Raw genomic sequence first — 114,447 nt, forward strand, 5'->3', positions numbered from 1 at the left:
CCCGTTCCCGGATGTCTTCCGAATAGGGTCGCGTCATCCATGCCGGCCTCCGCCCTCCAGCATGGATGTTGAATCAGAAATCGCTCCCGGTGGGAATCCCGATTCCAGCCAAAAACAACATGCTCTAGGCGCCTTACTCTTTCGGGAAAAACTGGTAGTGAAGTCCGATGAACACCTATCGGGTTTTTATCCCCACATTCGAGGGGCAGGTAATTCAAGCAATCGATTTGGTCTGTGCAACGGGGCAGAACGCCCGAATACTTGCTGAGCGGCTGGTCGAGGCTAGCCCCGTGGAGCTTTGGGACGGGCCTCGCCGGATCGCTCGCTTCGAGCCCAAGAAGTCCGACTAAGGCGGCCTCAATTCAGTTTGCGGCGTAGCCGCTTGATGATCTCCCGGAGGTCAGCGACGTATTCCTCGATCATGCGCCGCGCCTCATCCAAGCGCGACGGCTTGGCCTCCTTACCATCGGTCTGTTTGTTGGGGTCGGCCATGGCTCGATGGAAGGCCGTAGATCGGCGTAGCTTGAGCTAAATCAAAGGAGGGGGGCACTGAGGCGGCCTTACTTCCTGTTGAGCAGATCGGCCAAGTCCAGCTCGAATATCTGCTGGGTCCGCTCGAACAGCTTCAAAAGGTCGATCGAAGCTGACATTCCGTGCCGGGCAACAATCACTCGCTGGCGCTCAATGATGAGCCGGCCACTATCAACGTGGCGCTGCGCTTGAGCGATCTGTTCATCCAGGGTCACTGCCGGTTTCCAATTTGGAACCAGAGTGCGCCCTAAAATCAAAACTGGCCAGTTAAAAATCAAACTAGCGACTGAGGTCGGAAACAGGCCAGCGCCCGACCGACAGTTCCGCGCGGCGTGCAGGGCGGGTCTCGAAGGCATCGTCTCGAAGCACCGCGAGCGGTTGTATCGGCCGCGAACCTGCGATTGGCGCAAGGTCAAGAACCGCGCGCACCCTGCTTTCTCGCGGGAGTTCGAGGGCGTGCACTTCATGCGTTCAGTTTGAACGGTCCCAGATGCCCGCTCATCATTCAACAGCGCTACAACAGCAGACATCGTGGAAGGTCGCCGAAGGGCCAGAAGCAAATATTAGTTGTCAGCGGGATTGTCTCGGAATGCGTCTTCCTCACGGGGCGCGCAATGCATTTTGAACGATAGAAATAACGGTGCCGCCCGACATTCGGCCGGTGGTTGGCAATCGTTCGGCTAAAGTTATCACCGCCCGCCACACGTCGGTCTTATGGGACGACCACCGAAGATCGAGCGCAGCAAGAACGCAAAGCAGGAGCCGGACGCACCGACGCCTGCGCAGAACGCGCTCGCCTCGCTCCTAGCGAACGGCACCGAGCTGGTTACGCGCGAGGAGAGTGGCGGCCCCATGCCTCGCGCTACCCTCACTGCGGAGGGCCTGCGAGCGGTTGCTGCGATGGCAGCGGAGGGCCAAGACCAATACAGCATCGCCGCCGCCCTGGGCATGAACCGCTCCACTCTCCAGGCCCTCATCAAGCGCGACGAGCGGGCCGAGGAGGCCATGAACCTCGGCAAGGCGCTTCTGGCCGACGAGCTATCGCACCTACTCCTACGAGCCGCGCGGCGGGGCAACATCGTGGCCGCGATCTACCTAACCAAGGCTCGCCTTGGCTGGGTGGAAGGCGTCGCTCCGGAGACGCGGCCGAACATCGTCATCAACCTGCCCGACGCAGCGACGCCCGAGGCCTACCTGAAGGCCATCAAGGTCATCGAGCCTTTGGAGGGGCAGCCGTGAGCACTGAGCAGCCCGAGCCGGAGATCGACCTGGGCGAGTTCGACACCGTGCAGGTCACGGTCGACGCCGACGGCAAGCCCGTTCTCGCCCGCCGCATCAAGCGCCACCCCACCCACACAGGCGGCCTCAACGTCGACGGCACTCCGACGCGCGCGAGGCGCTACCCGTGATCAGCCCCACACCATATCAAGCGACCGTCCTGTCGGTGCCCGAGAACTGGAACCTGCTGATGGCAGGCGGCCGAGGCGGCGGTAAGTCCACCGGTGCGCTGCTTCTTGTCCTTCGCCATGTCGAGAAGTACGGCGAGAAGGCTCGCCCGCTCATCGTCCGCGAGACACACAAAGCGATCACCGAACTGGAAGAGCAGCTCGATAGCCTCCTCTCCGTCGCTTACGGTAAGGGCGTCCGACACAATCGAGCAGAGCATACCTTCCGCCTTCCAAACGGCGCCATCATCGAGTGCGGCCAGCTCGACGGTCCCAACGCATATAAGAAGTATCAAGGCCGGTCGTTCACGCTGCTGATCGTCGACGAGTTCGGTCTGTTGGCCGACCGCCGCTGGGTAGACCTGCTGAAGTCCAACCTGCGCGGCGCCGAGGGCATACCGCTACGTGAGGTCCGCACCGCGAACCCCGGTGGGCCTCTCCATGCGCTCATCCACCAGAACTTTATCGCTCGGCAGCTTGCGTGGCACCCTTACGAGCTGGACGGTGAGACCTGGGTCAATTGCCCGTCGACATTGATCGACAATCCGCACCTCGACCACGAAGACTACAAACGCCGCCTGCGCGCGGCCTGCGGCAATGACGAGGAGCTGTTTCGGGCGTGGATCAACGGCGACTGGAACATCGCTCGGGGCGCTTTCTTCGGCGGCACGTTGGACGAGAAGGTCCACATGTTGCCGGTGGCTTGGCCGTACCCGATCACCAAGGAGTGGCTCGCAATGGGCGCACCATTCTTGCCGAGCATGAACTCGCGAGTTGCCGCGGTTGCTCGTTCGATTTGCCGTAGAGCGTACCGCTCGGGGTTCGATTGCTCCAAAACGCTTTCGGCGATGCCAAATTCCTTGTCGGTGATGATACCGAGAATGACGGTATCGGGAACTTTACAGCGCTTCAGATTGCATACCACGTAGAACAAGCATTCCGAGCGGCTTTGAAAACGGTCTTTGTTCTCCGGGTCTTCGCCATGCACGATCGCCACGATGACGTCGTCCCTAACGCCAAAGTCACGCCTTAGCTGGGACGGATCTTCAGTGCGCTTGATTTCGGCTGGAGCAGCCGCCTTGGGCTTCTCGCCACCGAGCAACGGCATCTTCGCAAACTGCTCGATCGGATACGACACGTCGCTCCAGGCGACGAGTTCGGCGCGGGTTGGCTGGCGTCCATTGCTGGCCTTCCAATTGATCGTCCCCGGCAGCCGCATGACACGGTCCACATTGTGGCAATCGTCTGCGCCAAACAGATATTCAAGTTGTTGGTTGTAACGCTTCGCCTCTTCGTAGGCCCCGGCATCGCCGTTGATCGGAATAGGCACCTGTAGACGCCAGAAGGCCTGATAGCCTCCGCCCGAGAAGACTAAAGCCGTTGGTACAGGCAAGTTTTGCGGCAGTGTAGCGAACAGCGCTTTGATGCGCTGGCGCTCCTCGTCGAGGTGTTCGCCGGCACGCGGGTCCACATCCACGTGGAGGAAGGCCATCTCGTGAATATCAGCGCGGCTCGCCTTCACGTTCTTGCCGTTGAGTTCGCGCGTCGTCGGGTTCACGGTCCAGTAGAGATTGCGTTTGCGGTTGTGATGATCGCGCAGCCAATCCATGCACGTGCTCCACTGCTCCGGGCGGAACGTCCGTGTCTCGATGTACTTGGTCTTCCTTCCGTCCTTCTCGATGGTCGTTAAAACCCAAGGACCGTTGGGGCGTACCTTGCGGAGAAAATCGATCCCTTGGTCAAAGTCTGGTGACGCATGCGTCGTCGGCGCCTGTTCGACGCTCTCAAGTGCAGTCATGTGGAAGCCTTCAAGCTGGGAGCAGCTCTGGCCGAGGTGCTCTCTTCTCTAGGGATGCCCGATCTCGTCGCAGCCTCAAATCAGTTTCGAGAACATGGTTGATGCAGATGATGCTGCGGGGGGCCTCATCTGGAGGTCAGCGCGCAATTCCTCTGTGACCACAACTGGATGCGCGAAACGCGAAAGCAGAAATAACTAGGAGCTATGTAACGCGCGCATACACTTCGCGAAGGAAACAGCTGTGTTAGGGATCATATCGTCCTTTAACCATTTACAACGGCCTTCACGCTTGAAACCTGGCCAATGGTCGGCGCTAGAGGCTTGGCAGCAATTGCGGCTAGCGACTATACTGGAAGCCATGTCTGAGAATCGAGATTACGACATCGCGCTCTCGTTTGCCGGCGAAGACCGTGACTACGTTGATAGAGTTGCGAATCTTTTGAAAGATCGCGGCGTGAAGGTATTCTACGATCTCTTCGAAGAGGCTGACCTCTGGGGCAAAGACCTCTACGTGCACCTCTCGGAGGTCTATCACAAGCGAGCTCGGTTCACTGTAATGTTCATTTCCGAAGCCTACGCAAAAAAGCTTTGGACCAATCACGAGCGCAAATCAGCCCAGGCCCGTGCCTTCCAGGATGCGCAGGAATACGTTCTGCCTGCGCGGTTCGACAGCACCGAGATACCGGGCGTCTTGTCCACGGTTGGCTACATCTCACTGAAAGAGCGCTCTCCCGAAGACTTTGTGTCCCTCGTTACGAAAAAGCTCGTCAGTTCGGGCGGGTCGGTGCCAACTGAACTGGTCCGCCGCGACTTCAGTATGCTGGCGCGGGCCGAGCCGCTGCCTGGCAGCAAATTCGCAGTCATCGTCAGAGACGATGAGGGTATGCCGATCGAAGGTTGCACTGTTTTCGTGCAAGCCGAGAACGGAACCTTCTACGGCAGTACCACTGGTGACGATGGTGTGGCGGTGTTCGAACAGATAGTGCGCAGGTCAAGCACACTGCTCGCCGCTCACCCGAGCTTTCCGGCGGCCATCTATGAGCGGGTGGACCCGGAGGGTGCGATGCAGATCAATCTTCCCCGCACTGATAACATTGGATCAGTCATTATCAACGACACCGGGCGCATCCCTGGCCTAATCGGATCCGTGAATCCCAAGTTGGATAGTTCGGAAAGGACCTATCTCTATGCCCACAACATCGCCATCGATGGGGGTAAGCGGCAGCCGGTTGCATTCAACATTAATGTCCCGTTCGAACTTGAAGATGCTTATGGAGCCATCGTGTATGCAACGATCAAGCACATCGCCGGCGCTATTACCTTGATACAGTACACCCGGAAGCCTCGAGCGTAGATGGTGCTGGTCTGATGGCCGCATGTGGCCCCTAAGCCGAGATTGCCAGCGTGAGCCTGGATATCAGCTTCGACAAGTGATTCAGACATTTCCGATTTCACGACAGACGGAATCTCAGGCGATGATTGCCGCGAGGTGCTGGGCGTAAGCGTCCAGCGCCTCGCGCTTTTCGTCGCCGTAGGCATGCTTGTTGTACCGGCGCTGCAGCCCTTGGGCCATATGCCCAAGGACGGCGTCGCGTACCTCTTGCGCAAAGCCCAGCGAGGCGAGGCGCGTCTCGCATGTCACCCGGAAATCATGTATGCGGTACGGCGCCTTCACGCCGGACGCCTCGTCCAGCTGTGTCTTGGCCTTGCTGAAGCCGGACACCGGTGTTGTGCCGTTCGTCGTGAACAGGTAGCCGTCGCGCTGGGGCAGAGCCTCGACGATGGCCTTGGTGGCGTCGGAGATTGGCACGAGGTGGTCCCGCTTGGATTTATACCGGCCGGAGGGGACCTCTAGCAGGCGCTTGCCCAGGTCCAGCTCCGATCGCTGAGCTGCAGCCCAATCGCCACGCCGTTGGCCGGTGAGGAGGAGCAGCTGGTAGATCGGGCCGAACGGGTAGCCCATCTCGCCCGAGCCGCGCCAAATCTGCCGGATTTCGTCGTCGGTAAGCGCCCTACCCGCCTCGTAATTGGCGCTTAGGTCGCGCCGCCGGAGGCCGTCTAAAGGGTTCGCGTGCACCAGCTCGCGGTCGATACACCAGTTGAAGAAGCGGGACAGGTTCTTTCGCACCTCTCGGGCCATGCCGTGCCTTCCCTCCTCCACCATGGTGTCGAGCAGGGCATGGATGTCGGTGCGGCGGATGCTCTGGAGGGGGCGATTGCCCAGCAACGGGCGGCAATGCAGGCGAAGAGTGCTCTCGACGGCCTGCCAGTTCTTGATGTTGGGCTTGAGTTCCGCCTCCACGAAGCGGTCGCTCGCCCAGGCGAAGGTCGTCAGGTTGTTCTCCCGCTGGGCTTGACGCGGGTCGCGGCCTTCGCTGGCGGCCTGCAAAGCTTGCCGAGCTTTGTCCCGGGCCTCCCGCAACGCAATATGCGGCCACGTGCCCAGGGTGATCCGGTGCGCCTTGCCGGTTAGCAGCCGCCCGCTGGGCGAGACGCCGCCCTCGCCCGGAACCTTGTAGATCACACTGAACGACTTCAGGCCGCTCGGCCTGACCCGGAGGAATAGCCCAGGACAGAGTTCGTCCTCGAAGGCGATGTCACCGCTGGGCGCCGCCTCTCGGCGGTCGTATCGCAGCTGTTCGAGGAAGAGGTCGTTAAAACGCTGGCGGGGCACTGGGCTTACTCCGGGGAAACGAGGGGAAACGAACCCTCTCCCGGATAGCCCAAAACCAGCAACATTCCGTCTCGTTTACTTTGGGTAGAGCCTTCCGAAACTCTTCACACGGGAGAGGTCCAAGGTTCGATCCCTTGTGCGCCCACCATCCGTCCTCCTGAACCATCCAGTTTCGGGCAATCCGGACAGCTGGCGTCGCCGTCAGGGCTTGCCGAGAGCGTTCCATCAAAAAATCGAAAAACAACCCCATGCACAGTAGCCGACGTCAGTCGGATCAATGGGTTACGCCTTTTCCGAAATCGGATTTGACTTGTCGGGCAAAACAGGGGCAGGATGGCACGATCAGGTAGGGCTCACCGGGCGACCCGGTCGGTCGTACCTGAACGGGTCACTCGCCATGGCAGACCTTGGCGGTTGGTTGCATCGGCCTGCATTCAACGCTCGCGGAACGCCCGGGCAACCTGGTCCAGGAGTGGCTTGGTGAAATACGACAAGACGCTGCGGTCGTAGGTCTTGGCAAAGACTTCCGCCGGCATGCCGGGCACAAGCTTGACAGTGCCGAGCCGTGCCAGCTCCTCGGGCATTATCGAGACACGTACCGTGTAATAATTCTGACCCGTACGTTGATCCGACGTCACGTCGGCGGAGATACGGCTGACCTTGCCCTCGATCTCCGGCGTCGTCCGCTGGTTGAATGCAGAGAATCGCAGGCTTGCCGATTGGCCGACATACAGCTGGTCGATGTCGGCCGGAGAAACCTTGGCTTCCACCATCAACAGGTCGGCTTCCGGCACGATCAGCATGACGGGATCGGCCGGGCTGACCACGCCGCCGACCGTATGGACATTGAGTTGATGAACCACGCCATCTTGCGGAGCGCGTATGTCAACCCGTCTCAGCTGATCTTCGGCCGTCACCTTGCGCTCGATGAATTCGCCAATCTTGCCGTCAATCTCGCGCAACTCCTTCGCAACCTCGCTGCTGAGGTCTTGGTCGATCTGCAGGATCTGCAGCTCGATTTCGGTGACCTTGCCCTGAACCTGGGCCGTGGAGGCGATCGACTGCGCCAGTTCGCCCTTGAGACGCGCGGCTTCGCGTTCCAAGAGGGTAAGACGGTTTATCTGGACCAGATTCTTCTCCCAGAGGCCGCGCACTCCGATCAGCTCGCGCTGGATCAATTCGATCTCCTCCGCCTTGGCTTGCTGCAAAGCCGCATAGCCGCGGATTTCATCCTCGAGCTGCGCGATCCGCTGGCGAAGCTGGGCTTTCTGGCCGCGACGCGCGGTGGCGCGCAACTCGAACAGCTTGCGTTCGCTGCCGATCGCCGCAACGAATTCCGCAGAAGCGTTGTCGAGCAGTTCCTGCGGGATGACCAGATTGTCGGCGCCGTCTCGCTCGCTGGCAAGACGAGCCTTGCGGGCGCGCATCTCATCCAATCCCTTGGTGTAGATGGCGAGGCCGGCACGCAGGGCGGTTTCGTCGAGCCGCACCAATGTCTCACCGGCACGAACATGGTCGCCTTCGCGAACCATCAGCTCTCCGACGATACCGCCGGTGAGATGCTGGACTTTCTTGACATTGGAATCGACGACCACCGATCCAGCAGCGGTGACCGCTCCCGACAGCTCGGTCGTGGCGGCCCAGCCGCCGATCCCGCCGGTCAGACCCGCCGCCAGAACGACGCCGGCGAGCAGATGATGGCGCATGCTGCGATCTTCGCCATATGTCGCGGTGGTCATGTGGATGCGGCCGGTTGAGGAACGACAACCTTGAACGGAGCGCCAGGCGGCCCGGCTTCCCGCCTTGCCACCAGCGACTGCACTTCCTCCTTGGACCCGAACGCCTGCTGCCTGCCATGGGTCATCGTCATCACGAAGTCCACGGCAACCAGCGCGCTGGAGCGATGCGCGACGATGACGACAACGCCGCCTCGAGCCCGAACGGCGAGAATTGCGCGAGTCAGCGCCTCCTCGCCCTCGATGTCCAGATTGGAATTGGGCTCGTCGAGCACGACCAGGAAAGGATTTCCATACAGCGCGCGCGCGAGCGCCACGCGCTGTCTTTGCCCCGCCGACAATAGCGAGCCCTGCTCGCCAATCTGGGTGTTGTACCCATCGGGCAGGCTGACGACGAGCTGGTGGACGCCGGCGGCTTCGGCAGCGGCAAGGATCTGCTCCATCGAAGCATCAGGTGCAAACCGTGCAATGTTCTCGGCGATGGTCCCCTCGAACAATTCGACGTCCTGAGGCAGGTATCCGATGTGATTTCCAAGTGCGTCAGGCGACCATTGCTCGAGCGATGCACCGTCGAGCCGGATAACACCGCGTGATGGCCGCCATGCGCCGACAAGGGCGCGCACCAGCGAGGATTTTCCCGAGCCACTGGCGCCGACAATGCCAAGCCCGCTGCCTGCCTTCAGGTGAAAGCTGATATCAGCAACCAGGATCTTTTCCGATCCAGGGGCGGCGACGGACAACTTGTCCACGACGAGGAATCGCGTTGGAGGCCGCAGAGGCAGTTTATCGGCGGACACCGGCAACGCCGACATGAGCCCGGTGAGGCGCTGCCAGCTTTGGGCCGCGGCGATGAAATTCTTCCAGTTGCCGATCGTGACATCCACGGGAGCAAGTGCGCGACCCGTCAGGATGGAACTGGCAATGATGATCCCCCCGGATGCCTCCTGTCGAATGACGAGGTAGGCCCCAACCCCCAGCACGGCCGATTGCAGCATCATGCGCAGCATCCGTCCCGTCACCCCGAAGCCTCCCGAGATGTCGTTGGCGATCCTTTGCTGCCTGCGATGAGCATCGCCCAGCTTGCGCCATCGCTCCAGAAACCTGGAGGACATCGACATGGCAATCAGGACTTCCGCATTGCGACGACTGGCTTCCGCAAGGCGGTTGCGTGCAGCGGCATAGCTCGACGCCTTCCGGACGGATTGCCGCGACAGCCGATCGGTGACCAGCGTCAACATCACCAGCATGAGCGCGCCGCCGAGGGCTGTCGCGCCAATCAGCGGATGGAAAGCAAAGCAGATGGCGAGGTAGAATGGCAACCAGGGCAGATCGAACAGGGCAGGAAGACCAGAGCCCGACATCACCGATCGCACCGTGTCGACGTCGCGGACCGGCTGCAGTCCGTCTCCGCCACCGCGTGTGCGAAGCGGAAGGCGAACCACCAGATCGTAGATGCGGTCACTGATCCGCCAGTCGATCTGGTTCCCGATGCGAACCAGCATTCGACCGCGAACCACTTCCAATGTGCCCTGAAAGAAGAACAGCAAGGCCGCGATGATCGTCAGGCCGGCCAGCGTAGATACGCTGCGGCCAGGCAGCACGCGATCATAGACCTCAAGCATGTAGAGGGAGCCGGTCAGGCTGAGGATATTGATCAACCCGCTGAAGGCTGCGATGCCCACCAGGGCCGTGCGGCACGATCGAAGTGCGGCGCGCAGCTCCGATCCTGCATCCGTGGAAACGCCTGCTTGCGTAGCCAACATCACACGCAATGACTCCGCAGCTTACGATGTGGTGATTGTCTCGAACTGATCGCCCCTTCACCGCAGAAAGCGATGAAACGGCTTCTAACTGTCGATGACTCATGACAGACGTTTGACAGCGACAGAGGTGCCGGACTTGGAGTCCGGCACCTCCACAGAGCAATAGCCTCGTCGGGCAACTTGGCGTCAGACGAGATATTGGTGGATCAGTTGCAGCTGGCCGCCTTCGACGAGCTCCCCTCCCACATTGAGGTGAGACTGGGTGTCGATCAGGTAGACGTTTTCCCCGGCATTGCCGAGGATATGCGTGACGTCGATGACGCCTGATGCCTCTTCGTCCTGGGTCAGGAAGTTTGCACCTCCCGTAACGAAGCGGCTTGCGTCGTGCTGGGCAAGCTGTGTGAGCGCGTCGGTCGCAGGATCGTATTGCCACACCTTGCCGAGATGGGCGTTGTTGCCGACGTCCTCGCAAAGAATGACTTTGCCGGGAGAATCGACGGCGACGTTGTCAAGCATCTTCTGGCCTTCGCTGCCGTTGAGCAGCAGCTTGATGGTGCCGCCGAGCTCGGGGTGCGACGCGTCGGTAAAGTCCAGCGCCCACAGCTGGCTTGGCGCGTTGAACGCATTCGTCGTCACGAAGTAGAAGCGGTTGGGATTGAGGGTGTCCCATGCGCCGTCCTCCGGCCGCAGGAAGCTCGTCACACCCGCAGTTTCGCTGTCCGCGTCGATTTGCGCGCCGGTTTTGCCGCTGACGTCGCCGAGGTCAATCATGGTGAAGGCGGACTTCTCGTCGGCACCCAGCGGGCTGGTGCTGCTCGGCGCATTGTTCGCGTAACCCTCGAAGTCGGTCACGTGAACCCCGAGCAGATGGCCGCCAGTCAGCCCGGCCTTCTCGATGGCATTTCCGGTCGACTGTTTGGTGCCGGAATAGAAGTAGACTTGGCCGTTCTGGCCGTCATCCATCATGCCGACGACGGTCTTGTCTCCCGTGTGCGCATTGGCGACCACGTTCTCGTAGGCCATGTTGCCGAGCCAGGCCAGCTCGTAGCTGTTCCCGTCCTGAGGGCCGCCGACAATATGCGCAAAGGCTCGCCCCTCGACGCCACCCTCTTCACCATTGAGATACAGCCTGCCGTCGAAGCCGAGCCCCGTCTGCGCGTTGTAGAACGCGCCCGAATCGGCAAGATCCGCGGAACAGAACCGGTTGAACGATACGGGGCTGTTGCCGGTGCTGTGGTCGACATAGTTACCGCCCTCGTACATCCAGACGTCATGGATGAGGTCCTTGCCCGACAGGACCTGCAGCGTCGTCTTGTCAATGACCCACTCCGACACGAACGCGCCGGTGCCGCCATGAGCGCGGGCAATGCCCGCCGCCGAGGGAAGTTCATGGTTCATCAGCACGGTGAAGGTGCCATCGCCATTGTCGAACGCGCCGAGGCCGTCCGGAATGCCGGCCATCTTGTAGCCGTTCACGCTGTCGCCGGTCGTCAGCAACGACTCGGTATAAACGTGGGAATCGCTGCTGAGCAGGTAGGGTGTCTGTGAGCTCGACGCGCCCTTCACCTCATCGGAAACAATGAACTGCTCGGCGTGAAGATCAGAAATGCGGGCATGCTCGATGATGAGCGCGTCGCCATTGCCGAGATCGATCTGAACTTTGTGGCCGATCTGGCGCGCGGAATTGATCAGCGCCTGAAAGGACGGAATGTTGAAGTCGCGGACGTCGATGCGATCGCCGGAATCGAGATGCTGGATCGTGTCCACACCCATGCCCTTCCGAAGCAGGAACTTGTCGTTGCCCTGATCTCCGTCCAGTTGGTCTCGGCCTGCGCCGCCAAGGAGCAGATCCCGGCCGCGGCCGCCATGCAGGTCGTCATTGCCGTCGCCGCCGATCAGGACGTCATTGCCGCTTTCGCCGAACAGCGCATCGTTTCCCTTACCGCCGTCGATCCAATCATCGCCGCGACCGCCGAAGACGGTGTCATTGCCGAGGCCGGCATCGATGGTATCATTGCCACGGAAGCCAAGAATGATGTCGCCAAGGTCCGACCCCGCAATGATGTCGTCTCCGTTGGTTCCGAACTTGATTTTCTTGAACGGACCGATGTGGCGATCGCCGTGGTGATGGTGTGACATGCTTTGCTTCCTGGCTTTTGGCTTGGTACTGGCACGAACGCTCCGTTAACCAACGGCTGTGACGTTGACGCGACATCGAGATGACGAGGACGATGCCCGCGTTCGATTCGAATTGTGCCATTCCGCTCTAATGAGCCATCAGGACAGGCAGATCCGCATGCTCCATGATATAGCTGGTCGCCCCGCCGAAGATCATTTGCCGCAGCCGGGTGCGGGTGAAGGCTCCCTTGATCAAGAGATCGCAGCCTTCAGCTCTCGCGGCATCGAGGACCGCCTCTCCGGTCTCGCGGTTCTCCAGTTCAACCCTTCTCACCTGGGCTGCAATGTCATTGTACCGCAGTTGCTGAACGATCTGATCGGCAGACGGTCCTGCTACCCCCTGGCCGCCAATGACGGTTAGCACCGATACCCTTTCGGCCGCACGAAGCAGCGGCATGGCAAATGCGTTTGCCCGAGCCTGCTCGGTACTACCATTCCAGTGGATCATGATGTTCGTCGCGATGCTTCTTGGTGCATTGGATGGCGTCAGGAGCACGGGCCTGCCGCTCTCAAACAGCGCGGATTCAATCGCGCGACGGTGAGGGCCCGCAGCATCGACGTCGGACCGTGCCATCACGATCAGATCGAAAGCGCGCCCATAAGTTCCGACAAAGTCTTCGCCCTCAGGCGCGGTCTCCAGCCAGCCGAAGCATGGTCCACGCGATCCCGCAATGGCTCGAGGAATATCGTGCTTCAACATGAATGCTTCGAAAAAGTTGCGCATGTCGTTCAATTCGGCTTCGGTCTTGACTTGATACGAATCCAAAAGGATGCCGGTGGCCAATTCCGCGGCTACATATTGAGGGATGCCGAACCGGAGCGGAAAGCCCTCGATATAGGCGCCGGAACGTTGTGCGAGACCTACGACGACATCGAGCGTGGATGTCATCATCGGAATGTTTCGAAGCGGGACCAAGAGCGTCTTCATTTTGAACCCCCGGTGTTTGCGGTGAACATTGACGCAAGATGCCTAGTTTCGCTTGGGACGGCGTGCCACGCGTGCCGACGATACAAACTCCGCGAGAAAACGACCGGCGCGCAGATCACGTCGGAACTGCCGGCGGAATGGTGCCTCGACATCGGGTTCATCGTCGACGACATTATTTGACCGCTCAACTGCTGCCTCCGGTCTGCAATGGTGCCGCCAGCGTACGTGGCAGCGTAATGATGAATTCCGTATGATCGCCAGGCTCTGTATCGACCTCGATGCTGCCGCCATGTTGCTTCACAATGACGTCGTGGCAGATTGAAAGGCCAAGCCCGGTACCTTCACCTGCGGGCTTGGTGGTGAAGAATGGATTGAATATTTTCTCCCTCACGTCGGCCGGGATGCCCGTGCCATTATCGCGAATGCGGATTTCGACGGCGCCGCCGAGGTTTGTGGTCGTCGCGCGCAGCCTTGGCTCGAAGCCGTCGCCGGCGGCGTCCTTCTGCTTGCTAGCCGCGTAGAAGCCATTTGAAATGAGGTTGAGGAACACCCGTGTGATTTCCTGCGGATACAGCTCGATCGCCCCCGCACTGGGATCGAGATTCCTTTCGAGCTCGATGTTGAAACCCGCCTTTTCAGCGCGCGCTCCGTGATAGGCAAGGTTGAGACTTTCCTCAACGATGGCGTTGATGTCGGTCGAGCGGCGCTCGCCAGAACCCTCGCGCGAGTGCAGAAGCATATTCTTGACGATGGAATCGGCGCGCTTTCCGTGCTGCACGATTCTCTCCAGATTGCCTTGTAGCATGCGTATCAGCGCGTCGATGTCCTGCCTTGCTGCCTCGCCGAGAGCGGCCGAGCGCAGCCCGTCGCCGAGTTCGTCAATCAGCTCGGAGGAAAGCGCAGCGAAATTGTTGACGAAATTGAGCGGGTTCTTGATCTCATGTGCAATGCCGGCGGTGAGTTGCCCGAGCGAGGCAAGCTTCTCGGTCTGGATCAACCGATCCTGCGCGTTTCGCAATTCCTCGAGCGATCGCGACAACTCCATAGTGCGCTCGCGCAGTTCATTCAGCAGGCGTGCATTCTCGATCGCGATCACACCCTGGTGCGCGAAATTGGACACGAGCTCGATCTGCTTGTCCGTGAAGGGCTTAACTTCCTGGCGGAAGATCGCGATGGTGCCGATCAGTTCGTCTTCCTTGAGCATGGGCACGATGACGAGGGTCCTTGCGCCAGCAAGGTCGGCAAGCGCGCGAACGTCGGGGTTGCCTTCGATATAGGGCGGCTGCGTCCTGATATCGTCGATATGAACCGTCTGGTGAGTCTTCTCGACGGTGCAGAGCCCGCTCGCGGGATGCGGGCGAATGCTCTGGTGCAGCCGGGTCCCGATATAAGCTGGCGGCGCGTTGTGCAATGCGACCGTACGAAAGCCGCCTTCCTCGTAGAGATTCATGGTGCCGAAGCCGGCGCCGCAGATCCGTGTCGCATTCTCCAGCATCTTGTGGAAGACCGGAGTCAATGAGCCTGATGAAGCGCTTATGATTTCCAGCACCTCCGAGGTTGCGGTCTGCCGCTCCAGCGATTCGTTCAACTGCTCGAACAGGCGCGCATTGCCGATGGCGATAACAGCCTGATCTGCAAAAGTCTGGAGCAGGTTGATCTGCTTCTCGCCGAATGGACGAACCTCCGTGCGACGTAGCACGATCGCTCCCATGGCCTCGCCTTCGCGCAACAGCGGCACACTCAAAACGGTCCGAACGTTGGAGCGAAGCGCATATTCGCGTCCTGTCGGGAATTCCTCCCCTTCGGGCCCAAGCAGATCATGCACGTGAACGGTGCGGCGGTCGATAATGGCCCGGCCGCTGGGCGATTGCGCACTGATCGATCGTCGGCTCCACACGACGGGAACTCGACCATGGTGCGCCTGGACGAGGATATCGTCGCCGTCCCTCAGAACGACGAGCGCATCGTATGCCTCGCAAAGCCCGCATGCGCTTTCCACGATCGCTTTGAGCGCCGGACCGACTTCAGTCGGCGAGGAAGCGATAACCCTCAGGATATTGGCGCTGCCGGTCTGGTACGTCAGCGCCTCGGATAGATCCCGCGTCCTGCTTTGCAATTGTTCGAAGAGCCGTACATTCTCGATGGCGATCACGGCCTGGTCGGCAAACGTGGCGACCAACTCGATCTGCTTTTCCGTGAAGGGCTGCACGCGCTTGCGGGCGATCACGATCGCGCCGATCGGCTCATTCTCGCGCAGGAGGGGAACGCCGAGTGCCGTGCGCTGGCCAGCCATGGTGATGGACTCGTGCAGGCGGTATTCGGGATCTGCAGCGACGTCGAGGATTTGCACGGGACGACGCTCGAGAACGGTCCGACCTGTGACCGTGCTCCTGCCGGGGGCAACCGGGTGAGCCTGCAGAAACGCGATGTATTCCTCGGAAAACCCTACCGCTGCTCCGGCCTGATATTCATCGCCTTCGCGGCGCATGATGAATGCCATCTCCGCTTCGCACAGCCTTGCCGCCGAATCGACCAGCGTGTTGAGTACGGCTTGCAGATCGAAGGTCGAGCGGCTGATCACCTTCAGCACATCGGCAGTCGCGGTTTGCTGCTGGAGCGATTCGGCGAGATCGCGCGTCTTCGCTTGGACCTCATCGAACAGCCGGACGTTCTCTATGGCGATGACGGCCTGGTCGGCGAAGGTCTGCAGAAGTTGCACATGATGCGGAGCGAAGGTACCCGGCTCGGCTCGCGTTACGCTGATCATGCCGATCACCTCGCCGCCGGTCGCGAGCGGAACGAACAACATGCTGCGAAAGCCGCGGGCGCGGGCGATGAACTTGATGTCGTTTGTCAGCGCTTCGGTATCGGGGGTCGGCACCACCTTACCGGTCTGCGTCCTTGCAAAACTCTCGAAATCGGCAATCGGCCGCGGAAACATCTTCTTCAATGCTTCATCGGCGGCGGAATTCGTCGGCGTGAACGCCGCCAAGTGGGCGGAGCCGTCGATGAAGCGGAATACGGTCGTCGAAAAGCCGCCGAGCAAGGCATTGGCGCGCCTCGCGATTGCATCGAATACCGGTTTCACCTCGGATGGCGAGCCGGCAATGATCTTGAGAATGTCCGCGGTGGCGGCCTCGCGATCTTGTGCGGCGCGCAATTCGGCGAGGAGCCGCGCGTTCTCCTGCTGCAAATCCGCCACAACGTCCTGAGGAAGCGCGGCCATGGTGAAAATCCACGTCGCCAGCCGGTTCGCAGCCGACGTCAAAATCCAATCAAGAAAGCATCCGGAATTATTCCACCATCAGGTGCTTCCGACCAGACCTATCGTGAGTTGATTTTCACTCGATTACGCGTCAGTTCGCCTCCGCAATGTGGCGAAGCGGCGAGTTCCGCAAATTGCCGCTGCGGGCCGACTTGTTTTGTGCCGGAGCGGAGCGCGGCGTGATCGTCGGCCTGCTCGCTGCCGCGGTGGCCGTGAACGACGAGCAGTATCGGAAATGACGCGCGGGCGCGATACACTGCGCATAAGAGGTCAGGAGGAGCAGCGCATGGCGACCATATTCATCACGGGCAGCACCGACGGCCTCGGCCGGGCGGCGGCGCAATCACTCCTCGATCAAGGTCACCGCGTGGTGCTGCACGCGCGTTCGGCGGATCGTGCCGTAGCGCTTGGCCAACTCACGTCGCGTGCCGCGGGGGTGGCGGTCGGCGATCTCAGAAGTGCGGCAGAGACGAGGAGCATCGCGGATCAGGTCAACGCGATCGGGCGCATGGATGCGGTCATCCACAATGCCGGCGTCTACACGCGGCCGAGCCGTGGCGCGACGCCGGAAGGCCATGCCGAGACCTTCGCCATCAACACGCTTGCGCCGTACATGCTGACGGCCTTGATCGAGCGGCCGGGCCGATTGGTCTATCTCAGCAGCGGACTGCACCGGGACGGAGAGGGTTCGCTCGGCGATCTCGACTGGAGGAAGCGGACTTGGGATGCGGCCAAGGCCTACGCCGAGAGCAAGCTGCACGTCGTCGCTCTGGCCTTCGCGCTGGCACGACGCTGGCCCGAGGTCCTGAGCAACGCCGTCGATCCCGGATGGGTCCGCACGAAGATGGGCGGCGCGGGCGCTCCGGTCGATATCGACACCGGACAACGAACCCAGACCTGGCTCGCGGTGAGCGAGGATTCCGCTGCCTTGGTCAGCGGACGCTACTGGCATCATCTCGCGCAGCAGCAGCCGGCCAGCGAGGCGGCCGATCGGAAATTTCAGGACCAGCTCATCGGTCAATTGAGCGAGCTGACGGGCGTCGAGCTGCCGGAGGTGTAACGCAGGATGTGATGAACACGAAACGCTGCAATGACGGAGGTGCGCTCCCTCTTCCGCAGGACTATCGCAAATGAGAGCTTTTCCGTGCGGCCATCCTTCGAGACGCCCGCTTGAGGCGGACTCCAATGAGATTGCTCCCGTCGATAGCGCCTTTTGCCGCGCGATCGTCGCCTGGCCCCGCGTCCCTACCCGATCGACAGGATCTCGATCTCCTGCGCGCCTGAGCCCACGACGTCTCCGACCGCCTTTGACATCAGCGACCTCGCAACCGGCGAGACGAACGAGATCGAGCCGGCCTTGGGATCAGCCTCGTCCTCACCGACGATACGGTAGGTCTGCACGCGGCCATCGGGGCGGCTGAAGGTCACGGTGCTGCCGAAGGCGACGATTTCGGTCGAGGTCGGATCGGGCATGACCTGAGCGGTGCGTAAGCGTTCGGTGAGATAGCGGACGTCGCGCAGCGGCACCGCCGACTGCCGGCGCTTCTCGTTGACGTCCTCGATGGCTTGCGCGGCTTCATAGGCCTGGCGCGCTTCGGCAAGCTGCGTCTGCAACGCCTTGAAGCCTGCCTCCGTGACGAGGTTCGGATGCGGTGAGATCGGGCGATCCGGCAACAGCGTCTCGGACGCGGTTTCGGCGCTTTCTTCCTTGGTGAAGGCGACGCTCAATTGAATATCCTGTCGAGCTGGTTGGATGGCGACGCCGTGTGCCGCCGCTGCCCGAGACTATATCTCAAGTTCGACGAAACGGCGGAGCTTGAAGACGAGGTCCGGAATCGCCTGGCGGAACCGGGTTGCGTTCTGGAAACTGGTCGAGAACGGCGCGAAGGTGAGCATGGCGTTCCAATTTCGATAGCCGTAGACCGTGACCGAGACGCCAGAGCTCGGGAAATCTTCCAGCTTGCGCAGCTCGCCGAGCACGAGATCGGCGATCGCCTCCGCCGGCAGCAGGCGCTTGCCGTCCCGCGTGGTCGCGATCTGCACAGGCGGCTCGACCGGTTTCGTGGCAGCCGGCGCGGCATCGGGCGCGTTCTCGGCTTTGGCCGCTGCCGGATCGGAGCTGGATGTCGGCCCCACTGCATCCGCCGGCACGATCGGCGGAACCTCGGCGGGCGGAGGCGGTGCAACACTGTCCGCGCGCTTGTTGCCTCCCAGGATGCTGCTGATCATGGCCACAAGGCCAGCATCCTTCACCTCGTCACTCATCATTCCCCCCGGCTTCGCCCTACTTTAGCACTGCTCTCGCAGACCGCCACCGCGGATGTGGGGCCGGAAGCCGCCCGGCCAAGACCGTCGTCGCACCACCGTCGATCCCGCTACTGCTTATCGAACGGAATGTATCGCTGATACTGCTTGGGCACTGAACTGCGGTAGCGCGCAGGCACGGTGCCGGTGTCGATCGAATGATCGATCTCCTGCTGCCGGGTCATCCTCTTCTTCGCCCGCTTCTTCGACGCGCTCTTCTTGGCGTCGGTCGGCTGGCTGGTATCGGTGGTCGCGCCCGGCGTGGTCGACGCGGCTGGCGCAGGGCTTGTCGCCGCAGGCGCGGTGGTCCCGCCGGCGGACGGAGTGGTCTGCGCCAGCACGAGCGACGATTGTGCAAGAAGCGCCAGCGCTGCGGTCGCACCGAGCAAATATGACCTTTGCATCAGAACCTCCAAATGACCTGACCCGAATGAGCAAAAGCGTAGGCCTCCGGGCATGGCGCGTGCAAGTCCGCAGACGGCAAATCCGTTCACGACAAGTCTGCACGATAGGCCGACAACCCGGTGGCGAACTGTGGCCGAGATCACATTGCTCGCCGCGGTTCGCATCATCATGCATGCGTGTTGAACGCGGCGGCCGCTGCGGACACCAAGACGAGCACGACGAAGTGTCGGACAAGTCCCGGAACACGTAGAATGAGCTGGTGTTCCTCATCCCCCGTTCTCGAAGGAGTCTGAAATGCGTCGCACCATCCTCACCCTGGCATCGCTCGCAGCGCTGATCGCCGTCGCATTGCCGGCGGCCCAGGCGCATCCTGCAAACGATCGATATTGCCTGCAGGGCCGCATGTGGGGCTATCCCGGCAACTGCCAGTTCGCGACCTATCAGCAGTGCCAGGCCTCCGCCTCCGGCACGTCGGCCTATTGCGGCATCAATCCGCGCTACGCGTTCGCGCCGCAGCGCTATTACTGACGTGACTGCGGCGTGCGCGCTGTCGCGCGCGCCGCCACAATCTTCCGGTGAAGACGATCGACCGAAAGCCCGGCGAGTCGTCACCGCATGAAGCTGCTTGCGCGCGGCGATGACGAGAATGTTATCCGTCATCGGTCCGGGAAGATTTTGCAAAGCGCCGCCGCAGCTTGCTCGCACCCCTCCGCTTCGGACAGCATCGACATCGCGCACAGTGTGAAGCGACGGCTTGTCGCACGCCGCAATCCCTGATCTAGCTTCGCCTGTATATTCTATTGCGAACAACTTTAGCTTTATTCGTGCCGTCGTGACTTTTCAGAGGAGGTGTTTTCAATGAGCAGCCGCCACGCAATTGTTCCGCGCGGATTGAACGCAACCCGTTCGCCGCTTTCGCAAGGCCGCTTCGGCCGCATGTTCCGCAAGCTCACCCCGGCAACGTTCGGCGTGAACGACGCCGACAATGTCGCGAACCTTTCGGCGCTCGCCGACAAGATGGTCGGCAAGTTCGACGCGCCCAAGGATGGACCGGACGCGGAGGAGAGCGGCATCCCCGCGCTCTACACCTATTTCGGCCAGTTCGTCGATCACGACATCACCTTCGATCCGGTCAGCTCGCTGACGAGGCAGCAGGATCCCGACGGGCTCGTCGACTTCCGCACGCCGTCCTTCGATCTGGACAACGTCTACGGCCGCGGGCCGAACGACCAGCCCTACATGTATGACGGCAACAAGTTCCGCGTCGGCGAGACGCTGAGCGGCGCGGGCGTGCCTGATGCCAACGACCTGCCGCGCTTCAAGGGCCGCGCGCTGATCGGCGATCCCCGCAACGACGAGAACAGCATCGTCTCGCAGTTCCAGGCCCTGATGCTGCGCTTCCACAACCGCATGGTCGACGACAATGACAGCCTGTCGTTCGAGGACGTGCAGCAGCGCGTCCGCTTCCATTATCAATACGTCGTGCTGAACGACTTCCTGCCGCGCATCGTTCACGCCAGCGTGCTGGACGAATTGAAGACCGCGGGCCGCTACGACCGCAGCAAGCTCGCCCACTACCACTGGAAGACCTATCCGTTCATGCCAGTCGAGTTCTCGGTCGCGGCCTACAGGCTCGGGCACTCCATGATCCGACCCGGCTACCGGCTGAACGATGCGGACAACATGCTGCTGCAAATCTTCCCCGATCCGAACAACCCCGACCAAAACGCGCTGACGGGGTTCCGCGCCATGGGCCCGGGGCGCGCCATCGACTGGGGCCGCTTCATCGATCTCGACACGCGCGCTTACGGCGTCGATGACGACGACACCAATCCCGAGAACAAGCGGCGGCTGCAGTTCGCCTATCGCATCGACGCATCGCTGGTGGACCCGCTGCGCAAGCTGCCGCCGGAGGTCGCATCCAATCCGGCGGCGCTGGCGCTGCGCAATCTCGAGCGCGGCTGGCGGCTCGGCCTGCCCTCGGGGCAAGCCGTCGCCAGGGCGATGAACGTGACGCCGCTGGCCGACGACCAGATCGTCATCGGCAAGGCCGTCGACGAGCCCGGCCCCGACGATCCGCAAACCAAGATCGCAAGCATTGCGAACGGCGTGTTTGCCGGCAATTGCCCGCTCTGGACCTACATCCTGGCCGAGGCGCGGCAGTTCCAAACCGCCGTGGCCATTCCCGCCACCGGCGCGCCGGCGGCCGGAATCAACACACCGCAGCTCGGCCCCGTCGGCGGTCGCATCGTGGCCGAGGTCTTCCTCGGCATGCTGTTCGGCGACAACTCCTCCGTGCTGTCACTTGACCCGCAATGGACGCCGGTGACGGGCCCCGGCTTCGCGTTGAAGGACCTCGTCGCCTACGCGCTCGGCCAGGGCGATCCGTTGCACTGAGCGCGCGTGCACAATGAAAGGCCGCTCGCATCGCGCGGGCGTCCTTTCGGCTGAAACTCATTGAAATGAGATTCGGCGAGCCGTCCCTGGTTCACCTCTCCCCGACGGGGAGAGGTGAAACCGTGCCCCGAGCGCGTATCGATTCAACCAAAACTCAGCGTCTAAAGCGCGATGAGATTTGGATGAATCGTCATCGCGCTTTAGCTTGTTGTTTACGCATGATCTTTCCGGAAAACCGCTTCGCACTTTTCCGGATCATGCTTCAATGCGCAGCCCCAAGACCACTCTCCGCAACCCGCGCTGCGAACCAGAGTGACAGCGGCTGATCGACAATGCCACTCACATAGACCTCCGACATGGTCACATGGTGCCTGTCCAGCACCAGGAGAACACCCATCCAGTAGGGAAACCAGACATGCACATCGGTCAGCGCCCGCAGCTTGTGCTGATCGTGATCGAGCGGCGTGTGATTGCTCGCCTTGCGGATCTCAAGCGCGAGCAGGTTGTTCGGGATCTCGCGCTGATGCACGACGACATCGGGATAGATCGACTTGCCGAGATGATCGTCGGTCGAGATGATGGTGCCGTGCGGCAGGTGCAGCGTGCGCTCGCCGAGCCGGTCGTAGTTGCAGTCGACTGACCAGCCCGGAAACTGCTTTTCCAGATGCACGGCGAAGCGGTGCGTCACTGCACGCTCGCCGGCGTCCTTCTCGAACAGGAAACCCTCGTAGGCGTAGACGTCCCTGAGCGCCGCGATCACCTTGTTCAGCTCGGTCTGCATCGTGCCTCCGGGCTCACGGCGCTCTGTCTGTTGGCGCCCTACATCTGGACTTCGATCAGCCGCGGGCCGGGCTCGGCGACGGCCTCAGCCAACGCCTTGTTGAACTCGTCGGCATTGGTGACGGCTCGGCCGGGCACGCCCATACCTTTGGCCAGCGCCACGAAATCCAGCGTCGGACGATCCAGGCGCAGCATGTCGTTGGCGCGCTGGCCGGGCTCGCCGGCGCCGACATTGTCGAACTCGCCGCGGAGGATCTGGTAGATGCGGTTGGCGAAGACGATGGTGACGATGTCGAGGTTCTCGCGCGCCTGCGTCCACAGCGACTGGATCGTGTACATCGCGCTGCCGTCGCCGACCATCGTGATCACCTTGCGGTCCGGGCAGGCGATCGCCGCGCCGATCGACAGCGGCGTCGAGAAGCCGATCGACCCGCCCATGTTCTGGAGCCAGTCGTGCGGGGCGGCCGCCGCCGTCGGCGGGAAGAAGCCGCGGCCGGTGGTCAGGGATTCGTCGACCATGATCGCATTCTCGGGGATCGCACAGGCAATGGCCTGCGCGATCGAGGCGAAGGTGAGCGCGCCGGTCGGCTTGACCAGCTCCTGCAAAGCCTGCGGCTTGACGTCCTTGGCGCTGGCCTTGACAGCGCCGGCAAGCGCTTCCAGCGCCGCGACCGAATTCTCGCCCCAGGAGGTCATGTGGTGCACTTCGCAGCCCTGGGGCTTGAGCATGCTCGGCTTGTTCGGATAGGCGAAGAACGCCACGGGATCATCGGACTCGACCAGCACGATGTGACGGAACCTGGCCAGCATGGGCAGCGCCTGGTCGATGACATAATGGATCCGGTCGATCGAGAAACGGCCGCGGCCGCGCGCCATCTTCGGACGGAAGGTCGGGCCCATCACGGTGCAACCGGTCTTGCCGGCGATGCGCTCGGCCAGCGCCAGACCCTGCTCGCTCAAGGCGCTGCCGGTCATCAGGAGCAGTGTGCCTTCGCCGTCGCCATGCAGGATTCTTGCGGCTAGGTCGACCGCCTGCGGCGAGTAGCTCGCGCGCTGCCGCTCGGCCGGAACCTCGGCGATGCCGTCGGCCTCGTTCCAGGCAGTGTCCGCGGGCAGGATCAGGGTCGCGATCTGCGGCGGCGCGCTTTTGGCGGCGGCAATGGCCGCGGCGCCGTCGGCGGCGACCGATTTGGCATCCGGCGAGGTGCGGACCCAGGATGACATCGGCCGGGCCAGGCCCTCGATGTCCGAGGTCAGCGGCGCGTTGTAGCCGATGTGGTAGACGGCGTGCTGGCCGACGATATTGACGATGCCGGAATTCGCCTTCTTGGCATTGTGCAGATTGGCAAGGCCGTTGGCGAGGCCGGGGCCGAGATGCAACAGGGTCGAGGCCGGCGCGCCCTTCATGCGGAAATAGCCGTCGGCGGCACCGGTCACCACGCCTTCGAACAGGCCGAGCACGCAGCGCATGCCGGGCACGCGGTCGAGCGCCGCGACAAAATGCATCTCGGAGGTGCCGGGGTTGGTGAAGCAGACGTCGACCCCACCCTTGACCATCGTCCGCACCAGGCTTTCCGCACCGTTCATTCTTTCTGCTCCCGTAACCGGCGATTTCGAGTGATCCATCCGACCAATCATTGTTCGCAGGCCCCGTCAAAGCAATAGCGGCCATCGCGGCCCTGCCCCGCGCGTGGATGAGCTGGTTTGGCTAACGCTTTCCGGCAAATTGGCGCGGTTGCCGATTTGGTAACGCCATTCGTTAAGCATGGCGCCCCTCACGGGGCCGTGGCTTGCGAAACCCTCGCGAATATGGCCTCTGGCCTTTGTTGAAGAGATTTTTTTCGGGGGAAACATGATCCGGTTTTTTGCCGCGCCGATCGCCGCTATCGTACTCTTGACCGCCGCGACCGGCGGCGTGCTCGCCGAGGAGTTCGACTCCCGGGACATCATGGGCGGCGGCCCGAACTTCTTCCGCGGCGGCGCGAGCCCGATCCCCCGTTCCACCGTCATCTATAACGGCAACTATGCGCCCGGCACGATCGTGGTGAACACCGCCGAACGCCGGCTGTATCTGGTGCTCCAGAACGGCCAGGCGCTGCGCTACGGCATCGGCGTCGGCCGCGATGGCTTCCGCTGGGGCGGGGTACACAAGATCACCGCCAAGAAGGAATGGCCGGACTGGACGCCGCCGTCGCAAATGCTGGCCCGCCGGCCCGACTTGCCGCGCCACATGAAGGGGGGCATCGAGAATCCGCTCGGCGCCCGCGCCATGTATCTCGGCTCGACGCTCTATCGCATCCACGGCTCCAACGAGCCGGAGACGATCGGCCAGGCCGTGTCCTCGGGCTGCTTCCGCATGACCAATGACGACGTCACCGACCTCTATAGCCGCGTCTCGGTCGGCACCACCGTGGTGGTGCTGAATAACTAACCGGCAGCCAGTCCGCAGGGTGGGCAAAGCCGGCGGATCGCGCGAACGCGGATCCGCCGTGTGCCCACCACTCTGGCGGCCGCGATTGCGGGCGCGTGTATTTGCGGTCTTGTGTGCGCGTCGCGAATACGGCAGCGTTGCACAACGATGAGCGCATTGGACCCGCCCTCGCCCGGCCTTCGCGTCGCCCTGCTGGCGCTCGCAACGTTCACCTGCGTGCCTGACACCGCTACCATGGCCGCGGGCGAACTGCCCGCGATCGCTTCACGCCAGCGCGCCGAGAAGAAGAGCTTCACCGACAACGAGATCGTCGAGGGTTTTTTCAAGACCGCGTTCGGCGCCGAATACCACCTGGCCGGCCGCGTCGACCGCATCCGCAAGTTCGACGGTCCGGTGCGCGTCTACGCCGAGAGCGACCGCGCCGACCGCAAGGCACAGCTCGCAAAAGTCGTGGCCGATATCGGCAAGCGCGTGCAGCATCTCGACATCGCGATGATCGACACCAATGAAGCGGCGAATGTACGGGTGAAGCTGGTGCGCGACCGTGATCTGTTCCGCACCATCTCGAGCTTCTACGGCGTGGAGAAGGCGCGCGAGATCCGCTCCTCGCTCGATCCGCAATGCCTGTCCGGATTCCGCAAGAACGACAATTTCGAGATCGAGCATTCCGACGTCATCCTCACCGTCGACAACGGCGATTTCGTCTTCCTCGACTGCGCCTATGAGGAGCTCCTGCAATCGCTCGGGCCCATCAACGACACCGCGAGCGTGCCCTGGACCATGTTCAACGACAACGTCTCGATGGGCTATTTCGACGTCTACGACCAGTACCTCCTCAACCTGCTGTACGATCCCCGCATCAAGGCCGGCATGACCGTGGCAGAGGTCAAGGCCGTGCTGCCCGCCGTGCTCACCGACGTGCGCGCGTGGGTGAGGCAGGTGAATGATCTGAAGGAGTGAGGCGCTCTTCCCTCTCCCCTTCTTGTGCCTTCTTGTGGGAGAGGGTGGCTCGCCGCGTAGCGGCGAGGCGGCTGAGGGGTTGTCTCCGCAGACTCACTCTCAACTGAATTCGCGGATGGAACCCCTCATCCGGCGCTTCGCGCCACCTTCTCCCAGAAGGGGAGAAGGAAAAGCAGCACCTCTCCGCCCTATTGCACGAGATCCGCGACGGTGGTCGCGGCCTTCAGCCCGGTGCCGGTGAGGACTGCCACTGTGGTCTCGTTCGCCTTGATCAATCCGGCCGCGGACAGCTTTTCCAGCGCCGCGGCCGCGCTCGCGCTGGTCGGCTCGGCGAACAACCCCTGCCGCGCAAGACGGCGCAGGGCGGCGACGATCTCATCCTCGGCGAGCGCGACCGTGCCGCCGCCGCTTTCGCGCAAAGCGGCGATGATCTCGCGCAGGCGCAGGGGGTTCTTGATCGCGGTGCCTTCGGCGATGGTTTTACTGACCTCGCGCGCGACAGGCGTGTCGACGCCGGCCTGAAAACTCGCATCGATCGGCGAGCAGTTGAGCGGCTGCGCCGCGAACAGGCGCGGCAGCTTCGATATCTGCCCGGCTTTCAGGAGCTCGCGGAAGCCGAAGGCGCAGCCGAGCAGGCTGCTGCCGGCGCCGACGGGGACGATGATGTTGTCGGGGGCGCGGAAGCCGAGATCTTCCCAGATCTCGTAGGCGAGCGACTTGGTGCCTTCGAGGAAGAACGGCTGCCAGTTGTGGCTGGCATAAAACGTCTGACTCGACTGGCGGATGGCCTCGGCTTCCGACTCCTCGCGCGGCCCTTCGACGAGTTGCACCGTCGCGCCGTAAGCGCGGACCTGCGCGATCTTGGCCGGCGACGTCGAGGCCGGCGCCAGGATCTTCACGCGCATGCCGCCGGCGGCGCCCAACCCCGCCATCGACGAGCCGCCATTGCCGGATGAATCTTCCAGAATGGCTGAGATGCCGATCTGGCGCAGGAAGGACAGCATCACGGCAGAGCCGCGGTCCTTGAAGCTGCCGGTCGGGTTGAACCATTCGAGCTTGAAGAACGGGCGCAGCTCGCCCCAGCCCTGCTGGACCAGCGGCGTGCAGCCTTCGCCGAGCGTGATCGGCTGCTTGATCGCAACCGGCAGCGCCGCCCGGTAGCGCCAGAGCGAGCGCGTGCGACCTTCGATCTCCTCGCGCGAGATGCCGGTCCCCGGCGTCACCAGCAGTGGCGTGCGCTCGTCCGAGCACCAGCGCGGCTGGTCGAGCGGATAGAGCTGTCCGTTGCGGGGGTCGATATAGCTGGCGGTGGGCATTGGGGTCTCCAGGACAAGGACGAATGCGATTGGGCCAATGAGACCTTTAGTCCGGGATTCGACGCTGGCCGAGCGAAACGATGCATAGCCCCCTTGAAAAGATGAAATATAGAAATATTTCAATTGCTTAAGGCGATCGCGCCGGCAGATCGGCGAGCCCGGCCAGCGCGAGCGCCTGGCGCTGAAGGCGGACTCTGCAGGCCCATTGCTGTCGGGAATTTGGTGGCAAGCGGCCCTGCCCGCCCGGCACGATTAACTTGTCTGTCGTCGCTGGCCGCTACAATATATTGGATTGAGCTTGCGTCGCCGCCATGCTGCGCAAGCGAGCCAGGCCCGTCCGAGCGGCGGGCCGTTGGCTTTTTGGGAGCCTGGACATGAGCCGTGCAAACCGTACCGACCACATCCGCCTGACCTCCCATCCGGAGCCCGGCAGGAAGGCCGCCTTTCCGATCCATTGGGGTGCTGCGGACGCGCGCGCCCGTGGGCCAATCATAGGCACAGTGTCGCGCGCCGGGGATCGCAACGTGATCGGCAGCCATGGCGGGTCCTACGCGATGTACCGCGCGCTCGCCGTCTCCGCCGGCGCGCTCGATCCCATCAGGCGCCCTGACCTGACCAACACTTTTCCGGCCGCAATCATCGGGCCGTTCGAGCAATGGCGCGATCCCACCAAGATCGTTGCGCTCGATCCCTGGGGGCATCTCGTCGCCGAAAACTTCCGCCAGGAGATCGCCGAAGGCGTCGACATTCGCCCCAACATCGCGGTGACGCGGGCGCGGCTGGACCTGCCGGAGATCCGCGAGGCGCTGACCGCAAAACGGCTGCGCGCCGACGGCGAGGTGGTGCATGCCAATGGCAGCGTGTCGGTGGTGAAGATCGCGATCGATCCGGTCTGGTATCTGCCCGGCCTTGCGGCCCGCTTCGGCACCGGCGAGACCGAGTTGCGCCGCACGCTGTTCGAGCAGACTGCCGGCATGTTCCCCGAGCTCGTGACGCGTCCGGACTTGAAAGTGTTTTTGCCGCCGATCGGCGGCACCACCGTCTACCTGTTCGGCGATGTGACAAAATTGCCGGACCATCGCACCAAGATCACCTGCCGCGTGCATGACGAGTGCAACGGCTCCGACGTGTTCGGCTCCGACATCTGCACCTGCCGTCCCTACCTCATCCACGGCATCGAGGAATCCGCGCGCGGCGCGCAGGAGGGCGGGCTCGGGCTCGTCGTCTACAACCGCAAAGAGGGCCGCGCGCTCGGCGAGGTCACCAAATTCCTGGTCTACAACGCGCGCAAGCGCCAGGAGGACGGTGATGCCGCCGCGGCCTATTTTGAACGCACCGAATGCGTCGCCGGCGTGCAGGATGCGCGCTTCCAGCAATTGATGCCCGACACCATCCACTGGCTGGGCCTGAAGCGCATCGACCGCTTCCTGTCGATGAGCGACATGAAATACGACGCGCTGACCTCGCAAGGTATCGACATCGTCGAGCGCGTGCCGATCCCGCCGGAGCTGATTCCGGCCGACGCCTATGTCGAGATCGCCGCGAAGAAGGCCGCTGGCTACTACTCGACCGACATCGCGCCGGAGAAGGACATCGATGGCGTGGTCGGCCGTTCGCTGGAAAAATACTGATCGCGTGATGGCGGACGCTTTGGAATTGCAGGCACGCTCGCTACTCTCCGCAAACGCGGTGCGCGCGCGGGCGGGGCAGATGCTCGAGCTTGGCCTCGCCGGCGGACTCCAGCATTTCACGATCGACCTCGACCGCATGGATGGCGTCGCGGACGCCGTGCTCGCGGTGACGCGAACAGCCTATCCGACGCTGGACATTCCGTTCCATGCGCGCTGGCGCCACTTTGTGCTCGGCGGCGTCGATCGCTGGGCGCAGCTTGCCGGGGCAGCATCATGGCCCGATCGCGCCGCGCGGGCGCGCTCCGAATTCGATCTTGCGATCGTCAGCGTGCTGCTCGATGCCGGCGCGGGTGCGGCGTGGCGCTATCGCGACGCGCTGACCGGCAAAAGCATCGGCCGCTCCGAGGGGCTCGCCATCGCAAGCCTCGACATGTTTGCAGACGGGCTCTTTTCGCGCGATGCGCGGACGCCGTTCAGGGTCGACGCGGAGGTGCTCGCGAAACTGCCCCTCACCTCACTCACATCCGCTTTCCAAGTGACGGACGCCAATCCATTGCTCGGCCTGGAGGGGCGCACCGATCTGCTGCGTCATCTGGGCAAGCTGGTAGCAGAGCGCGCGGACGTGTTCGGCCTGCACGACACGCCGCGGCCGGGCGGCCTGTTCGATCACATCGCGGCGCAAGCCGTCGGCGGTGCCGTCGCTGCGCCCGCCATTCTGTCGGCGGTGCTGAACCAGCTCGGTCTGATCTGGCCGTCACGGCTCGAGGTCGCGGGCGTCCCGCTCGGCGATTGCTGGCGCCATCCGGCGATCAAGGCGGACGACGAAACGGCCGGGCTCGTGCCGCTGCACAAGCTGTCGCAATGGCTGAGCTATTCGCTGATCGAGCCGCTGCAGCGCGCCGGATTTGCCGTCACCGACATCGACGGGCTGACCGGCCTTGCCGAATACCGCAATGGCGGCCTGTTCGTCGATCACGAGGTGCTACGCCTGCGCGATGCCGCGGATGCCGAGCGTGCGCATACGGTGGATTCATTGCTCGTCGTGGAATGGCGCGCGCTGACGGTTGCGCTGCTGGATCGTCTTGCCGAACTGGTGCGCGCCAAGCTCGGTCGCACCCCTGAAACCTTGCCACTCGCCAGTATTTTGGAAGGCGGCAGCTGGGCCGCGGGGCGCGCCATCGCATTTGCGCGCCGCCCCGATGGTTCGCCGCCGCTCAAGGTGATCAGCGACGGGACTGTGTTTTAAACCTTCTCCCCCTGTGGGAGAGGGTGGCTTCGCGAAAGCGAAGCCGGATGAGGGGTATGTCTCCGGGGGCACATCTCTCATTTGGAGTTCGCGGAAAGATACCCCTCATCCGGCGCTTGCGCGCCGCCTCATCCCACAAGGGGAGAAGGAAGAAAGGCATCTCGATCATGGAAGGCGTCACGATCGTCGATCATCCGCTGGTGCAGCACAAGCTGACGCTGGTGCGCGACAAGTCCATCTCGACCAAGTCGTTTCGAGAGCTGATCAAGGAGATCGGCATGCTCTTGTGCTACGAAGTGACGCGCGACCTGCCGCTCGCCGACACCGTCATCGAGACGCCGCTGTCGACGATGCACTCGGCCAAGATCGCCGGCAAGAAGCTGGTGTTCGTGCCGATGCTGCGCGCCGGCACCACCTTCGTCGACGGCATGATGGACCTAGTGCCGACCGCGCGCGTCGCTCATATCGGACTCTATCGCGAGCCGCACAGCTTTGCCGCGGTGGAGTATTTCTTCAAATCGCCGTCGGATCTCGGCGAGCGTCTCGCCATCGTGGTGACGCCTGTCGTCGCCACGGCCAACACGGCTGTCGCCGCCATCGACCGGCTGAAGGAGCGCGGCGCCAGGGACATTCGCCTGGCCTGCCTGATCGCAGCGCCGGAAGGGCTGGAACGGCTGCGTGGATTGCATCCCGATGTGCCGATCTGGACAGCCGCGGTGGACGAAGGTCTCGACGAGAACGGCTTCATCCTTCCGGGCCTCGGCGACGCCGGCGACCGCGCCTACGGGACGCGATAGCTAAACTTTCCCGCTGCCGCAAATGCCCTTCAGCGCCCGCCACTCCTTGTCAGTCAGCAGCGGCGGGCCGCTGGCGGGCCGATCCTCTCTGCTCATGCGCTTGAGGCGGTCCTCGGTCAGCGGGTGGCTGGCGAGGATCGTCGTGAGCGTGGAGCCGCCTTCCTTACCGGTGATGCGGAACATCAATTCGGCCGCGGGCTTCGGCGAGCGGCCGAGCGCATGCATGATCTCGATCGCAAACGTATCCGCGGCAGCCTCGGCCTCGCGCGAATAGGAGGCCTCGACCAGGCTGCGCGACGCGAAGATCACGGCCGACGAGCCGGTGACGTCGCCGAACAAGAGTCCGATCAGGAACGAGGTGCCGCCGTTGTAGAGCAGGCCGCGCATGTTGTCGTGATGCTTGAGATGTCCGAGCTCGTGGGCGAGGATGCCGGCGAGCTCGTCAGGGCTCTCGGCCTTGTCGAGCAGGCCCTTCAGCACGAACACCTTGCCGCCCGGCAGCGCGAACGCGTTCGGCACCGCGGTCGGCAGCACGCCGGCCGTCATGGAATCGTCGTCGAGGCCGGCCGCATCGCGCAGGCGGTTGACGAGCCTGGTGAAGGCCGCCTTGCCCGCGGGATCTTCGCACACACCGCGGCCGAAGATGGCCTTCATCTGCACTTCGGCGGCGTCGCCGATGCGCCGTTCGACGGGTTTCGGCACCAGCGGAGCGAGACGGTCGGCGGCGAGCGGCACGCCGAACAGCACGACGCAGACGATGGAGACGGCGGCGGCGACCGACCAGCCGACGATCTTTGCAATGCCGCGGCGCGACGTCTGATGTTCGTCGAGACGCATGCAGCGGGCGGTCACGTCGGCGGCGAGGGCGGCGTCGCGGATCTCGAGCCGCGCCAGCGGCGGTGCCGACGTCGAGGCCAGCCGCAAAACGCCAGCCGGGCTATCGGCGCGGCGAATGTTGGCGTAGGCCCAGCGCACGTGCGCTCCGTCCTCCTCGACGATTTCGAGCCCATCAGCCAGGGTCAGCATCACCTGCCGTTTGCGGCTCGACACGCCGTCGAAGAAGATGGTCGGCTTCCTAGATTGTGCCGGCGCCTCGGCAAACACATCCGTCACAGCTCAGAATCCCGCAACATCAAGCCCGTCGGCAAAACCTTCGCCGAGCGCGCTTGCAAGCTGACCGCTGCCGCGCACATCCGCCGCAGCCCCGATATTGTGCACCTCGACGGTTTCCAGAACCTTGGCCCAGAGATCGCGCTGGAGATAGACGCGCATGACGATGTTGGCGCCGAGCGCAAGGGCGAAATAGCCGATAACCGTCACCACCAGCATCGGGATGTTCACCCCAGGCGCGGCGCCCTGCGCCGACGGCGCGAGGTCAAGCTTGACGGTGATCGCGATGGCAGCACCGAGATAGGCGCCGTATATGATCGTCAGCAACAACCACCAGCCGATCACTTTCCAGTACAGGCCGTAGAATGCGTGGTGCGGCAAATCCGAGGACAGGCCGACGTCGCCGATGCGGATGCCGTTGAGCCACCAGCGCCACTCGCGCGCCTTGAACTCGGCATAGAGGAACGGCGCAGCCGGGAAGAAGAGCAGCGCGAGCGGCGTGAGAAGCCACAGCCACCAGCCGCGCTTGAAGAACTCCCAGCCATCGCCGTCGAAATCGCCCTGCAGATCGCCGAAATGCGTGTGCTGCATCTTGTAGCGCTCCAGCGACGCCTCCCGCCAAGGCAGCGCCAGACCGAGCGTGAGGAACATCAGCAGGCCCCAGGCCATCGCGCGGGACGAATAGGCCCAGCCGGAGCCGTCCATCCAGAAACGCACGCCGCGCCAGACCGTGCGCGTCAGCCGATAGCGCCGCGCGCGATAGATCGCGAACTGGCCGAACGCGTAAAACGAGACGAACAGCGGCGTCGAGGCAAAACCCTTCCAGCGCTCGAACTCGATGCCGACGAGGAAATAGACGACGTAGATCGGCACCAGAATCGCGAGCGCGACAAGGAAGCCGAACAGAAGTTCCCTGGCCCGCCCGGTGTATTCGGCGGCGTCGCCGTCGATCGCAGTGTTCGACCACAGGTGACGGCGGATGTCGGTGACCAGCCAAAACCGGTAGAAGCCGAAGGTAATGAGCTCCAGCATGGCACCCTTCGTTACCAATTTGCGGAACTCAGAGCGATTGCCGGTGAAATCGACTCGCGTTGGCGGCAGAGGCGGCGGCAACGGTTCGGAGCCGATGGGCACCCATTGCATGTCGTTCACGGCGGCAAGCTCGGGATGCGGGCCTGATCCGATCAAACTATAGATCAAAGGTTAGTCGATCCCCAAGATCGTCGGGTTCGATTTGCCTCGATTCCAGTCGATTTCTTGCAGGATTCCTCGGCCAAGGGCGTGCGGGAGATCACGCTGGCGAATCCCCCTGCGGTCCAGGTCGCCTCTCGCAAGGGTTGGGTGTGGCAAAACTCTCCCTTGCTCCGACGCAGGCGACCGGCTGTAATTGCAAATCAAATACCGCAGCGCAGAATTCAAAAATGACGTGCGGAGAACCCAGGGAGAACGGTCATGCATGGGACCATCGAGAGCGCGTCCAAGCTCGACGCACTTCGCGAGCGCGCGTCGACATTGCCGCTGGAGCAATTCGATCCGGGTGACCCCGAATTGTTCAGGACGGATACGTTCTGGCCGTATTTCGATCGCCTGCGCCGCGAAGATCCCGTGCATTACTGCAAGGACTCGATGTTCGGCCCGTACTGGTCGGTGACGCGCTACAACGACATCATGGAGATCGAGACCAACCATGCGGTGTTCTCCTCGGCCTCCGCGCTCGGCGGCATCACCATCCGCGACATCGATCCGGATCTGCGCCGCGAGAGCTTCATCTCGATGGACCCGCCGCGCCATGCGGCGCAGCGCAAGACCGTGGCGCCGATGTTCACGCCGACGCATCTGGACAACCTCGCCATCAACATCCGCAAGCGCTCGGCCGAGTGCCTGGACAACCTGCCCCGCGGCGAGGTGTTCGACTGGGTCGACCGCGTCTCGATCGAGCTCACCACGCAGATGCTCGCGGTGCTGTTCGACTTCCCCTGGGAGGACCGCCGCAAGCTGACGCGCTGGTCGGACATCGCCACCACCATTCCCGGGCCCGAGGGTCTCGTCGCGACCGAGGACGAGCGGCAGGCCGAGCTGACCGAGTGCGCGCAGTATTTCTCGCGTTTGTGGAAGGAGCGCATCGCGCAGCCGCCGAAGAGCGATCTGCTCTCGATGATGGCGCATGGCGCCGCCACGCGTGACATGGACGCGAAGAACTTCCTCGGCAATCTCATCCTCTTGATCGTCGGCGGCAATGACACCACCCGCAACACCATGTCGGGTTCGATTCTCGCGCTGAGCCAGCATCCGGAGCAATACCGCAAGCTGTGCGACAATCCTGATCTGCTCGACAGCTTCGTGCCCGAGGTGATCCGCTGGCAGACGCCGCTGGCGCATATGCGGCGCACGGCGCTCTCCGACTTCGAGTTCCGCGGCAAGCAGATCAAGAAAGGTGACAAGGTCGTGATGTGGTACGTCTCGGGCAACCGCGACGAAGAGGCGATCGAAAAGCCTTACGATTTCATCATCGACCGTGCCCGCCCGCGCACGCATCTCTCCTTCGGCTTCGGCATCCACCGCTGCGTGGGCCTCAGGCTTGCTGAACTCCAGCTCAAGATTGTTTGGGAGGAGATCCTCAAGCGTTTCGACCATATTGATGTGGTCGGCGAGCCCAGGCGGGTCTATTCGAGCTTCGTGAAGGGGCTGGAGGCGTTGCCGGTGAAGATTGCGGCGTGAGAGAACTGAAAACTCCCTCTCCCCGTTCTTACGGGGGAAGGGTCGGGATGAGGGGCTCTTCTCCGCGAATACGCTGAGAGGCGGACTCGCAGAGAGTCCCCCTCACCCGGAGTGCATCTTCGATGGAGCCACGACCATGAACATCCAAGCGCCGGTTAAAGTGGACAAAGCCGAACGCCTGCGCAGGGCGCGCGAAGAGGCCTATGCGACGCCATTGTCGCAATTCCACCCCGGTGCGCCCAGGCTGTTCCAGGACGACACGCTGTGGCCCTGGTTCGAGCGGCTGCGCAAGGAAGAGCCGGTGCATTACTGCACCAACGCGCCGATCGAGCCGTACTGGTCGGTGGTCAAATACAACGACATCATGCATGTCGACACCAATCACGGCATCTTCTCCTCGGACTCGACGCTCGGCGGCATCTCGATCCGCGACGTGCCGGAAGGCTACGACTGGCCGAGCTTCATCGCGATGGACCAGCCCCGGCATTCGGCGCAGCGCAGGACGGTGTCGCCGATGTTCACCCCTCAGCATCTGGACGAGCTGGCAAAACTGATCCGCCAGCGCTCGCAGACCGTGCTGGACAATCTGCCGCGCAACGAGACCTTCAATTTCGTCGAGCGCGTCTCGATCGAGCTGACGACGCAGATGCTGGCCACCCTGTTCGACTTCCCCTGGGAGGAGCGGCGCAAGCTGACGCGCTGGTCCGACGTCTCCACTGCGCTGCCCAAGAGCGGCATCGTCGCCTCGGCCGAGGAACGCCGCCGCGAGATGGACGAGTGCTACGCCTACATGTCGAAGCTGTGGAACGAGCGCGTCAACTCCGAGCCGCGCAACGATCTACTGTCGCTGATGGCGCACAACCCGGCGACGCGCTACATGGATCCCGACAATCTCATGGGCAACATCATCCTGCTCATCGTCGGCGGCAATGACACTACGCGCAACACCATGACCGGCTCGGTGCTGGCGCTGAACGAGAACCCAGAGCAGTATGACAAGCTGCGGGCCAACCCGGCGCTGATCGATTCCATGGTGCCGGAGGTGATCCGCTGGCAGACGCCGCTGGCTCATATGCGGCGCACGGCGTTGCAGGATACCGAGATCGGCGGCAAGCAGATCAAGAAGGGCGACCGCGTCGTGATGTGGTACGTCTCCGGCAACCGCGATGACGAGATGTTCGAGAAGCCGAACGAGTTCATCATCGACCGCCCGCGCCCGCGCACCCACCTCTCCTTCGGCTTCGGCATCCACCGCTGCGTCGGCATGCGGCTCGCCGAACTGCAGCTCCGCATCGTCTGGGAGGAGATGCTGAAGCGGTTCGACCGCATCGAGGTGGTCGGCGAGCCCAAGCGAATCTATTCCAGCTTCATCAAGGGATATGAGGCGCTGCCGGTGAGGATTCCGGGGTAGGCTCCTCATCGGACTGCCTTGGGGCAAACCAGCCTCCTCAACCTCCGCTGTCATGCCCCGCGACGGCGGGGCATCCAGTACGCCGCGGCTTCTCGATTCTGGCCGCGCGGCCTCTGGAATACAGGATTGCCCGCCTTCGCGGGCAATGACGCCGAGGGTGAGATGGCGAGCGCGCTCCGAATGCTCCAGGAACTGGCGTCCCAGCTATAAAATTCCGGCATGTCAGCTCGCGCCAGATGCGAAGGCAAGGCGACGCCCAACTGTTCTACGACACGGCATCTAACTCAACTTGATGTCCCACACGCCGTCCTTGCGGCAGGCGGCGACCTCCTCGCGCAGGAGCGCGGTGATGGCGAGGGACGCCGTCGAGGCCGGGCGGTCGATTGGAGATGCGAAAATGAGCTCGCGCGTCATCGGCTTGGAGACGGGCGCGGTTTCCAGCCGCCCCTCCGCGACCTCGCCGTGGACGGAGGAGGGCGGCAGCAGCGCAAAGCCGAGCCCCTCTTCGACGAGGCTCGTCAGTACGCGGAAGGAGTCCGCCTCGAGCTGGACGTTGAGCTTGATCTTGCGCTGGGCGGCGGCGTGCTCGATCAGGGCGCGGAGGCCGTGGGAATGACTGGGCAACACCAGCCGCTGCCGCAAAAGCCAGCCGATGTCGACGCTCTTCTTGCGCGCAAGGCCGCAGCCGCGCGGGCCGACGGCGACGATGTTGTCGCGGCCCAAGCTCTGCACGGTGAGATGCAGATCAGCCGAGCGGCCGTAGAGGATGGCGAGATCCATTTCGCCGCGATGCAGCCATTCGACGAGATGGCCGCTGTAGCTCTCGACGATGCGCAGCGAGATGCCGGGAAACTTTTCGACGCAGCGCCGCGCAAAGCGCGCCGACAGCACGCAGCTCACGGTTGGAACGAGTCCGAGCACGACTTGCCCGGACGGCGGCCCTTTGGACGACTGGATGTCGTCGCGGATCTGGTCGATCTGCCGCACGATGCCGGAGGTGCGTGCCAGCAGCAGCCGCCCGGCCTCGGTCAGCACCATGCCGCGGCCGTTGCGGGTGAACAATTCGGTGCGCAGCTCGTGTTCCAGCAGCTTGATCTGCCGGCTGAGTGCCGGCTGCGCCACGCGCAGCGTGTCGGAGGCCTTGGACAGGCTGCCGAGCTCCGCCACGCAACTGAAGGTCCTGAGCTGCCGGAAATCCATGCTTGCCAATCCTGGAAGGCTACTCCATACGCTATAACAAATGAGCATAGGGGGCGGGCGTTGTTTTCACAACGCCAGGGGATTGGCCGGCGTTATCTTAACTGCCGCTAAGAATTGGAAACGCCATGAGTCAAGAACACCACACCGAAGATTACGCCGATATTCGCGAGGCCGTCGCAAAGCTCTGCGCGCAGTTTCCCGGCGAATATTGGCGCAAGCTCGATCGCGAGATGGCCTATCCCAAGGCGTTCGTGGATGCGCTGACCGAGGCCGGCTATCTCTCGGTGCTGATTCCGGAAGAGTATGGCGGCGCGGGGCTGAAGCTTTCGGCTGCGGCCGCGATCCTGGAAGAGATCCAGCGCGCCGGCTGCAATGGCGGCGGCTGTCATGCCCAGATGTACACGATGGGCACCGTGCTGCGGCACGGCAGTGCCGAGCAGAAGGCAAAGTACCTGCCGAAGGTCGCAAGCGGCGAATTGCGGCTGCAAGCCTTCGGCGTCACCGAGCCGACCAGCGGCACCGACACCTCCTCGCTCAAGACCTTCGCGCGCAAGGACGGCAACGACAGCTACATCGTCAACGGCCAGAAGATCTGGACCAGCCGCGCCGAGCATTCCGATCTGATGATCCTGCTGGCGCGCACCACGCCGAAGGAACAGGTCAAGAAGCGCACGGACGGCCTATCCGTGTTCATCGTCGACATGCGCGAGGCGAAGAACAATGGCCTCGAGATCCGCCCGATCCGCACCATGATGAACCACGCCACCACGGAGGTGTTCTTCACCGACATGAAGGTGCCGGCGGAGAATTTGATCGGCGAGGAAGGCAAGGGCTTTCGCTACATCCTCTCCGGCATGAATGCCGAGCGCATCCTGATCGCCGCCGAATGCGTCGGCGACGCCAAATGGTTCATCGCCAAGGCGACGAACTACGCCAAGGAGCGCAGCGTTTTCGGCCGGCCGATCGGGCAAAATCAGGGCATCCAGTTCCCGATCGCCAAGGCCTACGCCTCGATGCGCGCGGCCGAGCTGATGGTGAAGGAAGCCACGCGCAAATACGAGGCCGGGCTCGACTGCGGCGCGGAGGCCAACATGGCCAAAATGCTGGCGGCGGACGCGTCCTGGGAGGCGGCGAATGCCTGCATCCAGACCCATGGCGGCTTCGGCTTTGCCGAGGAATACGACGTCGAGCGCAAATTCCGCGAGACGCGGCTCTACCAGGTGGCGCCGATCTCGACCAATCTCGTGCTGTCCTACGTCGCCGAGCATGTGCTCGGCATGCCCCGCTCGTACTGAGGCAACATCATGGGAGCACTTGACGGGATCAGGGTGATTGCGGTCGAGCAGGCCGTGGCGGCACCGTTCTGCTCCTCGCGCCTGGCCGATGCCGGGGCGGAGGTGATCAAGATCGAGCGGCCCGAAGGCGATTTCGCCCGCGGCTATGATGCGGCGGCCAGGGGGCAGAGCAGCTATTTCGTCTGGCTCAACCGGGGCAAGCAGTCGGTCGTGGTCGACCTCACCACGAAGGAAGGCCGCGCCGAGCTGGAGACGCTGATCGCGAGCGCCGACGTGCTGATCCAGAACCTCAAGCCCGGCTCGATGGACAAGCTCGGCTTCTCGCGCGAGCGGCTGCTGAAGGATTATCCCAAGCTGATCTCGTGCACCATCACCGGCTATGGCGACGAGGGCCCCTACGCGCACCGCAAGGCCTATGATCTGTTGATCCAGGCCGAGAGCGGCCTTGCCTCGATTACCGGCAATCCCGACGGAGCCTCGCGCGTCGGCATGTCGATCGTCGACGTCGCAACCGGCGCGACGGCCCATGCGGCGATCCTGGAAGCGCTGATCGCGCGCGGCCGCACCGGCAAGGGCTGCGACATCCGCATCTCCATGTTCGACGTGATGGCGGATTGGTGCACCGTGCCGCTGCTCAATGCGGAGGCCGGCAATCCGCCCAAGCGCATGGGGCTGCGCCATCCCTCGATCGCTCCCTACGGCGTGTTCACCTCGAAGGACGGCAAGGACATTCTGATCTCGATCCAGAGCGAGCGCGAGTGGAAGACGCTATGCACAAAGGTGCTGGATCAGCCCGATTTGCCCGCCGATCCCCGCGTCGCCAACATGGTCGAGCGCGTGCGCAACCGCGACTTCACCGACAAGACCGTCGCCGACATCTTCGGCAGGATGACGCGCGACGAGCTCTTGAAGCGGCTGTCGGACGCCGACATTGCCTTCGCCGAGGTCAACACCATGGCCGACCTCACCAACCATCCGCATCTGCGCCGCATCGAGATCGATACGCCGAACGGCCGTGTCAGCTATCCTGCGCCGGCGCCGATCATCGTCGGCGAGACACGCAGCTATGGCGCCGTGCCCGCGATCGGCGAGAAACCAGCCAAGAAGTAACAGAGCGAGGCGTCATGACCGAAAAGCTCGACATCGATCATTTGCGGCAGTGGATCGGGCGCAGCACCGAGGCCACCGACATCGTCACCGCGCAGCTCGTCAAGGGCCTGCGCGCGACGCTGTTCCAGGACGTCGGCGAGCCCAAGACGGGCGATGCCGCACCCTTCACGGTGCACTGGTGCATGGCGCAGCCGGTGTTTCCGATGTCGATGCTCGGTCCCGACGGCCACCCGACCCGCGGCGGCTTCCTGCCGCCGGTGCCGCTGCCGCGCCGGATGTGGGCCGGCGGCGAGATCGAGTTCTTGCAGCCGCTGCGGGTCGGCGATGAATCGACGCGGACCTCGCGCATCGCCGACGTGCAGGTGAAGACGGGCTCGACCGGCACGCTTTGCTTCGTCTCGGTCGAGCACAGCATCTCCAGCCCACGCGGCATCGCCATCCGCGAGCGGCAGGACATCGTTTATCGCGAGATGACGAGCAGCGCGCCCGCGACGGCCAAGGCGCCGCCTCCGCCGCCCAGGGCACAGCATCGCGAGACCCACGTCTCCGATCCCGTGCTGCTGTTTCGTTATTCCGCGCTGACCTTCAACGGCCACCGCATCCATTACGACCGCGATTACGTCACCAGGGTCGAGGGCTATCCGGGCCTGATCTTCCACGGCCCGCTGCAGGCGGCACTGATCATCGAGATGGCCGCCAAGCTGCGCAGCGGCAGGGCGCCGAAGAAGTTCACCTATCGCGGGCTCCAGCCGCTGTTCGAGGGCACCGAGTTCTCCGTCAACGCCAACGAGACCGCTGATGGCATGGAACTGTGGACCGCGAACGCGGAAGGACAGCCGACGATGAAGGGCACGGCGGTGTGGTGATACGCTGCTGCCTCCTCCTCTATTGCGAGCGCAGCGAAGCAATCCAGAATCTTTCCGCGGTGACAGTCTGGATTGCTTCGTCGCATCAGCGCAAAATTGCAACGCAATCTTGTCGCGAGCTCCTCGCAATGACGGGTGAGGCTGCTACCTTCCATAAACAATAGGGACGGAAACCATGGCCAAGAACGGCAAGACCGGCAGCAAGTCCGTCACCGTGAAGCAGGCGACGCTCGACCTGTTGCGCTCGTTCGGCATCGACAGGGTGTTCGGCAACCCCGGTTCAACCGAGCTGCCGTTCCTCAGCGACTGGCCCGATGACATCGACTACGTGCTGGCGCTTCAGGAAGCCTCCGCGGTCGGCATGGCCGATGGCTACGCGCAGGCGACGCGCAATGCCGGATTCGTCAACCTGCATTCGGCGGCAGGCGTCGGCAACGCGCTCGGCAACATCTACACCGCGCACCGCAACCAGACGCCGCTCGTCATAACCGCAGGCCAGCAGGCTCGCTCGATCCTGCCGCTGCAGGCGTTCCTCTATGCCGAGCGCGCGTCGGAGTTTCCGCGCCCTTACGTCAAATACAGCGTCGAGCCGGCGCGGCCCGAGGACGTGCCGGCCGCGATCGCGCGGGCCTATTACACCGCGATGCAGCCGCCGTGCGGGCCAACCTTCGTGTCGATCCCGATCGACGACTGGGCGCACGCCACAACCCCGATCGAGGCGCGCAAGGTGAGCCGGGAGATCGGACCAGAGCCTGACGCGATGAGGGCGCTGGTCACAGCGCTCGGCTCCGCAAAGCACCCTGCCCTCGTCGTCGGCCCCGGCATCGACCGCGCCGGTGCGGTCGATCTGATGGTGCGTGTGGCCGAGAAGGCCAAGGCCAGCGTCTGGGTCAGCCCGTTCTCGGCGCGCTGTTCGTTCCCGGAGCGGCATCCGCAATTTGCGGGCTTCCTGCACGCTTCGCCGGCGCAGCTGTCCGACGCGCTGCGCGAGCACGACCTCGTCGTCGTGATCGGCGCGCCGGTGTTCACCTTCCATGTCGAGGGCCATGCCGCGATCTTCGACGGCGGTGCGACCATCTTCCAGATCACGGATGACGCGGATGCCGCCGCGGTGACACCGGTCGGCACCAGCATCATCGCCACGATGAAGCCGGCACTTTCGATGCTGCTCGACCTACTGCCGGAGAGCAAACGCGCGGCGCCAAAAGGCCGCACGCTGCCGCCGGCGCCGCAGGCTGCCGATCCGCTGCCGGTCGAATTCCTCTTGCACTCGCTGTCGTTGGCGATGCCGAAAGACGCATCACTCGTCGAGGAAGTGCCCTCGCACCGGCCGGCAATGCAAAAATTCCTGCCGATGCGCGGCCAGGACAGTTTCTACACCATGTCGAGCGGCGGGCTCGGCTATAGCCTGCCCGCTGCCGTCGGCATGGCGCTGGGCAAGCCGAAGCAGCGCACCGTCTGCCTGATCGGCGACGGCTCGGCGATGTATTCCATCCAGGCGCTGTGGACCGCCGTGCAACGAAAACTGCCGCTGACCGTCGTCGTCATCAACAATTCCGGCTACGGCGCGATGCGCTCGTTCAGCCAGGTGATGCAGGTGCGGGGCGTGCCAGGGCTGGAACTGCCGGGAATCGATTTCGTGCGGCTTGCCGAAGGCATGGGCTGCGATGCGGTGCGGGTGACGAAGGCTGCAGAGCTCGGCGAGGCGCTGAAGCGCGGCATGGCGTTCGAGGGCACGAGCCTTGTCGAGGTCGTCGTGGATTCCGCGGTGCCGGTGCTGTACGGGCAAAAGCACTGAGTTGTCATCCCGGCGAACGCCGGGACCCGTACCGCGTGATCTATCGATTCAGCGCAGGTATCAGTACCGTGGGACAGAACAACTATCTGTCTTCGCAAAATTACGTCCTGTGGTTATGGGTCCTGGCGTTCGCCGGGACGACATCGAGTTTGCCGTGCCACCGACCAACATACTACGACGCCAAAAATCCCCCGTCCGCCGCCAGAACGTGGCCGACCACATACGACGACGCATCCGACGACAGCCACACCACGGCTTCCGCGACTTCCTCCGGGCGGCCCATCCGCCGCAGCGGCAGGCCGGCGCCGACCGTTGCGACATCGCCGACGCCGGCGCGCAGCATCATGTCGGTGACGACGCGGCCGGGCGCGATCGCATTGATGCGGATGCCGCGCGGAGCGTTCTCCATCGCGGCCGAACGCGTCAGCGAGATCGCAGCGGCCTTGGAGGCCGAATAGAGCGAGAAGCCGGGATTGGGATTGCGCATGCCGCTGACCGAGGCGTTGACGACGATGCTGCCTCGGCCTTTCGCCAGCATCGCCGGCAATTGATGCCGCAAGCACAGGAACAGCGCGCGGACATTGGTGTCGAACACGCTGTCGTAGATATCGGTCCCCTGCTCTTCCAGCGGCGCGCGGCGCTCCTGGAACCCGGCATTGTTGAAGGCGACGTCGAGCCGGCCGCAGCGCTCGACGGCCGCGCGCACCAGCCGTGCGACGTCATCCTCCTGCGTGATATCGGTCTTGACCGGGACGGCCTCCACGCCGCGCTCGCGGCATGCTGAGGCGGTGGCGTCGATCTCGGCTTCGCGCCGGCCGGCGACGAAAATCGCTTCGGCTCCCTCGGCCGCCATCCTGAGCGCCGTGGCGCGGCCGATGCCGCTGCCGCCGCCCGTGACCAGGCAGACCTTGCCTGTCATCCGCATCCCGGTTGGCAACGTTCCGCTCATCGTCCACTCCAAAACGCTTGCGCGCGGCGTTGCGCGCATATAGTTGTATGATACAACTATATGCCGGGAGTCAAGGGATGGCCGAGCTTTCGCTGATCGACGACATCCGCACCGCCTCGCGCCTGATGGTGCGCGAGCTCGGTTTCATGGACGCGACGGTGGCGGCATCGGACTATCCGCCCTCGGCGGTCCACACCATCCTGGAGCTCGGCATCCGCGGCCCGATGACTTCGGGCGAACTCGGCGACTGCCTGCGCCTGGAGAAATCCAGCGTCAGCCGCCTGGTGCGCAAGCTGATCGATTGCGGCGAGCTGCGGGAGACCACAAATGAGCTTGATGCCCGCAGCAAGCTGCTATCGCTGACGGCGAAGGGCCGTCGCACGCTGGAGGCGCTGCACGCCTTCGGCCGTCAGCAGGTGCGCGGCGCACTGGCGGCGCTGACGCCAGCCGAGCAGCGCACCGTGCGCGAAGGCATGATGCTCTATGCGCGGGCGCTGCGGGCGAGCCGGATGGAGGATGAGGTCGTGGGCTAGCCACACTCTCCGTGCCATCGCCCGGCTTCCGGGCGATCTCGTACTCCGAGGCGTCAACGTTTCAAGCGATAGGTCGCGGCGTACTGGATGGCCCCCTTGCCGCCTTCGCTAAAGCTTCGGCGCCCCTGGGCCTCAACGCCGGCGAAGCCTTGGCGTAGCCGGGTCGCGGAGCATGACAACGTCAGGTGTGGCGGTCACTTGCCGAATTCCTCTCGCATCTTGGCCTGGATCTTGGCCATGCCGCCGATCCAGCGGTCGTAGTTCTCGGTCTTCTTGCGCATGTAGCCGAGCACCTGAGGGTGCGGCAGGATCAGGAATGTCTCCTGCTCGAGCCCGGCGAGCACGTCTTTCGCCACTTGCTCGGGCGTGAGATCGCCGTCGCCGGATTGCGGGCCCTTGGGGATGGAGCGCAGCATGTTGGTGTCGACGCCCTGCGGGCAGAGGATCGAGACCTTGATGTTGTGGGCCTTGTGCGAGATCGCGAGATTCTCGGCAAAGCCGACCGCGGCATGCTTGGTCGTCGAGTAAGCCGGGCTGCCGACCTGCGACAAGAGGCCCGCGGCCGAGATGGTATTGAGGAAATAGCCGCCGCCGCGGGCCCTCATACGGGGGACGAGATGCCGCGCCGCATAGACATGCGCCATGACGTGGATCGCCCAGCTGCGCTGCCAGGGTTCATCCGAGGCGCCCCCGGCATTTTCCGACATCGGATCGAAGCCGCCGCCGATGCCGGCGTTGGAGCAGAACAGTTCGATCGGGCCGAACTGCCGCTCGGTCTCCTCGATGACGTGGGCGATGTCCTTTTCCTGCGCGACGTCGCATTTGAAGGCGGCGCCATCGACCATGGCCGCGACCGCCCTCGCATTGGCGGCGTCCATGTCTGCGACGACGACCTTGGCCGCGCCCGCATTGTGAAAGGCCTCGCACAGCGCCTTGCCGATGCCATTTGCGCCGCCCGTGACGACCACGACCTTGCCGGTCACCTGCATGCGACGTCTCCTCTTGTCTTGTACCGCTTTGTATCGCGCCGCTCATTCCGCGTCGCGGGTCCTCGTCAGCTCAACACGAGGTCGAGCACCGCGGTATAATGGCATGCCGCGCCGGCCAAGACAAAGCCGTGCCAGATCGCATTCTGGAAGCGCAGCCGGCGCCAGGCGTGGAAGATCACGCCAAAGCTGTAGAGCAGGCCGCCCGCAAAGATGAAGCCGAGCGCCAGCGCAGGGAGAGCCCTGACCACGGCGTCGTAGAGCATGATGCCGCTCCAGCCCATCGCGAGGTAGATGCCGACCGCGACTCGGTCGAACCGGCCGGGATAGCGCAGCTTCAGCACGATCCCTGATATCGCCGCGCACCAGACGCCGGCGAGCAGCACCAGCGCGAACGCGCTGTCCTTGAGCTCCAGGATGAATGGCGTGTAGGTCGCCGCGATCAGCAGGTAGATCGCGGAATGGTCGAACCGCCGCAGCAGCCACTTGGCCGGCGACACCGGCCAGAGATTATAGGTCGCCGACAGCACCAGCATCGAGAGCAGACCAGCGACATAGATCGACACGCCGACGATGTCGGTGACATCGGAATAGACCGCCGCCAGCACCACCAGGACGGTCGCGGCGATGATGCCGGAGAGCACGCCGATCGCATGGATGATGCCGTCGGCGATCAGCTCGGCGCGGTCGTAGTTCCAGCCGATCGCGTCGGCTGCAGCGTGGACAGAATCGGACGCGAACTGTTTCATTTGGAAGACGGTCATGGCAATCCGCAAAGCGTGGCAATGCCCTCTTGCATGGGTCTTTCGGGATCGGCGTATCGTTCAAACGGCTGATTTGCCGACAAAGGCGGTGGAAGTATGAAAGCTTGATTTTCCTCAGGCAATTGCCACTTTTGTGACTAATCCGTTCTGCGTATCCCTCGCCCGAGATCCCCTCACGTTCATATGGCATTCAGTTTCCAGGATATGGTCGAGGAGGCGCGGCTGTCGGCGCGGGCGCTGATCGACTATGGCGAGCACTTCTTCAATCCGACGGTGCGGCTTGGTGTCACCGGCCTGTCGCGCGCCGGTAAGACCGTATTCATCACCGCGCTGATCCATGGGCTGACGCGCGGCGGCCGGTTTCCGGTGTTCGAAGCCTATGACTCGGGTCGGATCGCGCGGGCGCATCTGGCGCCGCAGCCTGATGATGCCGTGCCGCGCTTTGCCTATGAGAACCATCTGCGCGCGCTGGTCGAGGAACGGCGCTGGCCGAACTCGACCGTGGACATCAGCGAGCTCAGGCTCGTTATCAACTACCAGCGCCCGACCGGCGCCGATCGCACGCTGACGCTCGACATCGTCGACTATCCCGGCGAATGGCTGCTGGACCTGCCGCTGCTCCAGAAGAGCTACGAGCAATGGTCCGCCGAAAGCCTGGCGCTGTCGCGCGAAGCGCCGCGCGCGCATCTCGCGACCGAATGGCACACCCATCTCGCAACGCTCAAGCCCCAAGCGCGCGAGGACGAGCAGGCGACGCTGACGGCCGCAAAGCTCTTCACCGATTATCTGCGCGCCTGCCGCGACGAGCGGTTTGCGATGAGCCTGTTGCCGCCCGGCCGCTTCCTGATGCCCGGCAATCTCGCAGGCTCACCCGCGCTGACCTTTGCGCCGCTCGATGCGCCCGCCGGCGGGCAGGCGCCTGAGGGATCGCTATGGGCGATGATGGTGCGGCGCTTCGAAGCCTACAAGGACGTCGTGGTGCGGCCGTTCTTCCGCGATCATTTCGCGCGGCTCGATCGCCAGATCGTGCTGGCCGACGCGCTCGCCGCCTTCAACTCCGGCCCCGAGGCGCTGCACGACCTCGAGGCCGCGCTCGCCGGCATTCTCGACTGCTTCAACATCGGCCGCAGCACCTTGCTCTCCAGCCTGTTCCGGCCGCGCATCGACCGCATCCTGTTCGCGGCGACCAAGGCTGATCATCTGCATCATTCCAGTCACGACCGGCTCGAGGCCGTGCTGCGCCGCGCGGTCACCCGTGCCGTTGCGCGGGCGGAAAACACCGGCGCGGCGATCGACGTGGTGGCGCTCGCCGCCGTGCGTGCCACGCGCGAGGCGCAGGTGGCGCGTGGCCGGGATAAACTGCCGTCGATCCTGGGAACGCCGGCCGCGGGCGAAAGTGCCGGCGGCGAGTTCTTCGACGGCAACACGGAGGTTGCGACCTTTCCGGGTGATCTGCCCGACGATCCCGAGCCGCTGTTCCGCGGCACCGATGCGTTCCGCGGGCTCGCGACAGAGGCCGCCGAGAGGAGCGATTTCCGTTTCCTGCGCTTCCGCCCGCCGAAGCTCGAACGCGCGGGCAACGACGAGCCCGTGTTGCCACACATCCGCCTCGACCGTGCCTTGCAGTTCCTGATCGGAGACAAGCTCGCATGAACGACCGATCCCAGCCGCGGCGGCCGGCGACGTTCCGGCTCGACGATCCCGGCGTCCTCGTCACCGAGGCCGATGAAGCGGGACGGATCGGTCGCGACACGATCCAGATCACGCCGGAACCAGATCTCATGGCGCTGCCGGTGCCGGTTGAAGCTGCGCTGCCGGCGCGGCGCGGCGTTCCCTGGGGCACGCTGTTCTGGTCCGGCCTCGCAGGGCTGACGTTGCTCGGCACCGGGCTTGGCGTGATCCGTCTGATCGAGGATCTGTTTGCGCGCAGCGAAAGCCTCGGCTTCATCGGCCTTGCCTTCGCCTTCGTCACTGCGCTGGCGCTCGCCGTAGTGATCGGGCGCGAGGCGTTCGGGCTGGCCCGCCTCGCGACCATCGAGAAGCTGCATCAGCGCGCCGCCGCGGTGCTGGCCAGCGACGACCGGAAAGAGAGCCGCGTCATCGTGCAGGACCTGCTCAAGATCGCGCACCAGAACCCGCAGCTGGCGCGCGCCCGCGCCACGCTGGAAAGCCATGCCGGCGAGATCATCGACGGCGCCGACATGATCCGCCTCGCGGAGCGCGAGTTGATGTCATCGCTGGATGCCGAGGCGCGGCGGCTGGTCTCGTCAGCGGCACAAAAGGTCTCGATCGTCACGGCGGTCTCGCCCCGCGCCGCAATCGACGTGCTGTTCGTGTTCGTCGCCGCGCTGCGCCTGATCCGCCAACTCGCCTATCTCTATGGCGGTCGTCCCGGCGCACTCGGCATGATCCGCCTGCTCCGCCACGTCATCGCCCATCTCGCCATCACCGGCGGCATGGCCGCGAGCGACAGCCTGGTGCAGCAGATGCTCGGCCACGGCATCGCGGCGAAGCTGTCGCAGCGACTGGGTGAAGGCGTGCTGAACGGGCTGCTGACGGCGCGGCTGGGATTGGCCGCGATCGACGTGACGCGGCCGCTGCCGTTCGCGGCCTTGCCGCCGCCGAAACTGTCGGATCTGGCAACGGATCTCTTGCGGAAGAAGGACGGGGAAGAGTAGTTTCTTCGCGGCACGTGCTGGCTGCACCCTCTCCCCTTGCAAGAGGAGAAGGAAGTTCGGAGCATGCCGCGCTAAAGCATGATCCGGAAAAGTGCGAAGCGGTTTTCCGGAAAGATCATGCGTAAACAACAAGCTAAAGCGCGATGACGATTCATCCAAATCTCATCGCGCTTTAGGCGCGCTCCCGCTTTTCGGTTTCTCCCGCCAGCACCTTCCACTGGAATAGCGGCGAGTCCTTCGGCGGCGAGAGCTCCGGGGTCCAGCCGGTCAGCTTCTCCAGCACATAAGTGTCCATCACGAGGCCGCGCCAACGGCGCTCGACCTCGCCAAGTTGCTCGCGTTTCGCCGGGATACGCTCCCACAGCGACGAACGATCGTCCGGTTCGCGCCCGACATAGATCCCCGCATGTCCCCTGATCTTGTCCATGCCGGGATCGCGGAAATCCTGGAAGCGGCCGCGCTCGTTGAGCTCGATCACGGGCACACGGCCCCGGAACAACCAGCGCATCATGGCATAGGTGCGATAGTCGGTGGTCGCGATCCAGGTGGCGCCGGTCTCGTCGAGTGCAGCCTGCGCGCGCGCGGCGACCTGCTCGTAGCCGGCCTCGGCGCCGATCGGATCAATCTTGCCGAGCAGATTCCAGGGCGCGACGACGTAATAGAGAAACACGAGAACGACGAAAGCGATGCCCGAGACGATCGCCGTGTTGACCCAGACCAGTGTCGATTTGAGCATTCGGGCCGACCAGCCCTCTTTCGTCATCGTGGCGAGGTTCACCGCGGCGGCCGCAAAGCCCACCGGCCACATGAACATCGGCCAGGTGTCGCCGACGCGAAGTGTCAGCGATTTCACGAGGAAATAGAGAAACGGCACCAGCACCGCGGTGGACAAGAGGATCGCGACCGGCTCGCGCATGCGATAGCCGCGCCGCGCCGTCAACACCAGGCCCGTCAGCACCACCGGCAGCATGACAAAGCCGACCAGGCCGAATTGCAGGCCGATGTAGTCGCCGATCGTGCGCAGCGAGATGCCGTAACTGGCGGTGGCGCGCACGCCCTGGAAACGGAACGAGGCCCAGTCGTGCTGTGCGTTCCAGATCAGCACCGGCGAGAACGCGGCGATCGCGACCAGCATGGCGAGGTAAGGGTAGGGACTGCGCAACCAACGCCAGCGCCAGTCCGGCACCAGCAGGAAGGCAGCCACTGCGGGTGCGAACATGATCGCGGTGAATTTCGACAGCACCGAGAGGCCCGCGAACAGGCCGGCCGCGAGCCACCAGCGGCCATCGCCGCTCTGCGCCAGCCGCACCAGCGACCAAACCATCGCCATTGCACACGGAATCATCGCAACATCGGGCGCGACCTTGGCCATCAACAGGCCGTAATAGAGCGCAGCCTCCGGCATCAGCACGGCGACCACAATCGCACGCGTATCATGCGTGAGGCGGCGGACGAGGTCGCCGAGCAGCAGCTGCATCACCAGCATCGCGACGATGCCGCCGAAGCGAACGCCGAGAGTGGTGTCGCCAAAGATCGCGGTTCCGAAACGGATCAGCCAGGCGATTCCCGGGGGATGATCGAGGAAGCTGAGCGCAGCCTCCTTTGACCAGGTCCAGTAATAGGCTTCATCGGTGCGCAGCTCGATCGCGCAGGCATAGACGATGCGGAGCACGGTCATCGCGGCGATGATCACTGCCGCCATGACTAGAGGTCGGCGCGCGCCGCCGCGGAGGGGCTTGATGATGTCAGAGGCTGTCGTCACGGCCGCGCTTTTCGCCAACCTGGGAGGGGGAGTCAATGCGGGGAGCCCATTCGCGCTGTCGTCCCGGACAAGCGCGCGGAGCGAGCGCTTATCCGGGCCCCATAACCACAGCGAGGAGTTTGGCGAAGGCTCGCGGTTGCCAGCTCGCGCGCAAGCCGATCCTGTGGTTATGGGTCCTGGGTCGGCACGCGCCTGGGGCCCTCTTGTCCGGGACGACGGTGGCGGCTTGCCGCGCATGTGATCGGGCGAGCTGTCCGCGGGGGGAATTAAACGCTACGCTGGCTGTTCTTCTCGATGAACTGATACAACCGAATCATGGCCACCGCTCCCGTCCATATGCCCGAACTCGTCCGCGCGACCAGCGCGCGGCAGGTGCGGCTCATCTGCGGCATCATCCTGTTCTGTTATGTGGTCAGCCATTTCCTCAACCATGCGCTCGGCAACATCTCGGTCGATGCCATGGAGATCGGGGTCTACTACCACACCCTGTTCTGGCAGTTCCTGCCGGTCGCGATCGTGTTCTACACGGCCGCGCTGACCCATATGGGGCTCGGGATTTACGCGCTGTATCAGCGCCGGCAGTTCCGCTGGCGGACGATCGAGCCGCTGCAGCTCGTGCTGGGACTGAGCATTCCGGCTCTCGTGATGGCGCATGTGATCGGCGTGCGCCTCGGCCAGACGCTGTACGGACACCAGAAGCTCTATCCGCAGGAGCTCTACCTGTTCTTCGTCGCGGCGCCGGGCCGGCTCTGGCAGATGACGATCCTGCTTCTCATCGCCTGGGTGCACGGCTGCATCGGCATCTATTTCTGGCTTCGCCTCAAGCCGTTCTTCACGCGCGCGGCGCCCTATCTGCTCGCGGCCGCCGTGCTGATCCCGACGTTGTCGTTGCTCGGCATCTACCAGGGCGGCCGTAGCGTCGAACTCGAGGCCGACGACGGCGAATGGCGCACGCACAACCTCGCACGTCGCCAGGTCGGCAGCGTCGCGGAGGCCGACACGCTCGACCGCATCACCGGCGGCCTCACCGTCGGATATTTCGGGTTGCTGGGACTGGCGCTGGCGGCGCGCGGCGTGCGCGCCTGGCGCGAACGGCGCGGTGGCACGATTGTCCTGTCCTACGGCAATGGCAAGACGGTGCGCGTGCCAAAGGGTCTCTCCGTGCTGGAGGCGAGTCTGCGCCACAACGTGCCACATGCCAGCGTCTGCGGCGGCCGCGCCCGTTGCTCGACCTGCCGCATCCGCATCATCGGCGACCATGGCGCCCTGCCCCAGCCATCGCAGCGCGAGGCCTTCGTGCTCGCTCGCGTCGGCACCGCCGATCCGTCGATCCGACTTGCGTGCCAGCTGCGTCCGGACTGCGACCTCTCTTTCTTCCAGCTCTTCACGCCCCACACGCATGCGGCGGATGGACAGGCCTCGACGCCGGCGCGCATCGGCCAGGAACGCTATCTCGTCAGCCTGTTCGTGGACATGCGCGGCTCGACGCAGCTCGCCGAGAAGCGGCTGCCGTTCGACACGGTCTTCATCGTCAACCGCTTCCTCGGCGCGGTCTCGCAGGCCGTGATAGAGAGCGGCGGGCAGCCGAACCAGTTCGTCGGCGACGGCATGCTGGCGCTTTTCGGGCTGTCGGCCGATCCGCCGACCGCCTGCCGGCAGGCGCTGAAGGCTGCCAGCAGCATCGCGATGCATATCGACGAGCTCAACGCGCTCTTGAGCCACGATCTGCGCCAGCCGATCCGCTTCGGCATCGGCATCCATGGCGGCGAGGTCATCATCGGCGACATCGGCTATCGCGATCACATCGTCTTCACCGCGCTCGGCGATGCCGTCAACGTCGCCGCCCGCCTGCAGGACATGACCAAGACGCTGGCCTGCGAGGCCATCGTCTCGGAGGAGGTCCGCCGCACCGCGGACCTTGCAGGGGACGCCCTGCCGCAGCAGGAGGTCGCAATCCGCGGCCGCGACGAGCCGATGGCCGTCCGCGTGATCGCTGATGTGAGGGAGCTGGGGGCGCTGGTCGATGGACGCGAGCGCGTTGCGGCGTGAGGCGCGAGCCAAGCGACAGGTGCGCTCTGTCCCCCGCTTGCGGGGGAAGGTTGGGGAGAGGGTCTCTCCGCGACGGGACAATCCCCTAGAGGAAAGAGCCCTCACCCGGCGCTTTGCGCCGACCTCTCCCGCAAGCAGAAGAGGGCGAGCGCACCGCCGCTGCCGCCACGACTCGCCACTCTCTCCTCGCGCCGCGTAACACCGGCCTGCTGCAACGCAGCGGCATGGGCTTGCTGCGAAAGCACGAATTGACATCATCCAAATCGTTGCGACAGATGAGCACGGGTCTTACGGTGATGACCGCTGGTCCAACGAAAAGCTCCGGGAGGAGACCAGAATGTTCGATCGACGCGACCTGCTCAAAGGAGCGGGGCTTGCCGCGCTTGCGGCCACACTGAATTCCACCAAGGCGCTGGCACTCGACACCGTCACCCTGCCCTTCGCCAATGGCGAACGGCCGCTGGTGAAATATCCGCAGAAGCGGCCAATGATCGGCCTCACCAGCCGGCCGCCACAGCTCGAGACGCCGTTTGCGGTGTTCAATGACGGCCCGATCACGCCGAACAACGCGTTCTTCGTGCGCTATCACCTCTCCGACCTGCCCTACAATCTCGACCCCGACAAGTTCACGCTCGAGGTCAAGGGCAAGGTCGACAAGCCGCTGAAATTGTCGCTGAAAGACATCAGGAAGATGAAGGCGACGGAGATCGTCGCCGTCAACCAGTGCTCGGGCAACAGCCGCGGCTTCTTCGAGCCGCGCGTCGCCGGCGGCCAGCTCGCCAATGGCGCGATGGGCTGTGCGCGCTGGCGCGGCGTGCCGCTGAAGGCGGTGCTGGAGTTGGCGGGCGTTCAGACCGGCGCCAAGCAGGTGACGTTCAACGGCATGGACGGGCCGGTCAACGACAAGACGCCGGACTTCATCAAGGCCCTCGACATCGATCACGCCACCGACGGCGAGGTGATGCTGGCCTATGGCATGAACGGCGAGGACCTGCCGTTCCTCAACGGCTTCCCGCTGCGCCTGATCGTGCCCGGTTATTACGGCACCTACTGGGTCAAGCACCTCAACGAGATCACCGTCATCGACAACGTCTATGACGGCTTCTGGATGAAGTCGGCCTATCGCATCCCTGACACGCCCAACAACGCGGTCGAGCCGGGCACCGCGCCGAAGGCAACGATCCCGATCAACCGCTTCACCATCCGCTCCTTCATCACCAGCGTCCCCGATGGCGCCAAGCTGAAGGCGGGAGCGACCACCCTGCGCGGCATCGCCTTCGACGGCGGCAAGGGCATCAAGGAGGTCCAGGTCTCCACCGACGGCGGGCAGACTTGGGTGAGCGCAAAGCTCGGCAGGGACCTCGGCAAGTACGCCTTCCGCGAATGGAAGCTGCCGGTGAAGCTCGCGGCAGGCAGCCATGAGCTCAAGGTCCGCGCCACCGGCAATGGCGGCGAGACACAGCCGGATACGCCGCGCTGGAACCCGGCGGGTTATTTGCGCAATGTCGTCGAAACCGTCCGCGTGACGGTGGCCTGAAGGAGACTGATCATGCAGCGCACCGTTCTCCTCGCCATCGCGCTCACCCTCGCCGCGGCAGTGGGTTCAACGTTTGCCGCGCCGGTCAATTACAAGACCCCCGACGAGATCGCGGCGTTCAAGCCGGGGCCCAATCTCGAGGTCGTGCAGGGCAATTGCAGCGCCTGCCACTCGTCCGACTACATCGCCACGCAGCCGCCGATGAAGGACAAGAAGGGCTTCTGGCAGGCCGAGGTGACCAAGATGATCAAGGTCTATGGCGCACCGATCGACGATGCCGATGTCGGCAAGATCGTCGATTATCTGGCAGCGACGTATTGACGGTTGGTGAGACGCGTCTGGGCCATTTGACCGCGAAACGGGCAAAACCGGCAAAAACGCCGCGAAGTTGAGCGGAATTCGGCGAAATGCCGATGTGGTTTGAGCTACCAAGCCTGCCACATTCCGCGTATCCTGCTATGACCGAACCGGCTGGTTGGCGGGGACTGGCGGTTCGAGATCTCGGAGGAAGACCCGCGGAGAAGTCGTGATGGCTAAAGGTACGGTCAAGTGGTTCAACCCGACGAAGGGTTATGGATTTATCCAGCCTGCGTCGGGTGGCAAGGATGTGTTCGTGCATATCTCGGCGGTGCAGAAAGCCGGTCTGTCCACCCTCAACGAGGGACAGACGGTGGAATACGAAGAGATCGCAAACCGGGGCAAGACCTCCGCGGAGAACCTCAAAGTATAAGCCCGCGCAGCCTTTGCTGCCTCCCGGATCTGTCCGGGAGCGGGCCAAAAAATTTAAGAAGACGGCCGGTGCATTCGACGACAGGCGTTGCGATTGCACGAGGATGACTATTTTTCCTGCAAAGACCGCCTTTCCGACTACAGCAATGACAATCGCGACAGCACTGCGCTAACCCACCGGCAATGGTGCGTCGCGCTTGATCTCCTCCATCACCGCATAGGTCCGCGTCTCGCGCACGCCCGGCATCGACAGCAGGGTCTCGCCGAGAAAGCGTCGATAGGCGGTCATGTCCGCAAGCCGCGCCTTCACAAGATAGTCGAAGCCGCCGGCAACCATGTGACACTCCAGCACCTCGGGCGCGAGCTTCACCGCGCGCGCAAAGCGCTCGAAATTGTCGGGTGTGGTCTTGTCGAGCAGCACCTCGACGAACACGAGCAAGCCGAGGCCGAGCCGGTGCGGATTGAGCCGCGCGCCATAGCCCTCGACGAACCCCTCGCGCTGCAAGCGCTTCAGCCGCTCGCCGATCGAGGTCGGCGAGAGGCCAATGCGCTCGGCGAGCTCGACATTGGCGATGCGCCCGTCCTCTTGCAAAATCGAGAGGATTCTCCGGTCGATCCGATCAAGTTCCATATCTTACGAGGCTTAATGGTGAATGATCTTCATTTTCTAAGGCAAATCGGCTAAATTGTCTATCGAACTACGGTCATGCGGGCTTTATCCTGAATTTCAGCCACAGGACACGCCATGCCGAACATCCCGCCGCCCTTCACTGCTCCCTACGCCCCTGACGACGCCGACATTGCTGCGCGCCTGTTGCCATCGGCCCATCTGAGCCCTCCGCAGGATGCGCGGATCGACCGCGCCGCGACGCGGTTGATCGAGGCGATCCGCAAGCGCGACGACCGCCTCGGCGGGATCGAGGATATGCTGCGGGAGTTCGCGCTCTCGACCAAGGAGGGGCTCGCGCTGATGGTGCTGGCGGAAGCGCTGCTGCGCGTGCCCGATGCCCGGACCGCCGACCAGTTCATCGAGGACAAGCTCGGCGAGGGCGACTTCATCCACCACGAGACCAAGTCCACCGCGTTCCTGGTCAACGCCTCGGCCTGGGCGCTCGGCCTGTCGGCGCGGGTGATCCAGCCCGGCGAGACGCCCGACGGCACCATAGGCCGGCTGGTGAAGCGTCTGGGCGCACCGGCGGTGCGCACCGCCACGCGCCAGGCGATGCGGCTGATGGGCAATCATTTCGTGCTGGGCGAAACCATCGAGCAGGCGCTGGAGCGGGCCCGGCCGCGCTCGGGCCAGAAGCCGCGCTATTCCTTCGACATGCTTGGCGAAGGCGCGCGCACGGCGGCGGACGCCAGGCGCTATTTCGACGCCTATGCCAGTGCCATCGAGACGATCGGCAAAGCGGCTGGCAACCATCCCCTGCCCGACCGACCCGGGATCTCGGTAAAACTTTCGGCGCTGCATCCGCGCTTCGAGGCGATCAGCCGCGCGCGCGTAATGGCCGAACTGGTGCCGCAACTGCTGGACCTCGCGCAGCGCGCCAAAGCCCACGACCTCAACTTCACCGTCGACGCTGAGGAGGCCGACCGGCTGGAGCTGTCGCTCGACGTGATCGCAGCGACGCTCGCCGATGCCTCACTTGCCGGCTGGGACGGATTTGGCCTGGCGATCCAAGCCTATCAGAAGCGCGCCAGCGCGATGATCGACTATGTCGATGCGCTGGCGCGTGCGCATGACCGCAAGCTGATGGTCCGGCTGGTCAAGGGCGCCTATTGGGATACCGAGATCAAGCGCGCGCAGGAGCGCGGCCTCGACGGCTATCCCGTGTTCACGCGCAAGGCGATGACGGATCTCAACTACGTCGCCTGCGCCTCGAAACTCTTGAGCCTGCGGCCGCGCATCTTCCCGCAATTCGCCACCCACAATGCGCTGACGGTCGCGACCGTGCTGGAGCTTGCCGCTGACAGCGGCGGATTCGAATTCCAGCGCCTGCACGGCATGGGCGAAGCGCTCTACGAGCAGCTTGCCGAGGATCACCCAGACATCGCCTACCGCACCTATGCGCCCGTGGGCAGCCATCGCGACCTGCTCGCCTATCTGGTGCGACGGCTGCTGGAGAACGGCGCCAACTCCTCGTTCGTGGCGCAGGCCGCCGATTATCGCGTGCCGGTTTCGGCGCTGCTGCAGCGCCCGGCGGATGCCGTCGGCCGACCGCAACAGGCCGCTCATCCCAGGATTCCGTTGCCGGCAGATCTGTTCGCGCCGGAGCGGCGCAATTCGCGCGGCATCGAATTCGGTGAGCGTGCCGCGCTCGACCGGCTGCTGGCCGACGTCAAGGCGGAAGCAGCCGATCTCAAGTCCGTCACCAACGCGACGCCGGATCAGGCCAACGCGGCGGTAGCCGCTGCGCGCGCGGGCTTCGCCAGTTGGAGCCGGGCGCCGGCGGGCGCACGCGCGGCAGCGCTGGAGCAGGCCGCGCATCTGTTGGAGTGCCGGGGTGCCCGTTTCATCACGCTGTTGCAAAGCGAGGGCGGCAAGACGCTGGACGACGCGCTGTCGGAGCTGCGCGAGGCCGCGGACTTCTGCCGCTACTACGCCGCGCAGGGCCGCAAGCTGTTCGGGAACGATGCCGCCATGCCGGGCCCGACCGGCGAGAGCAACGCGCTTAGCCTGCGCGGCCGCGGCGTGTTCGTGGCGATCTCGCCGTGGAACTTTCCACTGGCGATCTTCCTCGGCCAGGTCACGGCGGCGCTGATGGCCGGCAACAGCGTGGTCGCAAAACCCGCCGAGCAGACCCCGCGCATCGCACATGAGGCCGTCGCGCTGCTGCACGAGGCCGGCATCCCCAGGAGCGCGCTGCATCTCGTCACCGGCGACGGCCGTATCGGGGCGGTGCTGACCGCACACCAGGACATCGCCGGCGTCGTCTTCACCGGTTCGACCGAGGTCGCCCGCAGCATCAATCGGACGCTCGCGGGCAAGGACGGGCCGATCGTGCCGCTGATCGCAGAGACCGGCGGCATCAACGCCATGATCGCGGACGCGACCGCACTGCCCGAGCAGGTCGCCGACGATGTCGTCACCTCCGCGTTCCGCTCCGCCGGCCAGCGCTGCTCGGCGCTGCGGCTCTTGTTCGTGCAGGAGGATGTCGCCGACCGCATGATCGAGATGATCGCGGGCGCCGCGCGCGAGCTCAAGATCGGCGATCCCTCTGACGTCGCGACGCATGTCGGGCCGGTGATCGACACGGAGGCAAAGCAGCGCCTCGATGCGCATATCGCGCGGATGAAGCGCGAGGCGCGGCTGCACTTTGCAGGCCAGGCGCCGGAGGGCTGCTTCGTCGCGCCGCACATCTTCGAGCTCAAGGAGGCCGGTCAGCTCACCGAGGAGGTCTTCGGGCCGATCCTGCATGTCGTGCGCTATCGCGCCGAGAACCTCGCGCGCGTGTTGCAGGCCATCGAGCGCACCGGCTACGGGCTCACCCTCGGCGTGCACTCCCGCATCGACGATACGGTCGAGGCCATCATCGACCGCGTCCACGTCGGCAACATCTACGTCAACCGCAACATGATCGGCGCCGTGGTCGGCGTGCAGCCGTTCGGCGGCAACGGACTGTCCGGAACCGGCCCCAAGGCCGGCGGCCCGCACTACCTCGCGCGCTTCGCCACCGAGCAGACGGTGACGATCAACACGGCTGCAGCGGGCGGCAATGCGGCACTGCTTGCGGGGGAGGAGTGAGGCCCTGCGCCCGGCGCCGTTGCATCCCGTCGAAACATCGGTCTAATGCTCCCATCACTGGCCTGCGCCAATTCCAGCGCGCGGGAAACAACAGGAGCGAGGGAGCAACGCCGCGATGGACAAGGGCATTTTTGCGGGGCTGAAGGTTCTGGACTGCGCGAGCTTCATCGCAGCGCCCGCGGCCGCGACCGTGCTGTCGGATTTCGGCGCCGATGTCATCAAGATCGAGCCGCCCGGCACCGGCGACCCCTACCGCAATCTGCCCAACCTGCCGGGTTATCCGACCGGCGAGCACAATTTCGCCTGGCTCTTGGAGGCTCGCAACAAGAAGAGCATCGCGCTCGACCTCGCAAAACCCCAGGCGCAGGCCGTGCTCTACAAGCTGGTGGCGGAAGCCGACGTCTTCATCACCAACATGCCGCCGCCGGTGCGCGCCAAGCTCGGCATCACCTACGACCATCTCGCCCATCTCAACGATCGGCTGATCTATGCCTCCTTCACCGGCTATGGCGAGAAGGGCGAGGAAGCCAACAAGCCCGGCTTCGACAGCAACGCCTATTGGGCGCGCTCCGGCCTGATGGACCTCGTCCGCGCCGACACCGACACCACGCCGGCGCGCTCGGTCGCCGGCATGGGCGATCATCCCTGCGCCATGGCGTTCTACGGGGCCATCGTCACTGCGCTCTATCAGCGCGAGAAGACCGGCAAGGGTTCACACGTCGCCTCCAACCTGATGGCGAACGGGGTGTGGGCGGCAAGCGTGCTGGCCCAGGCAAAGCTCTGCGGCTCCAAGTTCGGCGAGCGACGACCGCGCGAGCGCGCGCTCAATGCGGTCGCCAATCACTATCAGTGCAAGGACGGCCGCTGGCTGATCCTGTCGCTGCTGAACGAGGAGAAGCAGTTTCCGACGCTGGCGCGCTGCCTCAGGCGCGAGGATCTGATCGACGATCCCCGCTTCGCCACCAAGGCCGACCGCCACGCCCGCTCGGTCGAGCTGATCAAGATCCTGGACGAGACCTTCGCCACCAGGGATCTCGCCGAATGGCGCAAGATTCTCGACGGCAATGGCCTCGTGTTCGGTGTCGTCGCCATTCTGGACGACATCCCGAACGACAAGCAGATGCTCGACAACGAGGTGCTGGTGCCGTTCGAGAACGACACCATGCTGACCATCAACAGCCCGATCTGGATCGACGGCGCCAAGAAGGTGCAGCCGCGCAAGCCGCCCGCCGTCGGCGAGCACAGTGACGAGATCTTGCGCGAGGCGGGATACGACGAGGCGACGATCAAGACGCTGAGGTCGTCGGGGGCGGTTGGTTAGGAGCGCGTCGCTCCAACCCCGTCATTGCGAGCGCAGCGAAGCAAATCCAGAGTGTCTCCGCGGACGCATTGCTGGATTGCTTCGCTGCGCTCGCAATGACGGTGAGGGACTATCTCGCTATAACAATCGGCAACACACCGATGCCGCGAGGTCCCATGCCCAGCTACCGCCTGCACTACTTCCCTGAATCCGGCAACAGCTACAAGCTGGCGCTGATGCTCACGCTTTGCGGCGAGACGTTCGAGCCGGTCTGGACCGATTTCGCCGGCGGCGTTACGCGCACGGCGGAGTGGCGCCGGAACGTGAACGAGATGGGCGAGATTCCCGTGCTCGAGATCGACGGCGCGAAGATGACGCAGACCGCGCCGCTGCTGCTGAGACTGGCCGAGCAATACGGCCGCTTCGGCGCCGAGACGGAGGACGAGAAGTTCGAGCTGCTGCGCTGGCTGTTCTGGGACAACCACAAGCTCACCGGCTACATGGCGACCTATCGCTTCATGCGCGCCTTCACCGAAAAGAGCGATTCTCAGGTGCTGAAGCATTTTCGCCGGCGACTCGAGGATTTCCTCGGCATCCTCGACGGGCACCTCCAGCACAATGAATTCGCGATCGGTGCGAAGCCGACGGTCGCCGACATCTCGATGATGGCCTATCTGCACTATCCGAGCGACGAGCACGGCTTTGATTTCGCGCAGAGCCATCCGGCCGTTCATGCCTGGCTCGGCCGCATGGCCGCGCTGCCAGGCTGGAAGCCGGCCTATGAGCTATTGCCGGGCAAACGGATGACGAATTACGCGAAGTGAGGCTTCCTCTTTCCCCTCTCCCCGCATGCGGGCAGAGGCGAAGAAAAGCTACCTCAGCGACAGCCAGCCGAGCGTGAACAGGATCCCGCCGACGATGACGGCCAGCGCAACCGCCCAGGTGCTGACGCGGATGCTGCCGGTGATCTGCTTGGCTTCTTCATTCCGCGCAATCTCGCGATTGCGCTCCTTGTTGGCTTGCCTCGTATCCGCCATGAATCATCCGAATCGCTTCTAGTTCTATCTTGCGCGTGATCTTTTCGGAAAACCGCTACACACTTTGCACTGGCGCGACCCTCCGGGTCCGGATCACGCGCTAACGCGTCTTGATGAAGCACATGCCGATGCGGCGCGAGGCCGCGGCAGCCTGACAGGTGAGACCGTTAGCACAGCTCCATGACGTAAAACTCTCATCCTGCGTTCCCGATCCCGCGTCTTGCAGGGAACAATGCGCGCCCCAGCCGTCCTGATATTCGGTGCCGGCGAGCTCGCTTCCGCCGCGGGTCTGCGGCCGGCTGGCAAATCCGCGTGAGAAATCGGGGTGTTTTCCGGCCGCGAACGCGGTCAGGATGTCGCGGCGGCGGAGCTGATCGCCGAAGAAATGCGGCGAGGCCGGCACGATGGTGGAATTCGATGGCTTGTCAGCAAGCCAATCGACGCCCGGAAAATGGAATCCGCCGATGCCGCGGGTCTGATGGCAGCCGGCGCAGGTGACGTCGTTGAGACGGCGCTGGAAGCCTGCGACCGAGCGGACATTCTGCATGTCGACGCCGCGTGCCGCCGCCTGCTTCAGCGCGCTGACCACGTCATTGTCGGTGAAGACGCCATCGCCTTTGCCCTCTCCTTGCATCATGCCGAACTCCGGCTGCAAGGCCGAGGCATCGAGGCCGGCGGGGGTCGGTACCACCGCAGCCTTGGCCAGGAATTTCTCCGGGATCAGCACGGTGCCACGATCGAACTCGCGAAGATGATCGGGCGCGAGCAGCCAGGTCTTGAAGTCGCGCCGCAGCACGTCGTCAGCAAGAATCCGGTCGCGGTCGATCTGGTTCTCCAGTGTCGATTCCTCGAAGGTCTTGCTGGCAGCGTCGTACTTGAACACCTTGAGCAGATAGTCGGAGCGGAAATCGTGCAGCGCCGATTTCGGTGCGACCGAGACCTGAATGTTGGTCTCGATGCGGTCGAGCATGGCGTCGTGAGGCGGGAGGCGGCTGCCGATCAAATCTTGCCAGTCGGCATTGTCGAGCCAGCGCCGCGCGACATCGGCGCAGCTGATCGACTTGCCGTTCCCGTCCGTCTGGCGCACATCGCGCGCCTTCATCACGAGGTTGAACGTCATCGGCAGGCGCGTTGCGGTCTTGCCGCCATCGGGCCCGCTGTCGAAACGCGTCAGACGATAGATCAGCCGGATCTCGCCGCAGGACCCTTCAGAGACATAGGCACGGTCCATGCGATTGACGATCCCGGCCAGCACGAAGCGCGTGTCGTGCGATCTCAGATTGGCGAGGTCGAACAGTTGCGCATCAAAACCCTCGCCGACGCCGATGGTCTCGCCCGGATATGTCACCTTGTACCGCGCGATGTAGCGCTCGAACTCCGCATCGATAGCCGGCACGATCTCCTTCAGCTGCGGCAGAGACACGAACATCAGCTCGGTCGTGAGCGGGACGTCCGCGTTCCGCTCCGGCGATAGCAGACGTGGGATCGTCAGCGTATTGTTCTGGTCGAGCTTGCGCAGGAGATCGGGATCGGTGATCGCGATGCCGCGCGTCAGCGCAGTGTTCTCCGCTGCGAAGAGCGAAACGACACCGCCCAGCAATGCGACGGCAGCAACGAGAATTCGCAGCGCGCGGCTCATGCCTCAGGTAACACCGCGCAGGGACGCCTATTCAAGCAAAAAAGGCGCCTCACAGGGTGGTGAAGCGCCTCTGCGACGGTCGAATATCGAATGTTCAGCGCGCGACGATCAGGCCCCTGCTGGTGACGACCACCCAGCGGCCGTCCTGGCGGCGAATTGCATCGACGCGGCCGACCCCGGGTATGGGGTCGCCGGGATAGACCTCGTAGATGCCGTAGCGGCCCTCGATCAGCGCACCGCCGTTGCCGGCGTTGCGCAGCCGCCAGCCCTCGACCGTCGGGAGACGTCCAATCTCGGTCTTGGGCGCGGCGGGAGCGGGAGCCGGTGCGGCCGCAGCAGTCGCGAGCTGGGTCGGCGCGATCGAGCCGGTGGTCTCCTTGGCCGGTGCGGCCGTGGCTTGCGCAGGTGCGGCGGGCGGAGTCGCGCGGAGCTTGTCGACGGTCTCAGACAGCTTGGCGATCTTGGCCAGCGGCTCGGCCTGCGCCTTTTCGAGCTTGTCGAGGCGCTCGTTGGTCCGGCTCAACTGGCTGACTCCGGTCTTCGAGCTCTGCTCGACATTGGCCTTCAGTGCGACGAGATCGGCATCGATCCGGGCGACGGACGCATCCAGCGCGCTGGTATCGGCGACCTGTACTGGCGCCTGGGCCGGGGATGCGAAATGCATCATGCCGGCGGTCGCGAGCGCACCGCTGATCGCGCCGACGCCGGCGGCAATCGCCACCGCGGCAGCCATGGCCGAGAGGCGGCGCTTGCTACCGGTTTCGCGCGGCTCGTCCGCCTTCACATGCGGAGCGAACTCCTCGCGCTCCCAGGTGCGGTCGGCAGGCGACATGACGATGAGCTTGCCGAGCTTCGGCTCGGGATTGGCTTCGGTCTTAGCTTCGAACTTCGGCACCTCGATCCGCGGCGGCTCCACCTTCGGGGCTTCCGCCTTGACCGGATCCGGCTTGGGCGGCGCCTCGTGGTCGGGGGCAATCGAGGGGGCCTCGATACCGGCGGCAGCCTCGACGGCCTGCGGCGCTGCGGCGTCGACAGCACCGGAATCCTGGGCAGCCTGCTCGGGCAATGGTTCGCTCACGGCTCAAATACTCCAGTCTCGGTTGACCTTTTGGTAACTTTCATTGCTTGCGAAATCCTTACCTTCGGATCCGCTTACCGAAATTTTAGGAACTCATCCGGGGCCGAATTAGGCCGGGAAAATGGAACCGGTGTGGCGGGCGTGAAACAGTTTGTAATCGGGGCAAGATGAATGGCGGCGCAACGGCCGGGCCGTCGCGTTCGCGGCGCGCTGAAGAAGCGGGCGCTTCAGTGCGACGGCGAGAGAGTTAACGCGTCCGCTGCGTCCACATCGTCATTGCGTGTGGGGCGTCAGCCGGCATTCACATCACCACCGGCGCATCCGGCAGCTCGTTCGGATGCGGGCCGCCCGGCGGGAAATGGCGCGCCAGTTCGCGCGACACCGCCTCGATGCCGGCGATCACACCGCGTTCGAACTGGCCCGATCTGAAATCGGCCTCCATCGCCTGGCAGATGGTCTCCCAGCCCTCGGCGCCAACCTTCGCGTCGATGCCGCGGTCGGCGATGATCTCGACGTCGCGGTCGGCGAGCAGGAGATAGATGAGGACGCCGTTGTTGTGCGCGGTGTCCCAGATGCGCAAGTGCGAGAACACGTCGAGCGCACGCTCGCGCGCCGGCTGGTTGCGGAACAGGGGGCCGCCGTCGAGCGCGCCTTCGACCACGAAGCGGATCTGGCCGGAATGGGAGGCTTCGCCGCGCTCGATCGCCTGCTCGATGCGTTCGAGCACGGCTCGCGGAAAAATCTGCTTCGCCCGCCAATGATGCTGCACGAGATGTCGGGCAATGCGCTTGATGCTCATGACTGCTACCAGCTCCCCGAGGCGCCGCCGCCGCCGAAGCTGCCGCCTCCGCCGCTGAAACCGCCACCGTCGCTCGACGATGATCCGCTGCTCCAGCCGCCGGACGAGGAGCCGCTCGACCAGGAGCCGCCGCGCGAGCGGCCTGTCGCCGATCCCACCCCCAACAGATCCGCGATGAAGGTCAGGATGGCGCCGAGCACACCGGCGCCGAGGCCAATCACGGCAGACTCCAGCACGAACCAGGCGAGGACGCCGACGATGACTCCGGCCACCACCGAACCCAACAGACGCCCGAACATGGCGCGCAGAAATCCGCCCACGACGAGGGGGCCGAACAATACGAAGTAAAACAGCGGCTCGATGTCGTTCCAGCTGCCGAAATTCACGCTGCGCGAGGGCGTCGGCAGCGGCTCGCCGTCGATCACGCGGATCATGCGATCGACGCCCGCCGAGATGCCACCTGAAAAATCGCCGCTGCGAAATTTCGGCGTGATGTCCTCGTCGATGATGCGCCGCGAGGTGACATCGGTGAGCGCGCCTTCGAGGCCGTAGCCGACCTCGATGCGCAAATGCCGGTCGTTCTTGGCGACGACGAGGATCGCGCCGTCATCGACCTTCTTGCGCCCGATCTTCCAGACCTCCGCGACGCGGATCGAGAATTGCTCGATCGTTTCCGGCTCCGTCGTCGGCACGATCAGGACGGCGATCTGGCTGCCCTTGCGGTTCTCGAACTCGCGCAATTTTTGCGACAACGAGGCGATGTCGCTGCTGGAGAGCGTGCCGGTCTGATCGACGACGCGGCCGGTGAGTTGGGGGACGGCGACGTCGGCGCGGGTGGGGAATGCGAGGGTGAGAAGCAGTGCGATGGCGAGGACCAGTGCGGCGACCAACGAATACGCCCGCCACATTCGCGCTGTCATCGCCCGCGCAGGCGGGCGATCCAGTATTCCAGAGGCCGCGCTGCTCGAGCCGTGAAGCCGCGGCGTACTGGATTCCCCGCTTTCGCGGGGAATGACAGTGGAGTGTGGGGCCCGCATCGGAAGCCGAACGCAGCTACTTCGACGGCGCTGGTGACGGATTGAAATCCACCTTCGGCGCGGTCGAGATCGCCTTCTCGTTCTCGACCGAGAAGTTCGGCTTCTCCTTGTAACCGAACGCCAGCGCGGTGAGGTTGGTCGGGAAGGAGCGGATGGTGACGTTATACTCCTGCACTGCCTTGATGTAGCGGTTGCGCGCCACCGTGATGCGGTTCTCTGTGCCCTCCAACTGGGACATCAGGTCCCTGAACAAGGCATCGGACTTCAGCTGCGGATAGTTCTCGGTGACGACCAGGAGACGCGACAGCGCGCTGGAGAGCTCGCCCTGGGCGGCCTGGAATTTCTGGAAGGCGGCGGGATCATTCAGCACCTCCGGCGTTGCCTGGATGCTGCCGACCTTGGCCCGGGCATTGGTGACACCGAGCAGCACGTCCTTCTCCTGCTGCGCAAAGCCCTTCACCGAGTTGACGAGATTGGGCACGAGATCGGCGCGGCGCTGATACTGGTTCACGACCTCGGACCAGTTGGCTTTGATCTGCTCGTCCTCGGTCTGGATCGCGTTGTAGCCGCAATTGGTCAGGCTGAGCGAGGCCAGCGCCGCCAGCACGGTCAGGATCTTGCGCATCAAATTTCTCCCGGTGGAATCCTGTGATTCAATATCAGATAGCGATCACACGATGCCAGCTTCCCGCGTCATTCCGGGGCGCGAAGCGAACCCGGAATCTCGAGATTCCGGGTCTGGTCCTCCGGACCATCCCGGAATGACTGCGGCGAATGGGGCACCCCAGCCGACTGACGCAAGCCCCTTGCCTATCGCAGGCGGTCATAGTCAACTCCGGCAAAACAAAAGCGGAAACGCCAGGAGGAGCGCGATGTCCTCGTTCGAGACCATTCTCGTGGAGCGGCCGGAGCCGGCCATCGTCCGTGTCGTGATGAACCGGCCCGAGGCGCGCAACGCCCAGAACCTGCAGATGACCTACGACCTCAACGCCGCTTTCGATGCAGCGGTGCAGGACGACGCGGTCAAGGTGATCATCCTCGCCGGTGCGGGTCCGCACTTCTCGTCCGGCCATGACCTGCGTCCGGGCGGCAAGAACGCCGCAGGCGTCGATTTCCCGCCGATCGGAAATTGGGGCGGCTTCGCCGAACCCAACGCGCATGGCCGCTTCGCGCGCGAGCAGGAAATATATCTCCAGATCACGCGGCGCTGGCGCAACCTCGCCAAGCCGACCATTGCCGAGGTGCACGGCAAGTGCATCGCCGGCGGTCTCATGCTGGCCTGGGCCTGCGACCTCATCGTCGCCAGCGACGATGCGCAGTTCTGCGATCCCGTCGTCACCATGGGCGTCTGCGGCGTCGAGTGGTTCGTGCATCCCTGGGAGCTCGGGCCGCGCAAGGCCAAGGAGTTCCTGTTCACCGCCGACAGCTGGAGCGCGCAGGACGCGCATCAGCTCGGTATGGTCAACCAGGTCGTGCCGCGCGCCGAGCTGTCATCGCGGGTGCTGGAGCTGGCGCGCCGGATCGCGACAAAGCCCTCCTTCGCGCTGAAACTGACCAAGGAGGCGGTCAACCGCTCGGTCGACGTGATGGGCCAGCCCGCCGCGATCGACCAGGCCTTCGCGCTGCATCAGCTCTGTCACGCGCATAATCTCCAGGAGTTCGGCATGATCGTCGATCCCTCCGGCCTGCATCCCTCCGTGCGCAAGCCGCCGACGGCCGCGGAGTAGACGCAATGGACCTGAATCTCAGCGACGAGCAGAAATTGCTGCGCGGGAGCGTGGAGCGGTTCGTGGCCGAAAGCTACGATGCCGATCACCGCCGCAGAATCGCGAATGATCCGCTCGGCTTCAGCCCTTTGGTGTGGAAACAGTTCGCCGACCTCGGCTGGCTGGCGTTGCCCCTTCCCGAAGAATTCGGCGGTCTCGGCGGCGGCGCGGTCGAGATCGGTATTCTGATGGAAGCCTTTGGCCGCGGGCTCGTGTCGGAGCCCTATGTAGCGACCGTGGTGCTCGGGGCCGCGCTGATCGCCAGATGCGGCACCACGAAGCAAAAGCAGGCGAGCCTGCCCAAGATAGCGGACGGATCATTGAAGCTCGCCTTGGCGCATTCCGAGCGCGCGGCCCGGTTCGATCTTGCCAAGGTCACGACCAGCGCCACCAAGACGTCGCAAGGCTGGCGCCTCGCCGGCAGCAAGATCGCCGTGCTCGACGGACATGCCGCCGACGAGATCATCGTCTCCGCCCATATCCACGATCACCGGGGGCCGTCGGGGCGGATCGGCCTGTTCCTCGTGCAGGCGACGACGCCGGGCCTCGTCATCAACGATTATCCGCGTCTTGGCGGCGGACGTGCCTGCAACATCGAGCTGTTCGACGCGCATCTGCCGGAGGATGCCCTGCTCGGCGACGGCAGCGATGCGCTGCCGGCGATCGAATGGGCAGTCGATCGTGCCATGGCCGCGCTGGGTGCCGAAGCTGTCGGCATCATGCAGACGCTGCTCGACACCACGCTCGAATACACCAAGATTCGAAAGCAATTCGGCCGGCCGCTCTCGGCCAACCAGGTGATCCGCCACCGTCTCGCCGACATGGCGATGCAGGTGGACGAGGCACGCTCGATGGCGCTGCGGGCCGCGTTGAAGGTGGATGCTGCGCCGATCGAGCGTGCCCGGGCGGCGTCGGGCGCGAAAGCCAAGATCGGCAAATGCGCGCGCTTCGTCGGTGAGCAGTCGATCCAGCTTCACGGTGGCATGGGCGTCACCGAGGAGCTCGAGGTCGGCGCCTATTTCAAGCGGCTGGTCGCATTCGACACGCTGTTCGGCGGCAGCGCGCATCATTATGCCCGCCACGCCGAACTTGGCCGCAGGGCCTGACACCGGGAGAGCCTCATGGACCTGTCGTTCAATGTCGAGGAGCGTGCCTTCCAGGACGAGGTGCGCGGCTTCATTGCAAAGAATCTCACCGAGGAGATGAAGCGCGCGACCGCGCTGACGCCGTCGGTGTTCTCCGATCCTGATATCGGCATGGCCTGGCAGCGCGCGCTGCACCGGCAGGGCTGGGGCGCGCCGGGCTGGCCGGTCGAATATGGCGGTCCCAATTGGACGCCGGCACAGCGCTGGATCTTCGAGACCGAATGCGCGCGGGCCGGCGTGCCGAACGTCAACGTGATGGGCGTGAAGATGGTCGGGCCCGTCATCATCGGCTTCGGCAGCCCCGAGCAGAAGAACTTATACCTGCCGCGGATTCTCTCCGGCGAGGATTATTGGTGCCAGGGTTATTCCGAGCCGGGCTCCGGCTCCGATCTGTCCTCGCTGAAGACGCGCGCGGTCCGCGACGGCGACGACTACATCATCAACGGCACCAAGATCTGGACCACGCATGCCCATCACGCCAACCGCATGTTCGCACTGGTGCGCACCAGCGACGGGCCGCGGCAGCAGGACGGCATCAGCTTCATCCTGATCGACATGAAGACGCCGGGCATCACGACGCGCCCCATCCTCACCATCGGCGGCGACCACGAGGTCAACCAGGTGTTCTTCGACGACGTCCGCGTGCCCGTCGCCAATCGCGTCGGCGAGGAAGGCAAGGGCTGGACCTACGGCAAATATCTGCTCGAGTTCGAGCGCGGCGCCGGCATCGCCTCCGCCAAGCTGCGCGAGGGCCTGAAGGCGATCGCGGATCTCGCCTGCTCCGACCTCACGGGCCGCGCAATCGACAGTCCCGACATCGCGACGCGGATCTCCGAGGTGGAGGTCGATATCGACGCGCTGGAAATGACCGAGTTGCGCGTGCTCTCGGCGCTGCAGACCGGGCAAAATCCCGGCGCGGTGTCGTCGATCCTGAAGCTGCGCAACAGCGAGATCCGCCAGGCCGTGACGCGGCTGGGCGCCGACGTGATCGGCCACGATGCGCTCGCAGTCGAGCCGATGCGCCCGCTCTACAAGCTCAACCACGAGCCGGCGACACCTGAGGAAATGCTGACGGTGATGCCTGAATATCTCAACGGCCGCGCCTACACGATCTTCGGCGGCACCTCGGAAATCCAGCGCGATATTATTGCGAAGATGATGCTCGGGATTTGATGGCTGCGGCCCTCTCCACCGTCATTGCGAGGAGCCCTTCGAAGCAATCCAGAACTGCCGCTGCGGAAAGATCCTGGATTGCTTCGCTGCGCTCGCAATGACGGTGCCCTTGAAGGCTTACCCCGCCGCCTTCGCATCCCGGATCGCCTGCCAGATCTTCTGCGGCGTCAGGGGCGTGTTGAGCTGGGTGATGCCGAGATCGGCGAGCGCGTCCATCACGCCGTTGGTGACGCAAGGAGGGCCGCCGATCGCGCCGGATTCGCCGCAGCCCTTGGCGCCGAGCGGATTGGTGCGGCAGGGCGCCGAATCGTCGAGCGTCACCACGATCGGCGGAACGTCGTCGGCGCGCGGGATGCAGTAATCCTGGTAGCTCGCGGTGAGGAGCTGGCCGTCGGCGTCGTAGGACACGCCTTCATACAGCGCCTGGCCGATCCCTTGCGCGACGCCGCCATGGATCTGGCCGGTGACCAGCATCGGGTTCACGGCGATACCGACGTCATCGACCGTGGTGTAGCGCACGACCTTGGAGACGCCGGTCTCGGGATCGATCTCGACCTCGCAGATATGCGTGCCGTTGGGCCAGCTCGGACCATCGACCTCGCCTTCGGAATCGACGCTGAGCTTGGCGCCGCGCTCCTTCTCGGCGAGATCGAACAGGCTGATGCGGCGGTCGGTGCCGACCACGGTGAGCATGCCGCCCTGATATTCGATGTCCTCGACCGAGGTCTCCAGCACGTTGGCCGCTTTCTCGCGCGCCTTCTGGATCAGGTCGTTGGAGGAGACCGCGACCGCCGTGCCGCCGACGAACAGCGAGCGCGAGCCGACACTGCCGAAGCCCATGGCGAGATCGGTGTCACCCTGGACGACGTCGATCTTGTCCATGGGAATGCCGAGCGAGTCGGAGATCATCTGGGTGTAGGTGGTCTGCAGCCCCTGCCCCATCGCCATGGTGCCGGAATGCAGCACGACGCGCCCCTGAGAGGTCGCGTGCAGGCTGACCTTCTCGGTGTGGGCGCGGCCGCCGGTCCACTCGATGTAGGAGGTGAGCCCGCGGCCGTAGAGCAGGCCCTTCTTCTTCGCCGCCTTCTTGCGCGCGGCAAAGCCGTCCCAGTCGGCGAGCTTGACGGCACGGTCGAGCATGTGGGCGAAGGCGCCGGAATCGTAGACCTGGCCGGCGGCATTGGTGTAGGGCAGCTGCGCCGGCTTGATGTAGTTCGCTTTCCGGATCGCGCGCGGATCCATGCCGATTTTTCGTGCGGCCGCGTCAAACAGGCGCTCGACGATGAAGACGGCTTCGGGTCGGCCGGCGCCGCGATAGGCACCGACCGGCGCGGTGTGGGTCATCACCGTCTTCACTTCGAAATGCACCAGCGGCAGATCGTAGACGCCGGTCTGCACGAAGGGCCCGAGCACCAGCGGAATGATGTTGGCCGCGCCCGAGGAATAGGCGCCGGTACAGCCGATCGACTTGACACGATAGGCCAGCACTTTGCCTTTCTCGTCCAGCGCGAACGAGGCCGTCGAGGTGAGATCGCGGCCATGGGTGCCGCCGACAAACTCGTCGGTGCGATCGCCGCGCCAGCGGATCTTCTTGTTCAACTTGGTCGCGGCATAGGCGACGATGCCGTCTTCCGGATAGAGGTTGGTCTTCTGGCCAAAGCCGCCGCCGATGTCGCCGACCAGCACGCGCACGCTGTCCTTGGGACGCTTGAGCACGGCTTCCGCCAGCACGTCGCGGGTCGAGGCCGGGGTCTGCGACTGCACGTGCAGGAGGAGACGGCCGGACTTCCTGTCGATCTCGGCAATGGTCGAGCGCGGCTCCATCGCGGAAGGAACGAGGCGCTGGCTGACGATGTCGAGCTCGACCGTGTGCGCGGCCTTGGCAAAGGCCTCGTCGACCCTGGCGGCGTCGCCATAGCTCATCGCGCCGACGATGTTGTCGGGTGCCTCCGGCCACACCACGGGCGCGCCGGGCTTCACGGCTTCGACGGGATCGACCACCGCGGGCTGCACGTCGTATTCGACCACGATCGCCTCGGCGGCGCTCTGCGCCTCCACGCGCGATGAAGCCACCACCGCGGCCACGGCCTCGCCGGCATGGCGCACGACCTCGTGGGCGAGCAGCCGGCGCGGCGGCACTGTCATCGGCTTGCCATCGGGGCGCTTGAAGATGTTCAACGTCGGGATGCTGCCGATGTCGTCCTTGACGAGGTCCGCGCCGGTGTAGATCGCGGTGACGCCGGGCATTGCGGCCGCGGCGCTGGTGTCGATCGAGACGATCTTGGCGTGGGCATGCGGCGAACGCAGCACGTGCAACCACAGCGCGCCGTCTTCCGGCTTGTCGTCGATGAACTGTCCCTTCCCGGTGAGCAGCCTGAGGTCTTCCAAACGCTTGACGGGTTGCCCCGCTCCGAAACGCAAATTGCCGGGAAGAATGTTCATTCCGTTATGTCCTCGAAATCCGGAAAACGACCGCGGCGGTTTTAACCGATTTTGCGGGTCAGACAACCGAGCCCCGGCGCATCTGCAATGCGCGTCAGAGCCCCTTGCAGGCGCGGATTGGCCCGCTAAGACCTGTCGATATCGATGATGCTTACGTTCACATCACGGGTATCCGAGCCGCGCTTGACCGTGAGCCGAACGGTCTTTCCGGCCCCGGACAGCTCAAGCGCATCGGTCAGGTCGGAGAGGCGTCGCACCGGCTTGCCGTCGGCCGCGGTGATGATGTCTCCGACCGCTCCGGTCGAAAAGTTGACACCACGAATTCCCGCGCGCTCGGCAGGACTGCCGGGGGCGGTCCGGACCACGATCACCCCTTCGACACCAAGCCGCGTCGACACATCCTCGCTGGCGGCCACGATGCCGATACCGGGTGTCGGCACCCGGCCGTTGCGGATGAGCTCGGGCACGATCCGGTTCACGACATCGACCGGCACCGCGAAGCCGATGCCGGCGTTGGAACCCGACGGCGATATGATCGCGGTCGTGACGCCGATCAGCCGGCCGGCAGAATCCAGCAGCGGTCCGCCTGAATTGCCCGGATTGATCGCGGCGTCCGTCTGGATGACATTGGCAATCTCCCGGCCGCCATGAGTCGGGAGCCTGCGCTTGAGCGCGCTGATGATGCCGCTGGTCATCGATTGATCCAGCCCGAAGGGGTTACCGATCGCAAAGGCGGATTGCCCGACCTTCAGGTCGCTCGAGCTGCCGAGCGCCACCGGCGGAGGCAGTTCGCGCACACTGCGGATCCGCAGCACCGCAAGATCGTAATTGGGAGCCGTGCCGACCAGATCGACCTGGGCCACCTCTCCCGACGCAAAACGCACGGCGATTTCCTCGCCATTGGCCACGACATGATTGTTCGTCACGAGATGGCCCTCACGGTCCCAGACGAATCCCGTGCCGGAAGCGCCGCCCTGGGCTTCCTCGCCCATCAGCGGATTGGCCGCCGATTTCGCCGCCACCTGGACGACCGAGGGAGACACGCGCTCGAAGATGTCGATGGTGGCCTTTTCGGCCTCGGACAACGGCCCGCGCTGCTCGATGGCTCGCGCGGCAGGCGTGGTCCACGGCACATGCTGGATCTTCGCGGCGGTGACCACGACGAGCAGAGCGGCCAAAACTGCCGCGGCAATTCCGTAGCGACGATTCATGGGTGATCACTGCGTGTGCTGAAGACCATGCTCGGAATGCAGATACATAAGCTGGCGGACCTCGCTCACGCAGCAACGTCCCAAGCGGATGGAAGTTTCCCGGTCAGGCAGATGGGGAACGGCTTGGCTCTTGGCAGGCGTCCGAGGACATATTGCCGCGTGACAATCGGCTATGCCAACTCCCTCAGCGCGGCTTCGACGATCCTGCGCTGCTCGACTGTCAGCGCGGCCTGCGGCGGGACGGGGTCGCCGACGTCGTAGCCCTGGATCGAAAGGCCGGCCTTGATGCAGGCGGCGAGGTTGAAGCGGGCGAAGGCTTCGTTGATGCGCCACAGCCGGCGCTGGAGCGACATGGCCTCGTCCCAGCGGCCGGCCCTGCAGAGGTCGTAGAGCATCACGCTCTGGCGCGGGATGATGCAGGCAGGTCCCGCCATCCAGCCGCGGCCGCCGATCAGCATCACCGCCGCCGGAATGTGGGCGGAGGCGGAGAACACGCGCAAGGCGTCCCCGCAGCGGTTCATGATCGAGAGCAGCCGGCCGGTGTTGGTCGAGGCGTCCTTGATGTAGCCGATGCGCGGATGCTCGGCGAGGCGCGCTATGACGTCGAGGGTGAGATCGGAGCGCTGGAATTGCGGATTGGTGTAGATGACGACGGGAATGTCCACGGCATCGGCGATGGCGCGGAAGTAGGACTCCACCTGGACATCCGAGAGCGGGAAATAAGCCTCCAGGATCGCCAGGATGCCGTCGGCGCCGAGGGCCTGATAGGCTCTCGCCTGCGCCACCGCATCCGCCGTCGAAGTGGAGGCAACGCCGGCTACGACCGGCACGCGGCCCCTCGCCGCCTCGATCGTGGTCCGTACGACAGAGGTGCGTTGCGCTGCATTGAGATAGGCGAATTCGCCGGTCGAGCCCAGCGGCGTCAGCCCGTGGACGCCGGCAGCGATCAGGTCCTCACATAGCTTCGCAAGGACGTTCGTCCGCACCGTGCCGTCGGCATCAACGGGAGATACGAGGTAGGGAAAGACGCCGTGGAATTCGGACATGTCGGGCTCCCGGAGAGCAGCTGGCACCCGACGGTATTACCAACGCCAGCTCCAGCGATCAAACCTTGAGCAAGCGTACCCGCGTGCCCCAGGGATCGATCGCTTCCAGGCCGTCGGCAAGCGCCGTGACCTTCACACCGTTCTTGCGCAGGCGCTCCTCCTGGGCGGCGAGCAGCTCCGGCTTCGCCATCATCAGAGAAAACCAGGCAAGTCCCGTCGTCTGCTCATCGCGTTGGCCGGCGCCCTGGCTCTGCCAGACGTTCATGCCAAGGTGATGGTGGTAGCGGCCCGACGACAGGAACGCCGCGCCGTCGCGGCGGCGGGTCGGGTCGAGACCAACCGTGCCATGATAGAAGCTCTCGGCCTGCGCGAGATCGCCGACGCGAAGATGCATGTGGCCGACGCGCATTCCGTCCGGCGCTTTGGCATAGTCGGCAACGCGCGTATTGGTCAGCGACAGCAGGTCGGGGATGTTGAGCTCGTCGGTCGCCATCTTCACGCTGCCCTCGCTCCATTGCCATTGCGAAGGGTCGCGGTCGGCATAGACCTCGATGCCGTTGCCCTCGGGATCGTCGAGATAGATGGATTCAGAGACGAGGTGATCGGCAAAGCCCGACAGCGGCACGCGATGCGAGGCCGCGTGAACCAGCCAGCGCGCCAGATCCTTGCGGGTCGGCATCAGGAAAGCGGTGTGATAGAGGCCGGCGGCGTTGCGCGGCTCGATCGCCGCATCGGGACGAGCTTCCAGCGCGAGCAGCTTGATGCCGGCCGTGCCGAGCTTCGCGCCGGTTGCCGAACGCTCCATCACGGTGAGACCGATCACGTCGCGGTAGTAGTCCGCGATCTTCTCGAGATTCTTCACCCGGAGCGTCACCATGCCGACCCGCATCGGCGTGCGGCTGGCATAGGTCGGGCCGCCGCCCTGCGGTGTGCCCTCGGCGCGCGCCGCCGCTGCGGCGGCCATCGCAAGCGAGGTGGCGCCGGCCAGTTGAAGCAGGGTGCGGCGGGTGAGATCGATGGTCATCTGTCAGGGCTCGCTGAAATCCTTGGTGCCAAAGGGCGCACTTTCGGGATTGCTACACGTTCCCGTGAGGCGCTCCCAATCACATGTTCGTCGGCCGTGGTCCTGCGGCGGACCGCCCTGTCCCTGCTCTGGTCCTGGCCACCCGGCCAGTTTCGCAATCGTGCGCGGCATCCCAGATTGAGGGCAACTACAGGAGCCTGCCATGACTGATTCAACTCCTCTGACCTTGCTGTCGTCCGCGCTCGCGGACGTGGTGGCGCGCACCGCGCCCTCCGTCGTCTCCGTGCATTCGCATCGCGCCCGCGCAACCGGCTTTGCCTGGAAGCCCGGTCTGATCGTCACTGCCGATGAGGCGCTGGCCGACGAGGGCGAGGTCGAGATCGGCCTCGCTGACGGCAGCCGGGTCGCGGCCACGATCGCCGGCCGCGACCACACGACCGACATCGCGCTGCTGCGCACTGAGGCCGCTGTCGCACCGGTCAAACTCGCCTCCACGGTCCCGCCCCTCGGCGCGCTGTCGATCGTGGTCGCCACCCATCGCGAGACGCCGAGCGCCGCGCTTGGAATGGTATCGGCGTCCGGCAAGGGCTGGCGCTCCTTGCGCGGAGGCGACATCGACGCCCGGATCGAGCTCGACGTTCGCCTGCGCGATAGCCAGCAGGGCGGCCTCGCGCTCGACGCATCGGGCGATGCCTTCGGCATGGCGGTGCTCGGGCCGCGGCGCGTCCTCGTCATTCCGACGGCGACGATCGAACGTGTCGCGCCGCAGCTTGAGGCACGTGGCCGCATCGCACGCGGATATCTCGGCCTCGGGCTCCAGCCGGTGCGGCTCGACGATGGCGTCGGGGCGATGGTGATGAGTGTCGACAAGGCCGGCCCCTCGGCCGCGGCCGGCATCCGCCAGGGCGACGTGATCGTCGCGGTCAACGACCAGAAGCTGTCCGGCGTGCGCGCCTTGTCGCGGACGCTCGGACCTTCGAGCGTCGGCGCGGTGGTCGAAGTCGCCGCCCGCCGCGGCGGCGAGCCGGTCAGCTTCAAGGTCACGGTCGGCGAGAGGCCTGAGGCGTGAGCGAGGACAACGCGCCCGAGATCGTGCTGTCGCTGGAGATCGACGATCCCGCTCTCGCCGATCGCCTGGCGAAGCTGCTGGGCAACGTCACAGGGTTACGCCTCGCCGCGCCCGGCGAAGCGGCCTCAGTGACGGTTGTCGCCCGCGACCCGCGCATCAGGCCCGACATCGCGCTGACCCAGCGCGAGCTCGACGTGCTGGCGCTGATGGCCGAAGGCGCCTCCAACAAGATGATCGCCCGGCAGCTCGGCATCTCCGTGCACACCGTGAAATTCCACGTCGGCTCGCTGCTCGACAAGCTGGATGCCACCGGACGCACCGATGCGGTCGCGCATGCGGCGCGGCGTGGCGTGATCGAGCTTTGACACCGCCGGGCGTCACGGCGCCGACGTCGCTCGGAAGCGGAGCTCGACCTTCAGGCCCGGCGCATTGTCTTGCAGCGCAACCTCGGCGCCATGAAGGCGCGCGACCGCGGCGACGAGGCTGAGGCCGAGACCATTGCCCGGCGTGTAGCGGCTCTGCTCGAGTCGATAGAAGCGCTTGAAGACGTGATCGCGCTGCTCGGCGGGAATGCCGGGACCGTCGTCGGCAATGGATATCAACGCACCGCCATCGGCTCTGCGGCAGCTCACGGTCACCTGCCCGCCCTTGCGGCCGTGCTTGATCGCGTTGTCGACGAGATTGGCGATGGCGTCGAACAGCAGGTCGCGGTCGCCGGTGATCGCCACCGCGCGGTCACCATCGAGGCTGAGGCGCGTGGCGACCTGCTCGGCGGCGGCATCGTAGAGCTCGACGACCTCGCCGGCGATCTCGGCGAGATCAAGCGCGCGGAAGGCACCGGTGCGGGCCCGCGTCTCGATCTCGGAGATCCGCGTGATGGAGGCGAACATGCCGAGCACGGCATCGAGATCGGCGATGGTGTCGCCGATCAGCGCCGCGTCGGCTTCGCTGTTGCGCGGCGCGTGGAAGGCCTTCTCCAGCCGGCCGCGCATGCGCGTCAACGGCGTGCGCAGATCATGCGCGACATTGTCGCTGACCTGCTTGACCTCGCCCATCAGCGTCTCGATGCGGTCGAGCATCTGGTTGAGATTTTCGGCGACGCGATCCCACTCGTCATTGCTGCCCCGCAGGGGAATACGCTGGTCGAGGCCGGAGAGCATGATGGCGCGGCTGGTGGCGTTGATCTGTTCGATCCGTCCGACCGTGCGTCGCGTCACCAGCACGGCTGCGAGCCCGGCGAGCACCAGCAGCAGCGCAGCGACGGCAGCCATCGCGAGCTCGATCATGCCGGTGAAACCGTCATGATCGACGACAGTGCCGACCCGGCGCTCGACATAGGCGAGCGTGCCGAAATAGACATAGGCCATGATCGCCGCCACGATCAGCCCGAATGTCGCGATCGCGATCAGCGCCAGGCGGAAGGTCGAGGAGCGGAGGGTCTTAGCCAGGAGCACGGAGACAGTATCCGATGCCGCGGATGGTGTGGATCAGCGGATAAGCCTGGGCGTCGTCGACCTTGCGGCGGACGCGCCCGACATAGACGTCGATGATGTTGGTGGAGGGATCGAAATGCAGGTCCCAGACATGCTGCAGGAGCATCGCGCGGGAGACGACGCGGCCCTCGTTGCGGACGAGATATTCGAGCAGCTGGAATTCACGCGGCAGCAGCGGAATCTTGCGGCCGCGGCGGCTCGCGCTACGCGCGATCAGGTCGATGGCGAGATCGCCGACGCGCAGCAGCGTTTCCTTGGCGATGGTCTCGCTGCGGCGGCCGAGCGCCTCCAGCCGCGCCAGCAATTCGGTGAAGGAAAATGGCTTGACGAGATAATCGTCGCCGCCGGCGCGCAGGCCGCGCACGCGGTCGTCGACTTCGCCGAGTGCGGAGATGATCAGAAAGGGTGAGGCGACGCCGTCATCGCGCAGCTGGCGCATCACGCTGATCCCGTCGATATCGGGTAGCATGCGGTCGATTGTGATCACGGCATAGTCGCGCGCCGAACCATGGCTCAGCGCTTCGCGCCCGGTGGCGGCGAGATCGACGTCATAGCCCGAGGTCGTCAGTTCCTCGACGAGCTGGCCTGCGGTTTCCGGATCGTCCTCGACGACCAGGATGCGGCGGTGACCTCCGGTCATGCAAGACTCCGCGCGACGGTCGCCACCAGACTATCCCGTTCCGGGGCTGAGCGGAACTGCCCGGTGGCGATCGCGACAATGGTGCGGTCCGGCGATGCTAGTACCAATCGTACCCGCACACATTGACCCATTGCCATCCGTAGGGCGTCCAGCTCCTGCGCCAGCAGCCGTCATAGTAACTGGCATAGATGAAAGGCGCGCCGAAGAAGGCGAAGCGGTGGAAGCGATGATGCCGGAAGAAGAAGGCATGTCGGCCAATGAAGGGCCTGTGGAATGCCGTGCCGGCAAACCGCGGTCCGAAGGCGGCGCGGGTCGCGAACGGCGCACCGGCAAAGCGCGGCCCGATCGCCGCGTGAGCGGCCATCGGGGAACCGGCGAAGCGGGCGCCACCGAAATGAGCGCCGCCCATGCCGCCCATCCGCATGCCCCCGCCCATTCCGCCGACGTGCATGCCGCCACCACCGAAATGCCCGCCGCCAAAGCCACCATGGCCGCCGCCGCCAAAACCACCGCGCGCGAGAGCGGGCGCCGCAGCCGCCAGCGTCGCAGCAACTGTCGCCGCGACGAGCCCTGTGAGAAGCCTGTTCTTCATCGGAATATCCTCCTTGCAGTGCAGCGCTAGTCCCGCTGCACGAAGGGGATCAGGAGATGCGAATGGGCTGTCCCTATCAACTTACAAATGCGCCAGTTTCTGACGCCGGTGTTAGGGAGGGCAGGCTCTCTCCCCGTCATTGCGAGGAGCCTTTGCAACAATCCAGAGTCCCGCCGCGAAAGCGGTTCTGGATGGCTTCGCTGCGCTCGCAATGACGATGTGGAGAGAGTTTGCCGTACGGCGAGTAGCCGACCTCTCTCCGCAAAGAGCGGGGAGAGGCAGAAGTCACGCCCGCTTACCGCCGCTCTTCTCCGCAGCCCTGCGCAGCGCCTCCGCGAGAGCGCCGCCGCCGGAGGACTCCTGCTTGCGCGGCGCCGACGAGGTCATACGGCTCGCGTTGCGCGAGCCGTTGTCGCGCTGCATGCCGGGAGCGTCCTTCTTGGCGCCGACCTCGTCGTCGAGGCGCAGCGTCAGCGAGATGCGCTTGCGGGCGACCTCGAAATCCAGCACCTTCACCTTGACGATGTCGCCGGGCTTCACCACCTCGCGCGGATCCTTGATGTAGCTCCTGGACATCGCCGAGATGTGCACGAGGCCGTCCTGGTGCACGCCGATGTCGACGAAGGCGCCGAAGGCAGCGACGTTGGTCACGGTACCCTCGAGGATCATGCCCTTCTTCAGGTCCTTGATCTCCTCGACGCCCTCCTTGAACACGGCAGCCTTGAACGCCGGTCGCGGGTCGCGGCCGGGCTTTTCCAATTCGCGCAGGATGTCGGTCACGGTCGGCAATCCAAACCTCTCGTCGACGAAATCCTTCGGCTTCAGCGTGCGAACGACGTCGCTGTTGCCGATTAATGCCTTGATGTCGCTCTTGGTCGCTTCGAGAATCCGGCGCACCACGGGATAGGCTTCGGGATGCACGCCGGAGGCATCGAGCGGGTCCTCGCCGCCGAGGATGCGCAAGAAGCCCGCGCACTGCTCGAACGCCTTCGGCCCGAGCCGTGGCACGTCCTTGAGCGACTTGCGCGACTTGAACGGGCCGTTGGCGTCGCGATGCGCCACGATGCTCTGGGCAAGGCCGGAGCCGACGCCCGACACGCGTGCCAGCAGCGGCGCGGAGGCGGTGTTGACGTCGACGCCGACGGCATTCACGCAATCCTCGACCACGGCATCGAGCGATTTGGCGAGCTTGGCCTGGCCGAGGTCGTGCTGATACTGGCCGACGCCGATCGCCTTGGGCTCGATCTTGACGAGCTCGGCGAGCGGATCCTGCAGGCGACGCGCGATCGAGACCGCGCCGCGCAGCGTGACATCGAGGCCGGGCAACTCCTCCGAGGCAAAGGCCGAGGCCGAATAGACCGAGGCGCCGGCTTCCGACACCACGATCTTGTTCATCTTCAGCTCAGGCAGCCCCTTCACCAGCTCGGTCGCGAGCTTGTCGGTCTCGCGCGAGGCGGTGCCGTTGCCAATCGCGATCAGCTCGACGCGATGCTTCAGCGCGAGCCGGCCGAGCGTCGCCAGCGACTCGTTCCACTGCCGCTGCGGCTCGTGCGGATAGATCGCGGTGGTGTCGACCACCTTGCCGGTGGCATCGACGACGGCGACCTTCACGCCGGTGCGGTAGCCGGGGTCGAGCCCCATGGTGACGCGGGTGCCGGCGGGCGCCGCCAGCAAGAGGTCGCGCAGGTTCGAGGCGAACACGCGCACGGCCTCGGTCTCGGCCGAGTTCCACAGCCGCATCCGCAGGTCGATGTTGAGATGGACCTGGATCTTGGTGCGCCAGGCCCAGCGCACGGTGTCGATCAGCCAGCGGTCGCCGGGGCGCTTGAGATCGGCGATGCCGAAGCGCTTCATGATCTTGAGTTCATAGGCACTCGGCACGCCCGGCGGCGGCGCTTCGGCCTCGGCTTGAATTTGCAAGTCGAGGATCTCTTCCTTCTCGCCGCGGAACATCGCGAGGATGCGGTGCGACGGCAGCTTGGTCAGCGGCTCGGAGAAATCGAAGTAGTCGGCGAACTTTTCGCCCTCGGTCTTCTTGCCGTCGCGCACCTTGGAGGCCATGCGCGCGTTGGTCCACATTTCCTCGCGCAGAGCACCGATCAAGTCGGCGTCCTCGTCGAACCGTTCGACCAGGATGGCGCGGGCACCATCGAGCGCGGCGGCGGCATCCACCACGCCCTTATCGGCGTTGACAAAGCCTTCCGCCACGACCTTCGGATCGTTGCCGGGCTCGGCCATGAGCTGATTGGCGAGCGGCTCGAGGCCGGCTTCCTTGGCGATCTCCGCCTTGGTGCGGCGCTTCGGCTTGAACGGCAGGTAGATGTCCTCGAGGCGTGCCTTGCTGTCGGCGGCCATGATGGAGGCTTCGAGGGCGGCGTCGAGCTTGCCCTGCTCGCGGACCGATTCGAGGATGGCCTTGCGGCGGTCTTCGAGCTCACGCAGATAAACCAGGCGCTCCTCCAGGGTGCGCAATTGCGCGTCATCGAGCGCACCGGTCGCTTCCTTGCGGTAGCGGGCGATGAAGGGAACGGTGGCGCCGCCGTCGAGCAGCGTCACCGCCGCCTCGACCTGCTCGGCGCGAACCCCAAGCTCCTGCGCAATTTTCTGGTTGATGTTGGCCACGCGAGATTCCCTCTGTCAAAGCACGCGGCGCAGGGGCGAACCACCGGCCGCGGGACGGAGCTTATGGACCAACCAAGGTTGATTCATCAAGGTGCGGCGGAGGACCTTCGACAGAGGATTTTTTGCTGGATCGATGCGATCTCGCCACATTCGTGGGGGCTGGCGGCTTCTCTCTTGCGTCGCGGCAGACCAGAATAGCCGGCCGTCATCCTGAGAGGGTGTGAACCTTTTTCAGGCTGACGGTGAAAGTGCATCGCTTGCAGCTTGACATCAGCCCCGCGTTCCGCGCCTGCTTGATCCGCCGGACCACCGAACTCTGAGGACCAGTATGCCTGCAACATCGGTCGGCGTTTTCAAGATCGCGACCAGCGGCCCCGGCGACGTCTCCGGCCTCATGAGCCTGATCAGCTCCGGCACGATCGATCCCAAGTCGATCCTCGCGATCCTCGGCAAGACCGAGGGCAATGGCGGCGTCAACGACTTTACGCGGGAATATGCCGTTGCCGCGCTGTGCACCGCACTTGCACCACACCTCAACCTGCCGCCGCACGACGTCGAGCAGCGCATTGCCTTCGTGATGTCCGGCGGCACCGAAGGCGTGCTCAGCCCGCATGTCACGGTATTCACACGCCGGACGGTCGAAGCTCGTCCGGACGGCCGCTCCGGCAAGCGGCTGAGCATCGGCATGGCGCAGACGCGGGACCTCCTCCCTGAGGAGCTCGGCCGCGCGACGCAGATCACGGAAACGGCGACGGCCGTGAAGGCCGCGATGGCGGACGCCGGCATCAGCGATCCCGCCGACGTCCATTTCGTGCAGATCAAATGCCCGCTGCTCACCAGTGATCGCATCGCGGCGGCAGCGGCGCGCGGCAGCAAGACAACGACGACCAGCGCCTACGCCTCGATGGCCTATTCCCGCGGCGCTTCCGCGCTCGGCGTCGCCGTCGCGCTCGGCGAGATCGCGCCTGGTATCCGCGACGAGGACGTGCTGCGGCGCTACGACCTGTTCTCGAAGGTCGCCTCGACCTCGTCCGGGATCGAGCTGATGCACAACGTCGTCATCGTGCTCGGCAATTCAACATCGTCAGCAAGTGAGTTCGAAATCGGGCACGCCGTGATGAAGGACGCGATCGATGCCGCCGCAGTGATGGCGGCCCTGAACAGCGTCGGGCTTGGTACTACGCCGCAATCAAGCCGTGAGCTCGTCAACGTCTTCGCCAAGGCCGAGGCTTCGCCTGACGGCAGCGTACGCGGCTTTCGCCACACCATGCTGGAGGACACCGACATCAGCGCGACGCGCCATGCCCGCGCTGCGGTCGGCGGACTGCTCGCGGGCCTTGCCGGCAATGGTGCGGTCTACGTCTCCGGCGGCGCCGAGCATCAGGGACCTGCGGGCGGCGGGCCGGTTGCAGCGATCGCGCGGCTCTCTTCCTGATAGGGCGACCCCACCGCGCCGTGCAACCCTGCCCCTCGCGCCGGCTCGGTTGATTCACGCCCGCCCTTGCGAAAAAGGTGACGCTGCTACCGAGGGGATTTGATTTCATGACTTTGCCGATGAGCTGGAGTGAATGGGCGCAGCACGATGGCGTCGCGCTGGCGGGACGCGTCCGCAAGGGCGAGCTGACGGCGAAGGAACTGGCACGGCAGGCCGCCGCGGGCATCGCCAAGGTCAATCCGGCACTGTCGGGCGTAGTCGAGCTGTTCGAGGACGTGATCGCCGATCCCGCCAAGGATGGCGCCAATCTTGCGGGTCCGTTCGGCGGCCTGCCCTTCCTGATGAAGGACCTCGGGCCGACCATGAAGGGCCGGCTCCAGGAAATGGGCTCGCTGTTGATGCGCGGCAATCGCGCCGCGGCCGACACGTTCCTGACAGGTAAATTCCGTCAGGCGGGGCTCAATCTGATCGGGCGCACCACGACGCCGGAATTCGGCGTATGCAGCTCGGCCGACAATCCCGCCGTCTACGTCACGCGCAATCCCTGGAATACCGACTACACCACCTGCGGCTCGTCAGCCGGCAGCGCCGCGATGGTCGCCGCCGGCGTTGTGCCGATCGCGCATGCGACCGATGGTGGCGGCTCGATCCGCATTCCCGCCGGCGTCAACGGCAATATCGGACTGAAGGTCTCGCGCGGCGTGTTCTCGCTGGCGCCGCACATGTCCGACCTCACCGGCCTCGTCTCGATCCAGGGCTGCCAGTCGCGTTCCGTGCGCGACACCGCCGCCTTCGTCGATCACGCGAGGGGACCGGCGCCGGGCGAGTTCATGCCGTTCTGGACCACGGCGCAGCCTTATTGCGAGATGATCAAGCGGGACCCGGCAAAGCTTCGCATCGCGCTGTCGCATACATGGGGCGACTACACCGCGACGCCCGAGATCGCCGCCGAGCTGGCGAAGGCCGGTCGCTTCCTCGAAGGCCTCGGCCATCACGTCGACTACGCGCTGCCCGAGCTCGATTTCCGTGCCGCGTTCGCAGCGCAGACCACCTGCTACATCTCGAACTTCGCGGTGGTGATCTCCAACTTGCTGGCCGCGCGCGGGCTGGAAAGGCCGCCGGAAGACCTGATCGAGCCCATGAACGTCCGGATCTGGGAAGCCGGCCGGCACACGAGCTTCGCCGAGCGGGCGAAGATGCAAGGCGTATTCAACACGACCTCACGCGGTTTCGGCGCGTTCTTCGAGCAGTGGGACGTGATCCTGACGCCGATCACGGCGCTGCCGACGCCGAAGGTCGGCACCAAGGAATACCTCACCATCTCCGATAATCCCGATGTGCTCGACTGGTTCGGCAATCTCTGGCGCTTCTTCGCCTTCACGCCGCTCGCCAATCTCTGCGGCATGCCGGCGATCTCGCTGCCGATGGCCGCGCAGGACCACGGCCTGCCGCTAGGCATCCAGGCGATCGCCAAGCAGGCCAATGACGGCCTGCTTCTCCAGCTCGCCGCCCAGATCGAACGCGCACTCGATGGCAAGTGGAACGGCGGCAAGAAGCCGAAGGTGCATGTGGGCTGAGAAGCTGGGATTGCCCTGACAGGCGATCGCGCTTCTGCCTCAATTCTTCACCGCCGGGATGTCCTCCGTCGGCTGCTGCTGGCCCTGCTTGTACATCGCGAGCGCCTTGTCGAGCGCTTCGCGCAGCGCCAGCGCGGCGGCCACGCTGCAACGTAAGTGCGCGGTCTGGACCACGTCGACCCTGACGGCGGCGCCGACCGGCATCAGCAGGTTTGCGGCGAGTTCGATCTGGATCGCGCCGTTGTGGTGGCCGAAACAGGAAGCGCCATCGAAATAGATGATCGGCGCCCGCTCGGCGCTGGAGGTCGAAATGGTGACGGGCCCCTGGGCGGTCGAGGGCGTTTCGGGATCGGCCATGGGCACTCCTTACAACGAGTCGAACGAACGGAGCCCCACCATCGTCGCTTCGGACCGCCCTGTCGAGGCCAAACCGCTCCAGGCCGAGCAGCGACGCCCATTCGGGGTTTTGCACGGCGCCCGGCGCTGGTCTAGAACCTGCTCATGTCCAGCACACCGACCGCACTCCCTTTCGAGGAACTCGCCGAGGCCATCCAGGGCCGGCGCTCCGATTACGGCCATATCAGCGGGCTCCAGCTCGATCGCTTCGCGCCGGCCGAGGCCTGGTCCAGCCTGCCCTACCGTCCCGTCTTCGTCGGCGACACCGAGACCGGCGTTCTGCATGGCGGCGTCGTCACCGCGATGCTGGACGAGAGCTGCGGCATGGCGGTGCAACTTGCGCTCGACGGCACGCGCGCGATTGCAACCCTGGACTTACGTATCGACTACCAGAAGCCGGCAACACCCGGCCTCGACATCAAGGCGCATTCGGTGTGCTACCGCACCACGCGCTCGATCGCCTTCGTGCGCTCCACCGCCTATCAGGAATCCGAGGACGATCCGGTCGCGACCGCGACCGCCTGCTTCATGATCGGCGCCAACCGCACCAACATGCTCGCCGATCGCCGGATGGACTTGCGCAGCATCCCGACTCTGGAGGCGCCGGAGGATCCGGATGGCCCGTTTGCGAATAGCCCGTTCGCGCGCTGCCTCGGCATCCGCGTCAACGACAATGGCACGCTGACGATGCCGTTCTCGCCGAAGATCATCGGCAATCCGATCCTGCCCGCGATCCACGGCGGCATGACCGGCGCCTTCCTCGAGACCACCGCGATCGTCGGCGTGGCACGTGAGCTCGGCGCTGCCGCGCCGCCCAAGCCGATCGGCCTCACCGTCAACTACTTGCGCTCCGGTCGCGCCCTCGACACGTTTGCCAACGTCTCGATCGTGAAGCAGGGCCGACGCATCGTGGCCTTCGAGGCGCGGGCCTGGCAGGACGATGCGAACAAGCCGATCGCCACCGCTTTCGGTCACTTCATGCTGCGGTCAACGCCGGGCCTCGAGCAGGATTAAGTCGCATCTGGCGGTACGCTACCCAAGACCACGAGCCTACACCGACGACCGTAAATTCCGATTCGTGATCGCGGCGCCATCGCCGTCGCACAAGCATTCTTGAGATCATGCTGCCCGATCTGGAGCGCGCCGTCGCCAGGTTCTCCACCCGCTCGTCGAAACGCGATGCTGCGATCGACGAGGCGAGGATTGAGTTGCTCGAGGAGTCCATCGACACCGCCATTCGTGGGCTGATCGCCGAGCGGACCGGCTTGGCTCCGTGGCTAAACCGATTTCTGGATGAACCGGAAGCGCTAAAGCGCGATGAGATTTGGATGAATCGTCATCGCGCTTTAGCTTGTTGTTTACGCATGATCTTTCCGGAAAACCGCTTCGCACTTTTCCGGATCATGCTTTAGCAACTTGGATCTCCGCGAATAAGATGCAGCCACCCAAATCGGAGCTCGAGCGCGTCGAGAGACGTCTTCGTCTACTCGATCGCCAGATCTTGGAATGCCGACACATCGAGCGCACGATCGCAAATATGCGCGTCCTGGCCGGTGGCGCAAGGCGAACCGCGGGTGTATGAGTCAGCAGCCTACGTTGCCGGCCCGGCGTTGCCGTGCGACCCGGAGTGCCTGATCTTCACCACATTGGGGCTTGACGGGCGACGCGCGCGTCTACAACGATACCGTGGTTCCACGAGAGGTACCGTCGTGCGGCATCCGATCGACATCGTCGCCATGTTCGCCGCGCTCTGGCTGCTGGCATCAATGGTGCTCGACGCGTTGACGCCGAAGGAGCTGACGGCGATCATGATCGCCATCGCCATCGGGCCGGCCATCGTCATCACCGCCGTGTTTTATTATCTGCGCTGCCCGCGAACCGACTTTGCGGTCATGTTCGCAGCGCTGTGGCTGATCTCTGACATCGCCATCGCCTTCATCTCGCCGAAGGAGCTGCCGCACTTCCTGATCATGCTCGGCTTTGTGCCGGCGCTGCTGATCGGCATCGTGCTGCACTGGCAACGCTTCCAGCGCCGCCATGAGCGGTTGCCGCTACCCTCGGCGAAGCGCGGCTGAGGACGCGCATTGGTATTCACCTCTCTCCATCGGCGGGAGGTCGGAAATGCTCTTGGCGATGCGAAGCGTCGTCCAGTGCAATCCGGGTGAGGGGCCGCAGCAGTCAGTGAGACTGCAACCCCTCACCCGGACCGCATTTGCAATGCGATCCGACCTCTCTCTTCAGGAGAGGTGAGGCCGAGCCGCCTCAGCCGGAATCAACGCGGCAACAAATTCGTCTTCGCAAGGTCCAGAACCTCGTCGCCGCGCCCGTTCATCACGGCGCGCAGGACCCACAGGCTGAAACCCTTGACCTGCTCGGCGGTGATGGTCGGTGGCATCGACAGCTCCTGCTTGGCGGTGACGACATCGAGCAGCGCCGGCCCATCGTGCGCCAACATCTCCTTCATCGCGCCAGGGAGCTCGCCGGGATCTTCGACGCGTTTCGCGAAGATACCCATCGCACGCGCCATCGCGGCGAAATCGGGATTCTCCAGATCGACATTGGTGTCGACGAAGCCTGCCGCCTTCATCTCCAGCGCGACGAAGCCGAGCACGCCATTATTGAAGACGACCACCTTCACCGGCAGCTTCATCTGCGTCAGCGTGATGAGATCGCCCATCAGCATGGTGAAGCCGCCGTCGCCGGAGAGCGAGATCACCTGTCGCCCGGGCTGTGCGGCCTGCGCGCCGATCGCCTGCGGCATGGCATTGGCCATCGAGCCGTGCGCGAAGGAGCCGATCAGCCGGCGCCGGCCGTTCATGTCGAGATAGCGCGCCGCCCACACCGTCGGCGTGCCGACATCGGCAGTGAACACGGCATCCTCAGATGCGTGGTCGCTGATGACCTTGGCGAGATATTGCGGATGGATCGGCTTGCTGCCGGGCGTGCCCTTGGCGAGCGAGTCCAGACCTTCGCGCGCCCTCTTGTAGTGCACGATGGCATCATCAAGATGCCTGCGCTGCGTCTTGGTCTTCAGCAGCGGCAGCAGCGCCTCGATGGTCAGCTTGACGTCGCCGACGAGGCCGAGATCGATCTTGCAGCGTCGCCCGAGATTTTCCGGACGGATGTCGATCTGCGCGATCTGGCAGCCGGTCGGGAAGAACTGCTTGTAGGGAAAATCGGTGCCGAGCATCACCAGCGCGTCGCAAGCGTGCATGGCGGCGTAGCCTGAGGAGAAGCCGATGAAGCCGGTCATGCCGACGTCGTAAGGATTGTCGTACTCGACATGCTCCTTGCCGCCGAGCGCATGCACGATCGGGCTCTTGAGCGCTTCGGCCAGCTGCATCAACGGCGCATGCGCGCCGGCGCAGCCGCGGCCGCAGAACAGCGTGACACGCTCGGCGCGGTTCAGGAGGTTCGCAAGCGCCTTCAGCTCATCGGGCTGCGGCTCGACCTTCGGCGCAGCCAGCGCAAGCCCGCGCGCCGTCGATAGCGCGCGCTTCGGCGGGCTGCGGAAAGCGACATCGCCGGGCATGGCGACGACCGCGACACCGCGCAGGCCCACCGCCGCGCGGATCGCATTCTCCAGCACGTAAGGCAGCTGGCTCGGGTCCGAAACCAGTTCGCAATAATGGCTGCATTCGCGGAACAGGTTCTGCGGATGCGTCTCCTGGAAATAGCCGCCGCCGATCTCCGCGGTGGGGATCTGCGCTGCAATCGCCAGCACCGGAACGCGACTGCGATGCGCATCGAACAGCCCGTTGATCAGATGCAGATTGCCCGGGCCGCAGGAGCCCGCACACACCGCAAGACTTCCCGTCATCTCGGCTTCGCCGGCCGCGGCGAAGGCCGCAACCTCTTCGTGGCGAACATGGATCCATTCGATCGTGCCGCGGCGACGCAGCGCCTCAGTCAGCGCGTTCAGACTGTCGCCGACGATGCCGTAGATGCGTTTGACGCCGGCCTGCTCGAGCGTTGCCACGAACAGATCGGCCACGTTGTTGATCGCCATGTCGGTCTCCTGCTTCAGCCATTCGCATGCGCACGATGCGCGAACATCGCGGCACCGCGAAGGACAATAAGCTATCACACGATCAAGGCTTGTCTGTTCCGGCTCACTTTTTCGCAATCGCCCGATCGTAGGCCGCGACTGTCACCTTTGCGCGAGCTGCGACATCGGCTGCACTCATGCCGGGCTTGTAGAGGCTGGAGCCGAGGCCGAATGCGGTCACACCACCGTCGATGTACTCCGCAAAGTTCTGGTCGGAGACGCCGCCGACGGCGGCGATCATCACGCCTGATGGCAGCACGGCGCGGATTGCGGCAATGCCGGAGGCGCCGAGCACGCTCGCCGGAAAGAATTTTAGGCTCGACGCGCCGGATCGCATGGCGAGCAGCGCTTCGGTCGGCGAGAAAACGCCGGGCATCGTGATCATGCCGTGCTGATGCGCGCGCGCCAGCACCTCGGTGTCGACATTGGGCGAGACCATCAGTCGGCCGCCGACATCGTTGAGACGATCGACATCTGCCGTGGTCAGCACCGTGCCGGCGCCGATCAACACGCCTGATGGCGCCCGCTTCACCGCCATCGCGATGGAGCGGAATGGATCCGGCGAGTTCAAGGGAATCTCGATCGCGGTCATGCCGGCCTCGATCAGCACGCCGACGATCGCCTCGGTCTCCTCGGGCCTGACGCCGCGCAGGATCGCGACCAGCGGCCCCTTCATCGACGGAAAGGGAACGCTCATCTCAAGAATCCTTCCACTTCGTCCAGATCGCGGCGGCCGCCATCGACAGGCCGCGGCGGACGGCTTCATCCGCATCGACGGGCCTTGCGGTCACCGACAGCGCCTCGAAACCCAGCCGATACAGCATCGCAAGCCGCCCCGAGGCAATCAGCTGGACACCCGCTGGCGGCACGGCGCCGGAGAGCCCCGCGGCCAGCTCGACGCCGATCAACGTGCCAGACAGCGTCTCGCGCGCCGCGGCCGGCGTGCCGCCGAACAGAAGCTGCCGCGACCGCGCGGTGAACAGAAGGTTGGCAGCGAAGGCCGGGGCGTCGAACGCGGCCTTCACGGCCGCCTTGAAGCTCACGACATCCTCAGTGTCGTCTGCGCCGGCGACCGCGAGCGACAGGATGGTCTCGCGCGAGACGACACTGAACAGCTCGCCGGTCATGAACGTGGAAAATCGTTCGACAGTCCCGTCCGTCACGCGAACCCATTTCGAATGCGTGCCGGGCATGCAGACCAGCGCCTCACCCGCGGCATCGAGGCCGAGCGCGCCGAGCAATTGCGTCTCCTCGCCGCGCATCACGTCCGGCGCTGTTGCATCGCGCTGCGCGATGCCCGGCAGGATGCGGATGTCGCGCGCCTCGCCCGGCACGCGCACGGCCTGTTTCAGAACGGCGGAGAGCGGCGCCGGCGTGTCGACATAGCCGGCCTCGACCCAGCCGTTACGGGCACCGGCCATGCCGCAGACGAGCACCGGCAGATGATCCGGCGCTTCGACGGCCGCAAGATGCGATTGCAGCACGGTGGGAAAGCCAGCCTTGGCCGCGGCCAGCATGCCCTCGCCGCTGCGGCGCTCGGTCAGCGCCTGGCCGGCGCGATCGATCAGCCAGAGCCGGAAGCTGCTGGTGCCCCAGTCCACCGCGACGTAAGCGGGTTCGGTCATGTCAGGTCTCGTCCTCGTCTCACGGCTAAGACGCCGTCTCGCGACACATGAGACGATGTCTTGCAGGCTCCCGTCGAGATACCGGCTATTGCGCGGGCAAACCAGCCCTTTCTCTTCAATTTGAGACCCCGCCGCGCTGGCACACCGCTTGCTCAAGCTGGGTCACTCAATCCGTCAACGCGCGGCAAGACGCGTCAACATCAGATGAGGAAACCCATGGAGATCGGTTATTTCACGATGCCCTCGCATCCGCCGGAGTGCGGCCTGAAGGAAGGGAACGACTGGGACCTGCAAGTCATGCGCTGGCTCGACGAACTCGGCTATCAGGAGGCCTGGGTCGGCGAGCACCACACCGCACCCTGGGAACCCAATCCCACGCCGGACCTCCTGATCGCGCAGGCGCTGATGCAGACCAAACGCTTGCGCATCGGACCGGGCGGCTTCCTGTTGCCCTATCACCATCCGGCCGAGCTCGCCAACCGCGTCGCCATGCTCGACCATCTCTCCGAGGGCCGGCTCAATTTCGGCGTCGCGGCTTCTGGGCTGCCGAGTGACTGGGCGATGTTCAACGTCGACGGCATGAGCGGGCAGAATCGCGACATGACCCGCGAGGCGCTGGAGATCATTCTCAAACTCTGGACCGAGCCGGCACCCTTTACCCACAAGGGCAAGTTCTGGACGGTGACCAAGCCTGACACGATGTTCGACTTCCTCAAGCCGCACATCAAGCCGCTGCAGGCGCCACATCCGCCGATCGGCGTCGCCGGGCTTTCCAAGAACTCGGACACGCTGAAGCTCGCCGGCGAGCGCGGCTTCATCCCGATGAGTCTCAACCTCAACCCGGCCTATGTCTCCAGCCATTGGGACTCGGTCGAGATCGGCGCGGCCAAGACCGGGCGCAAGCCGAACCGGCAGGATTGGCGTCTCGTGCGTGAAGTGTTCGTCGCCGACACTGATGAAGAGGCCTGGAAGCTCTCGACCGGCGACATGATGGGCCGGATGATGCACGAGTACTTCCTGCCGCTGCTCGGCCATTTCGGCTTCAAGGACTATCTGAAGCACGCACCCGACGTGCCCGACAGCGACGTCACCGTCGAATATTGCGCCAAGCGGAACTGGATCGTCGGCTCGCCTGCGACGGTCGCCGAGAAGATCGAGAAGATCTACGACGAGGTCGGCGGCTTCGGCGTGCTGCTGGTGTTCGGTTTCGACTACAAGCACAAGGCCGAAGCCTGGCATCACTCGCTGTCGCTGCTGAAGAACGAGGTGATGCCGCGTCTTGCGCATCTCGGCTCCGCGAAGAAGGCGGCTTGACCCGCAGCGGGTGCGGCGCGATCGTGCCGCACCCGCATTCATTTGGGAGATTTCCGCGTGTCCGTGGATGCAAAGGATTTCAAGCAGGCCATGCGCCAATGTGCCGGCGCCGTGGCGCTGGTCACGGTCGGCGCGGAGCACGGCAAGCGCACGGGGCTCACAGTCACGTCGGCCTGCTCGCTGTCGGACAATCCGCCGTCGCTGATCGTCTGCGTCAACCGCAATGCCAGCGCCCATGCACGCATCCGCGAGGAAGGCGCCTTTGCGATCAATTTCCTGCACGAGGAACACGCGCTGCTGGCGCTCACCTTCAGCGGCCAGAAGGGCGTCAACGGCGACGATCGCTTTGCCTTCGGGCAATGGACACGCGGCGCCACCGGCGCGCCGGTGCTGACGGATGCGGTGGCGGCATTCGACTGCGTGTTGGCGCAGGAGTTCGAGACCAAGACGCATTCGATCTTCGTCGGTGAGGTCCGCGGTGTCTCGCATGCGGATGCCGCCAAGCCGCTGGTCTATCTGCGCGGCAATTTCCATACGCCGCACGAGATCCGCGAGATGGTCGCGCTCGGCGACCTCGATGCGCGGCATCTGAGCTGGACGGATTTTTCGTGACGAGCGCTCGCGTTCTTCCTAATGCGCGATGAGATTTGGATGAATCGTCATCGCGCTTTAGCTTGTTGTTTGCATGATCATTCCGGAAAACCGCTTCGCACTTTTCCGGATCATGCTTTAGGGGGAAGACCCCCTCGCCACATGCAGTTGAGCCCTACTGCGCCGTCTCGATATTCAACTGCTTGAGCTTCCGATAAAGCGTCGCGCGGCTCAGCTTCAGCGCGCGTGCGGCCTCGGTGACGCGGCCGCCATGCCGGCGCAGGGCTTCCACGATCGTCGCGCGCTCGGCTGCCGCGAGATCCAGCTCCGCCCTCCCGCCAAACGGCGGCAGATCGAGGTCGGAGTCGGCAATCACACCGTTCTCCGCCGTACAGCCGGCGAGCCGTAGCACGTGGCGGAGCTGGCGCATGTTGCCGGGGAACGGATAGGTCGCGAGCTGCGACCAGGCCTGGTCCGAAAGGCGGCAGTTCGGCGCCTCCTCGCGCGCGATCTGGCGGATGATGTCGCCGCGGTCCGCACGCTCGCGCAAGGCCGGCAGGTGCACCTCGAGGCCGCGCAGGCGGAAATAGAGGTCGGCGCGGAACGCGCCCTCTTGCGCCATGCGGCCGAGATCGCGATGGGTGGCGCTGATCAGGCGGATGTCGACGGCGACAGGCTTGAGCGCGCCGAGCGGCCAGACCTCGCGGTTCTCCAAAACGCGCAACAGGCGCGTCTGGAGCGCAATCGGCATATCGCCGATCTCGTCGAGGAACAGCGTGCCGCCATCGGCCTGCACGATCAGGCCCTTCGAGCCCTCGCGCCGCGCGCCGGTGAAGGCGCCGGCCTCGTAGCCGAACAGTTCGGCGTCGATCAGGCTCTCGGGCATGGCCGCGCAATTCAGCGCGACATAATTGTTGCGCGCACGATTGCTCGCGGCGTGGATGGCGCGCGCGAACACGTCCTTGCCGACACCGGTCTCGCCATGCAGCAGGACCGGCAGATTGTGATCGCCGATGCTCATGAGCCGCTTCACGCTTCGGATCAGACCGGGATCGCGTCCAGCAAGCCGATGCAGGGCATCGAACCGGCCAGCAGGCGCATCGCGGCGCGGCACATGCGACCTTGCACGCAGCGGCGGAGCAACGCGCCCCTGTCCCAACGGACTGCCATCGGCGCGGCGCAGCTCGACCAACTCGTCCGCACCGCGCGCGGCGTGATGATCGAGCTTGATGTAGCGCGACAGATCGATGCCGGATGCGATGAGGCCATCGGTGAGGCCCAGCAGCGCACGCGCGGAACGGCAGGCGCCCACGATGCGGCGGTCGTCGTCATAGGCGACGAGGCCGCTGCCGCCGTCGCCGGGCAGGGTCGCGATCCAGGCGTTGCGGAAATGGCCACGGAAGATCGCGCCCTCCATCCGCCGCGTCGCCTCCATCGTCACCGCGAGTGCAAGCTGATGTGCGGCGCGCTCCAGATCCTCGCGGCAGGAGGTGATGTTGATGGCACCGGCGAGGCGCCCGGCCTGGTCGAACAGCGGCGCCACGGCGCAGGAGAACATGTGCCATTGCGCGCGGAAATGTTCGTCGCGATGCACCAGGATCGGCTTCTCCTCGGCCAGCGCGGTGCCGAGCCCATTGGTGCCTTCAAATGTCTCGGCGAAGTTCGAGCCCGTGTAGATCTTCCAGTCCAGGAACATCCTTGCGTCGGCCTCGCCCGGCAGGCGGCTGAACAGCATGGTCGCGTTCGCATCCGCGAGATTGACGCAATAGCCGGCGTCGCGCAGCACGCGGGCGAGATCCTCGAGCTCGGGCGTGGCGAGCCTGATCGTCTCCTCCATCGGTTCGGCGGCATGCCGGATCTCGGATTCGGTCAGCGTTTGCGGCGGGCCCTGACGGGCGGGATCGAGCTTGTGATTGACGAGGCACCGCCGCCAGGAATTGGCAATCCGCGAAGAGGCATCGACGTCGGCCACGTGGTTGGCGACGGACAAGACACGGGCGACATGGTTCGAGGCCGAAAGGCTGGCCATCGCGGACGTCTCCACCCTGTATTATTGTGCAAAGTCTGGCACCACAGGCGGGGATGTCAATCGGAAACCGGGGACGCAGTTGTATCGCGCGATGCCTCAGCGCCGTCATGGCGGGGCTTCGTCGCGGCCATCGACGTATTTCAGCGCGTGCGAAAGAACGTGGATGCCCGGGACGAGCCGGGCATGACGGTGCGGAGGCGAGTTCGCTAGAAACTTACGGCGCGCATTGCTGCACCGCCCTCACCACGTGTCGATGCACGGCCGCTTCTTCGCCGTCCTCGGCTCGGGCTTCGGCACGGAGCGCAGCCCCGCCATGATCCAGCGCCGCGTCTCGGCGGGATCGATGACGTTGTCGATCTCGAACACCGAGGCGATCGAGACCGCCTTGCCGTTGGCATAGAGCTCGGTAACCTTATTGCGGTAATAGGTCTCGCGCTGCTCGGGATCGGCGATCGCCTCCATCTCCTTGCGGAAGCCGAGGCGGACATAGCCCTCCAGGCCCATGCCGCCGAACTCGCCGGTTGGCCAGGCCGCGGTGAAGAAGGAGGCGTGGAAGCCACCGCCGATCATCGATTGCGCGCCGAGACCATAGCCCTTGCGCAGCACGATGCCGAACAGCGGCACGGTGAGGCTCGCGCCGGTGACGAACATGCGCGAGACGTGGCGCACGATCGCAGTCTTCTCCGCTTCGGGGCCAACCATGAAGCCGGGCGTGTCGCAGAGCGAGACGATGGGCAGATCGAACGCGTCGCAGAGCTGGAGGAAGCGCGCAGCCTTGTCGCCGGCATCGGCATCGATGGCGCCGCCGAGATGGCGCGGATTGTTGGCGATGAGGCCGAACGGCTTTCCCTCGATGCGGATCAGCGCGGTGATCATGCCGACGCCGTAATCGCGGCGCAGCTCAAGCACGGAATCCTCGTCGGCGAGGAGGTCGATCACGTCGCGGATGTCGTAGACGCGCAATCGGTTCTCGGGGATGGCGCGGCGAAGCAGGCGCTGGTCGGCGGCTTCCCACTCGGTCACCGCGCCCTGGAAATAGGACAGATATTTCTGCGCGACGCGCGTCGCCTCTTCCTCGTCCTCGACCAATATATCGATGACGCCGTTCGGCGACTGGAACGAAACCGGGCCCACCTCGGCCGGGTGATAGACGCCGAGCCCGCCGCCCTCGATCATCGCGGGACCGCCCATGCCGATCGAAGCGTTTTTGGTGGCGATGATGACGTCGCAGCAGCCGAGCATCGCCGCGTTGCCGGCAAAGCAATAGCCGGAGACCACGCCAATCACCGGCACAAGGCCCGACAGTCTTGCGAACTGCACGAAGGACGGACCGTCGAGGCCGGTCATCCCGAGCCGGTCGGTATCGCCGGGTCGGCCGCCGCCGCCTTCCGCATAGAACACCAGCGGCACGCGCCAGTCTTCCGCGAGCGTCAGCATGCGGTCGATCTTCTTGTGATTCATGTGGCCCTGCGTGCCCGCGAGCACGGTATAGTCATACGCCAGGACGATGCAGCGGCCGCCTTCGGCGCCGAACTTCTCGGCATTGACCGTGGCAACGCCCATGACCAGGCCGTCGGCCGGCGTGTTCTTGATGAGGTCGTCGAGCTTGCGGCGGCGGCGCTGTGCCGCGATCGCGAGACTGCCATACTCCATGAAGGAGCCGTCGTCGACGAGCTGTGCGATGTTCTCGCGCGCGGTGCGCTGGTTGGTGTTGCGGCGGCGCTCGACCGCAGCCGGGCGGTTCTCGTCAAGCGTGTTGGCCTGGCGCGCGATCAGCTCGGCAAGATCAGGGCGGATGTGGTCGAGATCGATCTCCGATTCCGCCGCCGCGCTATCAGCCGCGACGTCGAGCGGCTCGAGATACAGGATCGGCTCGCCATGCAGCAGCGTAACGCCATCGCCGGCGACGAGCTTCATGACGCGGCCGCCCTGCTCGGCCATGATCAGATGCTCCATCTTCATGGATTCGATCACGGCGAGTTGGTGGCCGGGGCGGACGATCTCGCCTTCCTTCACCTGAATGGTGACGATGGTCCCTTGCAGCGGCGCCGCAACCATCACCGCGCCTTCGGGTACGACTTGCGCGACGTGCGCCTCAGCGGCGAGCGTGCCGCTTCGCTCGGTCGCAGCGAAGTAAAGCGGCTTGGCTGCGCCATCGGCGGCTTCGACAAGTCTTGCGATGTTGCGATCGATGAAATCGGTCGCGATGCGGTTGGTCCTGAAATCGGGATGCGCGAGCACGGCCTGGAGGAAGGCGATGTTGGTGACGACGCCGTCGATCCGGAACTCGCGCAAGGCACGCGAAGCCTTGGCGACCACGTCATGCCAGGCCTCGCCCGGCGTATGCACGATGACTTTCGCCAGCAGCGAATCGAAAGCTGCGCTGGTCTTGTAGCCGGCATAGCCAAAACTATCGACGCGGACGCCTGGGCCCGACGGCGGCTCGAACACGGCAAGCACGCCGCCGGTCGGATGCGTCGCGCCGGTCTCGTCCAGCGTCTCCATGTTGACGCGGAGCTGCATGGCATAGCCGTGCGGCTTCGGGATCGAACCCTGCGCAAGACCCAGCGAGGCCAGCGTGCTGCCTGCAGCGACCGCGAGCTGGGCGCGGACGAGGTCGAGCCCGAGCACCTCTTCCGTCACGGTATGCTCGACCTGGAGCCGCGGATTAGCCTCGATGAAGGCAAAGCTGTCTTCGGCGGTGCCGTCGATCAGGAATTCGAATGTACCGAGACTATCGTAGGACGCGGCTGCCGCGAGCTGCTTCGCCGCCTCGATGATACGGCCGCGCAGGGCATCGCTCAGCGAAGGGCTCGGCGCCACTTCGATCAGCTTCTGGTGCCGCCGCTGGATGGTGCATTCGCGCTCCCAGAGATGGGAGATCGCGCCATGGCGGTCGCCGATGATCTGCACCTCGATATGGCGCGCCTGCCGGATCAGCCGCTCGGCGTAGACGCCGTCGAAGCCGAATGCCGCCTTCGCCTCCGACTGGCAGCGCACATAGGCTTCCGCGAGATCGGACGCGTTCTCGACCACGCGCATGCCGCGGCCGCCACCGCCTGCCATCGCCTTGATCACGATCGCCGCCTTGCTGCCCAGAGAAGTGAAGAACGCCGAAATCTCCTCCAGCGAGGACGGCCCGCTGGTGCCGGCGATGATGGGGACGCCGCAGCGCTTTGCCAGTTGCCGTGCCGCAACCTTGTCACCGAACAGTTCGAGCGCCGCGGCCTTCGGCCCGACGAAAACGATGCCCGCATCGCTGCAAGCCTCGGCGAATGCCGCGTTCTCGCTGAGAAAGCCGTAGCCGGGATGCACGGCATCGCAGCCAGCCGCCGTCGCCGTCTTCGCCACCGCATCGATATCGAGATAGGCCCGGGCGCCGCGGCCGGGGATTTCGACCGCTTCGTCGGCAACGCGCACGTGCAGCGACAGCGCATCGTCGGCGGGGTGGATCGCAACCGTCGCGATGCCGGCGTCGGCCGCCGCGCGCGCGATGCGGATGGCGATCTCGCCGCGATTGGCAATCAGGAGCTTCTTGAACGACATCGTGGTCTCTCACTCAAACGGCAGCGGGCAGGTTGGGATTGAGGTCTTGCTTCTTCACCTTGCCCGTCGCCGTCAGTGGCAGGGCTTCGATAATACGCACTTCCGGGACCTTGTAGACGGCCATGCGCTCGGCGCACCAGGCGCGCAGGTCTTCCGCGGAGATGGTGCCTACCGCCTCCGGCTTGAGCTGGATATAGGCCACCGGCACCTGGCCCTTATCAGGGTCGTCGCGCCCGACCACACCGGAGCCCAGCACCTTCGGATGCTGGCCGAGCAGCGCCTCGATCTCCGGCGGAAACACGCTCATGCCCTTGACCTTCAGCATCTCCTTGCGGCGGCCGAGGAAGTGCAGAAAACCGTCCTTGTCGATGGTGCCGATATCGCCCGTGCGCAGCCAGCCGTCGACGAGCGACTCCGCGGTGGCCTCCGGCTTGTTCCAGTAGCTCTTGAGCAGCGACGGCGTCCGCACGCGGATCTCGCCTTCCGCGCCGAGCGGCAGCAGCGCGCCGGTTTCGAAATCGGTGATCTTGAACTCGGCGCCGGGGACCGGCAGGCCGACGAAGATCGGCTGGCTGTTGAGATCGAAATCATCGTCCTGGAAGCCCGCCGTGAACGTGTTGGACGTGTGGGTCTCGGTCATGCCCCAGGCCGCCTCCATCAGGATCGTGCCGGTGAGATCCTTCCAGCGCCTGCGATAGTCGGCATTGAGCTTCTTGACGAAGGAGACGACGCGCACCTGCTTCAGGGACGACAGGTCGAACTCGCGCCAGCGCGGATGATCCATCAGCTCGACCGCACCGTCGACCGGCATCGCGGTGATCGTGACCTTGTACTTGTCGATCGCCGCCATCACGCCGACGGCGTCCCAGCGCGCGAGCAAAACCAGCGTCGCGCCAGAGAACAGCGGGAAGATCAAGCCGAAATTCTCGCCCGCGATCCAGAACTCCGGGAAGAACGACAGAAACACGCTGCTCTCGTCCGACAGCACCGAGATGCCGTAATTGGCGGCGGCGGTGTAGACCATGTCGCGATGGGTATGGACGCAGCCCTTGGGCATGCCAGTGGTGCCGCCGGTGTAGTTGAGCGCCGCGACATCATCGAGATCCGGTGGCGGCAGCGGGGTTGGCGCGGGCATTGCCGCGAGCGCGGTCAACAGATCGGTTGCGCCCGGTACCGCGATGCGCGGTGTGCGGATCGAGTCAGGCGCGGGAAACGCAGGCGCTGGCGGAACGACGTCGGCAAAGCTGGTGACGATGATTTCGCGCAGGCGCACCTCGCCGCGGACCTGCTCGACGACCGGGATGAGCTGGTCGAGCGCGACGATCACTTCGGCCTGGGTGTCGTTGAGCTCGTAAGACAGCTCGAACGCGCGCGACAGCGGGCTGACGGGGACATGGACCGCACCGAGCTTCAAGATACCGAAGAACACGATGTGGAATTGCGGGCAGTTCGGCAGGAACACGGCGACGCGATCGCCCTTGCGCACGCCCTTGGCCTCGAGCAGCGCCGCGAAGCGATCGCTCTGCCGGTCGAGATCGGCATAGGTGGTGACGTGACCGTAAAAGATCACCGCGGGCCGCTCCGGACTGCGCTTTGCCCAGGCGCGCAGATATTCCGTCAAGGGAACTTCGCCGTGCAGATAGTTCGGCGAGCGCGGCATGCCCCGCGGCCAGGCCTTGTCCCACAAACCGCGCAGGGTGGCGAGGTAGTCCTTCTCGTCGAGGCCCACGTTCATGACGTCCTTCCCGTGTTGCTTTTCTTCTCGCGAAGGCACGCAGGTGCCGTCGATCGACATCGCTACAGGTCGAGCACGGCAGAGGTCATGTCAAGAAAAACAGCACCGCGTCGCGGCCGATGCCGCGACGCGGAAATACCAGACGTCTCGCAGCGCTCTTTCGCTAGCCCGCACGCCTGCAACGAAGGCGCTGACCTCGGTTTCGAGCGATTGCAGCTTCTGCGCCAGCCGGCCACTCGATTGCAGGACGAGGCCGGCGGCCTCGCCGGTCGCCGCCGTGGCGTCGGTGAGGCCGGAGATGTTTTGCGAGACCTGCCCGGTGCCGGAGACGGCATCGAGGCAAGCGAGACTGACTGCATCAGAGATACGAATTCTTCCAATCTAGAACACCTCGACGTCGCCTCTCCGAGCGTTGACTTGATGAGGTCTCTGGCAGAACGATCGGCGCAGATCATCCGCGCCAACTCCGGCGTGAGCGCAGCCAAAGGCCAGAGGCTCAATGCATCAATCGACACATACCAGGGTCCTCGAGCTCCCTGCGCTGAGCGCGGCGGAGCGGCTCTTCATCTGGGGATTCAGGCGAAGGCACGCAGCGGAGGCGCCGTTCCGACCGCGGCCGATATCAAGGAGGTGTACGACCATTTTTGCGTCGGCGATGCCGTGCCGTCGCTGGAGTCCATCATCGAGATCTTCGCCTGCACGGCCCATACCGCCATCGAAGTGCATTGCCCGACTTGTCCCCGCATGTCGGACGGCGAGCACGGAATTCTGCGCGCCATCGCCGCGGCGCAGCGGGACCGCATCGATGTCGCGCGCGAGCAGTTCGAGCGCTGGCTGCTACCGGTCGGCGCCGATTGGGCGCTCGCGCCGGTCCAGGGGCTTGCAACGATCTTCCGCATGGCCGGTCTCATCCTGCCCGACCGGCACCTGCGGTCTTTCGAGCATGACCGGATGATGGCGATGAAGAGCTGGCTGGTCGGAAGCCCCACGCTGCATTGACCAGGCGGGCTTGATGCGCCTGCTTGCGGTCGCACGGCGCAAGCAGCCGGGTGAGCTCGCCTCACTCGTTTGCCAGTTCGTCGGCTCCGACAAGGAGGACGCGGCGACGCTGGCGCGGTTGCGTTCTGCTGAGCTTTGACAGGCTCTGGTCGCATATCTCCTCTTGAGAATTGATCGCCGGAAGGCTCTGATGGGGTGCGGAGATCGATACGATGATCCGACTGCGCGGCGCCCACGGCGCTCCCCGGACGAGACGGACGAAGGCACCGGCCGAGCCGGAGGTTGAATGAGATGGTGGTGTTCCGCGGCAGCTGCCTGTGCGGAGAGGTCGCCTTCGAGGTCGATGGTCCGTTCGACCGTTTCCTCAACTGCCACTGCTCGCGCTGCCGCAAGGCGACAGGAACGGCGCATTCCTGCGAGGTCATCGTGAAGGCGCAGGCGCTGCGATGGCTGCGCGGTGAAGCATCCGTCGCGCGCTTCGATCTGCCCAATGCGCGAAGCTTTGCCACCGCGTTCTGCAAGATCTGCGGCAGCCCGATGCCGCATTTGACTCGCAGCGGGCGCGAGGCGATCATCCATGCCGGCGCGTTCGACGAGAAGCTGGATGCGACACCCGACCGGCATGTGCAGTGGTCATCGCGCGCCGAATGGTATGTCCATGGGGATGGATTGTCCGTGGAGGATTGAGACACGACGCGGGCTTCACACCCCATCAACGCACGCCTCCATGATCGCGTCGAGCTGCGCCTTCGAGAGAACGCCGAGCTCGGCGATGAAGACGATGCGTGATCGCGGCACGCCCGGCGCCGGCGCATCGCCGGGTGCCAGCGTCGCGCGGCCGGCCGCGAACTGGAACACCATCATGCGGCCGGGCTGCTCGACGGTCTCGAACAGGCCTTTGGCGCGCGCCAGCTTTGGCGCCAATCGGTTGATGGCCTGCTGCAGGCGGGGCAGCGAGACCGGCTTGTCCGAGGTCCAGCTCAGCGTCTCGAAGCGTTCTTCCGCCGGCCGGCGCGGGCCGACCTCGCGCGGCGCGGGCGCGCGATCGGCATTCGCAGGGAACAGCAGCGCGGCCGGAATCTCGCCGTGGTTTGCATCAACCACCACGGCGGGAACACGCAGCGCGCGGATGGCCGCGCGCATCCGCGCCCCCGCGCCCGCATCCGCCAGATCCAGCTTGCTCAACGCGACGATATCGGCGACGCGCAACTGCGACCGCAGCAGCGCGTCATCCAGGGCCGTTGCCGGCGCCGTCGCATCCATCACGCAGAGCACCGTCTCCAGCGGCGCCTCGCGCAGGATCACCGGGTCCATCAGATTGCGCACGATGTCGGCGGGATCGGCGACGCCGCTGGTTTCGATGACGATATACTCGGGCTTGGGATCTCGCCGCAGCAGCGTCGAGAGCGTGCGCAACAGATCGCCCTCGAGCGAGCAGCAGATGCATCCATTGCTGAGGCTGACCACGCCATCGCTCGCGCCCGCGATCAGCTCCGCATCGATGTTGATTGCGCCGAAATCGTTGACCACGGCGGCGATGCGCCGCCCCTCAGCATGCGCCAGCAGATGGTTCACGACCGTGGTCTTGCCGGCCCCCAAAAAGCCCGTCACCAGGAGAATGGGGACCTGCATGGGTCAGCCCTCAACGACAGGGCGGCGCACGGGCTTACCCGGCCGCGCCGCCACATCAAGCACGCCATCGCTGATCAGCACCTCGCCGCTGACAATCAGATGCCGCACGCCTTCGGAGGGACGGTTCATCGCCGTGAAGGTCGCGCGGTCCGAGAGCTTCTCGTAATCGAACACGACGACGTCGGCATCCGCGCCTTTCGCAAGCCGGCCCTTGGCCCGCATCGCGGGCGTGCTCTGCGAGAGGATCTCCGCGGGGATCAGCGCGCATTTGCGCACGCCCTCCAGCAGCGAAACGGTCTTGCGCTCGCGCACCCATTCGCGGATGAATTTCGTGAAGCAGCCGGCCGAGCGCGGATGCGAGGTGGCATCATCCGGCAGCGGCCAGGCATCGCCGGTATAGGTGGTGCCGTCGGAGAGCGTCCATGGCATCGCGTCGGAGGCAATCGCGCCGCCGGGATAGAGCACCGACATGTCGAGCAGGTCGCGGTGACGCGCATTGTTCTCGGTGTCGAGGATGTGCCAGAGCACCAGCGAGGACGGCTCTTCGGCCTGCGCCTTGAGCAGCTCCTCGCGGTCGTGGAAGCGGTAGCCGTCGGTCACGCGCTGGACGGAATCGTAGCCGGTGCCGTTGCGCTCGACGAACTCCGGATCACTGAAGAAGGCGGCGGCCAGCACGGTCGAGCCGGTGCCGTAAGGATAGGCTTCGACCGTGATCGGCAGCCCCTGCGCCTGCGCCTTCTCGATCAGCACGCGGCAGCGCTCGACGTCGGTCTTGCTCGACGAGTTGAAATGGCAGATGTGCATGTGCGCGCCGGTGGCGCCGGCATAGCCGATCAGGCGGATATAGGCCTCCGCCGCGCTTTCGGGGTCGATGCGCGACATGAACGCGACATGGGTGAAAGTCGGCACGTCCTTGGCCGCAGCCAGCTGGCACACCGCCGTCAGCTCCTGGACGCCGGCGCCCGGCGCATAGGCGTTCAGAATGCCGATGCCGATGCCGCCTTCGTTGAGGCCGCGGGTGAGACGCTCGAGGATGCCTGATACCTCCGCATCGGTTGCGACATTGTCCATCCAGCGGCGATCGCGCATGGCGTTGCCGAACGCCTCCAGCGAGCTCTCCGCATTGGAGCCGGTCATCGCGCCGATGCGCGCGAAGGCCCAGTTGGTGGCTGCGCCATAGTTCAGCACGCGGCCCTTCCGCGCCTGGCGCTCATACCAGGATGCGACCGGCAGCACGCCGGCCTCGAGATCGAGCGTCGTCGTGACGCCGTCGAACGCCTGCATGCGGTCGGCCGGGATCGACTGTCCATGCGCATGCAGGTCGATGAAGCCCGGGGCCACCACAAGCCCGGTCGCGTCGATCACCCGCTCGGCGCCGCCGAGGCCCGTGCCGACCGCGGCGATCTTGCCGTCCACCACCGCCACATCACCAACGGCGTCCATCCCGCTCGCGGGATCCACCACCCGGCCGCCAGAGATCACCAATCCGCTCATCTCGCCACTCCTCCGCCTTGAAATCGCATCAAGGCAGATTCCGGGGGCAACGACCACCTTCACGAAGGCCGATGCATCATGCTTCAGCGGAAGGCCATTTAGGGGATCGCAGACACGCGCCCGCATCCTCGCGGCAGGATTTGCCCGAGCTATGCTCCGCTTCACGCTCGATTTTGCCCGCGAGTGTCTGCCTGATGATTTCGACGACGTCCGTTATTTCTTCAGCAAGCGAGGCGCTTACCCGAAATTCAAGGCCCTGCTCGCCAGACGAGGTGCGATCGATCGATGGCATGCATACGAGAATAAGGCGATAGAGCAGGCCTTGCGCGAGCGGTGCGCGCTGCATGAGATCGAAATCGTGGGCTGATCTGACGTCCCCGCTCGGACACGGTTGGAACTTCGCCGGACGCTCGCAAGTCCTGCGGCGGGAACGTGGACGCCATGTCCACGCTGCCGAGTGCGAAACTGGCTCTGCCGTCTTCTCGCCCCCATTGTCATTCAGGGAGCTGGGCGGGGCGGCGTTACGGTGGGCAAAGTTCCCGAGGTTCCGTGTGATCGTCCGACGTCTTCTGCAACGCGACTCCCGTCATTCTGTTTCGCGCCGCGCGCTTCTTGGCGGACTCGTGTCGGCAGGAAGCGCACTCGCGCTGGGCGGATGCGCCGGCTTGGGTGCGACCGGCGCACGCTTCGACGCCTCGTCGCTGTCCGTTGACCCCACATTGCTCGTCGTCACCACGCGTAAGCCCGTGAACGGCCGCACCAAACCCTGGTTCGGGCCGGAGCGCGCGACGAGCATGACGGTCGCGCGGGCGAAGCTGGTGGCCCCGGACGAGAGCCGTCTTTCTCTCGCCTCGGTTGGACTCGACGATTGGCGTCTCGACCGGATCGAACCGGTGTCGACCGACGCCGGCGATCTCGCTGCGCAGGCCGGCGCAGGGGACGTGCTGATCTATGTGCACGGCTTCAAGCAGACATTCGAGACGGCGGTGCTGGATGGCGTCCATCTCTCCGACGGAATCAAGTTCCGCGGCCGGACCATGGTGTTCTCCTGGCCGTCCAAGGCCGGACTGTTCGACTACGCCTATGACCGCGACAGCGCGATGTGGTCTCGCGACGCTTTCGAACGCGTGCTCTCCGCGCTCGTCTCGGCGCCAGGCGGCGGCCGCGTGCACATCGTTGCGCACAGCATGGGAACGATGCTGACGCTCGAAAGCCTGCGTCAGCTTTATGCCCGATACGGCGATACAGTCACGAGCAAGATCGGCGCTGTGGTGTTTGCCTCGCCCGACATCGATATGGACGTGTTCTCGTCGTCAATCCAGCGCATCGGTCCGCTAACCGGAAAAATCACCGTGATTGCCTCGACGAACGATCGTGCACTGGCGCTGTCGGGGCAGATCGCCGGGGGAATGACCCGGGTCGGCGCCGCCGAGAAGGCCACCATCGCGCGGCTCGGCGTGCGCGTGGTCGATGCCTCCCAGGAAGGCTGGGGCATCATCAACCACGACCTGTTCTTGTCGAATGCGGAAGTGCAGCGCGTGATCCGCCGCTCGATCGACGGCACCACGGCGTAAGGGCGCGCACTTGCGCAGCTAGGGCGCGATCAGATTGGGATGAATCGTTGCCGCGCTTCAGGTCATTGCTTGAGCAGGATCTTTTCAGACCACCGCGTCGCGCTTTGAGCAAACGCGGCCCTCCGGGTGGCGGTGTCGCTACGGCGCCGCTAGCCGGCGGCAACACCGCCGCCGGCTAGCTGGCTCTTGGCGCTCGCTAAGCAGTTCGTCCCATCTGCTTACGCGAAGTGGAAGTCGTGGCTGTTCAGCTTGTCGAGCTGGGTGTTCTTCAGCGTGAGGGTGTCGCTCCCCGCCGCGATAACGACGTCGTGGCCTGACTGGGCCGCGTGGGAGAGAACGCTCGCAAAACTGTCGAACACGCTCTTGCTGAACTCACCGAAGTCATTATTGAATGATCATCACGGCCGACACGTAGCTGTTCTCGTTGATGACCGTGTTGTGCCGAATGACGACGTCTGAAACGCCGCCGTCGATCTCGATACCATCGTAGTGCGGGCCACCCAATGACGTGCCGAGACGCACATTCGGCGCATTCATGTGGTGGATATAATTGTCTTGGACGAGGCTCGAGCCTGTAACAATAATACCGTTCTCCACGTCATGGATATCGTTGCGCAGGAATGTGCCGGACCCGACAATGCCGTTCGCGCCATTTGGGCTGCTTCCAACGTTTATAATCTCGCTATCCTTGACGACAGTTCCTGCAACGCCATCCTTGATCCAGATGCCGGTCCAATCGCTGGACGTGATGCGGCTATTCTCAATCGTGACGTTATCGGCCTGGACCGAAATCGTGCCTTTGACATCGAGAGCGTCGATTACGGTACCTGGCTGAGTGACAGTCACGTCGCCCGATGGAGTCGGAATAACGCCACTAGGAAGACCGGTGCTATTCGCGTCTGGAAATCCAGCAATTGCCATGTTGTGTTCATCCCCTTGAGCAATGCACGCGCAGACTAAGTTTCATGCGGTTCGATACGTCGCGGCTCAGTCCGACTTGATCTGGTTCTTTGCCGCCCCATCAGGAGAACTGAAAACTAATGATCAGGATTTAATTTCGACGGAGCGCGTTGTTTAAAAGCAGGCGACGAACGACCGATGTGGTTCGCGTCGATACCAACATGCTCTACGCTATCAAACGCTGCACCAATGCCGACTCGCTCGAATACGTCAGCAGCGCTTCGTGAGTCGCCCGGGTCACCCCGACATAGGTCAGCCGGACACATTCCTCCACGGTCTCGCCGTGGCGGCCGAGCAAGCCCAAGCCGGCAATGGCGACGCACGGAAACTCCAGTCCTTTCGCGGTGTGCATGCTCAGGAACCGCACGGCGACGCGCTTGACCGAAACCCTGTTGCGATTGTCCTTGGCCATATCGATCGGCACGTCATGCCTGGCGAGGATCTGCGCGACCCGCCCGCCGATCCAGTGCTCCGGGTAGAGACACGCCATCTGCGACCACTCGTACCCGGCTTTCTTCCGGTCGAGAAACCACTCGGCGACGCAGTGAGCTTCTGCGTCGATGCTCACGCAACGCCGCACCGCGGGCTCCAGTCCCTGCCGACCCGCATCCTCGGGCAACAGGATGGCGTGCTCATCGTCGGCCGTGACGCCGGGAGCGCCAATGACGTCTGCAGCGAAGCGTCGTGCGAAGGCAACGATTTGCGCCGTGTTGCGATAGTTGACTTTCAACACGGTCGTTCTGCCCTTCGCCTCGATCCCGAGCTGACTCCACACCGGGCGCTCACGTCCTTTATAGATGGCCTGAATATCGTCGTAGACGACCATCAGCGCCTTCGTGCGCGGGTTCACCATCTTGGCCGCCAGCGCGAGCCATTGCGGCTCGAAGTCGTGCGCCTCGTCGATCAGGACAGCGTCGTACTGCTCCATTGGGATGTGGCCTTGATCGACGGCCTTCACGACCTCCGACACGCTCGCAGCCAGGCGTTCTGCGTAGTCAGGATAGTCTCGCTCGGAGGGGGCCGGAATCCCATAAGTCCGCAGCATCCGGTAACACCAGGAATGAAAGGTGAGAACCTGAACGCGGTGCTCCACGCCCCTGCTCTGCATGGCGTCCTCGAGCCGCCCGGCGATGCCGTTGGCGTAACACAGGATCAGCACCGGCTTTGCCGCCGCACGTGCCAGATACTCGGCCCGAAATGCCAGGATCAGCGTCTTGCCCGATCCGGCGACGCCGCGAATGATTCGATGCCCTTCTCCCAGACTGCGCGCGAACTGCTCCTGATGCAGGTCCATGACCGCAAGCGTCCGGTCCGAAGGATCGGCCCGAGGCGCGTCGTCCAGAGGCAGGGCGATCTGCCGTATGCGGATTTCCGGAAAGAGCAGCGCCCGCAGGCGGTCGAACTGCGGCATGGATAGGGGGTCTCCGAGACGCGGATGAACCATGCGCCACAATCTGGCCCGGAATTCCTCGGGATCGGCGCCCTCCGTCATTTCGTCCTTGAACAGACAGAGGTGCTCGGCGAACACCTCCTTGAGATCGGTCTGGTCGAACTGCCTGCGCGTGATGTTGGTGAACACGGTCCCGAAGCCGAACGGAACAATGGCCCGGCCCGCGAAGCGATGACCGGGCGGAAACAACAATTGCCCGTCGCGCTCCAGTGTGCGCACGACCTCGAACGTGTACTTGCGAGCCCGCTCGAGCGGATTACTCTCCCGCACGACACCACGACTTGTCAGCAACTCGACCTTCGTCTTGTCCGCCGAAACGATCGTCTCCAGCCGCCAGTCTTTCACCTCGAGCACGAGCAAACCGTTCGCGGGATGAACGATAATGAAATCCGGATGCCGGTTGAGAGGGCCAACCGGGAGGTTGTGCCAGACGACGGTGTTGTCTTCGAGGAAGTCCTTGAGCCGCTCGGCCAATCGAAGCTCGCCACGGCTGTCGAAGCGCGCGAAGCCGAGACTCGGGATCAGGATTGCCATGTTGCGACTGCGAGGGCCATTGCGGACCACCTTGTGAGACTACGCATGTGGCAGGGCAGTCTCTCCAGGTTCACATGGTCGCCTAGAGTGTGCAGGTTTTCAATGGCTTAGGATTATCTGGCGCTCCCTGGGGGGAATCGAATCCCTGTTTCAGCCTTGAGAGAATTGCATCTCGCACGTCAGCGAACATCGGCGAACGTCGATAACACAAACAATATCAATTGCTTAGTCCGTACACGTTTAGTACTATTCGCGAGCATCTACGACCGCCTTTTGAAGAAAACTTGAAGAAATGGAGAACGTCGGTGGCACGCTCGGCGCGGCACTCGTCGCTTGAAACGCGGACTGCCCGCGCGAGATTGAAGACCCGACGAACGCCTTACTTCGCCAAGATCGCGAAGGGACTGCGTCTCGGCTATTACCGCGGTGCAACTGCAGGATCGTGGGTTGCGAGCTTCTATTGTGGCACCAAAGGCTATGTGACCAAGGCAATCGGTGCGGCTGACGACACCATCGACGCTGATGGCGTGACTGTCTTCGACTTCTGGCAGGCGCAAGACCAGTCCCGAACCTGGGCTGAGCAGCAGCGCCTGGTCGTTGCAGGCATTGTTCGCAGCGGACCATACACGATCGAAGATGCCGTCAAGGACTACTTGTCGGAAATCGCCGCTGAAAAGAAGCCTACTGCCGTCAAAGGCGCGAAATACGTGTTCGACGCCTGGATTCTGCCCGATCTGGGGGCGCTCAAGATCGACGAGGTGACGACTGAGAAGCTGGCTCGGTGGCGCAACAAGATCGCGACGGCGCCAAAACGGGTGCGAACCAAGCGCGGCGCAGTGGACCAGGCCACGCAGGAAACCGCAGACGATGACGACGCGCGCCGCGGCCGCAAGGCGACCGCCAATCGAATTCTCACCGTGCTCAAGGCCGCGCTCAATCGCGCATTTTACGCCGATCGCGTGGCGTCGGACGCCGCCTGGCGCAAAGTCAAGCCGTTCAAGAATGTTGATGGGCCGGTCGTTCGGTATCTTTCTTTGGGTGAGGCACGTCGTTTGGTCGACGGCTGCCCGCAAGATTTCCGGAAGCTGGTCGAAGCGGCGCTCTATACGGGCTGCCGCTACGCGGAGCTCGGTCGCCTCAAGCGCGAAGATTACAACAATGACAGCGGCACATTATCGGTGAGGCTAAGTAAAGGAAAAAACCGTCACGTCTTCCTGACGGAGGAGGGAAAGCAGGCGTTTCGGCACTGGACGACTGACCTCGACGCGGGCGCTCGAATTTTCTTGAGGTGCGACGGAAAACCGTGGGGAACGTCTCATCAGCAGCGGCCACTCGATGAGGCCAGCGACCGAGCTGGCATAACCCCCGCGGTGAACTTTCACATCTTACGGCACACGCACGCGTCCTATCTTGCCATGGCGGGAGTTCCGATGGGTGTGATCGCCAAGCAACTGGGTCATGCCGATACGCGAATGACGGAAAAGCACTATGCTCACCTGGCGCCGAGTTATATAGCGCAGACGATCCGCGAAAACTTTCCCGTGCTGGGCTTGGGTGCGTTCGGACAGGTTGCGCAATTTCGAAATCGAGCCGCCTCGTAACCTGCGACCCCTGCGTCCCGAACGTAAATAGCACACGAAAAGATCAATAAAACAATGAAGTTTGCTTGCGATTGACCACCTTTATCGCCGTTTGTTCACGGGGTTTCGGTGGTCAATCGGTGGTCAGTTCGACCAGGATCCGCAAGCCCCTCGGCGAAGCGGGAATCCACTGTGTCCGTCTTACGAAGTGAAGGGTGGCGATAGAATCGGATCTTATCTCGCACGCTCTGTTTTCTGGGAAAGTTCAGCTTGGCTCGCGAGCCAAGCCTTCGTCTTACAGCCCGCGGTTCGTGAATTCATCGCTACCACGGGAATCGTATGACGGCACCACCAGATGAAACTGCAAGCGGCATGCGCCCGAGACTGCTTAGCAAGTCTCAAGCTGCAGGCTATTGTAATATTTTGATGAGCACCTTCTCAAGCTGGGTTCGATCCGCAAAGCGGCCTCCTCCATCAGAGTATCAATGGGTGACGCCAGCGAGTTGACGACCACGGCAGCCCGCCCGATTGTCAAGGAATATCTTGCTCAGATCAGCAAGGGACGCGCCCCGTTGTGGCTCGTGCCTGCCGCCAGCCGGCAATATTCGAACGTCAACCCCCGGTGACCTCCGCGACCCCTTACGCGTTGCCGGCATCCATCGCCAGTAAAGCCATTTCGACGCCGATGCGCTTGGCGGGAACACCGCGCTTGCGGATCATCTCGATCGCGCTTGCGATCGAATCGACGGAGCCGTTGCCAGAGATGCGCACCTCCTTAAGCCATGGCTGCTCCAGCTGGCTCTGATAGGTCTCCATCCGATGGGCGACATAGCCGGCCTTGTCCGGCGCGCCCTTGGCATAGACGACCACGGGCACCGAGAAAGGACGCGCGGAGTTGAAGTTAATGGAAGCCTTTCCCCGAGGTGCGGAGCCTGCGACCGAAAGAGCCACGCCCGCGTCAACGGCTCTGGCCGCACCAGAGCCGCGGCTCCCATTGCAGACGAGGCGCCGCCGACGCAAACCCCTCCAGCTCCCGACGCTGGCCGGCCGATAGTCTGGACGAACGTCTGAAAAGGGATTCTCTCATCCGCATTTCCGCGAGATCTACACGCTGCCGTTGCTGAATTCCGGCCGCGCAGGCTTGGAAGAAGTGGTTGCGTCTCGATAATTGTCGAACATTCCGCGGCGAAAAAGTCGCTTGTGGCGACCTTTAACTGAGTGGCGTTCAGGCGTTACGGAAATCGAGGTCTCATGCCTGAAGGCGATCTATCCCGCAACCGCGTAGAGAGCTTACTTGCTAAATGGCAAGCAAGTGTCTAAATTGATGGCAGGGCTCGCGAGAAGCCTGTTCGACTTCGGAGGAGGCGTGAAACATGAGGCATCTCAAGTTGTTGCTGCCGGCGGCAATTGCCGGTCTTAGCCTTATCTTTGTTACCGGCGCATCAGCGCAGAAAATATACGACCCGGGGGCATCGGACACCGAGATAAAGATCGGGAATATCGTGCCGTATAGTGGCCCTCTATCGGCGTACGCGACGATCGGAAGGAGTCACGCTGCCTACTTCAAGAAAATCAACGACGAGGGAGGAATCAACGGACGCAAGCTTGTCTTGGTGACCTACGATGACGCGTATAGTCCATCGAAGGCGATGGAGCAGACGCGAAAATTGGTTGAGAGCGATGAAGTGCTGGCCGTATTTAGTTCAGTTGGAACCCCGACGAATCTGGCGACGCAAAAATACCTGAACTCGAAAAAGGTGCCGCAGCTATTCGTCGCTACGGGGGCATCGCGATGGGGAGACCCAGCCAACTTCCCCTGGACGATGGGATGGCAGCCTACATATAAGAGCGAAGGGCGCATCCTCGGAAAATATATCGTTGCCAATCATCCAGGCGGCAAGATCGCGGTGCTATGGCAGAATGACGACTCCGGCAGGGACATCCTAACTGGCCTAAGGGAAGGACTTGGAAGCAAAGCGAACCAGATCATCGCTGAGCGTTCTTACGAGGCGACCGACCCTACGGTTGATTCGCAAGTCGCGGGCCTGAGGGATTCCGGGGCGAACATCTTCGTGTCTCTCACGGCGCCAAAGGCTGCCGCTCAGGCGATCAGAAAATCAGCCGAAATTGGCTGGAAGCCAGTTTATCTTCAATCGAACGTGTCTACCTCGGTGTCGTCTGTGCTGCAGCCGGGAGGGCTGGATAACTCAAAGGACATTATTTCGACTGCCTTTCTGAAGGACCCCAGTGATCCGACCTGGAAGGAGGATCCTGCGACGAAGGACTGGTTCGCCTTCATGGACAAGTACTTCCCGGATGGCGACAAGACCAACTCAGTCAACGTTTTAGCCTACGCATCCGCGCAAACCCTGGTCCACGTGCTCAAACAATGTGGTGACGATCTAACCCGAGCAAACGTCATGCGACAGGCGGCACGTCTGAAAGACTTCAGATCTGAGATGATGCTGCCTGGCATCGTCGCCAACACCTCTGAGTCGGATTTCTATCCGCTTGAGCAATTGCAAATGATGAAGTTCGACGGAAAGAGCTGGGTTCTATTTGGCGACATCATCGACGCGTCTTCCCCAAGACATTGAGGGCGAAAACTAAATGGGCCGCGAGGCTGGACCAACCGCATCCCGTGGTTCTGGGCCACGGGATACACACTGTTGTTCCGGTCGACCATCCGCTGATGCATTGGCTCTGTCGCTCGCTCCGACTTGGACGACATCCTTCAATTATCAAACATGATCACGCTGCGGAGCGTCTTGCCGGCGTTCATGGCGGCAAACCCTTCGTTGCCGTCACCGATGGCCAAGAGATCGAGGCCGGCGAGACGCTTGTGGTGGTCGAGGCCATGAAGATGCACAAGGTGCTGCGCGTCGAGCGGGACCGCACGGTGAAGAAGATCCACGCCAGCGCGGACGACGTTGGCAGTAGATGCGTTGGTTCTGGAGTTCGCGGGATGAACCGCCGTGCGCAAATAGCGACGGCCAAGCTAATGGGGGATGCCAAGTGGTAGCAGATCGAGCCTCGCAGACGAGTACTGGCCCCCTTGCCGGAGTTCGTGTTGTAGAATTTGCCGGCATCGGCCCCGGTCCCTTCGCGTGCATGATGCTAGCGGACATGGGCGCTGAAGTGGTGACTCTTGACCGGATCGGCGCAAAGAGGAACTTGAAGGCAATTGCGGCACGCGGTCGCAAATGGGTCCATGTCGATTTGAAGAATGACCAAAGTAAAGGCGAGTTGATCGAGCTTCTCTCCGGTGCCGATGCTCTCATCGAGGGTTTTCGTCCGGGCGTGATGGAGCGCCTCGGCCTCGGTCCCGATGTAGTTCTCACTCGCAATCCTCGACTTGTATACGGTCGGATGACCGGTTGGGGCCAACATGGTCCCCTTGCCGACGCCGCTGGTCACGATATCAACTACATCTCGATCACAGGTGCGCTCGCCGCGATCGGTACACGAAAAAGCCCGATCCCGCCGCTCAATCTGGTCGGTGATTTCGGTGGAGGCGCGCTCTATCTCCTCGTAGGAGTCCTTGCAGCACTGATAGAAGCAAGGAAGTCGGGCAAGGGGCAAGTCGTAGACGCGGCAATGTGCGACGGGGCAGCCTCGTTGATGACCATGTTCTTCGATATGAGCGCTGCTGGCGATTGGGTGGAAGGCCGCGAGCAAAACATGCTGGATGGAGGCGCGCACTTCTACGGCGTCTTCGAATGCGCATGCGGCAACTTTGTCTCGATCGGGTCCATAGAGCCGCAATTCTACGCGCTCTTGCGGCAACATGCAGGCCTGCTTGATCCTGATTTCGATGATCAAATGAATCGCGCAGCTTGGCCCACGTTGAAGCAAAAGCTTGCGGCAGTCTTGAAAACCAAGACTCGCCAAGAGTGGTGCGAGATCATGGAAGGCACCGACGTTTGCTTCGCCCCAGTCTTAACGATGACAGAGGCCTCACGACACGAGCACATGGTTTCTCGTGAGGTGTTCTTTGCGCGCCACGGAGTCTTACAGCCTGCTCCGGCGCCGCGGTTCTCGAGGACACCCTCAAGGGTTAGGGAGCCCGAAGAAATGCCACTCGCTGCGGTCGTGGGCTCTTGGAGGGACCGACGGTGAGTTCTATTTCGCCAGCGGCATCCATGGTTGCCTGCAAGTCCTCATTTCGTCCGGATTGATTTCCCAAGCCGCCCGGTAAGGCGCTTCGCTTCAAAGACCCCTCCTTATTTGTCAAGCCAAGAGGTTCGAAACGATATCATGCAATCAATGTATGGCATTTGCTTTTCAGATAACAAGTATGTTAAGCCGGCGGAGCCATGGATGTTCGTAATCCATGCTGCGGCGCGAATGCGTTCGGTCACATCTCGACCGTCCGGGGCGCCGCCAGCTTCATTCTGAGCATCGCGATAGCGCTGCTTGGCGCACGATCGAAATAAGAGCGTATCTGGGAGCGAAACGTGACCCTGTTTGATATGTCGGGAAAAGTTGCCGTCATCACCGGCTCCACGCGCGGCATCGGCCGGGCTATTGCCGAACGGATGGCCGAGCACGGTGCTAAGGTCGTGATCTCCTCCCGCAAGCAAGACGTCTGCGATCAAGTGACCAAGGAGATCAACCACAAGTTCGGGAACGGGGTGGCGGCCGCGATTGCGGCAAACATCTCTCGCAAGGAAAACCTGCAAAACCTGGTCAGCGAATCCATCCGTGCCTTCGGCAAGATCGACGTGCTGGTCTGCAACGCGGCCTCTAATCCCTATTACGGTCCCCTCGCCGGCATTTCGGACGAACAGTTTCGCAAGATCCTCGACAACAACATCGTCGCCAACAACTGGTTGATAAGTATGGTCGTGCCGGGGATGATCGAGCGGAAGGATGGTTCGATCGTTATCGTGTCGTCGATTGGCGGCCTGAAGGGCTCCACGATCCTTGGCGCCTATTCAATTTCGAAGGCGGCCGACATGCAGCTCGCGCGTAATCTCGCCTGCGAATA

The 114,447-nt window shown here is 64.2% G+C and carries 99 protein-coding genes and 3 pseudogenes (1 of these 102 only partly in view); 51 read left to right on the forward strand and 51 right to left on the reverse strand.

Annotation, left to right across the window (positions count from 1 at the left end):
• Positions 1-357: 357 nt before the first annotated feature.
• Both EAV90_RS41125 and EAV90_RS01580 read right to left on the reverse strand, forming a co-directional pair.
• Positions 358-492: a hypothetical protein gene (locus EAV90_RS41125; RefSeq protein ID WP_283810419.1), complete on the reverse strand. Its 135-nt coding sequence runs from the start codon at positions 490-492 to the stop codon at positions 358-360.
• A gap of 68 nt (positions 493-560) precedes the next feature.
• Positions 561-746, reverse strand: coding sequence for a hypothetical protein (locus EAV90_RS01580; protein WP_129142394.1), 186 nt, complete (start codon positions 744-746; stop codon positions 561-563).
• Positions 747-1,245: 499 nt separating this feature from the next.
• Here EAV90_RS01580 and EAV90_RS01590 point away from each other — a divergent pair, with 499 nt between their 5' ends.
• The 4 genes from EAV90_RS01590 to EAV90_RS01605 all read left to right on the forward strand — a co-directional run bounded on the left by EAV90_RS01590 (position 1,246) and on the right by EAV90_RS01605 (position 5,128).
• Positions 1,246-1,770 carry a hypothetical protein gene (locus tag EAV90_RS01590; RefSeq protein ID WP_129142395.1) on the forward strand — a complete coding sequence of 175 codons (525 nt, stop codon included), beginning with the start codon at positions 1,246-1,248 and terminating at the stop codon, positions 1,768-1,770.
• Positions 1,767-1,940 (forward strand): hypothetical protein, encoded by a 174-nt coding sequence (locus tag EAV90_RS39200; RefSeq protein WP_164936727.1) that lies wholly within the window; start codon positions 1,767-1,769, stop codon positions 1,938-1,940. The genes EAV90_RS01590 and EAV90_RS39200 overlap by 4 nt, the downstream gene beginning before the upstream one ends.
• A 59-nt stretch (positions 1,941-1,999) precedes the next feature.
• The gene (locus EAV90_RS41580; protein ID WP_430644708.1) at positions 2,000-2,905 is read left to right on the forward strand and encodes a phage terminase large subunit; all 906 of its coding nucleotides are present in this window, start codon (positions 2,000-2,002) and stop codon (positions 2,903-2,905) included.
• Positions 2,906-4,132: 1,227 nt separating this feature from the next.
• Positions 4,133-5,128, forward strand: a complete 996-nt coding sequence (locus EAV90_RS01605; RefSeq protein WP_129142398.1) for a toll/interleukin-1 receptor domain-containing protein — start codon at positions 4,133-4,135, stop codon at positions 5,126-5,128.
• 114 nt (positions 5,129-5,242) lie between these two features.
• Here EAV90_RS01605 and EAV90_RS01610 read toward each other — a convergent pair whose 3' ends face one another.
• The 8 genes and pseudogenes from EAV90_RS01610 to EAV90_RS01640 form a co-directional block, all read right to left on the reverse strand.
• On the reverse strand, positions 5,243-6,448 hold the full coding sequence (locus EAV90_RS01610) for a tyrosine-type recombinase/integrase (RefSeq protein WP_129142399.1): 1,206 nt from the start codon (positions 6,446-6,448) through the stop codon (positions 5,243-5,245).
• A 434-nt stretch (positions 6,449-6,882) separates the two neighbouring features.
• On the reverse strand, positions 6,883-8,187 hold the full coding sequence (locus EAV90_RS01615; RefSeq protein WP_122401172.1) for an HlyD family type I secretion periplasmic adaptor subunit: 1,305 nt from the start codon (positions 8,185-8,187) through the stop codon (positions 6,883-6,885).
• Complete coding sequence (locus tag EAV90_RS01620) at positions 8,184-9,947, reverse strand: type I secretion system permease/ATPase (RefSeq protein WP_129142400.1); 1,764 nt, start codon at positions 9,945-9,947, stop codon at positions 8,184-8,186. Before EAV90_RS01620 ends, EAV90_RS01615 begins: the two co-directional genes overlap by 4 nt.
• 186 nt (positions 9,948-10,133) lie before the next feature.
• Positions 10,134-11,423: a PhoX family protein gene (locus tag EAV90_RS01625; RefSeq protein ID WP_245509443.1), complete on the reverse strand. Its 1,290-nt coding sequence runs from the start codon at positions 11,421-11,423 to the stop codon at positions 10,134-10,136.
• Between the two features lie 366 nt (positions 11,424-11,789).
• Positions 11,790-12,086 (reverse strand): annotated as a pseudogene (locus EAV90_RS40310) (calcium-binding protein); the annotation flags it as partial.
• 127 nt (positions 12,087-12,213) lie between these two features.
• Entirely contained in the window at positions 12,214-13,053 is an 840-nt protein-coding gene (locus EAV90_RS01630) for a universal stress protein (protein WP_129142402.1), read from the reverse strand.
• Between the two features lie 63 nt (positions 13,054-13,116).
• Positions 13,117-13,224: pseudogene (locus EAV90_RS40315) on the reverse strand (response regulator); the annotation flags it as partial.
• 13 nt (positions 13,225-13,237) lie between these two features.
• The gene (locus EAV90_RS01640) at positions 13,238-16,279 is read right to left on the reverse strand and encodes a GAF domain-containing protein (RefSeq protein ID WP_129142403.1); all 3,042 of its coding nucleotides are present in this window, start codon (positions 16,277-16,279) and stop codon (positions 13,238-13,240) included.
• A 325-nt stretch (positions 16,280-16,604) separates the two neighbouring features.
• Here EAV90_RS01640 and EAV90_RS01645 point away from each other — a divergent pair, with 325 nt between their 5' ends.
• Positions 16,605-17,378, forward strand: coding sequence for an SDR family NAD(P)-dependent oxidoreductase (locus EAV90_RS01645; protein ID WP_129142404.1), 774 nt, complete (start codon positions 16,605-16,607; stop codon positions 17,376-17,378).
• A gap of 185 nt (positions 17,379-17,563) precedes the next feature.
• On the opposite strand, the gene greA is transcribed toward EAV90_RS01645, so the two are convergent.
• The 3 genes from greA to EAV90_RS01660 form a co-directional block, all read right to left on the reverse strand.
• The gene (gene greA, locus EAV90_RS01650) at positions 17,564-18,046 is read right to left on the reverse strand and encodes a transcription elongation factor GreA (protein ID WP_129142405.1); all 483 of its coding nucleotides are present in this window, start codon (positions 18,044-18,046) and stop codon (positions 17,564-17,566) included.
• A 57-nt stretch (positions 18,047-18,103) separates the two neighbouring features.
• Positions 18,104-18,583 carry a hypothetical protein gene (locus tag EAV90_RS01655; RefSeq protein ID WP_129142406.1) on the reverse strand — a complete coding sequence of 160 codons (480 nt, stop codon included), beginning with the start codon at positions 18,581-18,583 and terminating at the stop codon, positions 18,104-18,106.
• A gap of 110 nt (positions 18,584-18,693) precedes the next feature.
• The gene (locus EAV90_RS01660; RefSeq protein ID WP_129142407.1) at positions 18,694-19,026 is read right to left on the reverse strand and encodes a hypothetical protein; all 333 of its coding nucleotides are present in this window, start codon (positions 19,024-19,026) and stop codon (positions 18,694-18,696) included.
• Positions 19,027-19,321: 295 nt separating this feature from the next.
• Here EAV90_RS01660 and EAV90_RS01665 point away from each other — a divergent pair, with 295 nt between their 5' ends.
• The 3 genes from EAV90_RS01665 (at position 19,322) to EAV90_RS01670 (ending at position 21,424) form a co-directional block, all read left to right on the forward strand.
• On the forward strand, positions 19,322-19,555 hold the full coding sequence (locus EAV90_RS01665) for a DUF3551 domain-containing protein (protein ID WP_129142408.1): 234 nt from the start codon (positions 19,322-19,324) through the stop codon (positions 19,553-19,555).
• An 87-nt stretch (positions 19,556-19,642) separates the two neighbouring features.
• The gene (locus tag EAV90_RS39205; RefSeq protein ID WP_164936728.1) at positions 19,643-19,804 is read left to right on the forward strand and encodes a hypothetical protein; all 162 of its coding nucleotides are present in this window, start codon (positions 19,643-19,645) and stop codon (positions 19,802-19,804) included.
• A gap of 81 nt (positions 19,805-19,885) precedes the next feature.
• Complete coding sequence (locus EAV90_RS01670) at positions 19,886-21,424, forward strand: peroxidase family protein (protein WP_129142409.1); 1,539 nt, start codon at positions 19,886-19,888, stop codon at positions 21,422-21,424.
• Positions 21,425-21,686: 262 nt separating this feature from the next.
• Here EAV90_RS01670 and EAV90_RS01675 read toward each other — a convergent pair whose 3' ends face one another.
• Both EAV90_RS01675 and EAV90_RS01680 read right to left on the reverse strand, forming a co-directional pair.
• Positions 21,687-22,205 (reverse strand): hypothetical protein, encoded by a 519-nt coding sequence (locus EAV90_RS01675; protein WP_129142410.1) that lies wholly within the window; start codon positions 22,203-22,205, stop codon positions 21,687-21,689.
• A 38-nt stretch (positions 22,206-22,243) separates the two neighbouring features.
• Complete coding sequence (locus EAV90_RS01680) at positions 22,244-23,791, reverse strand: acetolactate synthase large subunit (protein ID WP_164936729.1); 1,548 nt, start codon at positions 23,789-23,791, stop codon at positions 22,244-22,246.
• 265 nt (positions 23,792-24,056) lie between these two features.
• Between EAV90_RS01680 and EAV90_RS01685 the strand changes: the two genes are divergently transcribed.
• Both EAV90_RS01685 and EAV90_RS01690 read left to right on the forward strand, forming a co-directional pair.
• Positions 24,057-24,635, forward strand: a complete 579-nt coding sequence (locus tag EAV90_RS01685; protein WP_162500139.1) for a L,D-transpeptidase — start codon at positions 24,057-24,059, stop codon at positions 24,633-24,635.
• 147 nt (positions 24,636-24,782) lie between these two features.
• Complete coding sequence (locus EAV90_RS01690) at positions 24,783-25,595, forward strand: DUF2927 domain-containing protein (RefSeq protein ID WP_164936730.1); 813 nt, start codon at positions 24,783-24,785, stop codon at positions 25,593-25,595.
• Positions 25,596-25,783: 188 nt separating this feature from the next.
• Here EAV90_RS01690 and EAV90_RS01695 read toward each other — a convergent pair whose 3' ends face one another.
• Positions 25,784-26,911 (reverse strand): threonine synthase, encoded by a 1,128-nt coding sequence (locus tag EAV90_RS01695; protein WP_129142412.1) that lies wholly within the window; start codon positions 26,909-26,911, stop codon positions 25,784-25,786.
• 374 nt (positions 26,912-27,285) lie between these two features.
• Here EAV90_RS01695 and EAV90_RS01700 point away from each other — a divergent pair, with 374 nt between their 5' ends.
• The 3 genes from EAV90_RS01700 to upp all read left to right on the forward strand — a co-directional run bounded on the left by EAV90_RS01700 (position 27,286) and on the right by upp (position 30,585).
• Positions 27,286-28,542: a GTP cyclohydrolase II gene (locus EAV90_RS01700; protein ID WP_129142413.1), complete on the forward strand. Its 1,257-nt coding sequence runs from the start codon at positions 27,286-27,288 to the stop codon at positions 28,540-28,542.
• A gap of 7 nt (positions 28,543-28,549) precedes the next feature.
• Positions 28,550-29,788, forward strand: a complete 1,239-nt coding sequence (locus EAV90_RS01705; protein ID WP_129142414.1) for a URC4/urg3 family protein — start codon at positions 28,550-28,552, stop codon at positions 29,786-29,788.
• A 167-nt stretch (positions 29,789-29,955) separates the two neighbouring features.
• Positions 29,956-30,585, forward strand: coding sequence for a uracil phosphoribosyltransferase (gene upp, locus EAV90_RS01710; protein ID WP_122401156.1), 630 nt, complete (start codon positions 29,956-29,958; stop codon positions 30,583-30,585).
• Here upp and EAV90_RS01715 read toward each other — a convergent pair whose 3' ends face one another.
• Together EAV90_RS01715 and EAV90_RS01720 are read right to left on the reverse strand one after the other, a co-directional pair.
• Complete coding sequence (locus EAV90_RS01715; protein ID WP_122401155.1) at positions 30,586-31,698, reverse strand: M48 family metallopeptidase; 1,113 nt, start codon at positions 31,696-31,698, stop codon at positions 30,586-30,588.
• A gap of 3 nt (positions 31,699-31,701) precedes the next feature.
• Positions 31,702-32,838: a YjgN family protein gene (locus tag EAV90_RS01720; protein WP_174221627.1), complete on the reverse strand. Its 1,137-nt coding sequence runs from the start codon at positions 32,836-32,838 to the stop codon at positions 31,702-31,704.
• 309 nt (positions 32,839-33,147) lie between these two features.
• On the opposite strand from EAV90_RS01720, the gene EAV90_RS01725 reads away from it, so the two are divergent.
• Together EAV90_RS01725 and EAV90_RS01730 are read left to right on the forward strand one after the other, a co-directional pair.
• On the forward strand, positions 33,148-34,413 hold the full coding sequence (locus tag EAV90_RS01725; RefSeq protein WP_122401154.1) for a cytochrome P450: 1,266 nt from the start codon (positions 33,148-33,150) through the stop codon (positions 34,411-34,413).
• Positions 34,414-34,549: 136 nt separating this feature from the next.
• Positions 34,550-35,824, forward strand: coding sequence for a cytochrome P450 (locus EAV90_RS01730; protein ID WP_122401153.1), 1,275 nt, complete (start codon positions 34,550-34,552; stop codon positions 35,822-35,824).
• A gap of 279 nt (positions 35,825-36,103) precedes the next feature.
• On the opposite strand, the gene EAV90_RS01735 is transcribed toward EAV90_RS01730, so the two are convergent.
• Positions 36,104-37,024 carry a LysR substrate-binding domain-containing protein gene (locus EAV90_RS01735; protein WP_122401151.1) on the reverse strand — a complete coding sequence of 307 codons (921 nt, stop codon included), beginning with the start codon at positions 37,022-37,024 and terminating at the stop codon, positions 36,104-36,106.
• Positions 37,025-37,149: 125 nt separating this feature from the next.
• Between EAV90_RS01735 and EAV90_RS01740 the strand changes: the two genes are divergently transcribed.
• The 4 genes from EAV90_RS01740 to mdlC all read left to right on the forward strand — a co-directional run bounded on the left by EAV90_RS01740 (position 37,150) and on the right by mdlC (position 42,093).
• Positions 37,150-38,319, forward strand: a complete 1,170-nt coding sequence (locus EAV90_RS01740; protein ID WP_122401150.1) for an acyl-CoA dehydrogenase family protein — start codon at positions 37,150-37,152, stop codon at positions 38,317-38,319.
• Between the two features lie 9 nt (positions 38,320-38,328).
• A complete protein-coding gene (locus EAV90_RS01745) occupies positions 38,329-39,429 on the forward strand; it encodes a CaiB/BaiF CoA transferase family protein (protein ID WP_129142415.1) in 1,101 nt (366 codons plus the stop codon).
• Between the two features lie 14 nt (positions 39,430-39,443).
• The gene (locus EAV90_RS01750) at positions 39,444-40,295 is read left to right on the forward strand and encodes an HTD2 family dehydratase (RefSeq protein WP_122401148.1); all 852 of its coding nucleotides are present in this window, start codon (positions 39,444-39,446) and stop codon (positions 40,293-40,295) included.
• A 175-nt stretch (positions 40,296-40,470) separates the two neighbouring features.
• Complete coding sequence (gene mdlC, locus EAV90_RS01755; protein ID WP_122401147.1) at positions 40,471-42,093, forward strand: benzoylformate decarboxylase; 1,623 nt, start codon at positions 40,471-40,473, stop codon at positions 42,091-42,093.
• A 172-nt stretch (positions 42,094-42,265) separates the two neighbouring features.
• On the opposite strand, the gene EAV90_RS01760 is transcribed toward mdlC, so the two are convergent.
• Positions 42,266-43,042, reverse strand: a complete 777-nt coding sequence (locus EAV90_RS01760; protein WP_122401146.1) for an SDR family NAD(P)-dependent oxidoreductase — start codon at positions 43,040-43,042, stop codon at positions 42,266-42,268.
• A gap of 77 nt (positions 43,043-43,119) precedes the next feature.
• On the opposite strand from EAV90_RS01760, the gene EAV90_RS01765 reads away from it, so the two are divergent.
• On the forward strand, positions 43,120-43,575 hold the full coding sequence (locus tag EAV90_RS01765) for a MarR family winged helix-turn-helix transcriptional regulator (protein WP_122401145.1): 456 nt from the start codon (positions 43,120-43,122) through the stop codon (positions 43,573-43,575).
• Positions 43,576-43,769: 194 nt separating this feature from the next.
• Here the strand turns inward: EAV90_RS01765 and EAV90_RS01770 are convergent, their stop codons facing one another.
• The gene (locus EAV90_RS01770) at positions 43,770-44,564 is read right to left on the reverse strand and encodes an SDR family oxidoreductase (RefSeq protein WP_122401144.1); all 795 of its coding nucleotides are present in this window, start codon (positions 44,562-44,564) and stop codon (positions 43,770-43,772) included.
• A 65-nt stretch (positions 44,565-44,629) separates the two neighbouring features.
• Positions 44,630-45,325 carry a PAQR family membrane homeostasis protein TrhA gene (trhA, locus tag EAV90_RS01775; protein ID WP_122401143.1) on the reverse strand — a complete coding sequence of 232 codons (696 nt, stop codon included), beginning with the start codon at positions 45,323-45,325 and terminating at the stop codon, positions 44,630-44,632.
• A 183-nt stretch (positions 45,326-45,508) separates the two neighbouring features.
• On the opposite strand from trhA, the gene EAV90_RS01780 reads away from it, so the two are divergent.
• Complete coding sequence (locus tag EAV90_RS01780; protein WP_122401142.1) at positions 45,509-46,978, forward strand: YcjX family GTP-binding protein; 1,470 nt, start codon at positions 45,509-45,511, stop codon at positions 46,976-46,978.
• Positions 46,975-48,003, forward strand: coding sequence for a YcjF family protein (locus EAV90_RS01785; RefSeq protein WP_122401141.1), 1,029 nt, complete (start codon positions 46,975-46,977; stop codon positions 48,001-48,003). Before EAV90_RS01780 ends, EAV90_RS01785 begins: the two co-directional genes overlap by 4 nt.
• A 172-nt stretch (positions 48,004-48,175) precedes the next feature.
• On the opposite strand, the gene EAV90_RS01790 is transcribed toward EAV90_RS01785, so the two are convergent.
• Positions 48,176-49,705 (reverse strand): glycosyltransferase family 39 protein, encoded by a 1,530-nt coding sequence (locus tag EAV90_RS01790; protein WP_162500137.1) that lies wholly within the window; start codon positions 49,703-49,705, stop codon positions 48,176-48,178.
• 375 nt (positions 49,706-50,080) lie between these two features.
• Here EAV90_RS01790 and EAV90_RS01795 point away from each other — a divergent pair, with 375 nt between their 5' ends.
• The 4 genes from EAV90_RS01795 (at position 50,081) to EAV90_RS01810 (ending at position 54,081) form a co-directional block, all read left to right on the forward strand.
• Positions 50,081-51,814: an adenylate/guanylate cyclase domain-containing protein gene (locus tag EAV90_RS01795; RefSeq protein ID WP_122401139.1), complete on the forward strand. Its 1,734-nt coding sequence runs from the start codon at positions 50,081-50,083 to the stop codon at positions 51,812-51,814.
• A gap of 337 nt (positions 51,815-52,151) precedes the next feature.
• The gene (gene sorA / locus EAV90_RS01800) at positions 52,152-53,351 is read left to right on the forward strand and encodes a SorA family sulfite dehydrogenase catalytic subunit (RefSeq protein WP_122401138.1); all 1,200 of its coding nucleotides are present in this window, start codon (positions 52,152-52,154) and stop codon (positions 53,349-53,351) included.
• A 12-nt stretch (positions 53,352-53,363) separates the two neighbouring features.
• Entirely contained in the window at positions 53,364-53,672 is a 309-nt protein-coding gene (gene sorB, locus EAV90_RS01805; protein WP_162500136.1) for a SorB family sulfite dehydrogenase c-type cytochrome subunit, read from the forward strand.
• Between the two features lie 208 nt (positions 53,673-53,880).
• Complete coding sequence (locus tag EAV90_RS01810; protein ID WP_008563500.1) at positions 53,881-54,081, forward strand: cold-shock protein; 201 nt, start codon at positions 53,881-53,883, stop codon at positions 54,079-54,081.
• Positions 54,082-54,249: 168 nt separating this feature from the next.
• Here EAV90_RS01810 and EAV90_RS01815 read toward each other — a convergent pair whose 3' ends face one another.
• Positions 54,250-54,711, reverse strand: coding sequence for an Lrp/AsnC ligand binding domain-containing protein (locus EAV90_RS01815; RefSeq protein WP_122401136.1), 462 nt, complete (start codon positions 54,709-54,711; stop codon positions 54,250-54,252).
• A 114-nt stretch (positions 54,712-54,825) separates the two neighbouring features.
• Between EAV90_RS01815 and putA the strand changes: the two genes are divergently transcribed.
• The 3 genes from putA to EAV90_RS01830 all read left to right on the forward strand — a co-directional run bounded on the left by putA (position 54,826) and on the right by EAV90_RS01830 (position 59,949).
• Complete coding sequence (putA, locus tag EAV90_RS01820) at positions 54,826-57,825, forward strand: bifunctional proline dehydrogenase/L-glutamate gamma-semialdehyde dehydrogenase PutA (RefSeq protein WP_122401135.1); 3,000 nt, start codon at positions 54,826-54,828, stop codon at positions 57,823-57,825.
• Positions 57,826-57,940: 115 nt separating this feature from the next.
• A complete protein-coding gene (locus EAV90_RS01825; protein WP_129142416.1) occupies positions 57,941-59,146 on the forward strand; it encodes a CaiB/BaiF CoA transferase family protein in 1,206 nt (401 codons plus the stop codon).
• Positions 59,147-59,301: 155 nt separating this feature from the next.
• Entirely contained in the window at positions 59,302-59,949 is a 648-nt protein-coding gene (locus EAV90_RS01830; protein ID WP_129142417.1) for a glutathione S-transferase family protein, read from the forward strand.
• Positions 59,950-59,997: 48 nt separating this feature from the next.
• On the opposite strand, the gene EAV90_RS39210 is transcribed toward EAV90_RS01830, so the two are convergent.
• The 6 genes from EAV90_RS39210 to EAV90_RS01855 form a co-directional block, all read right to left on the reverse strand.
• Entirely contained in the window at positions 59,998-60,162 is a 165-nt protein-coding gene (locus tag EAV90_RS39210; RefSeq protein WP_164936731.1) for a hypothetical protein, read from the reverse strand.
• 100 nt (positions 60,163-60,262) lie between these two features.
• Positions 60,263-61,801, reverse strand: a complete 1,539-nt coding sequence (locus EAV90_RS01835) for a hypothetical protein (RefSeq protein WP_129142418.1) — start codon at positions 61,799-61,801, stop codon at positions 60,263-60,265.
• 94 nt (positions 61,802-61,895) lie between these two features.
• Entirely contained in the window at positions 61,896-62,867 is a 972-nt protein-coding gene (locus EAV90_RS01840; protein WP_162500548.1) for a hypothetical protein, read from the reverse strand.
• 313 nt (positions 62,868-63,180) lie between these two features.
• The gene (locus EAV90_RS01845; RefSeq protein ID WP_122401130.1) at positions 63,181-63,678 is read right to left on the reverse strand and encodes a TPM domain-containing protein; all 498 of its coding nucleotides are present in this window, start codon (positions 63,676-63,678) and stop codon (positions 63,181-63,183) included.
• 5 nt (positions 63,679-63,683) lie between these two features.
• On the reverse strand, positions 63,684-64,598 hold the full coding sequence (locus EAV90_RS01850) for a TPM domain-containing protein (RefSeq protein WP_122401129.1): 915 nt from the start codon (positions 64,596-64,598) through the stop codon (positions 63,684-63,686).
• Positions 64,599-64,731: 133 nt separating this feature from the next.
• Positions 64,732-65,340, reverse strand: coding sequence for a LemA family protein (locus tag EAV90_RS01855; RefSeq protein ID WP_122401128.1), 609 nt, complete (start codon positions 65,338-65,340; stop codon positions 64,732-64,734).
• Positions 65,341-65,587: 247 nt separating this feature from the next.
• Here EAV90_RS01855 and EAV90_RS01860 point away from each other — a divergent pair, with 247 nt between their 5' ends.
• The 3 genes from EAV90_RS01860 to EAV90_RS01870 are packed head-to-tail and all read left to right on the forward strand — an operon-like array spanning position 65,588 to position 68,799.
• Positions 65,588-66,442, forward strand: coding sequence for an enoyl-CoA hydratase (locus EAV90_RS01860; protein WP_162500135.1), 855 nt, complete (start codon positions 65,588-65,590; stop codon positions 66,440-66,442).
• Positions 66,443-66,447: 5 nt separating this feature from the next.
• Positions 66,448-67,587, forward strand: a complete 1,140-nt coding sequence (locus EAV90_RS01865; RefSeq protein ID WP_122401126.1) for an acyl-CoA dehydrogenase family protein — start codon at positions 66,448-66,450, stop codon at positions 67,585-67,587.
• Positions 67,588-67,602: 15 nt separating this feature from the next.
• Positions 67,603-68,799 carry an acyl-CoA dehydrogenase family protein gene (locus EAV90_RS01870; protein WP_129142419.1) on the forward strand — a complete coding sequence of 399 codons (1,197 nt, stop codon included), beginning with the start codon at positions 67,603-67,605 and terminating at the stop codon, positions 68,797-68,799.
• A gap of 117 nt (positions 68,800-68,916) precedes the next feature.
• Here the strand turns inward: EAV90_RS01870 and EAV90_RS01875 are convergent, their stop codons facing one another.
• The 4 genes from EAV90_RS01875 to EAV90_RS01890 all read right to left on the reverse strand — a co-directional run bounded on the left by EAV90_RS01875 (position 68,917) and on the right by EAV90_RS01890 (position 74,522).
• Positions 68,917-71,241, reverse strand: a complete 2,325-nt coding sequence (locus tag EAV90_RS01875) for a xanthine dehydrogenase family protein molybdopterin-binding subunit (RefSeq protein WP_122401124.1) — start codon at positions 71,239-71,241, stop codon at positions 68,917-68,919.
• Between the two features lie 125 nt (positions 71,242-71,366).
• Complete coding sequence (locus EAV90_RS01880) at positions 71,367-72,452, reverse strand: S1C family serine protease (RefSeq protein ID WP_129142420.1); 1,086 nt, start codon at positions 72,450-72,452, stop codon at positions 71,367-71,369.
• Positions 72,453-72,622: 170 nt separating this feature from the next.
• Entirely contained in the window at positions 72,623-73,498 is an 876-nt protein-coding gene (locus tag EAV90_RS01885; protein WP_129142421.1) for a dihydrodipicolinate synthase family protein, read from the reverse strand.
• Positions 73,499-73,556: 58 nt separating this feature from the next.
• On the reverse strand, positions 73,557-74,522 hold the full coding sequence (locus tag EAV90_RS01890; RefSeq protein WP_122401121.1) for a VOC family protein: 966 nt from the start codon (positions 74,520-74,522) through the stop codon (positions 73,557-73,559).
• A 202-nt stretch (positions 74,523-74,724) separates the two neighbouring features.
• Here EAV90_RS01890 and EAV90_RS01895 point away from each other — a divergent pair, with 202 nt between their 5' ends.
• On the forward strand, positions 74,725-75,591 hold the full coding sequence (locus EAV90_RS01895; RefSeq protein WP_129142422.1) for a S1C family serine protease: 867 nt from the start codon (positions 74,725-74,727) through the stop codon (positions 75,589-75,591).
• The gene (locus EAV90_RS01900) at positions 75,588-75,956 is read left to right on the forward strand and encodes a response regulator transcription factor (RefSeq protein WP_129142423.1); all 369 of its coding nucleotides are present in this window, start codon (positions 75,588-75,590) and stop codon (positions 75,954-75,956) included. The genes EAV90_RS01895 and EAV90_RS01900 overlap by 4 nt, the downstream gene beginning before the upstream one ends.
• A gap of 12 nt (positions 75,957-75,968) precedes the next feature.
• On the opposite strand, the gene EAV90_RS01905 is transcribed toward EAV90_RS01900, so the two are convergent.
• The 4 genes from EAV90_RS01905 to EAV90_RS01920 all read right to left on the reverse strand — a co-directional run bounded on the left by EAV90_RS01905 (position 75,969) and on the right by EAV90_RS01920 (position 80,938).
• On the reverse strand, positions 75,969-77,045 hold the full coding sequence (locus tag EAV90_RS01905) for a sensor histidine kinase (RefSeq protein ID WP_129142424.1): 1,077 nt from the start codon (positions 77,043-77,045) through the stop codon (positions 75,969-75,971).
• A complete protein-coding gene (locus EAV90_RS01910) occupies positions 77,032-77,724 on the reverse strand; it encodes a response regulator transcription factor (protein WP_122401117.1) in 693 nt (230 codons plus the stop codon). The genes EAV90_RS01905 and EAV90_RS01910 overlap by 14 nt, the downstream gene beginning before the upstream one ends.
• 97 nt (positions 77,725-77,821) lie before the next feature.
• On the reverse strand, positions 77,822-78,316 hold the full coding sequence (locus tag EAV90_RS01915) for a hypothetical protein (protein ID WP_122401116.1): 495 nt from the start codon (positions 78,314-78,316) through the stop codon (positions 77,822-77,824).
• Positions 78,317-78,601: 285 nt separating this feature from the next.
• A complete protein-coding gene (locus EAV90_RS01920; RefSeq protein WP_129142425.1) occupies positions 78,602-80,938 on the reverse strand; it encodes a Tex family protein in 2,337 nt (778 codons plus the stop codon).
• Between the two features lie 328 nt (positions 80,939-81,266).
• Between EAV90_RS01920 and atzD the strand changes: the two genes are divergently transcribed.
• Positions 81,267-82,373, forward strand: a complete 1,107-nt coding sequence (gene atzD, locus EAV90_RS01925; protein ID WP_129142426.1) for a cyanuric acid amidohydrolase — start codon at positions 81,267-81,269, stop codon at positions 82,371-82,373.
• Positions 82,374-82,480: 107 nt separating this feature from the next.
• On the forward strand, positions 82,481-83,950 hold the full coding sequence (locus EAV90_RS01930) for an amidase (protein ID WP_162500134.1): 1,470 nt from the start codon (positions 82,481-82,483) through the stop codon (positions 83,948-83,950).
• 39 nt (positions 83,951-83,989) lie between these two features.
• On the opposite strand, the gene EAV90_RS39215 is transcribed toward EAV90_RS01930, so the two are convergent.
• Positions 83,990-84,307: a hypothetical protein gene (locus tag EAV90_RS39215; RefSeq protein ID WP_162500133.1), complete on the reverse strand. Its 318-nt coding sequence runs from the start codon at positions 84,305-84,307 to the stop codon at positions 83,990-83,992.
• Between the two features lie 144 nt (positions 84,308-84,451).
• Here EAV90_RS39215 and EAV90_RS01940 point away from each other — a divergent pair, with 144 nt between their 5' ends.
• The 3 genes from EAV90_RS01940 to EAV90_RS01950 all read left to right on the forward strand — a co-directional run bounded on the left by EAV90_RS01940 (position 84,452) and on the right by EAV90_RS01950 (position 86,421).
• On the forward strand, positions 84,452-85,360 hold the full coding sequence (locus tag EAV90_RS01940; RefSeq protein WP_122401112.1) for a PaaI family thioesterase: 909 nt from the start codon (positions 84,452-84,454) through the stop codon (positions 85,358-85,360).
• 107 nt (positions 85,361-85,467) lie between these two features.
• Complete coding sequence (locus EAV90_RS01945) at positions 85,468-85,758, forward strand: hypothetical protein (RefSeq protein ID WP_122401111.1); 291 nt, start codon at positions 85,468-85,470, stop codon at positions 85,756-85,758.
• Positions 85,759-86,055: 297 nt separating this feature from the next.
• Positions 86,056-86,421: a hypothetical protein gene (locus EAV90_RS01950; protein WP_162500547.1), complete on the forward strand. Its 366-nt coding sequence runs from the start codon at positions 86,056-86,058 to the stop codon at positions 86,419-86,421.
• A gap of 197 nt (positions 86,422-86,618) precedes the next feature.
• On the opposite strand, the gene poxB is transcribed toward EAV90_RS01950, so the two are convergent.
• From poxB to EAV90_RS01965, 3 genes are all read right to left on the reverse strand, one after another.
• Positions 86,619-88,355 (reverse strand): ubiquinone-dependent pyruvate dehydrogenase, encoded by a 1,737-nt coding sequence (gene poxB / locus EAV90_RS01955; RefSeq protein WP_122401110.1) that lies wholly within the window; start codon positions 88,353-88,355, stop codon positions 86,619-86,621.
• A 103-nt stretch (positions 88,356-88,458) separates the two neighbouring features.
• The gene (locus EAV90_RS01960; protein ID WP_129142427.1) at positions 88,459-89,091 is read right to left on the reverse strand and encodes a 2-dehydro-3-deoxy-6-phosphogalactonate aldolase; all 633 of its coding nucleotides are present in this window, start codon (positions 89,089-89,091) and stop codon (positions 88,459-88,461) included.
• Position 89,092: 1 nt separating this feature from the next.
• Positions 89,093-90,019: a 2-dehydro-3-deoxygalactonokinase gene (locus tag EAV90_RS01965; protein ID WP_122401108.1), complete on the reverse strand. Its 927-nt coding sequence runs from the start codon at positions 90,017-90,019 to the stop codon at positions 89,093-89,095.
• A 216-nt stretch (positions 90,020-90,235) separates the two neighbouring features.
• Here EAV90_RS01965 and EAV90_RS01970 point away from each other — a divergent pair, with 216 nt between their 5' ends.
• Positions 90,236-91,333 (forward strand): LLM class flavin-dependent oxidoreductase, encoded by a 1,098-nt coding sequence (locus tag EAV90_RS01970; protein WP_122401107.1) that lies wholly within the window; start codon positions 90,236-90,238, stop codon positions 91,331-91,333.
• Positions 91,334-91,390: 57 nt separating this feature from the next.
• The gene (locus EAV90_RS01975; RefSeq protein WP_122406402.1) at positions 91,391-91,945 is read left to right on the forward strand and encodes a flavin reductase family protein; all 555 of its coding nucleotides are present in this window, start codon (positions 91,391-91,393) and stop codon (positions 91,943-91,945) included.
• 154 nt (positions 91,946-92,099) lie between these two features.
• On the opposite strand, the gene EAV90_RS01980 is transcribed toward EAV90_RS01975, so the two are convergent.
• The 3 genes from EAV90_RS01980 to EAV90_RS01990 all read right to left on the reverse strand — a co-directional run bounded on the left by EAV90_RS01980 (position 92,100) and on the right by EAV90_RS01990 (position 99,234).
• Positions 92,100-93,953, reverse strand: coding sequence for a sigma-54-dependent Fis family transcriptional regulator (locus EAV90_RS01980; protein ID WP_162500132.1), 1,854 nt, complete (start codon positions 93,951-93,953; stop codon positions 92,100-92,102).
• 240 nt (positions 93,954-94,193) lie between these two features.
• Entirely contained in the window at positions 94,194-97,499 is a 3,306-nt protein-coding gene (locus EAV90_RS01985) for an acetyl-CoA carboxylase family protein (RefSeq protein WP_129142428.1), read from the reverse strand.
• A 13-nt stretch (positions 97,500-97,512) separates the two neighbouring features.
• The gene (locus tag EAV90_RS01990; protein WP_129142429.1) at positions 97,513-99,234 is read right to left on the reverse strand and encodes an AMP-binding protein; all 1,722 of its coding nucleotides are present in this window, start codon (positions 99,232-99,234) and stop codon (positions 97,513-97,515) included.
• A 210-nt stretch (positions 99,235-99,444) separates the two neighbouring features.
• On the opposite strand from EAV90_RS01990, the gene EAV90_RS40320 reads away from it, so the two are divergent.
• The 3 genes from EAV90_RS40320 to EAV90_RS02005 all read left to right on the forward strand — a co-directional run bounded on the left by EAV90_RS40320 (position 99,445) and on the right by EAV90_RS02005 (position 100,920).
• Entirely contained in the window at positions 99,445-100,233 is a 789-nt protein-coding gene (locus EAV90_RS40320) for a hypothetical protein (protein ID WP_245163272.1), read from the forward strand.
• 13 nt (positions 100,234-100,246) lie between these two features.
• Positions 100,247-100,372 carry a hypothetical protein gene (locus tag EAV90_RS41130; protein ID WP_283809938.1) on the forward strand — a complete coding sequence of 42 codons (126 nt, stop codon included), beginning with the start codon at positions 100,247-100,249 and terminating at the stop codon, positions 100,370-100,372.
• 152 nt (positions 100,373-100,524) lie between these two features.
• Positions 100,525-100,920 carry a GFA family protein gene (locus EAV90_RS02005; protein WP_122401104.1) on the forward strand — a complete coding sequence of 132 codons (396 nt, stop codon included), beginning with the start codon at positions 100,525-100,527 and terminating at the stop codon, positions 100,918-100,920.
• A 15-nt stretch (positions 100,921-100,935) separates the two neighbouring features.
• Here the strand turns inward: EAV90_RS02005 and EAV90_RS02010 are convergent, their stop codons facing one another.
• Together EAV90_RS02010 and EAV90_RS02015 are read right to left on the reverse strand one after the other, a co-directional pair.
• Positions 100,936-101,865 carry a CobW family GTP-binding protein gene (locus tag EAV90_RS02010; protein ID WP_122401103.1) on the reverse strand — a complete coding sequence of 310 codons (930 nt, stop codon included), beginning with the start codon at positions 101,863-101,865 and terminating at the stop codon, positions 100,936-100,938.
• Between the two features lie 3 nt (positions 101,866-101,868).
• Positions 101,869-103,359, reverse strand: coding sequence for an amidohydrolase family protein (locus EAV90_RS02015; protein WP_245509434.1), 1,491 nt, complete (start codon positions 103,357-103,359; stop codon positions 101,869-101,871).
• A 151-nt stretch (positions 103,360-103,510) separates the two neighbouring features.
• Here EAV90_RS02015 and EAV90_RS02020 point away from each other — a divergent pair, with 151 nt between their 5' ends.
• Positions 103,511-103,726, forward strand: a complete 216-nt coding sequence (locus EAV90_RS02020; protein WP_181956129.1) for a hypothetical protein — start codon at positions 103,511-103,513, stop codon at positions 103,724-103,726.
• A gap of 184 nt (positions 103,727-103,910) precedes the next feature.
• Complete coding sequence (locus EAV90_RS02025) at positions 103,911-104,933, forward strand: alpha/beta hydrolase (protein WP_122401101.1); 1,023 nt, start codon at positions 103,911-103,913, stop codon at positions 104,931-104,933.
• Between the two features lie 218 nt (positions 104,934-105,151).
• On the opposite strand, the gene EAV90_RS02030 is transcribed toward EAV90_RS02025, so the two are convergent.
• From EAV90_RS02030 to EAV90_RS02040, 3 genes are all read right to left on the reverse strand, one after another.
• A complete protein-coding gene (locus tag EAV90_RS02030) occupies positions 105,152-105,292 on the reverse strand; it encodes a hypothetical protein (protein WP_160118753.1) in 141 nt (46 codons plus the stop codon).
• A gap of 25 nt (positions 105,293-105,317) precedes the next feature.
• Positions 105,318-105,854 carry a right-handed parallel beta-helix repeat-containing protein gene (locus tag EAV90_RS02035; protein ID WP_122401100.1) on the reverse strand — a complete coding sequence of 179 codons (537 nt, stop codon included), beginning with the start codon at positions 105,852-105,854 and terminating at the stop codon, positions 105,318-105,320.
• A 205-nt stretch (positions 105,855-106,059) separates the two neighbouring features.
• The gene (locus EAV90_RS02040; RefSeq protein WP_122401099.1) at positions 106,060-107,877 is read right to left on the reverse strand and encodes a UvrD-helicase domain-containing protein; all 1,818 of its coding nucleotides are present in this window, start codon (positions 107,875-107,877) and stop codon (positions 106,060-106,062) included.
• Between the two features lie 305 nt (positions 107,878-108,182).
• Here EAV90_RS02040 and EAV90_RS02045 point away from each other — a divergent pair, with 305 nt between their 5' ends.
• On the forward strand, positions 108,183-109,478 hold the full coding sequence (locus tag EAV90_RS02045) for a tyrosine-type recombinase/integrase (protein WP_164936732.1): 1,296 nt from the start codon (positions 108,183-108,185) through the stop codon (positions 109,476-109,478).
• 618 nt (positions 109,479-110,096) lie between these two features.
• On the opposite strand, the gene EAV90_RS02050 is transcribed toward EAV90_RS02045, so the two are convergent.
• A complete protein-coding gene (locus EAV90_RS02050) occupies positions 110,097-110,333 on the reverse strand; it encodes a hypothetical protein (RefSeq protein WP_129142432.1) in 237 nt (78 codons plus the stop codon).
• A 497-nt stretch (positions 110,334-110,830) separates the two neighbouring features.
• Between EAV90_RS02050 and EAV90_RS02055 the strand changes: the two genes are divergently transcribed.
• From EAV90_RS02055 to EAV90_RS02070, 4 genes and pseudogenes are all read left to right on the forward strand, one after another.
• Positions 110,831-112,054 carry an ABC transporter substrate-binding protein gene (locus tag EAV90_RS02055; protein WP_129142433.1) on the forward strand — a complete coding sequence of 408 codons (1,224 nt, stop codon included), beginning with the start codon at positions 110,831-110,833 and terminating at the stop codon, positions 112,052-112,054.
• Between the two features lie 200 nt (positions 112,055-112,254).
• Positions 112,255-112,426 (forward strand): annotated as a pseudogene (locus tag EAV90_RS40325) (biotin/lipoyl-containing protein); the annotation flags it as partial.
• A gap of 46 nt (positions 112,427-112,472) precedes the next feature.
• Positions 112,473-113,576: a CaiB/BaiF CoA transferase family protein gene (locus EAV90_RS02065; protein ID WP_245509435.1), complete on the forward strand. Its 1,104-nt coding sequence runs from the start codon at positions 112,473-112,475 to the stop codon at positions 113,574-113,576.
• A 338-nt stretch (positions 113,577-113,914) separates the two neighbouring features.
• Positions 113,915-114,447: the 5' portion of an SDR family NAD(P)-dependent oxidoreductase gene (locus tag EAV90_RS02070; RefSeq protein WP_129142435.1), read on the forward strand. It continues 235 nt past the right edge of the window; only the first 533 of its 768 coding nucleotides appear in the window; it begins with the start codon at positions 113,915-113,917; its stop codon lies off the right edge, out of view.

Source organism: Bradyrhizobium vignae, from assembly GCF_004114425.1.
Taxonomy (GTDB): domain Bacteria; phylum Pseudomonadota; class Alphaproteobacteria; order Rhizobiales; family Xanthobacteraceae; genus Bradyrhizobium; species Bradyrhizobium vignae.

What these genes read in the sequence shown, in the direction of transcription:
- EAV90_RS41125 (WP_283810419.1), bottom strand. Translation starts at nt 492, where the DNA reads ATGGCCGACCCCAACAAACAGACCGATGGTAAGGAGGCCAAGCCGTCG.
- EAV90_RS01590 (WP_129142395.1), top strand. Translation starts at nt 1,246, where the DNA reads ATGGGACGACCACCGAAGATCGAGCGCAGCAAGAACGCAAAGCAGGAG.
- EAV90_RS41580 (WP_430644708.1), top strand. Translation starts at nt 2,000, where the DNA reads ATGGCAGGCGGCCGAGGCGGCGGTAAGTCCACCGGTGCGCTGCTTCTT.
- EAV90_RS01605 (WP_129142398.1), top strand. Translation starts at nt 4,133, where the DNA reads ATGTCTGAGAATCGAGATTACGACATCGCGCTCTCGTTTGCCGGCGAA.
- EAV90_RS01615 (WP_122401172.1), bottom strand. Translation starts at nt 8,187, where the DNA reads ATGACCACCGCGACATATGGCGAAGATCGCAGCATGCGCCATCATCTG.
- EAV90_RS01620 (WP_129142400.1), bottom strand. Translation starts at nt 9,947, where the DNA reads ATGTTGGCTACGCAAGCAGGCGTTTCCACGGATGCAGGATCGGAGCTG.
- EAV90_RS01630 (WP_129142402.1), bottom strand. Translation starts at nt 13,053, where the DNA reads ATGAAGACGCTCTTGGTCCCGCTTCGAAACATTCCGATGATGACATCC.
- EAV90_RS01640 (WP_129142403.1), bottom strand. Translation starts at nt 16,279, where the DNA reads ATGGCCGCGCTTCCTCAGGACGTTGTGGCGGATTTGCAGCAGGAGAAC.
- EAV90_RS01645 (WP_129142404.1), top strand. Translation starts at nt 16,605, where the DNA reads ATGGCGACCATATTCATCACGGGCAGCACCGACGGCCTCGGCCGGGCG.
- EAV90_RS01655 (WP_129142406.1), bottom strand. Translation starts at nt 18,583, where the DNA reads ATGAGTGACGAGGTGAAGGATGCTGGCCTTGTGGCCATGATCAGCAGC.
- EAV90_RS01660 (WP_129142407.1), bottom strand. Translation starts at nt 19,026, where the DNA reads ATGCAAAGGTCATATTTGCTCGGTGCGACCGCAGCGCTGGCGCTTCTT.
- EAV90_RS01665 (WP_129142408.1), top strand. Translation starts at nt 19,322, where the DNA reads ATGCGTCGCACCATCCTCACCCTGGCATCGCTCGCAGCGCTGATCGCC.
- EAV90_RS39205 (WP_164936728.1), top strand. Translation starts at nt 19,643, where the DNA reads ATGAAGCTGCTTGCGCGCGGCGATGACGAGAATGTTATCCGTCATCGG.
- EAV90_RS01670 (WP_129142409.1), top strand. Translation starts at nt 19,886, where the DNA reads ATGAGCAGCCGCCACGCAATTGTTCCGCGCGGATTGAACGCAACCCGT.
- EAV90_RS01675 (WP_129142410.1), bottom strand. Translation starts at nt 22,205, where the DNA reads ATGCAGACCGAGCTGAACAAGGTGATCGCGGCGCTCAGGGACGTCTAC.
- EAV90_RS01680 (WP_164936729.1), bottom strand. Translation starts at nt 23,791, where the DNA reads ATGAACGGTGCGGAAAGCCTGGTGCGGACGATGGTCAAGGGTGGGGTC.
- EAV90_RS01685 (WP_162500139.1), top strand. Translation starts at nt 24,057, where the DNA reads ATGATCCGGTTTTTTGCCGCGCCGATCGCCGCTATCGTACTCTTGACC.
- EAV90_RS01690 (WP_164936730.1), top strand. Translation starts at nt 24,783, where the DNA reads ATGAGCGCATTGGACCCGCCCTCGCCCGGCCTTCGCGTCGCCCTGCTG.
- EAV90_RS01695 (WP_129142412.1), bottom strand. Translation starts at nt 26,911, where the DNA reads ATGCCCACCGCCAGCTATATCGACCCCCGCAACGGACAGCTCTATCCG.
- EAV90_RS01700 (WP_129142413.1), top strand. Translation starts at nt 27,286, where the DNA reads ATGAGCCGTGCAAACCGTACCGACCACATCCGCCTGACCTCCCATCCG.
- EAV90_RS01705 (WP_129142414.1), top strand. Translation starts at nt 28,550, where the DNA reads ATGGCGGACGCTTTGGAATTGCAGGCACGCTCGCTACTCTCCGCAAAC.
- upp (WP_122401156.1), top strand. Translation starts at nt 29,956, where the DNA reads ATGGAAGGCGTCACGATCGTCGATCATCCGCTGGTGCAGCACAAGCTG.
- EAV90_RS01720 (WP_174221627.1), bottom strand. Translation starts at nt 32,838, where the DNA reads ATGCAATGGGTGCCCATCGGCTCCGAACCGTTGCCGCCGCCTCTGCCG.
- EAV90_RS01725 (WP_122401154.1), top strand. Translation starts at nt 33,148, where the DNA reads ATGCATGGGACCATCGAGAGCGCGTCCAAGCTCGACGCACTTCGCGAG.
- EAV90_RS01730 (WP_122401153.1), top strand. Translation starts at nt 34,550, where the DNA reads ATGAACATCCAAGCGCCGGTTAAAGTGGACAAAGCCGAACGCCTGCGC.
- EAV90_RS01735 (WP_122401151.1), bottom strand. Translation starts at nt 37,024, where the DNA reads ATGGATTTCCGGCAGCTCAGGACCTTCAGTTGCGTGGCGGAGCTCGGC.
- EAV90_RS01740 (WP_122401150.1), top strand. Translation starts at nt 37,150, where the DNA reads ATGAGTCAAGAACACCACACCGAAGATTACGCCGATATTCGCGAGGCC.
- EAV90_RS01745 (WP_129142415.1), top strand. Translation starts at nt 38,329, where the DNA reads ATGGGAGCACTTGACGGGATCAGGGTGATTGCGGTCGAGCAGGCCGTG.
- EAV90_RS01750 (WP_122401148.1), top strand. Translation starts at nt 39,444, where the DNA reads ATGACCGAAAAGCTCGACATCGATCATTTGCGGCAGTGGATCGGGCGC.
- mdlC (WP_122401147.1), top strand. Translation starts at nt 40,471, where the DNA reads ATGGCCAAGAACGGCAAGACCGGCAGCAAGTCCGTCACCGTGAAGCAG.
- EAV90_RS01760 (WP_122401146.1), bottom strand. Translation starts at nt 43,042, where the DNA reads ATGAGCGGAACGTTGCCAACCGGGATGCGGATGACAGGCAAGGTCTGC.
- EAV90_RS01765 (WP_122401145.1), top strand. Translation starts at nt 43,120, where the DNA reads ATGGCCGAGCTTTCGCTGATCGACGACATCCGCACCGCCTCGCGCCTG.
- EAV90_RS01770 (WP_122401144.1), bottom strand. Translation starts at nt 44,564, where the DNA reads ATGCAGGTGACCGGCAAGGTCGTGGTCGTCACGGGCGGCGCAAATGGC.
- trhA (WP_122401143.1), bottom strand. Translation starts at nt 45,325, where the DNA reads ATGACCGTCTTCCAAATGAAACAGTTCGCGTCCGATTCTGTCCACGCT.
- EAV90_RS01780 (WP_122401142.1), top strand. Translation starts at nt 45,509, where the DNA reads ATGGCATTCAGTTTCCAGGATATGGTCGAGGAGGCGCGGCTGTCGGCG.
- EAV90_RS01785 (WP_122401141.1), top strand. Translation starts at nt 46,975, where the DNA reads ATGAACGACCGATCCCAGCCGCGGCGGCCGGCGACGTTCCGGCTCGAC.
- EAV90_RS01790 (WP_162500137.1), bottom strand. Translation starts at nt 49,705, where the DNA reads ATGGCGGCAGTGATCATCGCCGCGATGACCGTGCTCCGCATCGTCTAT.
- EAV90_RS01795 (WP_122401139.1), top strand. Translation starts at nt 50,081, where the DNA reads ATGGCCACCGCTCCCGTCCATATGCCCGAACTCGTCCGCGCGACCAGC.
- sorA (WP_122401138.1), top strand. Translation starts at nt 52,152, where the DNA reads ATGTTCGATCGACGCGACCTGCTCAAAGGAGCGGGGCTTGCCGCGCTT.
- sorB (WP_162500136.1), top strand. Translation starts at nt 53,364, where the DNA reads ATGCAGCGCACCGTTCTCCTCGCCATCGCGCTCACCCTCGCCGCGGCA.
- EAV90_RS01810 (WP_008563500.1), top strand. Translation starts at nt 53,881, where the DNA reads ATGGCTAAAGGTACGGTCAAGTGGTTCAACCCGACGAAGGGTTATGGA.
- EAV90_RS01815 (WP_122401136.1), bottom strand. Translation starts at nt 54,711, where the DNA reads ATGGAACTTGATCGGATCGACCGGAGAATCCTCTCGATTTTGCAAGAG.
- putA (WP_122401135.1), top strand. Translation starts at nt 54,826, where the DNA reads ATGCCGAACATCCCGCCGCCCTTCACTGCTCCCTACGCCCCTGACGAC.
- EAV90_RS01825 (WP_129142416.1), top strand. Translation starts at nt 57,941, where the DNA reads ATGGACAAGGGCATTTTTGCGGGGCTGAAGGTTCTGGACTGCGCGAGC.
- EAV90_RS01830 (WP_129142417.1), top strand. Translation starts at nt 59,302, where the DNA reads ATGCCCAGCTACCGCCTGCACTACTTCCCTGAATCCGGCAACAGCTAC.
- EAV90_RS39210 (WP_164936731.1), bottom strand. Translation starts at nt 60,162, where the DNA reads ATGGCGGATACGAGGCAAGCCAACAAGGAGCGCAATCGCGAGATTGCG.
- EAV90_RS01835 (WP_129142418.1), bottom strand. Translation starts at nt 61,801, where the DNA reads ATGAGCCGCGCGCTGCGAATTCTCGTTGCTGCCGTCGCATTGCTGGGC.
- EAV90_RS01845 (WP_122401130.1), bottom strand. Translation starts at nt 63,678, where the DNA reads ATGAGCATCAAGCGCATTGCCCGACATCTCGTGCAGCATCATTGGCGG.
- EAV90_RS01850 (WP_122401129.1), bottom strand. Translation starts at nt 64,598, where the DNA reads ATGACAGCGCGAATGTGGCGGGCGTATTCGTTGGTCGCCGCACTGGTC.
- EAV90_RS01855 (WP_122401128.1), bottom strand. Translation starts at nt 65,340, where the DNA reads ATGCGCAAGATCCTGACCGTGCTGGCGGCGCTGGCCTCGCTCAGCCTG.
- EAV90_RS01860 (WP_162500135.1), top strand. Translation starts at nt 65,588, where the DNA reads ATGTCCTCGTTCGAGACCATTCTCGTGGAGCGGCCGGAGCCGGCCATC.
- EAV90_RS01865 (WP_122401126.1), top strand. Translation starts at nt 66,448, where the DNA reads ATGGACCTGAATCTCAGCGACGAGCAGAAATTGCTGCGCGGGAGCGTG.
- EAV90_RS01870 (WP_129142419.1), top strand. Translation starts at nt 67,603, where the DNA reads ATGGACCTGTCGTTCAATGTCGAGGAGCGTGCCTTCCAGGACGAGGTG.
- EAV90_RS01875 (WP_122401124.1), bottom strand. Translation starts at nt 71,241, where the DNA reads ATGAACATTCTTCCCGGCAATTTGCGTTTCGGAGCGGGGCAACCCGTC.
- EAV90_RS01880 (WP_129142420.1), bottom strand. Translation starts at nt 72,452, where the DNA reads ATGAATCGTCGCTACGGAATTGCCGCGGCAGTTTTGGCCGCTCTGCTC.
- EAV90_RS01885 (WP_129142421.1), bottom strand. Translation starts at nt 73,498, where the DNA reads ATGTCCGAATTCCACGGCGTCTTTCCCTACCTCGTATCTCCCGTTGAT.
- EAV90_RS01890 (WP_122401121.1), bottom strand. Translation starts at nt 74,522, where the DNA reads ATGACCATCGATCTCACCCGCCGCACCCTGCTTCAACTGGCCGGCGCC.
- EAV90_RS01895 (WP_129142422.1), top strand. Translation starts at nt 74,725, where the DNA reads ATGACTGATTCAACTCCTCTGACCTTGCTGTCGTCCGCGCTCGCGGAC.
- EAV90_RS01910 (WP_122401117.1), bottom strand. Translation starts at nt 77,724, where the DNA reads ATGACCGGAGGTCACCGCCGCATCCTGGTCGTCGAGGACGATCCGGAA.
- EAV90_RS01915 (WP_122401116.1), bottom strand. Translation starts at nt 78,316, where the DNA reads ATGAAGAACAGGCTTCTCACAGGGCTCGTCGCGGCGACAGTTGCTGCG.
- atzD (WP_129142426.1), top strand. Translation starts at nt 81,267, where the DNA reads ATGCCTGCAACATCGGTCGGCGTTTTCAAGATCGCGACCAGCGGCCCC.
- EAV90_RS01930 (WP_162500134.1), top strand. Translation starts at nt 82,481, where the DNA reads ATGACTTTGCCGATGAGCTGGAGTGAATGGGCGCAGCACGATGGCGTC.
- EAV90_RS39215 (WP_162500133.1), bottom strand. Translation starts at nt 84,307, where the DNA reads ATGGCCGATCCCGAAACGCCCTCGACCGCCCAGGGGCCCGTCACCATT.
- EAV90_RS01940 (WP_122401112.1), top strand. Translation starts at nt 84,452, where the DNA reads ATGTCCAGCACACCGACCGCACTCCCTTTCGAGGAACTCGCCGAGGCC.
- EAV90_RS01945 (WP_122401111.1), top strand. Translation starts at nt 85,468, where the DNA reads ATGCTGCCCGATCTGGAGCGCGCCGTCGCCAGGTTCTCCACCCGCTCG.
- poxB (WP_122401110.1), bottom strand. Translation starts at nt 88,355, where the DNA reads ATGGCGATCAACAACGTGGCCGATCTGTTCGTGGCAACGCTCGAGCAG.
- EAV90_RS01960 (WP_129142427.1), bottom strand. Translation starts at nt 89,091, where the DNA reads ATGAGCGTTCCCTTTCCGTCGATGAAGGGGCCGCTGGTCGCGATCCTG.
- EAV90_RS01965 (WP_122401108.1), bottom strand. Translation starts at nt 90,019, where the DNA reads ATGACCGAACCCGCTTACGTCGCGGTGGACTGGGGCACCAGCAGCTTC.
- EAV90_RS01970 (WP_122401107.1), top strand. Translation starts at nt 90,236, where the DNA reads ATGGAGATCGGTTATTTCACGATGCCCTCGCATCCGCCGGAGTGCGGC.
- EAV90_RS01980 (WP_162500132.1), bottom strand. Translation starts at nt 93,953, where the DNA reads ATGGCCAGCCTTTCGGCCTCGAACCATGTCGCCCGTGTCTTGTCCGTC.
- EAV90_RS01985 (WP_129142428.1), bottom strand. Translation starts at nt 97,499, where the DNA reads ATGTCGTTCAAGAAGCTCCTGATTGCCAATCGCGGCGAGATCGCCATC.
- EAV90_RS01990 (WP_129142429.1), bottom strand. Translation starts at nt 99,234, where the DNA reads ATGAACGTGGGCCTCGACGAGAAGGACTACCTCGCCACCCTGCGCGGT.
- EAV90_RS41130 (WP_283809938.1), top strand. Translation starts at nt 100,247, where the DNA reads ATGCGCCTGCTTGCGGTCGCACGGCGCAAGCAGCCGGGTGAGCTCGCC.
- EAV90_RS02005 (WP_122401104.1), top strand. Translation starts at nt 100,525, where the DNA reads ATGGTGGTGTTCCGCGGCAGCTGCCTGTGCGGAGAGGTCGCCTTCGAG.
- EAV90_RS02010 (WP_122401103.1), bottom strand. Translation starts at nt 101,865, where the DNA reads ATGCAGGTCCCCATTCTCCTGGTGACGGGCTTTTTGGGGGCCGGCAAG.
- EAV90_RS02015 (WP_245509434.1), bottom strand. Translation starts at nt 103,359, where the DNA reads ATGAGCGGATTGGTGATCTCTGGCGGCCGGGTGGTGGATCCCGCGAGC.
- EAV90_RS02020 (WP_181956129.1), top strand. Translation starts at nt 103,511, where the DNA reads ATGCTCCGCTTCACGCTCGATTTTGCCCGCGAGTGTCTGCCTGATGAT.
- EAV90_RS02035 (WP_122401100.1), bottom strand. Translation starts at nt 105,854, where the DNA reads ATGGCAATTGCTGGATTTCCAGACGCGAATAGCACCGGTCTTCCTAGT.
- EAV90_RS02040 (WP_122401099.1), bottom strand. Translation starts at nt 107,877, where the DNA reads ATGGCAATCCTGATCCCGAGTCTCGGCTTCGCGCGCTTCGACAGCCGT.
- EAV90_RS02055 (WP_129142433.1), top strand. Translation starts at nt 110,831, where the DNA reads ATGAGGCATCTCAAGTTGTTGCTGCCGGCGGCAATTGCCGGTCTTAGC.